At 66.6% G+C, this 111,214-nt stretch carries 109 protein-coding genes, 3 tRNA genes, 1 other RNA gene and 3 pseudogenes (2 of these 116 cut by a window edge); 49 read left to right on the forward strand and 67 right to left on the reverse strand.

Going from position 1 to position 111,214, the window contains the following annotated elements; translation table 11 throughout:
* From CYR75_RS05255 to CYR75_RS05300, 12 genes and pseudogenes are all read right to left on the reverse strand, one after another.
* Window positions 1-725: the beginning of a retron Ec67 family RNA-directed DNA polymerase/endonuclease gene (locus CYR75_RS05255; RefSeq protein WP_101499126.1), read on the reverse strand. 1,039 nt of this gene lie to the left of the window's left edge; only the first 725 of its 1,764 coding nucleotides appear in the window; it begins with the start codon at window positions 723-725; its stop codon lies beyond the left edge, outside the window.
* Between the two features lie 410 nt (window positions 726-1,135).
* On the reverse strand, window positions 1,136-2,164 hold the full coding sequence (locus CYR75_RS05260) for a type IV secretion system protein (RefSeq protein WP_225972909.1): 1,029 nt from the start codon (window positions 2,162-2,164) through the stop codon (window positions 1,136-1,138).
* Window positions 2,164-2,574, reverse strand: a complete 411-nt coding sequence (locus tag CYR75_RS15995) for a hypothetical protein (protein WP_158644584.1) — start codon at window positions 2,572-2,574, stop codon at window positions 2,164-2,166. Before CYR75_RS15995 ends, CYR75_RS05260 begins: the two co-directional genes overlap by 1 nt.
* Before the next feature lie 15 nt (window positions 2,575-2,589).
* Complete coding sequence (locus CYR75_RS05265) at window positions 2,590-2,904, reverse strand: hypothetical protein (protein ID WP_101499128.1); 315 nt, start codon at window positions 2,902-2,904, stop codon at window positions 2,590-2,592.
* On the reverse strand, window positions 2,888-4,408 hold the full coding sequence (locus tag CYR75_RS05270) for a relaxase family protein (RefSeq protein WP_101499129.1): 1,521 nt from the start codon (window positions 4,406-4,408) through the stop codon (window positions 2,888-2,890). Before CYR75_RS05270 ends, CYR75_RS05265 begins: the two co-directional genes overlap by 17 nt.
* Window positions 4,402-4,572: a plasmid mobilization relaxosome protein MobC gene (gene mobC, locus CYR75_RS16365; RefSeq protein WP_225972850.1), complete on the reverse strand. Its 171-nt coding sequence runs from the start codon at window positions 4,570-4,572 to the stop codon at window positions 4,402-4,404. The genes CYR75_RS05270 and mobC overlap by 7 nt, the downstream gene beginning before the upstream one ends.
* A gap of 21 nt (window positions 4,573-4,593) precedes the next feature.
* A pseudogene (locus CYR75_RS16730) lies at window positions 4,594-4,875 on the reverse strand (plasmid mobilization protein); the annotation flags it as partial.
* A 428-nt stretch (window positions 4,876-5,303) separates the two neighbouring features.
* Window positions 5,304-6,802: pseudogene (gene tnpC / locus CYR75_RS05280) on the reverse strand (IS66 family transposase).
* A 60-nt stretch (window positions 6,803-6,862) separates the two neighbouring features.
* On the reverse strand, window positions 6,863-7,210 hold the full coding sequence (tnpB, locus tag CYR75_RS05285; protein ID WP_018000156.1) for an IS66 family insertion sequence element accessory protein TnpB: 348 nt from the start codon (window positions 7,208-7,210) through the stop codon (window positions 6,863-6,865).
* Window positions 7,207-7,602, reverse strand: a complete 396-nt coding sequence (gene tnpA, locus CYR75_RS05290; protein ID WP_101498326.1) for an IS66-like element accessory protein TnpA — start codon at window positions 7,600-7,602, stop codon at window positions 7,207-7,209. Before tnpA ends, tnpB begins: the two co-directional genes overlap by 4 nt.
* Window positions 7,602-8,829, reverse strand: a pseudogene (locus CYR75_RS05295) (IS3 family transposase). The gene tnpA and the pseudogene CYR75_RS05295 overlap by 1 nt, the downstream one beginning before the upstream one ends.
* 62 nt (window positions 8,830-8,891) lie before the next feature.
* Complete coding sequence (locus CYR75_RS05300; protein ID WP_101499131.1) at window positions 8,892-9,263, reverse strand: helix-turn-helix domain-containing protein; 372 nt, start codon at window positions 9,261-9,263, stop codon at window positions 8,892-8,894.
* Between the two features lie 62 nt (window positions 9,264-9,325).
* Between CYR75_RS05300 and CYR75_RS16000 the strand changes: the two genes are divergently transcribed.
* Window positions 9,326-9,538, forward strand: coding sequence for a hypothetical protein (locus CYR75_RS16000; protein WP_158644585.1), 213 nt, complete (start codon window positions 9,326-9,328; stop codon window positions 9,536-9,538).
* 92 nt (window positions 9,539-9,630) lie between these two features.
* Here CYR75_RS16000 and CYR75_RS16005 read toward each other — a convergent pair whose 3' ends face one another.
* The 14 genes from CYR75_RS16005 to CYR75_RS05365 all read right to left on the reverse strand — a co-directional run bounded on the left by CYR75_RS16005 (window position 9,631) and on the right by CYR75_RS05365 (window position 23,903).
* Window positions 9,631-10,335: a hypothetical protein gene (locus tag CYR75_RS16005; protein WP_158644586.1), complete on the reverse strand. Its 705-nt coding sequence runs from the start codon at window positions 10,333-10,335 to the stop codon at window positions 9,631-9,633.
* Window positions 10,332-11,516 (reverse strand): tyrosine-type recombinase/integrase, encoded by a 1,185-nt coding sequence (locus CYR75_RS05310; protein ID WP_101499133.1) that lies wholly within the window; start codon window positions 11,514-11,516, stop codon window positions 10,332-10,334. The genes CYR75_RS16005 and CYR75_RS05310 overlap by 4 nt, the downstream gene beginning before the upstream one ends.
* Window positions 11,517-11,664: 148 nt before the next feature.
* Window positions 11,665-11,754 (reverse strand) — tRNA-Ser (locus CYR75_RS05315).
* A gap of 726 nt (window positions 11,755-12,480) precedes the next feature.
* Window positions 12,481-12,882, reverse strand: a complete 402-nt coding sequence (locus tag CYR75_RS16010) for a DUF6636 domain-containing protein (protein WP_158644587.1) — start codon at window positions 12,880-12,882, stop codon at window positions 12,481-12,483.
* A 58-nt stretch (window positions 12,883-12,940) separates the two neighbouring features.
* Window positions 12,941-13,285 (reverse strand): hypothetical protein, encoded by a 345-nt coding sequence (locus CYR75_RS05320; protein ID WP_101499134.1) that lies wholly within the window; start codon window positions 13,283-13,285, stop codon window positions 12,941-12,943.
* A 567-nt stretch (window positions 13,286-13,852) separates the two neighbouring features.
* Window positions 13,853-16,117, reverse strand: coding sequence for a VWA domain-containing protein (locus CYR75_RS05325; RefSeq protein ID WP_158644588.1), 2,265 nt, complete (start codon window positions 16,115-16,117; stop codon window positions 13,853-13,855).
* 26 nt (window positions 16,118-16,143) lie between these two features.
* Window positions 16,144-17,127, reverse strand: coding sequence for a hypothetical protein (locus CYR75_RS05330; RefSeq protein WP_101499136.1), 984 nt, complete (start codon window positions 17,125-17,127; stop codon window positions 16,144-16,146).
* Between the two features lie 33 nt (window positions 17,128-17,160).
* Window positions 17,161-17,541 carry a hypothetical protein gene (locus CYR75_RS05335; RefSeq protein ID WP_101499137.1) on the reverse strand — a complete coding sequence of 127 codons (381 nt, stop codon included), beginning with the start codon at window positions 17,539-17,541 and terminating at the stop codon, window positions 17,161-17,163.
* A 102-nt stretch (window positions 17,542-17,643) separates the two neighbouring features.
* Complete coding sequence (locus tag CYR75_RS05340; RefSeq protein WP_101499138.1) at window positions 17,644-18,522, reverse strand: LysR family transcriptional regulator; 879 nt, start codon at window positions 18,520-18,522, stop codon at window positions 17,644-17,646.
* Window positions 18,519-19,595: a YeiH family protein gene (locus CYR75_RS05345; protein WP_225972852.1), complete on the reverse strand. Its 1,077-nt coding sequence runs from the start codon at window positions 19,593-19,595 to the stop codon at window positions 18,519-18,521. The genes CYR75_RS05340 and CYR75_RS05345 overlap by 4 nt, the downstream gene beginning before the upstream one ends.
* A gap of 117 nt (window positions 19,596-19,712) precedes the next feature.
* Window positions 19,713-21,680, reverse strand: a complete 1,968-nt coding sequence (parE, locus tag CYR75_RS05350) for a DNA topoisomerase IV subunit B (RefSeq protein ID WP_101499139.1) — start codon at window positions 21,678-21,680, stop codon at window positions 19,713-19,715.
* A gap of 117 nt (window positions 21,681-21,797) precedes the next feature.
* The gene (locus CYR75_RS05355) at window positions 21,798-22,457 is read right to left on the reverse strand and encodes a glutathione S-transferase family protein (RefSeq protein ID WP_101499140.1); all 660 of its coding nucleotides are present in this window, start codon (window positions 22,455-22,457) and stop codon (window positions 21,798-21,800) included.
* A 52-nt stretch (window positions 22,458-22,509) separates the two neighbouring features.
* On the reverse strand, window positions 22,510-23,571 hold the full coding sequence (locus CYR75_RS05360) for a quinone-dependent dihydroorotate dehydrogenase (RefSeq protein ID WP_101499141.1): 1,062 nt from the start codon (window positions 23,569-23,571) through the stop codon (window positions 22,510-22,512).
* Complete coding sequence (locus CYR75_RS05365; RefSeq protein ID WP_101499142.1) at window positions 23,568-23,903, reverse strand: DUF952 domain-containing protein; 336 nt, start codon at window positions 23,901-23,903, stop codon at window positions 23,568-23,570. The genes CYR75_RS05360 and CYR75_RS05365 overlap by 4 nt, the downstream gene beginning before the upstream one ends.
* A gap of 166 nt (window positions 23,904-24,069) precedes the next feature.
* On the opposite strand from CYR75_RS05365, the gene CYR75_RS05370 reads away from it, so the two are divergent.
* Entirely contained in the window at window positions 24,070-25,839 is a 1,770-nt protein-coding gene (locus CYR75_RS05370; RefSeq protein WP_101500884.1) for a bifunctional metallophosphatase/5'-nucleotidase, read from the forward strand.
* 116 nt (window positions 25,840-25,955) lie between these two features.
* A complete protein-coding gene (gene ispG / locus CYR75_RS05375; RefSeq protein ID WP_101499143.1) occupies window positions 25,956-27,092 on the forward strand; it encodes a flavodoxin-dependent (E)-4-hydroxy-3-methylbut-2-enyl-diphosphate synthase in 1,137 nt (378 codons plus the stop codon).
* A gap of 45 nt (window positions 27,093-27,137) precedes the next feature.
* On the opposite strand, the gene glpX is transcribed toward ispG, so the two are convergent.
* The gene (glpX, locus tag CYR75_RS05380) at window positions 27,138-28,103 is read right to left on the reverse strand and encodes a class II fructose-bisphosphatase (protein ID WP_101499144.1); all 966 of its coding nucleotides are present in this window, start codon (window positions 28,101-28,103) and stop codon (window positions 27,138-27,140) included.
* 210 nt (window positions 28,104-28,313) lie between these two features.
* Here glpX and cysS point away from each other — a divergent pair, with 210 nt between their 5' ends.
* The 9 genes from cysS to CYR75_RS05425 all read left to right on the forward strand — a co-directional run bounded on the left by cysS (window position 28,314) and on the right by CYR75_RS05425 (window position 37,243).
* Window positions 28,314-29,723 (forward strand): cysteine--tRNA ligase, encoded by a 1,410-nt coding sequence (gene cysS / locus CYR75_RS05385; protein ID WP_101499145.1) that lies wholly within the window; start codon window positions 28,314-28,316, stop codon window positions 29,721-29,723.
* Entirely contained in the window at window positions 29,720-31,333 is a 1,614-nt protein-coding gene (cimA, locus tag CYR75_RS05390; protein WP_101499146.1) for a citramalate synthase, read from the forward strand. The genes cysS and cimA overlap by 4 nt, the downstream gene beginning before the upstream one ends.
* A complete protein-coding gene (locus CYR75_RS05395) occupies window positions 31,330-32,088 on the forward strand; it encodes a squalene/phytoene synthase family protein (protein ID WP_101499147.1) in 759 nt (252 codons plus the stop codon). Before cimA ends, CYR75_RS05395 begins: the two co-directional genes overlap by 4 nt.
* Window positions 32,089-32,167: 79 nt before the next feature.
* Window positions 32,168-33,253 carry a chemotaxis-specific protein-glutamate methyltransferase CheB gene (gene cheB, locus CYR75_RS05400; RefSeq protein WP_101499148.1) on the forward strand — a complete coding sequence of 362 codons (1,086 nt, stop codon included), beginning with the start codon at window positions 32,168-32,170 and terminating at the stop codon, window positions 33,251-33,253.
* A gap of 135 nt (window positions 33,254-33,388) precedes the next feature.
* Window positions 33,389-34,501, forward strand: a complete 1,113-nt coding sequence (gene ribB / locus CYR75_RS05405; protein ID WP_101500885.1) for a 3,4-dihydroxy-2-butanone-4-phosphate synthase — start codon at window positions 33,389-33,391, stop codon at window positions 34,499-34,501.
* Between the two features lie 3 nt (window positions 34,502-34,504).
* Window positions 34,505-35,050, forward strand: coding sequence for a 6,7-dimethyl-8-ribityllumazine synthase (locus tag CYR75_RS05410; RefSeq protein ID WP_101499149.1), 546 nt, complete (start codon window positions 34,505-34,507; stop codon window positions 35,048-35,050).
* Complete coding sequence (gene nusB, locus CYR75_RS05415; RefSeq protein ID WP_101499150.1) at window positions 35,047-35,535, forward strand: transcription antitermination factor NusB; 489 nt, start codon at window positions 35,047-35,049, stop codon at window positions 35,533-35,535. The genes CYR75_RS05410 and nusB overlap by 4 nt, the downstream gene beginning before the upstream one ends.
* A 110-nt stretch (window positions 35,536-35,645) precedes the next feature.
* Entirely contained in the window at window positions 35,646-35,966 is a 321-nt protein-coding gene (locus CYR75_RS05420; protein ID WP_101499151.1) for a hypothetical protein, read from the forward strand.
* A gap of 350 nt (window positions 35,967-36,316) precedes the next feature.
* Window positions 36,317-37,243 carry a DUF481 domain-containing protein gene (locus CYR75_RS05425; protein WP_101499152.1) on the forward strand — a complete coding sequence of 309 codons (927 nt, stop codon included), beginning with the start codon at window positions 36,317-36,319 and terminating at the stop codon, window positions 37,241-37,243.
* A gap of 113 nt (window positions 37,244-37,356) precedes the next feature.
* On the opposite strand, the gene ssrS is transcribed toward CYR75_RS05425, so the two are convergent.
* A non-coding RNA gene (ssrS, locus tag CYR75_RS16790) (6S RNA) lies at window positions 37,357-37,513 on the reverse strand.
* Between the two features lie 109 nt (window positions 37,514-37,622).
* Here ssrS and CYR75_RS05430 point away from each other — a divergent pair.
* The gene (locus tag CYR75_RS05430; protein ID WP_101499153.1) at window positions 37,623-38,078 is read left to right on the forward strand and encodes an MmcB family DNA repair protein; all 456 of its coding nucleotides are present in this window, start codon (window positions 37,623-37,625) and stop codon (window positions 38,076-38,078) included.
* A 15-nt stretch (window positions 38,079-38,093) separates the two neighbouring features.
* On the opposite strand, the gene CYR75_RS05435 is transcribed toward CYR75_RS05430, so the two are convergent.
* Window positions 38,094-38,309: a DUF6324 family protein gene (locus CYR75_RS05435; RefSeq protein ID WP_101499154.1), complete on the reverse strand. Its 216-nt coding sequence runs from the start codon at window positions 38,307-38,309 to the stop codon at window positions 38,094-38,096.
* 95 nt (window positions 38,310-38,404) lie between these two features.
* Here CYR75_RS05435 and CYR75_RS05440 point away from each other — a divergent pair.
* The 3 genes from CYR75_RS05440 (at window position 38,405) to CYR75_RS05450 (ending at window position 39,728) form a co-directional block, all read left to right on the forward strand.
* Window positions 38,405-38,481: transfer RNA gene (locus tag CYR75_RS05440), tRNA-His, on the forward strand.
* A gap of 148 nt (window positions 38,482-38,629) precedes the next feature.
* Window positions 38,630-39,058 (forward strand): DUF883 family protein, encoded by a 429-nt coding sequence (locus tag CYR75_RS05445; protein WP_101499155.1) that lies wholly within the window; start codon window positions 38,630-38,632, stop codon window positions 39,056-39,058.
* Between the two features lie 4 nt (window positions 39,059-39,062).
* Complete coding sequence (locus tag CYR75_RS05450; RefSeq protein ID WP_101499156.1) at window positions 39,063-39,728, forward strand: phage holin family protein; 666 nt, start codon at window positions 39,063-39,065, stop codon at window positions 39,726-39,728.
* A 52-nt stretch (window positions 39,729-39,780) separates the two neighbouring features.
* Here the strand turns inward: CYR75_RS05450 and CYR75_RS05455 are convergent, their stop codons facing one another.
* From CYR75_RS05455 to CYR75_RS05475, 5 genes are all read right to left on the reverse strand, one after another.
* Window positions 39,781-40,140 carry a DUF1850 domain-containing protein gene (locus CYR75_RS05455; RefSeq protein WP_101499157.1) on the reverse strand — a complete coding sequence of 120 codons (360 nt, stop codon included), beginning with the start codon at window positions 40,138-40,140 and terminating at the stop codon, window positions 39,781-39,783.
* Window positions 40,137-42,239 carry a TRAP transporter permease gene (locus CYR75_RS05460; RefSeq protein WP_101499158.1) on the reverse strand — a complete coding sequence of 701 codons (2,103 nt, stop codon included), beginning with the start codon at window positions 42,237-42,239 and terminating at the stop codon, window positions 40,137-40,139. The genes CYR75_RS05455 and CYR75_RS05460 overlap by 4 nt, the downstream gene beginning before the upstream one ends.
* 100 nt (window positions 42,240-42,339) lie before the next feature.
* Window positions 42,340-43,296 (reverse strand): TAXI family TRAP transporter solute-binding subunit, encoded by a 957-nt coding sequence (locus CYR75_RS05465; RefSeq protein WP_101499159.1) that lies wholly within the window; start codon window positions 43,294-43,296, stop codon window positions 42,340-42,342.
* 127 nt (window positions 43,297-43,423) lie between these two features.
* Entirely contained in the window at window positions 43,424-43,786 is a 363-nt protein-coding gene (grxD, locus tag CYR75_RS05470) for a Grx4 family monothiol glutaredoxin (RefSeq protein ID WP_101499160.1), read from the reverse strand.
* 10 nt (window positions 43,787-43,796) lie between these two features.
* Window positions 43,797-44,039 carry a BolA/IbaG family iron-sulfur metabolism protein gene (locus CYR75_RS05475; RefSeq protein WP_101499161.1) on the reverse strand — a complete coding sequence of 81 codons (243 nt, stop codon included), beginning with the start codon at window positions 44,037-44,039 and terminating at the stop codon, window positions 43,797-43,799.
* Window positions 44,040-44,245: 206 nt separating this feature from the next.
* Here CYR75_RS05475 and CYR75_RS05480 point away from each other — a divergent pair, with 206 nt between their 5' ends.
* The 12 genes from CYR75_RS05480 to CYR75_RS05535 all read left to right on the forward strand — a co-directional run bounded on the left by CYR75_RS05480 (window position 44,246) and on the right by CYR75_RS05535 (window position 55,043).
* A complete protein-coding gene (locus tag CYR75_RS05480; protein WP_101499162.1) occupies window positions 44,246-44,575 on the forward strand; it encodes a hypothetical protein in 330 nt (109 codons plus the stop codon).
* A 279-nt stretch (window positions 44,576-44,854) separates the two neighbouring features.
* A complete protein-coding gene (locus CYR75_RS05485) occupies window positions 44,855-45,292 on the forward strand; it encodes a c-type cytochrome (protein ID WP_101499163.1) in 438 nt (145 codons plus the stop codon).
* A 37-nt stretch (window positions 45,293-45,329) separates the two neighbouring features.
* Window positions 45,330-45,755, forward strand: a complete 426-nt coding sequence (locus tag CYR75_RS05490) for a c-type cytochrome (RefSeq protein WP_101499164.1) — start codon at window positions 45,330-45,332, stop codon at window positions 45,753-45,755.
* A 119-nt stretch (window positions 45,756-45,874) separates the two neighbouring features.
* Entirely contained in the window at window positions 45,875-46,213 is a 339-nt protein-coding gene (locus tag CYR75_RS05495; protein WP_101499165.1) for an NADH-quinone oxidoreductase subunit A, read from the forward strand.
* Entirely contained in the window at window positions 46,210-47,112 is a 903-nt protein-coding gene (locus tag CYR75_RS05500) for a hypothetical protein (protein ID WP_158644589.1), read from the forward strand. The genes CYR75_RS05495 and CYR75_RS05500 overlap by 4 nt, the downstream gene beginning before the upstream one ends.
* A complete protein-coding gene (locus tag CYR75_RS05505; protein ID WP_101499167.1) occupies window positions 47,109-48,014 on the forward strand; it encodes a complex I subunit 1 family protein in 906 nt (301 codons plus the stop codon). Before CYR75_RS05500 ends, CYR75_RS05505 begins: the two co-directional genes overlap by 4 nt.
* The gene (locus CYR75_RS05510; protein WP_225972853.1) at window positions 48,011-48,745 is read left to right on the forward strand and encodes an NADH-quinone oxidoreductase subunit J; all 735 of its coding nucleotides are present in this window, start codon (window positions 48,011-48,013) and stop codon (window positions 48,743-48,745) included. Before CYR75_RS05505 ends, CYR75_RS05510 begins: the two co-directional genes overlap by 4 nt.
* Window positions 48,742-49,047 carry an NADH-quinone oxidoreductase subunit NuoK gene (nuoK, locus tag CYR75_RS05515; protein ID WP_101499168.1) on the forward strand — a complete coding sequence of 102 codons (306 nt, stop codon included), beginning with the start codon at window positions 48,742-48,744 and terminating at the stop codon, window positions 49,045-49,047. The genes CYR75_RS05510 and nuoK overlap by 4 nt, the downstream gene beginning before the upstream one ends.
* A complete protein-coding gene (locus CYR75_RS05520; RefSeq protein WP_101499169.1) occupies window positions 49,044-51,029 on the forward strand; it encodes an NADH-quinone oxidoreductase subunit 5 family protein in 1,986 nt (661 codons plus the stop codon). The genes nuoK and CYR75_RS05520 overlap by 4 nt, the downstream gene beginning before the upstream one ends.
* A gap of 3 nt (window positions 51,030-51,032) precedes the next feature.
* Window positions 51,033-52,508, forward strand: coding sequence for a complex I subunit 4 family protein (locus tag CYR75_RS05525; RefSeq protein ID WP_101499170.1), 1,476 nt, complete (start codon window positions 51,033-51,035; stop codon window positions 52,506-52,508).
* 1 nt (window position 52,509) lies between these two features.
* Window positions 52,510-53,901 carry an NADH-quinone oxidoreductase subunit N gene (locus tag CYR75_RS05530; RefSeq protein ID WP_101499171.1) on the forward strand — a complete coding sequence of 464 codons (1,392 nt, stop codon included), beginning with the start codon at window positions 52,510-52,512 and terminating at the stop codon, window positions 53,899-53,901.
* A 77-nt stretch (window positions 53,902-53,978) separates the two neighbouring features.
* The gene (locus CYR75_RS05535) at window positions 53,979-55,043 is read left to right on the forward strand and encodes an ornithine cyclodeaminase (protein ID WP_101499172.1); all 1,065 of its coding nucleotides are present in this window, start codon (window positions 53,979-53,981) and stop codon (window positions 55,041-55,043) included.
* Between the two features lie 125 nt (window positions 55,044-55,168).
* Here CYR75_RS05535 and guaD read toward each other — a convergent pair whose 3' ends face one another.
* Genes guaD through xdhA form a run of 4 tightly spaced genes read right to left on the reverse strand, consistent with a single transcriptional unit; the run spans window position 55,169 to window position 60,976 of the window.
* Window positions 55,169-56,461: a guanine deaminase gene (gene guaD, locus CYR75_RS05540; RefSeq protein ID WP_101499173.1), complete on the reverse strand. Its 1,293-nt coding sequence runs from the start codon at window positions 56,459-56,461 to the stop codon at window positions 55,169-55,171.
* Window positions 56,449-57,207: a xanthine dehydrogenase accessory protein XdhC gene (gene xdhC, locus CYR75_RS05545; protein WP_101499174.1), complete on the reverse strand. Its 759-nt coding sequence runs from the start codon at window positions 57,205-57,207 to the stop codon at window positions 56,449-56,451. The genes guaD and xdhC overlap by 13 nt, the downstream gene beginning before the upstream one ends.
* A complete protein-coding gene (gene xdhB, locus CYR75_RS05550; protein WP_101499175.1) occupies window positions 57,204-59,510 on the reverse strand; it encodes a xanthine dehydrogenase molybdopterin binding subunit in 2,307 nt (768 codons plus the stop codon). The genes xdhC and xdhB overlap by 4 nt, the downstream gene beginning before the upstream one ends.
* Before the next feature lie 2 nt (window positions 59,511-59,512).
* Window positions 59,513-60,976 carry a xanthine dehydrogenase small subunit gene (gene xdhA, locus CYR75_RS05555; protein WP_101499176.1) on the reverse strand — a complete coding sequence of 488 codons (1,464 nt, stop codon included), beginning with the start codon at window positions 60,974-60,976 and terminating at the stop codon, window positions 59,513-59,515.
* A 115-nt stretch (window positions 60,977-61,091) separates the two neighbouring features.
* Between xdhA and CYR75_RS05560 the strand changes: the two genes are divergently transcribed.
* The gene (locus tag CYR75_RS05560; protein WP_101499177.1) at window positions 61,092-61,985 is read left to right on the forward strand and encodes a LysR family transcriptional regulator; all 894 of its coding nucleotides are present in this window, start codon (window positions 61,092-61,094) and stop codon (window positions 61,983-61,985) included.
* Between the two features lie 34 nt (window positions 61,986-62,019).
* On the opposite strand, the gene bhcD is transcribed toward CYR75_RS05560, so the two are convergent.
* The 5 genes from bhcD to CYR75_RS05585 all read right to left on the reverse strand — a co-directional run bounded on the left by bhcD (window position 62,020) and on the right by CYR75_RS05585 (window position 67,870).
* A complete protein-coding gene (gene bhcD, locus CYR75_RS05565) occupies window positions 62,020-62,982 on the reverse strand; it encodes an iminosuccinate reductase BhcD (protein ID WP_101499178.1) in 963 nt (320 codons plus the stop codon).
* Window positions 62,982-64,145 (reverse strand): 3-hydroxy-D-aspartate aldolase BhcC, encoded by a 1,164-nt coding sequence (bhcC, locus tag CYR75_RS05570; RefSeq protein ID WP_101499179.1) that lies wholly within the window; start codon window positions 64,143-64,145, stop codon window positions 62,982-62,984. Before bhcC ends, bhcD begins: the two co-directional genes overlap by 1 nt.
* Window positions 64,142-65,119, reverse strand: coding sequence for a beta-hydroxyaspartate dehydratase BhcB (bhcB, locus tag CYR75_RS05575; protein ID WP_101499180.1), 978 nt, complete (start codon window positions 65,117-65,119; stop codon window positions 64,142-64,144). Before bhcB ends, bhcC begins: the two co-directional genes overlap by 4 nt.
* The gene (bhcA, locus tag CYR75_RS05580; protein WP_101499181.1) at window positions 65,119-66,309 is read right to left on the reverse strand and encodes an L-aspartate--glyoxylate aminotransferase BhcA; all 1,191 of its coding nucleotides are present in this window, start codon (window positions 66,307-66,309) and stop codon (window positions 65,119-65,121) included. Before bhcA ends, bhcB begins: the two co-directional genes overlap by 1 nt.
* Before the next feature lie 262 nt (window positions 66,310-66,571).
* Window positions 66,572-67,870 carry an NCS2 family permease gene (locus tag CYR75_RS05585; protein WP_101499182.1) on the reverse strand — a complete coding sequence of 433 codons (1,299 nt, stop codon included), beginning with the start codon at window positions 67,868-67,870 and terminating at the stop codon, window positions 66,572-66,574.
* Between the two features lie 236 nt (window positions 67,871-68,106).
* Between CYR75_RS05585 and CYR75_RS05590 the strand changes: the two genes are divergently transcribed.
* The 8 genes from CYR75_RS05590 to rnd all read left to right on the forward strand — a co-directional run bounded on the left by CYR75_RS05590 (window position 68,107) and on the right by rnd (window position 75,413).
* Entirely contained in the window at window positions 68,107-68,778 is a 672-nt protein-coding gene (locus tag CYR75_RS05590; RefSeq protein WP_101499183.1) for a Crp/Fnr family transcriptional regulator, read from the forward strand.
* A gap of 114 nt (window positions 68,779-68,892) precedes the next feature.
* On the forward strand, window positions 68,893-69,099 hold the full coding sequence (locus tag CYR75_RS05595; RefSeq protein ID WP_101499184.1) for a YgaP family membrane protein: 207 nt from the start codon (window positions 68,893-68,895) through the stop codon (window positions 69,097-69,099).
* Window position 69,100: 1 nt separating this feature from the next.
* The gene (locus CYR75_RS05600) at window positions 69,101-69,544 is read left to right on the forward strand and encodes a YeeE/YedE family protein (RefSeq protein ID WP_101499185.1); all 444 of its coding nucleotides are present in this window, start codon (window positions 69,101-69,103) and stop codon (window positions 69,542-69,544) included.
* Between the two features lies 1 nt (window position 69,545).
* Entirely contained in the window at window positions 69,546-69,980 is a 435-nt protein-coding gene (locus tag CYR75_RS05605; protein ID WP_101499186.1) for a DUF6691 family protein, read from the forward strand.
* Window positions 69,981-69,992: 12 nt separating this feature from the next.
* A complete protein-coding gene (locus CYR75_RS05610) occupies window positions 69,993-70,877 on the forward strand; it encodes an MBL fold metallo-hydrolase (RefSeq protein ID WP_101499187.1) in 885 nt (294 codons plus the stop codon).
* A 135-nt stretch (window positions 70,878-71,012) separates the two neighbouring features.
* Window positions 71,013-72,749: a SulP family inorganic anion transporter gene (locus CYR75_RS05615; protein WP_101499188.1), complete on the forward strand. Its 1,737-nt coding sequence runs from the start codon at window positions 71,013-71,015 to the stop codon at window positions 72,747-72,749.
* Window positions 72,750-72,878: 129 nt separating this feature from the next.
* Window positions 72,879-74,030, forward strand: coding sequence for an alpha-hydroxy acid oxidase (locus tag CYR75_RS05620; protein WP_101499189.1), 1,152 nt, complete (start codon window positions 72,879-72,881; stop codon window positions 74,028-74,030).
* A 216-nt stretch (window positions 74,031-74,246) separates the two neighbouring features.
* The gene (rnd, locus tag CYR75_RS05625; protein WP_101500887.1) at window positions 74,247-75,413 is read left to right on the forward strand and encodes a ribonuclease D; all 1,167 of its coding nucleotides are present in this window, start codon (window positions 74,247-74,249) and stop codon (window positions 75,411-75,413) included.
* A gap of 231 nt (window positions 75,414-75,644) precedes the next feature.
* Here the strand turns inward: rnd and CYR75_RS05630 are convergent, their stop codons facing one another.
* The 4 genes from CYR75_RS05630 to ubiT all read right to left on the reverse strand — a co-directional run bounded on the left by CYR75_RS05630 (window position 75,645) and on the right by ubiT (window position 78,949).
* Complete coding sequence (locus CYR75_RS05630; protein ID WP_101499190.1) at window positions 75,645-76,115, reverse strand: nucleoside deaminase; 471 nt, start codon at window positions 76,113-76,115, stop codon at window positions 75,645-75,647.
* 322 nt (window positions 76,116-76,437) lie between these two features.
* Complete coding sequence (gene ubiV, locus CYR75_RS05635) at window positions 76,438-77,367, reverse strand: ubiquinone anaerobic biosynthesis protein UbiV (RefSeq protein ID WP_101499191.1); 930 nt, start codon at window positions 77,365-77,367, stop codon at window positions 76,438-76,440.
* Window positions 77,368-77,371: 4 nt separating this feature from the next.
* On the reverse strand, window positions 77,372-78,373 hold the full coding sequence (gene ubiU / locus CYR75_RS05640; RefSeq protein WP_101499192.1) for a ubiquinone anaerobic biosynthesis protein UbiU: 1,002 nt from the start codon (window positions 78,371-78,373) through the stop codon (window positions 77,372-77,374).
* A 3-nt stretch (window positions 78,374-78,376) separates the two neighbouring features.
* The gene (gene ubiT, locus CYR75_RS05645) at window positions 78,377-78,949 is read right to left on the reverse strand and encodes a ubiquinone anaerobic biosynthesis accessory factor UbiT (RefSeq protein ID WP_225972854.1); all 573 of its coding nucleotides are present in this window, start codon (window positions 78,947-78,949) and stop codon (window positions 78,377-78,379) included.
* A gap of 258 nt (window positions 78,950-79,207) precedes the next feature.
* Between ubiT and CYR75_RS05650 the strand changes: the two genes are divergently transcribed.
* The 4 genes from CYR75_RS05650 to CYR75_RS05665 are packed head-to-tail and all read left to right on the forward strand — an operon-like array spanning window position 79,208 to window position 83,079.
* A complete protein-coding gene (locus tag CYR75_RS05650) occupies window positions 79,208-81,220 on the forward strand; it encodes a ribonucleoside triphosphate reductase (protein ID WP_101499193.1) in 2,013 nt (670 codons plus the stop codon).
* Window positions 81,221-81,231: 11 nt separating this feature from the next.
* Complete coding sequence (gene nrdD / locus CYR75_RS16600; RefSeq protein ID WP_101499194.1) at window positions 81,232-81,420, forward strand: anaerobic ribonucleoside-triphosphate reductase; 189 nt, start codon at window positions 81,232-81,234, stop codon at window positions 81,418-81,420.
* Complete coding sequence (locus CYR75_RS05660) at window positions 81,410-82,030, forward strand: anaerobic ribonucleoside-triphosphate reductase activating protein (protein ID WP_101499195.1); 621 nt, start codon at window positions 81,410-81,412, stop codon at window positions 82,028-82,030. Before nrdD ends, CYR75_RS05660 begins: the two co-directional genes overlap by 11 nt.
* A 35-nt stretch (window positions 82,031-82,065) precedes the next feature.
* Window positions 82,066-83,079: an Ldh family oxidoreductase gene (locus CYR75_RS05665; protein ID WP_101499196.1), complete on the forward strand. Its 1,014-nt coding sequence runs from the start codon at window positions 82,066-82,068 to the stop codon at window positions 83,077-83,079.
* Window positions 83,080-83,181: 102 nt separating this feature from the next.
* On the opposite strand, the gene CYR75_RS05670 is transcribed toward CYR75_RS05665, so the two are convergent.
* The gene (locus CYR75_RS05670) at window positions 83,182-85,329 is read right to left on the reverse strand and encodes a heavy metal translocating P-type ATPase (RefSeq protein WP_101500889.1); all 2,148 of its coding nucleotides are present in this window, start codon (window positions 85,327-85,329) and stop codon (window positions 83,182-83,184) included.
* A gap of 84 nt (window positions 85,330-85,413) precedes the next feature.
* Between CYR75_RS05670 and CYR75_RS05675 the strand changes: the two genes are divergently transcribed.
* Window positions 85,414-85,848 carry a MerR family transcriptional regulator gene (locus CYR75_RS05675; protein ID WP_101499197.1) on the forward strand — a complete coding sequence of 145 codons (435 nt, stop codon included), beginning with the start codon at window positions 85,414-85,416 and terminating at the stop codon, window positions 85,846-85,848.
* 15 nt (window positions 85,849-85,863) lie between these two features.
* Here the strand turns inward: CYR75_RS05675 and tgt are convergent, their stop codons facing one another.
* Both tgt and CYR75_RS05685 read right to left on the reverse strand, forming a co-directional pair.
* Window positions 85,864-86,994: a tRNA guanosine(34) transglycosylase Tgt gene (tgt, locus tag CYR75_RS05680; protein WP_101499198.1), complete on the reverse strand. Its 1,131-nt coding sequence runs from the start codon at window positions 86,992-86,994 to the stop codon at window positions 85,864-85,866.
* Between the two features lie 30 nt (window positions 86,995-87,024).
* Window positions 87,025-88,224 (reverse strand): BaiN/RdsA family NAD(P)/FAD-dependent oxidoreductase, encoded by a 1,200-nt coding sequence (locus CYR75_RS05685; RefSeq protein ID WP_404825363.1) that lies wholly within the window; start codon window positions 88,222-88,224, stop codon window positions 87,025-87,027.
* An 82-nt stretch (window positions 88,225-88,306) separates the two neighbouring features.
* Between CYR75_RS05685 and CYR75_RS05690 the strand changes: the two genes are divergently transcribed.
* A tRNA-Gln gene (locus CYR75_RS05690) sits at window positions 88,307-88,381 on the forward strand.
* Between the two features lie 165 nt (window positions 88,382-88,546).
* Window positions 88,547-88,813: a helix-turn-helix domain-containing protein gene (locus CYR75_RS05695; RefSeq protein WP_101499199.1), complete on the forward strand. Its 267-nt coding sequence runs from the start codon at window positions 88,547-88,549 to the stop codon at window positions 88,811-88,813.
* 25 nt (window positions 88,814-88,838) lie between these two features.
* On the opposite strand, the gene CYR75_RS05700 is transcribed toward CYR75_RS05695, so the two are convergent.
* The 13 genes from CYR75_RS05700 to CYR75_RS05760 all read right to left on the reverse strand — a co-directional run bounded on the left by CYR75_RS05700 (window position 88,839) and on the right by CYR75_RS05760 (window position 102,745).
* Complete coding sequence (locus tag CYR75_RS05700; RefSeq protein WP_101499200.1) at window positions 88,839-89,798, reverse strand: beta-ketoacyl-ACP synthase III; 960 nt, start codon at window positions 89,796-89,798, stop codon at window positions 88,839-88,841.
* Window positions 89,795-90,907: a phosphate acyltransferase PlsX gene (gene plsX, locus CYR75_RS05705; protein ID WP_101499201.1), complete on the reverse strand. Its 1,113-nt coding sequence runs from the start codon at window positions 90,905-90,907 to the stop codon at window positions 89,795-89,797. The genes CYR75_RS05700 and plsX overlap by 4 nt, the downstream gene beginning before the upstream one ends.
* A gap of 17 nt (window positions 90,908-90,924) precedes the next feature.
* Entirely contained in the window at window positions 90,925-91,131 is a 207-nt protein-coding gene (gene rpmF, locus CYR75_RS05710; RefSeq protein WP_101499202.1) for a 50S ribosomal protein L32, read from the reverse strand.
* Between the two features lie 195 nt (window positions 91,132-91,326).
* Window positions 91,327-92,001, reverse strand: coding sequence for a molybdenum cofactor guanylyltransferase MobA (mobA, locus tag CYR75_RS05715; protein ID WP_101499203.1), 675 nt, complete (start codon window positions 91,999-92,001; stop codon window positions 91,327-91,329).
* 2 nt (window positions 92,002-92,003) lie between these two features.
* The gene (locus CYR75_RS05720; protein ID WP_101499204.1) at window positions 92,004-93,074 is read right to left on the reverse strand and encodes an Mrp/NBP35 family ATP-binding protein; all 1,071 of its coding nucleotides are present in this window, start codon (window positions 93,072-93,074) and stop codon (window positions 92,004-92,006) included.
* 4 nt (window positions 93,075-93,078) lie between these two features.
* Window positions 93,079-93,825 carry a triose-phosphate isomerase gene (tpiA, locus tag CYR75_RS05725; protein ID WP_101499205.1) on the reverse strand — a complete coding sequence of 249 codons (747 nt, stop codon included), beginning with the start codon at window positions 93,823-93,825 and terminating at the stop codon, window positions 93,079-93,081.
* Window positions 93,826-93,858: 33 nt separating this feature from the next.
* Complete coding sequence (locus CYR75_RS05730; RefSeq protein WP_101499206.1) at window positions 93,859-94,227, reverse strand: HesB/IscA family protein; 369 nt, start codon at window positions 94,225-94,227, stop codon at window positions 93,859-93,861.
* Between the two features lie 55 nt (window positions 94,228-94,282).
* Window positions 94,283-96,460: a phosphoribosylformylglycinamidine synthase subunit PurL gene (gene purL, locus CYR75_RS05735; RefSeq protein WP_101499207.1), complete on the reverse strand. Its 2,178-nt coding sequence runs from the start codon at window positions 96,458-96,460 to the stop codon at window positions 94,283-94,285.
* Window positions 96,461-96,745: 285 nt separating this feature from the next.
* A complete protein-coding gene (locus tag CYR75_RS05740) occupies window positions 96,746-97,306 on the reverse strand; it encodes a holin family protein (protein ID WP_101499208.1) in 561 nt (186 codons plus the stop codon).
* Complete coding sequence (locus CYR75_RS05745) at window positions 97,297-97,908, reverse strand: holin-associated N-acetylmuramidase (RefSeq protein ID WP_101499209.1); 612 nt, start codon at window positions 97,906-97,908, stop codon at window positions 97,297-97,299. The genes CYR75_RS05740 and CYR75_RS05745 overlap by 10 nt, the downstream gene beginning before the upstream one ends.
* 77 nt (window positions 97,909-97,985) lie before the next feature.
* Window positions 97,986-98,429, reverse strand: a complete 444-nt coding sequence (gene ccmE, locus CYR75_RS05750) for a cytochrome c maturation protein CcmE (RefSeq protein WP_101499210.1) — start codon at window positions 98,427-98,429, stop codon at window positions 97,986-97,988.
* 9 nt (window positions 98,430-98,438) lie between these two features.
* Window positions 98,439-99,251 carry a glutamate racemase gene (locus CYR75_RS05755; protein WP_101500891.1) on the reverse strand — a complete coding sequence of 271 codons (813 nt, stop codon included), beginning with the start codon at window positions 99,249-99,251 and terminating at the stop codon, window positions 98,439-98,441.
* Between the two features lie 92 nt (window positions 99,252-99,343).
* The gene (locus CYR75_RS05760; protein ID WP_101499211.1) at window positions 99,344-102,745 is read right to left on the reverse strand and encodes an indolepyruvate ferredoxin oxidoreductase family protein; all 3,402 of its coding nucleotides are present in this window, start codon (window positions 102,743-102,745) and stop codon (window positions 99,344-99,346) included.
* A gap of 159 nt (window positions 102,746-102,904) precedes the next feature.
* Between CYR75_RS05760 and CYR75_RS05765 the strand changes: the two genes are divergently transcribed.
* The 4 genes from CYR75_RS05765 (at window position 102,905) to CYR75_RS05780 (ending at window position 107,204) form a co-directional block, all read left to right on the forward strand.
* Window positions 102,905-103,804, forward strand: a complete 900-nt coding sequence (locus tag CYR75_RS05765; RefSeq protein ID WP_101500892.1) for a LysR family transcriptional regulator — start codon at window positions 102,905-102,907, stop codon at window positions 103,802-103,804.
* Window positions 103,805-103,915: 111 nt separating this feature from the next.
* Window positions 103,916-105,874: a heme lyase CcmF/NrfE family subunit gene (locus tag CYR75_RS05770; RefSeq protein WP_101499212.1), complete on the forward strand. Its 1,959-nt coding sequence runs from the start codon at window positions 103,916-103,918 to the stop codon at window positions 105,872-105,874.
* A gap of 5 nt (window positions 105,875-105,879) precedes the next feature.
* On the forward strand, window positions 105,880-106,344 hold the full coding sequence (locus CYR75_RS05775; RefSeq protein WP_101499213.1) for a cytochrome c-type biogenesis protein: 465 nt from the start codon (window positions 105,880-105,882) through the stop codon (window positions 106,342-106,344).
* Window positions 106,345-106,433: 89 nt separating this feature from the next.
* Window positions 106,434-107,204 carry an enoyl-CoA hydratase-related protein gene (locus tag CYR75_RS05780; protein ID WP_101499214.1) on the forward strand — a complete coding sequence of 257 codons (771 nt, stop codon included), beginning with the start codon at window positions 106,434-106,436 and terminating at the stop codon, window positions 107,202-107,204.
* A 112-nt stretch (window positions 107,205-107,316) separates the two neighbouring features.
* On the opposite strand, the gene CYR75_RS05785 is transcribed toward CYR75_RS05780, so the two are convergent.
* The 4 genes from CYR75_RS05785 to CYR75_RS05800 are packed head-to-tail and all read right to left on the reverse strand — an operon-like array spanning window position 107,317 to window position 109,875.
* On the reverse strand, window positions 107,317-107,934 hold the full coding sequence (locus CYR75_RS05785) for a nicotinate-nucleotide adenylyltransferase (RefSeq protein WP_101499215.1): 618 nt from the start codon (window positions 107,932-107,934) through the stop codon (window positions 107,317-107,319).
* A 30-nt stretch (window positions 107,935-107,964) separates the two neighbouring features.
* On the reverse strand, window positions 107,965-108,987 hold the full coding sequence (locus CYR75_RS05790; RefSeq protein ID WP_101499216.1) for a GGDEF domain-containing protein: 1,023 nt from the start codon (window positions 108,985-108,987) through the stop codon (window positions 107,965-107,967).
* Window positions 108,984-109,556: a heme NO-binding domain-containing protein gene (locus CYR75_RS05795; RefSeq protein WP_101499217.1), complete on the reverse strand. Its 573-nt coding sequence runs from the start codon at window positions 109,554-109,556 to the stop codon at window positions 108,984-108,986. The genes CYR75_RS05790 and CYR75_RS05795 overlap by 4 nt, the downstream gene beginning before the upstream one ends.
* A gap of 49 nt (window positions 109,557-109,605) precedes the next feature.
* On the reverse strand, window positions 109,606-109,875 hold the full coding sequence (locus CYR75_RS05800) for a DUF3572 family protein (protein WP_158644590.1): 270 nt from the start codon (window positions 109,873-109,875) through the stop codon (window positions 109,606-109,608).
* 108 nt (window positions 109,876-109,983) lie between these two features.
* Here CYR75_RS05800 and CYR75_RS05805 point away from each other — a divergent pair, with 108 nt between their 5' ends.
* A protein-coding gene (locus CYR75_RS05805; protein ID WP_158644591.1) for a GGDEF domain-containing protein crosses the window boundary here: on the forward strand, window positions 109,984-111,214 show its 5' portion. The gene runs 68 nt beyond the window's last position; 1,231 of the gene's 1,299 nt are visible here — the first part of the coding sequence; it begins with the start codon at window positions 109,984-109,986; its stop codon lies off the right edge, out of view.

The following is a 111,214-nucleotide window of genomic DNA, read 5'->3' on the forward strand; positions in this document are numbered from 1 at the left end:
CCAGATCGCTTAACTTCAGTGCGGATCCTTTTGGATAGCTTCCAGTCTCCAGCCGAGTTTTCGTCATCACGGTTCGCCGCTATTCCTTCCGGGAACTCACTCTTGTTAGTCGAGAAAGTTATGTCATCCGCATATCTGGTGTAGGTGCACCTGTTTTTCCCGGAAATCCTTGAAAGTCTAATGTCAAGATGGTTTGCGACGAGATTGGATATAACGGGGGATGTAGGCGCTCCTTGGGGCAAGGAGCCGTTATGGCACGCCAGTTGTGCAATTATCGTAGCTACTTTCTCTTCGAGCATGAAGTGCTTGTTCTTCATGAAGAAACCACGAACTCTCCCGAAGTTGATTGAGGGAAAAAAATCCTTCAGATCGAAGTTCAGTACCCATTTTCTATCAACATGCTGGGCGCCGTTCGTCGAAATGGACAAATGAGGTTTGAAGCCGTGAGATAAAATGCAGTTCTCTCCGTTGGCTTGCTCTTTCTCAATCTCGGTCAAGCAATTTTGCAGAACCTTCGCCAGTCGGCTTTGAGCAAGTTTAAGCTCTGGAATTGGGGCTGATATTTTTCGGACGCCCTTGGTCGCCTTCGGAATTTCAAATTCCGTATACTTTGCTTCATCCGGAATCTTATAGAGAATGTATGATAGCTTCTTAGGCTCATATCCGACAAGGTGGGCAAGGTTAGAGAGACTTTTGCACGACTTTAGTCTGGATAAGGAACTCATACGATCCGCCAAGTATCTATTTTGGTGAGCCCATGGGCACTCCTAGGCAACCGAAGGGTCACATAAGATATGCTGAAGGAAACCCGATAGGGCATATCCACCTGACGGTGGTTTCATCCGTCGCGAAGCACAACGGTAAAATCTGCCCACAGGCTCGGGGTGGAAGCTGCCATTCCTTGCGGGGGCCTGCAAGAGGTAAATTCTTATTTTTGTGATCCTGTTTGATCGCCGCCATTTCCACGGGGGCGATTGCTTCAAACGTCGTTCGGCTTTCTGTCATCCAAAATGCTCGCACACTGAGCTCCTTGCGCCTTCACGGTTGCAGATAGGCAGTGGCTGCGCGCCAAATCGCAGCTCTCGGGCTAACGCTGGACAGCTCGGAGGCTGCCGGGTCAGGCTATTCCAAGATTCTATTTGACCGCAGCACTCAATCGATCCGCGCGCTCAATCCGACGCTGGAGCTTTGCGCCAGTGCTTGTCGAAGATTGACTGGTTGTAGCCTGGGAAGTAGCGGACTGCTTGGCGTTATCATTGGTCTTGGTTGTTGAGTGGGGATGGAGCTGCCGTTGCGCCGAACGTGGACGTAGCGTCCGCTGGCTTCCGTAAGCCACGATTGAGGCAGCCCAGCCGGACTGAAGATTGCCCGAGATCATTGGAACGATAAACGGAATTGCCACAACCATTACCAGTGACAGGATGACCACTCCAAGGAAGGGTACCATCTTTCCGGCCTTGTCTGCATTATCTGCGGCTCCAAGGTCGCTGATCAGGAGTGTCACTAGGCCGAAGACCATTGAGAAGACCCCTGCGATCACCACCGGGTAAAGGGCGAAGCTCGCTAGGGACGAAATCCAGCGGTGGAAGTAGTCCTTGGTCACTTCAAACATCGAGCAGAGGATCATGACCGGGCCCAGGCCGATGAGCAGCGTGATCATCATCTTTGCGAGCACCAAAACCGCGCCGGCCAATCCGCCCACTAGAGCGATCAGTGCCATGAAGAACACGCCCATCAGCGCTTTGCTGACCCGAGACATATGGGAGGCGGCTTCGTTTCCATATTCTGCCAGCCGGTCCATCTGAAGATCGAAGCGCGCTGCAAAGTAGGCCGACCCTACAGCATCCTCGCCAGTGGCTGAGCCCACCAGTTTACCGGCAAGTTCGTCCAATCCGTCAATCAGGTGCCCACTGACGAAGTTGAAGTTCGCCCAGTTCAACGCGAACGCCTTGATTAGGCTGATCTTGAAGAGAAGTACCAGCATCTCTCGGCCATCCATGGGCCGGATTTGCCATGCCATGTTAATGAAGAGAGCGATGATCGCAACGGTCGCGGCTCCCATGATGATCGTGCCGGAAATTTCAGCCACGGCGGCGAACTGCGACGTTGCGACGCTATCGAGGCCCTTGTCCGCAGCATCTACGATGAAAGTGACGATCCCCATCACCCTCTCTCCTGACATTGCTCGCGCAGCGCCGCGCGGAGAGCCGAAATGACAGGGAAGTATTCTGCGGTTGCCCAGGTGACATGAGCGCTGTCCGTCGCCTGCGGATCAGTAAAACCGAGCGCCTCGAACTCCTCTTCTATGCCGGACCAGTCAGGCCAGAGTGCATCGCAGGCACATGACCCCGCGTCTAGCGCAGCCTGGTGTCGTCGCAGGCTATAGAGGTCGTTCGCGGCGGTATTACGCCATGCATCACGGAATCCGCTGTAGGTCAGTTCGTCCGGGCGCTGTCGAACCGCGCAGCCGTAGCGATCTACTTGTGTCGGGCTGACAGAAACTGAAGGCGTGGCCGTGTCTGCGCAGAGGGGACCAGCTAAGGCGATCAGAATAAGCGTGGTAAGCAATTTCATTTCAGTATCCTCCGGTCAGTCGGCGCTTCGAGGTGATTGGTCGATGTGCGTGAAGTCGCGGCTCGGCGCCGCGCTCAGCCAACCTTGGATCGCGGCGAGATTGCCGTGTTCGCTGAGCACGATTTCCAGCCCTTGGCGAAAGCCCTTCGGGCATTGGTTTGCGTAGCGGCGGGCCTGCGCGCCTAGCTCAAACGCGTAGCTGTCGTCCCAGATCGCCCCGCTGCGGATTAGCACCCCGATACGTTCCAAGGCGTCGAACGCGCGATCACTGCCTGGACGCCATGCCAACCATGGGTTCACCGGGAAGCGCGGTTTAGTGTCGGAGCGCATGGGTATCCTCCCTGTCTTCGCTCAGCGCGTCTCGAGGTGCTTCTTCGCCCTCTGCGCCTGTTCCATGCTGTCGTTGAGTTGCGCGGAATCCGGCATCCAGGCGCTCAACGCTGCGGCCAAGGAGAGCTGTGATCTGAGCAACGCGATCACGGAGCTGCGTAACCCAGCCAGTTCCGTGCGCGTCTCCTCGCCGGAGCTGGTCAATTCCCGCGCGGATTCCTTCGAGGCTTCCGTCAACCGCTCGACGCAGCTTAGTAATTCGCGCTCTAACGCTGTCAGACCATGCATCGCTCACTCCTTTGGCAGAACGAGACAGTCCACCGGCTCCCCCGCCAATTGGCAGCGGTCCAGTGTCGCCCGGCCATCGCGTGGGATCAGGTATGTCGCCTCGGGACGGTCGATCACTCGCAGCCCCATCGTGTTCAGGTTCGGCATCAGCCAGGTCATGACCGACCATGTCGAAATCCCAGTGCTGATCATCAGGCAGCAAGCTACCAGTGTCGGCCACATCAGGGCTTTCCACTCTGGCCGTGCTGCGTTCGCGCTCTGTCTCATGAGGTGTTTCCTCACGCGCAGCAGGTAGCCTTCCGTATCGGTCTTGATTGTAGCCAGCGCGTTTTCGGCAATGCCCTTCAAATCGGTCCTGAAGCTCTGCAACTGTGTGTCGATCGAGGCGGCGTTCTCTGCCCTGATCCGCTCCATGTCCGCGTTCAGTTTCTCGCTCAGCCGTTGTTTCGGCTCTCCAGTTTTCATGAAAACACGTCCCTTTTAGTCTGAATTTTTCTTTTGAGATTGGATCGACGACCGAGACAGAGTCGCCTCGCTGCCGATTGATCTCGTACCCCGCGTCCTGAAACGCGCTGATCAAGGTCGCACGATCCGTGATGAGCCCGACCGAGATATGATCACGTAACCAATCATGGATTTCTGCCCGGGCTTGCTTCCGCTCCGCTGACTCCCTGACTTCTTTGAAGTCGAGCCTGCGTGCTGCATCCAGAGGATCGGCCCATCCATGGGTTCCGTTCATCAAGTCGCGCAGGCTGTCGAAGGCGCGTTCGTAGCCGGGCGGAGCGATGTTGAGGCTGCGTCCGCTATAAAGCTCCATCCGGGGTGTGCAGAAGTGCAGCTCTACGCGGTCCTCATGGGTGTGGCGCACCCACAGGCAGGCGTAGCGGTCAGCATCGAGCCCGGCGAAGGCGATCTCTTCGAAGCGGTCGATGACCTCCTGCTGCTGGTCTTTGGAGGGGGCATCCTGGTAGGCGAAGCTGACGACACCGGCGCGATAGGTCCACTTATGCGGGCAGGCATCGATCAGGTCGATCATGCCCTGAGGATCGCCGCGCATAACCTCCGGCAGCGGTTCGCGGATCACGGTCATGGGCTGGCCAGCTGCATCTCGGATCAGGTCGCGATTATCGTAATAGGCGAGCACGGTGCGGGCGGTCAGGTATTCGACCGGCCCCGCACCGCCGCCTTTGCCGTTGGGGAAGAATTTGATCAGCATCCGGGCGGCCTCCGATGCTGTGCTAGGATTTCCTCCAACCGCCGCTCGATGCCCACCAGCGCCGCCGCCACGCGCAGCGCTTCGACCTCGCTGAACCGGCCCGCGCGGGTCGCCGTGTTCAACCAACGCGCGATCTGGTTGAGATTGCCGCCGTAGCGCGCCACGGCCAGAACGAGAGAAGGGTCAACGCGGGGCGCGGGTTTGCGCCGCCGAGACTGCGTGGCCCACAGGGCCTCCCGCAGAAGCTCGGCGGCTGGCAGACCCGCCGCTTCGGCTTTAGCCCGAAGCGCGGCCTTCTCTTGCGTCGAGCATCGGAAAACGAAGGTTTCCGTGCGCGGCTCCTTTGCGCGGCCTTGGACCGCGCCGGTGGGGTTCGAAGGGGAGGCTTGCCCCCCCTCGCAAGGCCCCGTGTCAGAAGCGTCAGCGTATGACATGGGTCGCCTTGCTCCTTTCTCCGCTCCAGCCATCTCAGCCCATCCCTTCCGCTCTGGGCAGCGCAGCCAACTCTTCTAGATGCAGGATTTGGAGGCGAAGCTCTGCGCTCCCCAGATGAGACGGCCAAGTGGCAGGGAGCCAATAGCCCCGCTTTCCTTCGTGCTTGACCTCGTTGAGAAGGCGCCGGAGTTCGAGGCGACCTGACCGAATAAGCCGATCATCCCACTCGCGTTCGAACACGCTGCCCCCACCAGGAACGAAGACCAGAGCCCCACGGCTTGGCGCTAGCTGCTCCAGCTGCGTACTCTTCGTTGTATTTTTACTTATACTCTTAGAGTGACATTCCTGTCGCCTTTTCTGAGACAGCGATGTCACCTCATTGCGGCGGTCCTGCCAGGGTTTCACTATGGAAAGGGTGACGTAACCGTCATCCTTTCTTGGTAAGCGTCCGGCCTGACCGCTACCCGCGCCATTTCCAAGGCAGCAGGTCATCGACCTTTGTGATCTTGTAATCAGGGATACGGGCCAGGGTGTCGGCGAGCCAGGCATGGGGATCGATGGCGTTGAGCTTGGCTGTTTCGATCAGGGTGTAGGCGATGGCGGCGGCCTTTCCACCTGCCTCGGAACCGACGAATAGGTAGTTTTTCCGCCCGAGGGCGATGGCGCGCATGCCGCGTTCGGCGGCGTTGTTGTCGAGCTCGAGGATGCCGTTGTCGAGGTAGGGGCGCAGGCGTTCCATCCTGGTGAGGGCGTATCGGATGGCGGCCGCTAGCGGGGATTTCCCCGAGATCGTGGTGAGTTGCATGGCCAGCCAGACTTCCAGGTCATCGAAGACCGGGGCGGCATGTGCCTTACGGAGTTCGGCGCGGCGGTCCGGTGGCGAACCTCGGGCTTCCTTCTCGACGGCATAGAGCCGGGCGATGCGGCCGATGGCCTCCTCAGCGATCGGCGAACCTTGCGATCGGTGGATGTCCACGAACTTGCGCCTGACATGGGCCATGCAGGCGACCTCGCGGATGGCGCCGGAACGGTAGAGATCCTCGAACCCGGCATAGCCGTCGGCATGCATCCAGCCGCGGAAACGGGCCAGATGATCCTTGGGGTGCTGACCCTTGCGGTCGCCCGAGAAGCGATACCATGCGGCAGGCGGAGCATCGCCATCCCATGGGCGCTCATCGCGGGCATAGGTCCAGAGCCGGGCCGTCTGGGTCTTGCCGGTGCCGGGCGCCAGCATCCGCACCGGCGTATCGTCGGCGAAGATCGCCTCGGCCGACAGGACATGGCGCCCGATGGCCTCGGCCAGTGGCTCCAGAAGGGTGGTGGTCTTGCCGACCCAGTCGGCCAGGGTCGATCGGTCGAGATCGAGCCCTTCGCGGCCGAAGATCTGGCTCTGGCGATAGAGGGGAGATGGTCGGCATACTTGCTGACCAGCACATGGGCCAGCAGACCCGGCCCGGGGCGACCGCGCTCGATCGGGCGCGACGGCAGCGGGGCCTGGACGAAGCGTTCGCAGCAAGCGCAGGTCAGCCGGGGGCGGACAATCCGGTTCACGATGAAGCGCCCAGGAACATACTCCAGCTCTTCCGTGACGTCCTCGCCGATCCGGCGCAGGCGACCGCCGCAATCGGCACAGGCATCGGCGCCGGGCATCAGTTCCACCTCCATCCGGGGGATATGATCCGGGATCGGACGGCGCTTGGGTTTGCCCTTCTCCTCGATGTCCGGCAGACGCATCCGCGCCGTCATCGCGGCGGCCGCGATCTCGCTGGCCTCAAGAGCCAACTGAAGCTGTTCTGCCGTCTCCGAGGACGCGCCGAACCGGTGTGCCCGGTGCCCGGCCAGTTGGTGCCGCAGCTTCTCGATCAGGATCGCCTGCGCCTTCACCTCGGCCAGAAGCCGCGCGGTGAAGCTGCGCAACTCCTCGGGATCTTCCGGCAGGGTCAGGGTCTGATCGAGCATGCAAGGAGTTTATCCCACGGGATTCCTTATGGGAATCATTCTCTTGTGGCCCCCCCCTGATTATCCCGCTGCCAAGGGCCGCCACGTTCGCTCCGGGGCACGCCAGTCGATCCCTTCCAGGAGCATCGACAACTGCGCCGGTGTCAGCGCCACCTTCCCCTCCTTGGCCGAGGGCCAGACGAACCGGCCCCGCTCCAGCCGCTTCATGAACATGCAGGCCCCCTGGCCATCCCACCAGATGACCTTCACCAGATCACCGCGACGGCCGCGGAAGACGAAGAGATGCCCGCCGAAAGGATCCTGCTTCAGCACCGCCTCGGCCTGCGCCGCCAAGGAAGCAAAGCCCTTGCGCATGTCGGTGACCCCGGCAGCCAGCCAGACCCGCGTGTTGGCCGGAACCGGGATCACGCCGAAAGTCCCCGGATCAGCCGCGCCAGCGCCTCAGGATCATAGCTGCCGCTGATCCGCATCCGGTGACCGCCCGCCAGCTCGATCTCGATGTGGTTCTCGGCGGCAGGTGCCGCCGGAGTAGACCTGGTCTCCGCGACGATCTCTACGGGCAGAAACCGCGCCTCCTCTGCTGGGGGCGCAACCGAGGTGGGGTCCGGCGCATAACGGGGATCGCGCAGCCACTTGAAGATCAGGTTCGCGTTCACCGCGTAGCGCCGCGCCACCTGAGCCACGGAAACGCCCGGCGCCGCCGTCTGGAAACAGATCGAACGCTTCTCCTCATCCGTCCAAAGTCGCTTCGTCCGACGCGCCACGCCATCACCATAGTGTCCACTATCAATGGTGGACACTATCCGCCTCTTTCACCACGCGTGACGTTGCCCCCAACTTTTATCCAGCGTGAGCGAGACTCCGGGACTGAGTTTTGCCCATTTGGGCGGGTTGGGCAACGGGGGCTGGCGCGGAGCTTTGCGGATTGCGCAGCGTCAGGCCCGTTGCGGGTGAAGGTTTCGGCAAACTCGGCTGGGGTCTGCCAGCTGAGGCGGGAGTGGGGGCGTTCGGTGTTGTAGTCCGTGCGCCAGGCGACCAGCGTTGCGCGGGCATGGTGCAGGGACGGGAACAGCGTTTCGTTCAAGAGTTCGTCTCGCAGGCGACCGTTGAAGCTTTCGATGAAGGCATTCTGGGTCGGCTTTCCGGGCGCGATGTAATGCCAGTCAAACTTGCGGTCATCCACGAATTTGAGGATCGCATTCGAGGTGAACTCGGTTCCATTGTCACTGACCACCGTCTGAGGCTTGCCGCGGGTGTCGAACAGCGTCGCCAGTTCCCGCGCCACCCTTGCCCCCGAGAGCGACGTGTCCGCGATCAGCGCCAAGCATTCCCGCGTGCAGTCATCGACCACGGTCATGATCCGGAACCGGCGGCCATCGGTCAGCTGGTCTGACACGAAGTCCAGCGACCAGCGCTGGTTTGGCAGCAAAGGCAGCACCATCGGGCCCGTGTGCCCATGGCCCGCTTGCGCCCGCCCCGGCGACGGACATGCAACTGCTCTTCGCGGTAGATGCGAAACAGGCGCTTGTGGTTGACCTCGTGGCCCTCGCGCCGCAGGAAGACATGCAACCGACGATACCCGAACCGGCGCCGGACCTTTGCCAATTCTTTCAGCCGCTCGCGCAGCACAGGGTCGTCTTGGCGGACCACCTCATACCGCATGGTCATCCGGCAACAGCCGATCACCCGGCACGCCCGCCGTTCGCTCATCTCGTGACTTGCCACTAGATGCGCGACCGCTTGCCGCTTCGCGGCGGGCGTCACCACTTTTTTCCGAGCAGATCCTTCAAGGCCGAATTGTCGAGCATGGAGTCGGCCAGCAGCTTCTTCAGCCTGCCGTTCTCATCCTCAAGCGCCTTCAGACGCTTCGCCTCGCTGACATCCATGCCGCCATACTTGGCTTTCCACTTGTAAACGGTCGCATCGCTGACGCCGTGCTTACGGCAAAGATCGGCAACGGAAATCCCCGCCTCGTGCTCCTTCAGAATGCCGATGATCTGATCCTCGGTGAACCTGCTGCGCTTCATCTCTGGTCCTTTCGGTTAGGCCAGAGTCTACCTCAAACTGGATTAGGCAGAGGGGGGCAACGTCACGCGGCAGGGCGGTCAGGCCGGACGCTTACCTTTCTTGCGCTGATCTCTCGCTTGATTTGTTCTGCAATCTCGATGGACTCAGCGGTTATTTTGTAGCTGGTCGAGCGAGTTCGGCCGCTTCCACGATCTGTATTAAACCAACCAAGGCGCTCTAGGCTGTTGATAGCCCGCTGGACTGTTCGAGGTTCGACGCTCATATCCCGAGCGATCGTGGCAACGGCAGGATTCAACTGACCGGTCCGCCAGTTTAGACGAACGTTGATCAAGTAGGCGCCAAGCGCTTTCTCTGTCCCCGACAGCAAGGGGCTTGCAAAAAGCGCCTTATGCCATTGGATGCGAACAGCTTTGAAGCTTTCAAGATCAGTCATGGTAGGACCTGCCTCTCAGCACGTGGGCTAGCCATCAACGCAAGAGCGTTGGATTAGCCAAATTGCTGGGTTTCGGCGCTGGTCGTCGCCACACGATTACCGTTGATCCAGTTGTTGAGGTCGGCGCCGTGGTATTTCACGCGCCTTCCAAACTTCAAGAAAGCGGGGCCAACGCGGCGGTGCCGCCACTGCGCCCTCTTAGCTTTCGGGGCAATCAGATCGAGTTCATCATCCGCGTCATCGTAGAGGCGATTTTCTTCAAATACATGCAATGACATCTATCCAACTCCGCTTGCTTCGGATCATTTCTGGATAGTTGCATCCGGTTGGCTGTGCTTCTATGGGGGAGCGGAAACCGCACTTCAAGTTATTGAAAATAAATGCCTATTGGCGAGGATGGCGCTCGCATCCTGACTCTTCTGGTTCGCAGCAATTCACCCCAAAAATGAGCATTCCACACCTCGAAATCTTCAGGGAGTATCACGGGGTTCTGCTCTTCAGGCAGGGCATCGGACCAGGCATTGTAGTCCCTGTTCCTGTAGTAGATATGGGCGTACGGCAGGACGCACTCGAAGCGTTTGAAACGCTGCCGAAAACTATCGACAGACAGAAACCGATAGCCCTCTGGCCATGCCGACACATCGGGTAGACCAAGCCCTCCACTTGCATGAACCTTGTTGATTGCCACCCTACTGGATCGAAAGCTGGATATAGCCTTCTGGATCGCAGATTTCTTGGACGCCCCGGTCACCATGAAGTCCAGAGCTCGCCCAAGTGGTACCAGTTCATTACTGTGGATCTTGGGCCATTCCCGCCGTGCCGCCAGGTAGTCCATACGGGCATCATCCAGCGATACGACCATACCCTGATAGGCTGTGCGAGCCGCAAAATTCAGACCATGCCGATACTTCTTATGCCAAGTAACGATCTCCTCCGCCAATGCGCCTCGATACAAGCGGTGAAAGCTCTGCTCGAAGCGATTGGCCATCAGAAGACACTCAACAGCGAGCCAGCGTGCTTCCGGTTCAAGGAGGAACTGCCAGCCGCTGGTCTGGGCTTTCACAAATCTCATATCGCAGCCCTCGACCCCACACAGAAATCCGACCACCGCCCCATCAAATCGCGCCGCTTGTGTAGCAAATCACTCCTGGCGTAGGCTCGCTCCACTTCCGAACCGACTTTGTGACCCAAGCTCATTTCCGCAATCTCGCGCGGAAGGTCGCCGGTCTCAGAAGCCCAGTCACGGAAGGCTGATCTGAAACCGTGGACAGTAATCTCCTCGATCTTCATTCGGCGCAGCAGCATCAGCATCGACATATTTGACAAAGGCTTATGTCGCCGTTGTCCCTCGAAGACACATTCCGAACGTAGGGTCTTCAGCGGTTCGAGTAGGGCTGACATTTGATCTGTGATCGGAACACGATGCTCTGCCCCCGTCTTCGTACGTGCTTCAGGTATAGTCCAAACTAGCTCATCGAAGTCGAATTCTTCCCAAACCGCTTGAAGTACCTCGCTGGTCCGGCATCCAGTCAGGCAAGTAAACATCAATGCCTTCGCCGCCATGCCGCTTTGCCGAGAAAGCTGGGCGTAGAACGCCGGGACGTCCTGCCACCGCATGGCGTTGTGGTGCTTCACCTTGGCCTTCACGCGCGGCAGGACACGAGCGTCCATGACGACCGTCACGGGGTTCTCGCCTTCACGGAAGCCGCGTGAGCGGGCGACGTCCAGAACCGCCTTCATGCGTTGTGCGACACGACGAGCGGTCTCATGCTTCTCGGTCCAGATAGGGGAGAGGACCTGCAAGACCTCTGGCTGATCAATCTCAGACACAGGCAAGCGGCCGATTTTGGGGAAGGCGTAATCTGCGAGCGTGTTGATCCACTGCTGACCGTGCTTCGGGTTCTTCCAGGTCGGCAGACGCTCGATATGGACCTGACGCGCGACCTCCTCGAAGCATGGTACCTCCTTGTCGCGATGGTACTTCGGGTTCAGTCCCTGCTTGGCGAGGCGCCGGTATTCAAGCGCTCGTTCTCGGGCGACTGTCAGGGTTATGATGTCAGCGCCGCCTAGACCGAAGTCCGTTCGGTTGGGCTTTCCTTGGCGGTTGCGCTGACCCTTCACTGTGACCCGCACGATCCACCGACGGGCACCGGATGGGTCAACCACGAGGTAGAGGCCGTTGCCGTCGCCGTGCCGCCCCGGGCCGAGGGTGCGGACAAGATTCTTGGTTAGTTTGCCAGAGGTGTAGGCCATCAGACGTACCACCTTTCATACCACGGAACGAATAGAACCGAGCGCAATCGAAGTGAAACGAACGCAACCAACGAACGAGAATAAGCGCATAAGTCCATAGACTTATACGCTATCAAGCGCCCCAAGGCCATTCAATGAAAATGGTAGGTGGCGGAGACGAAGGGATTCGAACCCTCGATACCGTTTCCGGTATGCACCCTTAGCAGGGGTGTGCCTTCGACCGCTCGGCCACGTCTCCACCGCCGCGTTTAGCAAAGGCATGCGGCGGTCTACAAGAGGCAAAAACAAGGAGTTTATTCTCAAAGCCATCCGACGATCGAGGTATTGCGGCTGGCGCGGCGATGCTGGGAGCAACTGAAGCCACGGTTGTCTAGAAGGTGCTGGCGGATCTGCGAAAGCTATCCGTAATCACGTCCCGTATCTCGACATCTGGGTAAAGTGCTCATCGCAGTAGCGAGTGATGGGGATCACCGTCCCAACCAACGCTTGGTCGTGCGACTAAAAGCGGAAGCGGCGGTGATCCACCGACCGCTTAACGGGACCGCCACATATAGGTGGACGCGGACGATTGGGACCTTCAGCGCCATCATCTCAATTGTGATGTCGGTACTGTTAGCACTCCGGTAACCGAGCAAAACGCGTCAAGACCACCGGTAACGCTAAACGTATTCAATCCGAGCCGCGCGAGACGGCAGCTAGTCGACATCCCGATCGTCACGAGCTTGCGGAGCGGCTGCGCGACACTTGCTCGTGAACATCGCGTCGCCAACGTCTGTCCAACCGTGGCCGACGAAAGCCGCCAGCTTTGAGCTAGCGCCTCCGAGGAACTGGCCCAGCCTCCTGAGGGGGCGCTGATCAGGGACATACCTAGCTGTTACGCTTGTCACTCCCGATCAAGCACGGGCCGCAGCGAGTGCGCAGGCAGGACGCGCCGGTGCCGAACGGCCCCTCCCGTCGCAACCCACTACCAGACTCGCTGCTCTTTGCGGGACAGCAGGAAGCCGTGGCCCTCGCGGTTGGTGCATTGCAGACTCGTTTTCTCGGATCGGCAGTTGATCTCGGCGAAAGCCGCCGACACACCGTAAGGGGCGACGTCTGTGTAGCTCGACTTGCGCGGAGCTTCGCCGCAAACCACCCGGGCCGGTCCCGTCCGATCGAGTTGGACATGGTGGCCCCAGAATGCGGAGCAGGTTCCCGTGTCAGGCATCGCGGGTGAACCGCTGCGTTCGACGATGCTGCAGCGGATCTCACTCGCTTCCATCGAGCCGTTGCAGTAGATGTTGCCTGTGGGGGTGCGGAACCCATAGCCTTCTGCCGATGCCCCTGTGGCGGCGGCAAAGAGGTAAACGGCGGCAAGGCGTGACATCGCTGATCCTCCATTCTTCATCCGGGTTCAGCCCCCGGAGGGATAGCCGCCACATCCGCTAGCGGATTGTCAGCCGCAGGTTGAAGGTTTCGGCCTCGCTCCGTGGGAACAGCTGAAATACGCCCACCCTGTAGGTCTGGCCCGCAGTCTCGAAGCTGTAGTTCGCCTGACAGTCGATGACCCCGTTGATCGAAAAACACGCGTTCTCGCTTCCCGAAAGATCCAGGCTGGCCAACTGCCCGGCCCCCGCCCCGAAGGTAAAGCACATCGGGCTCCCCTCGATGACTGTTCCAGAGACCTCTCCGGACGACGCCCCGGACAGGAACCGGATCTCCTCGCATTGCTGTGCTGTGGCGCCGGTCCCGAGAAAGGCCAAGGCCAGGAAGGCAGACACTCTGAGCATGTGCGCTAATCCATCAAACTGACCATGGGATCTTCAAGGATGTCGATCATTCGGCGGCGCGTCAAGAAATAAGCCACAGATGCGTGTCACAGTGCACCAGAAACCTGCTGGTGTCCTAACGCCAGAACGGGCGCTGAGCTGCACGGTTTCAGCGCACCCGTTCGCGCAACATGCATCTGCTGATCGAAGGTTCTTTGTTTCACTGGTTGAGGGTCGGACAGGACCCCCGCTTATGAATTGTTGGTGGAACGTATCAAGGACGGCGTGAACAGGAATTCGTAGATACCTTTACACGCCAGACCCCGGCTGGGTGAGACAAGCACTAGATTTCGAAGGACAAGTTCACTGAGGGGCGTCCTTCAACAGCGAACTACCCCCGGTTGTTCGATAAGAGATGCTTCAAACGGCGCAACTGTGCCTCGATTAGCTTCGGCAAGCTCAACGGCCGGGATTTAACACGTAGTGCCCAAAGGACACTCATTCAGTCACAGCACTTGTGGCTACTTTGTCTGCGATGAGGCGCAAACCTCGCCAGCGTTCGTCCGACGTAACCTGAGCCACCTCGTATCACCTCACCTCAACCACCGCGCGCCCCAGCACTGACGGCCCGCCCAGATCGAGGAAGCGGATCTCGTAGAGGCCCGGCTCTTGCGGCATCTGCAGGTTCAGGGTCTTGGCGTCAGTCGCCGTCATCGCCGTCAGCCAGGTGAAGTCGGGCTGCTCTTTCCGGGCCAGCGCGATGCGCTCGTCCGTTCCGGTGCCGCCTCCGGTCCAGGTGATCGTCACCGTCTCGCCGGGCGCGGCCGAGGCGGGAACCGTCAGGCCGGCGCCGTCGTCCATCGGCGCGTCGGCGGGCCGCACCTCGAGCGGTTTGCGGCCGAGCGTCTTGGCGCCCTCGTTCAGGACATAGCGGATTTCGTAAAGGCCCGGCGCGTCAGGTGCGGTCACCTCGCGAGAGGTCACGGTCTCGACGCGGACATAGCCGCCGTGCTTGCCCTCGGCCTCGCCCGCCGGGACGATGGTGATGTAGTCGCGCGGATTCACGCTCTGCGTCCAGCCGATGGTCAGCTTGGACCCGGCGCGCACGGCAGGCGGGGCGGTGAGGTCGATCGAGACTCCGACAACTTCGATTGGGACGCTGGCGAGGGTCTTGGCGCCCTCGTTCAGGACATAGCGCAGCTCATACATGCCGGTTTCGGCCGGGGCGGTGAGGGTGCCATCGGTGTCGTCAGCGACGCGGATATAGGTGCCGCTCTGGCCCTCTTTCGCGCCCATGGGCAGGATGGTGATGTAGTCGCGGGGGTTGATGGTGCCGGACCAAGTGACGTCGAAGTTGGCGCCGGTGGTGACGGTGGCGGGGCCAGAAACGCCGACCTCGGGCGCGACGACCTCGATCGCTGCGGTGGCGAGGGTCTTGGCGCCTTCGTTCAGGACATAGCGCAACTCATACATGCCGGTTTCGGCAGGTGCCGTCAGCGAGCCTTCGGTGTCGTCAGCGACGCGGATATAGGGGCCGCTTTGGCCCTCTTTCGCGCCCATCGGCAGGATGGTGATGTAGTCACGCGGGTTGATGGTGCCGGACCAAGTGACGGCGAAGTTGGCGCCGGTGGTGACGGTGGCGGGGCCAGAGACGCCGACTTCGGGCGCGACCACCTCGATGGCGGCGGTGGCGAGGGTTTTGCCGCCCTCGTTCAGGACATAGCGCAGCTCATACATGCCGGTTTCGGCGGGGGCGGTGAGGGTGCCTTTGCTGTCGGCAGCGACGCGGATATAGGTGCCGCTCTGGCCCTCTTTCGCGCCCATGGGCAGAATGGTGATGTAGTCGCGTGGGTTGATGGTCCCGGACCAGCTGACGTCGAAGATGGCGCCGGTGGTGACGGTGGCGGGGCCAGAAACGCCGGCTGCGGGCGCGACGACCTCGATCGCGACGCTGGCGAGGGTCTTGGCGCCTTCGTTCAGGACGTAGCGCAGCTCGTAGATGCCGGTTTCGGCCGGGGCGGTGAGGGTGCCTTTGTTGTCGTCGTCGACGCGGATATAGGTGCCGCTCTGGCCCTCCTTCGCGCCCATCGGCAGGATGGTGATGTAGTCGCGGGGGTTGATGGTGCCGGACCAGCTGACGTCGAAGGTGGCGCCGGTGGTGACGGTGGCGGGGCCGGTGAGCGTCACCGCCGGCACCTCCACCGGGGGCGGTGGAGCGGGTTCGCTGCGGCTCTCGATGACGGTCTTGACCTGAGCCAGCGCATCCTGAAGCTCTTGCGCGTTGCTGGCGGGGACGAACACCCCGCCGGTGTTTTCGGCGATGCAGGCGAGGCTGACATCCTCGCCCAGATCGAAGCCGACCACATGGGCGGTGAAGCCGACCCCCTGCTGGGCGAGTTCGGCCGCAAGCGCGCAGGGATCGGCGTTGCAGGTTTCTAGCCCGTCAGAAATCAGCACCACGGTCGCCGGATTGTCGCGCCATGACAGCAGCTCGGCCGCATGGCGCACGGCGGCGCTGAGGGGGGTCTTGCCCACGGGCCGGATCGCGTTCACGCGCTCGATGAAGCCCGCCTTGTCCAGCGGGCCGGGCGCGATCAGCGTCTCGATATCGGTGCAATCGCCCTGACGGCGGTGGCCATAGGCGACCAGACCCAGATTGGTGCCATCCTCCCAGCCATTGACCAGATCGGCCATGACCTCGCGCGCGATCTCGACCTTGGAGCGGCCGTCGATCTGTCCCCACATCGAGCCCGAGGCGTCATAGACGATGGCGACATCCTCGGCCGCGTGGACGGCACCTGCCCCGGCGCAGACGATGAGGGCGGTGGCGAGGATCGGTCGGATGCGGGTCATCGGGTCATCTCCTGCAGGGCAAGGGGTCAGGCGGTCGGCGCGGCGGCGGCGGGGGCGGGCATGGGGGTAGGGGCCATCATGGCGCGTTCCTTCAGCTTGCGGAAGGGGCCGGACATCTGCTCGAGCTTCGCCTCCCATTCCGGGTTCGGGCGCTGCCCGGCGGTGGTGCGGAAGAACACCTGCATCATGCAGGCGATGGCGAAGGGTTCCAGCAGCGCGGCCTTGACGCTCCACGCAAAGAGCAGCGCGAAGACGACGCCGCCCGCGGCCCAAGCGCCCGGCATCATCCAGATCAGAAGTGCGGCGGGCGCCAGCATCAGCAGGAACACGGCGAAGGAGAGCGCATAGACGATCACCGCCAGCCAGGCCGCATTGCGCAGCATCGGGCGCCAGTTCTGGCCGTAAAGCACCAGCGCCTCGCGCGCCGACAGCCAAGCATTGTCGGATTTGGTGCGGATCGCGTGGGCGAGGATCACCTCGTCCACGAAGCCCACGGCGACGCGCAGAAAGGCCGACAGGATCGTCGCCAATTGCTGTGCGCCGGGGATCGGCAGCACCGTCAGCAGCCCGCGCACCAGCCCCGAGATGGCGCGGATCACGCCCTTGACCAGCTGATCCAGCACGAACAGCGCGCTGGCCTGCGGGAAGCGCTGTCGGACCTCGGCCTGCGCGTGCTGCACTTGGCTGCGGCCCTGCGGGATCGCCTCGCCGTCGATCAGCGCGACCAGCACAGCGATATGACCGGCCTTGACCAGATAGAGGATATATTCCCGCGCCCAATACAGAAACGCCCCGAAAAGGCCAAAGCCCGCGAAGCCGCCCCACATCGTCGCATTCGCGCGAAAGCCTTCATCCCCGAAGGCGCCGATGCCCCAGCCAAGGCCCACGCCCGCGCCGGTCGACAGGATATAGCCGAGCGTGATGCCGAAATAGACCGCCATCCGCAGCAGGATAAAGGGCAGGGTGCGTCCCATCAGCCCCAGCGATTGGCGAATACTGAAATCCCACATGCTTTGTCCCTTGCCCGAATTGTGGCGGCCCGTTCAGGGCTCGCAGCTGCTGTTGCCATAGCGCAGGCTGCAGGCCCGCGCCGCGCAAGAGGCGATCTGCGGGTCGCGTTCCGCCTTGCGCAGATCCACCGTCTCGACCGCCGTGTAAGGAACCTGCACGGTCTGCATCACCGGCTCGCAGATCGTCGCCTCGCCCTCGGCCCGACATTCGGTCCGGCCGCTGGGACGCTGCTCGCTGCGTTCGCGGATGACGGTTTCGCGGGCGTAAACGGGCGGCATCTTCAGCATCCACTCGGCCTGGCAATGGGCGCGCTCGGCGCGGTATTCCGGCGTGCCGCAGCCGGCCAGCAGCGCCACGACCGCCAGCCCGGCCAGGGCGAGGCAGTCTTGGTGTGCAAGGCGGTCATGATTCATGCGGCGGTTGTCCCGGTGGTCGATTCGGGACGAGTCTGGCAGAACCGGCTGTGCCGCGCCCCCTTCGTTCGGACGGGGCGGGGGCAGAAAAGCCGGGGCGGCTCAGATCAGGATCAGGTCCAGAAAGCGCTGCTCGGCCACCGACAGATGCCGCTCGCGGTGGCGCAGGATGTGAAAGCGGCGCGGTGGCAGCTCGAAGGGCAGGCGGATCAGGCGCCCCGCATCCAGCAGATGCTGGACCACCAGCGTCGAGAGGATGGCCGCACCGCCGCCGGCTTCGATGGCGGCACGGACAGCCTCGTTCGACGGCAGCTCCAGCGTCGAGGGCAGATCGCCCAAGGCCAGCCCCGCGCTTTCCAGCAGGGTCTCCAGCGCCGCGCGGGTGGCCGAGCCCGGCTCTCGCAGCACCCATGCGCTGGCAGGCAGATCGGCGGCAGCGCGTGGCGGGTCGTGCCGCCAGGGGTGTTCGGGGCCGACGACAAGGGCCAGTTCGTCGCCGGGGATCGAGTGGACGGCAAGGCTGGGGTCGGCGATCTCGCCCTCGACAAAGCCCAGATCGACGCCCGCGTCATGGACGCGGCGGGCGACCTCGGCGGTGTTGTCGGCGATCAGGGTCAGCTCGATGCCCGGATAGGCGGCGCGGAACTGCTGCATCCGCTGCGGCAGCCAGTAATTCGCCACGGTCTGGCTGGCGGCCAGCCGCAGGCTGCCCCGGCGCAGGCCGGCCAGATCGGCCAGCAGCCGCTCGGCCTGTTCGGCGCGGGCCAGCACGGCGCGGGCCTCGTCCAGCAGAAGCCGCCCGGTCTGGGTCAGCACGATCCGCCGCCCGACCCGGTCGAACAGGCGGACGGCGTGGCGCTGTTCCAGCGCGGCGACGGCGGCGCTGACGGCGCTTTGGGTCAGGTTCAGCGCCGCCGCCGCCTGGGTCACATGCTCACGCTCGGCGACGGCGACAAAGATGCGAAGCTGCTCAAGGGTCATGCCAGCAGCGTTACCAGAGCGAGGCTGAAGGCCGAAACGAAAACCCACGCCCCGGCCCCCAGCAGGGCCGGGCGCAGTCCGGCGGCGGTCAGATTGCGGATGTCGGTTTCCAGCCCCATCGCGGCCAGCGCGGTGGCCAGCAGGAACTGCGTCGCAGCGGTGGTCGCGGGCTCGGTCGCGGCCGGCACCCAGCCGGTGCTGGCCAGCAGGACCATCCCCACGAAGCCCAGAACGAACCACGGGATCGGCGCGGCGGTGGTCGCGGCCGGTCCGCCCTTGCGGCGCATCCGGCGCGCGGCGGCATAGCCGAGCGCCAGCACCATCGGCGCCAGCATCATCACCCGCGTCAGCTTGGCGATGGTGCCGAACTCGCCCGCCTCGGCGCCGCGGGCATAGGCGGCGGCCACGACCTGCGCGACCTCGTGGATCGAGGCGCCGGTCCACAGCCCATAGCCCTGCGCCCCCATCCCCATCGCGCCCCCGGCCAGCGGCATCAGCACCATCGACAGCGAGCCGAAGACGGTGACGCAGGCGACCGCATAGGCCACGTCTTCATCGCTGGCGCGGGTCACGGTTTTGGTGGCGATCACCGCCGAGGCGCCGCAGATCGAACTGCCAGCGGCGATCAGCTGCGTCAGCCCCGGCGCGACGCCCAAACGGCGGCCGAGCCAGGTGGTGAAGGCAAAGGTGCCCAGCAGGGTCGCCAGGATGATCGCGACGCCCGTCCCGCCGACCGCCAGCACCTGCTGCACGGTCAGTTGCAGCCCCAGCAGCACGATGCCCGCGCGCAGGACCGGGCGCATGGCGAACCCGACGCCGTCGCGGGCGGCGGCAGGGGTGCCGATCAGGTTGTGGAAGGCCAGGCCCAGCAGGATGGCGAGGATCAGCGGGCTGAACATCCCCAGCCCCGGCAGGCGATGCAGCCCGAAGGCCGCGCCCGCGATCAGCGCCGCCAGCAGCAGCCCCGGCAGCTTGCCCGAGCATAGCCGCCTTGCCAGCGCGCCCGAGGCGAGACCCGCGCCCTTGCCGCCACCGGACCGATTTCCGTCCTGAAACTCGCTATAGGCCATCATCGTCTCCACAATCCTGTTGCAGACGAGATAGTTTCCCGGCGCCGATCATTCCAACGGATTAAACTGGTCCGAATGATCGCGAAAAGCGAATGGTCCGTCGCAGCACCGGATCAGCGATCAGACGTCCAGATCATCGGCCTGCGCGAAACGGGCGTTTTCCTGGATATATTCAAAGCGCAGCTCGGGTTTCTTGCCCATCAGGCGCTCGACCAGATCGCCGGTTTCGCCCGCCGCATCCTCGTCGATGGTGACGCGGATCAGCTTGCGCGTGGCCGGGTTCATCGTCGTGTCCTTCAGATCCTTGGCGTCCATCTCGCCCAGACCCTTGAAGCGCTGCAGGTCGATCTTGCCCTTGCCGCCCAGCCCGGTGGCCAGCAGGCGTTCCTTTTCCGCGTCATCGGCGACATAGACCCGGTGCGAGCCCTGCGTCAGCCGGTAGAGCGGCGGGCAGGCCATATACAGGTGCCCCTTGTCGATCAGCGGCCGCATCTGGGTAAAGAAAAAGGTCATCAGCAGCGCCGCGATATGGGCCCCGTCGACATCGGCATCGGTCATGATGATGACCTTGTCGTAACGCAGATCGTCGACGCGGAACTTGGTCCCCATGCCGACGCCCAACGCCTGACACAGATCCGAGATCTCCGCGTTCGACCCCAGCTTGCCCGAGGCCGCGCCCAGCACGTTCAGGATCTTGCCCTTCAGCGGCAGCAGCGCCTGCGTGGTCCGGTCGCGGGCCTGCTTGGCCGAACCGCCGGCCGAGTCGCCCTCGACGATGAACAGCTCTGTCCCGGCGCGGTTGCGGGCGGTGCAGTCGACCAGCTTGCCGGGCAGGCGCAGCTTTTGGGTGGCGGTCTTGCGGCTGGTCTCTTTCTCTTGCCGGCGCCGCAGCCGCTCCTCGGACCGCAGGATGAGGAAATCGAGGATCGCGCCCGCCGATTTCGGATCGCCCGCCAGCCAGTTGTCGAAATGGTCGCGGACCGCGCCCTCGACCAGACGATGCGCCTCGACCGTGGCCAGCCGGTCCTTGGTCTGGCCGACGAATTCCGGCTCTCGGATGAAGCAGGACACCAGCGCGCAGCCGCCGGTCAGCAGATCCTCTCGGGTGATCTGGGCGGCCTTGCGGTTGTTGGCCAACTCGCCATAGGCGCGGATGCCCTTGAGGATCGCGGACCAGAAGCCGGCCTCGTGGGTGCCGCCCTCGGGCGTGGGGACGGTGTTGCAATAGGACTGGATGAAGCCGTCGCGGGCGGGTGTCCAGTTGATCGCCCAATCGACTTTGCCCGGCACGCCGAAACGCGACTGGAAATCGACATTGCCGGCAAAGGGCCGCTCGGCATAGGTGCTGACCCCGGCCAGCGTCTCGGCCAGATAATCGGCCAGCCCGCCGGGGAAATGGAATGTCGCCTCAAGCGGCGTGTCGCCGTCCTCGATGGCGGATTTCCAGCGGATCTCGACGCCCGAAAACAGATAGGCCTTGGACTTGACCATCTTGAGCAGGCGCGAGGGGCGAAAGCGGTGATGCCCGAAGATCTGTTCATCGACGTGAAAGGTCACGCTCGTCCCGCGCCGGTTCGGGGCCGCGCCCAGTTTCGCCACCGGCCCCAGCGGCACGCCGCGCGAAAAGCGCTGCTCGAACAATTCGCGGTTGCGGGCGACCTGCACGATCATGCTGTCCGACAGCGCGTTGACGACCGAGGCCCCGACCCCGTGCAACCCGCCCGAGGTCTGGTAGGCATCGCCCGAGAACTTGCCGCCCGCGTGCAGCGTGCACAGGATCACCTCGAGCGCCGAGCGGTCGGGGAACTTGGGATGCGGCTCGATCGGAATGCCGCGGCCATTGTCGCGGATGGTGACGCTGTAATCGGCGGCGAGTTCGACCTCGATCCGGGTCGCGTGCCCGGCCACGGCCTCGTCCATCGAGTTGTCGAGGATCTCGGCCACCAGATGGTGCATGGCGCGTTCATCGGTGCCGCCGATATACATGCCCGGCCGTTTCCGGACCGGCTCCAACCCCTCCAGCACCTCGATCGAGGCGGCGGAATAGGTCGTGTCGTCCGGGGTGACGGGAAAGAGGTCGTCGGCCATCTGCTGCCTGCCGTGATTTTGCATGATTGGGCGCGCTTATCTCACATCGCAGGCGGTTGGGGCAAGGCTTTGCGGTGGCGCGGGTCCGTGACCACTAGGATTGGACGCCGCGCCGCCCTATTCCGGTTCGGACAGCCGCGCCTGCCACATCTTCTGGAAACCGGGCCGGCCCTGCGCGTCGACCAGCCACTGCCCGATCGCCGGGAACTGTTCCATCAGCGGGCCATAGCCTTGGGCATAGCGGATCGTCTCGGCCATGGCGATATCGGCCACGGTAAAGCGGTTGCCGACCAGATAGCCGTGGCGGGCCAGTTGATCCTCGACCACGCGCAGGGGACGGATCAGGCGTTCGGCGGCATTGGCGACAAGGGCCTGATCCTCGCCCGACTGCGCCTGACCCCGGCCATGCAGGAACAGCAGCGTCAGCGCGTCGGGTTCGATCGAGGTGGCGGCCTGAAAACACCATTGCAGCATCAGGGCGTCCTCCTCGGGCGAGGCGGGGCCAAGCGGCGCGGCGTGCTTGCGCGCCAGATACAGCAGGATCGCATAGGATTCCGACAGCACCAGCCCGTCATCCTCGATCACCGGAATGGCGCCGCCGGGCGACAGCTTGCGGAACGAGGCCGAGTGCGTGTTCAGCGGCGCATCGGCGGCGTCGGGGTCGGGCAGGCGATAGGCTTGGATGACCGGGTGCTGCCGGAAGGGCAGGCCGATCTCGTGACACAGCCAGATGATGCGCGAGGCGCGCGAACGGGTGACGCCGTGGATGGTCAGCATAGGGGTTCCGCCTTGGTTGGTTCAGTGTCACATCAAAGGGGTGGCGCGGGGGTCAGGTCCAGTCATCGACCCCGGTGCCGGTCAGTTCCGATAGATTCGCCAGCCCGTGCCGCGCCGCCATCTGGTCCAGATCGCGCGCGATCCGGGCCGCCAGCGACAGCCCGTCATAGATCAGCGCTGAATAAAGCTGCACCGCCGACGCACCCGCCCGCAGCTTTTGCCACGCATCCTCGGCCGAGGCGATGCCGCCCACGCCGATCAGGGGGATCTGCCCGTCCGTCAGCCGATAAAGCCGCGCCAGCACCCGGGTCGAGGGGATCATCAACGGCCGCCCCGACAGCCCGCCCGCCTGATCGCGGTCGGGGCTGGCCAGCCCGTCGCGCGACAGGGTGGTGTTGGTGGCGATGATGGCGTCGATGCCGACGGCCACGGCGACCTCGGCCACGGCGGCAAGCCCCGCCTCGTCCAGATCCGGGGCGATCTTCAGAAAGACCGGGCGCCGCTCGGGCAGGGCGTCGCGGGCCGCCAGCACGCCCTGCAGCAGCGCCTGCAATGCCTCGGCGCCCTGCAGGTCGCGCAGCCGCTCGGTGTTGGGGGACGAGACGTTGACGGTCAGGAAATCGGCGGGAAGCCCGGCCACGCGCACCACCTCGGCAAAATCGGCGGCGCGGTCGGTGCTGTCCTTGTTGGCGCCGATGTTCAGCCCCACCGGTATCCCCGCCGGACGCGCCGCCAGCCGCGCCGCAATGGCCGCCGCGCCGTCATTGTTGAAGCCGAAGCGGTTGATGATCGCGCGGTCGGGGGTCAGCCGGAACAGGCGGGGTTTCGGGTTGCCGGGCTGCGGCCGGGGCGTCGCTGCGCCACATTCGACAAAGCCAAAGCCCGCCCGCATCAGCGCCGCCACCGCCCGCGCATTCTTGTCAAAGCCCGCCGCCAGCCCGACCGGGTTCGGCATCTCGATCCCCGCCAGCCGCAGCCGCAACCGGGCCGAGGTCACCGGCGCACCGGCCAGCGGCACGACACCCGCCGCCAGCGCCTTCAGCGACAGGTCATGCGCGGTCTCGGGCGGCAGGCGGTGCAGCGCGCGCAGGCCCAGCCGCTCGACCGGGGTCACGCCAGATCCCCCAGATCGAAACCCTGCGCCCCGCGCGTCAGCGGCCGCGACCACGCGATGTCCGACAGCCGCAGCCGCCGGTAGAGATGCGGAAACAGCATCCCACCCCGCGACGGCTCGTGGCGCAGCGCCTCGCCCAGATCCTGCGCCTCGCAGGCCAGCAGATGCAGCCCGTCCTCATCCGCGAAATGCTTGTCCAGCGTGCCGCGCAGCGTCTCGGCGGTCGAGAAATGGATATAGCCATCGGCCAGATCGACAGGGGCGCCGGCCGTCTCGCCGTCGCGCTGGAACTGTTGCCATTCGGGGTCGCGCAGGACTTTATAGATCAACATGGGACGTGTTTCCGCGCTTGCAGCCCTGCGGTCAAGCCGGTTCGACCGGCAGCGACGCGCCCCGCCCGCCCCGACCTCGCCGCATCGGCATTTGACGCAAGCCCCGCGACTTGCCAAGCTGACCCGGTCCCCGCGCCTGTCGCATCCAGAAACGGAGCTTTCGATGATCAGAACCCGCCTTCTTGCCTCGGTCGCCGTGCTGGCGCTTGGTCCTGCCATGGCGCAGGCCGAATCGGTGCTGCACATCCTGCACACGAATGATTTTCACAGCCGCGTCGAATCGATCAACAAGTTCGATTCCAGCTGCGATCACGAGGCCGAAGAGGCCGGCGAATGCGCCGGCGGCACCGCGCGTCTGGCGACCAAGCTGGCCGAGCTGCGCCAGCAATTCGAGGCGGCGGGCGAGCCCTATCTGCTGCTGGACGCGGGCGACCAGTTCCAGGGCAGCCTGTTCTATACCACCTACAAGGGCGAAGACACGGCCGAGTTCATGAACCAGCTTGGCTATGACGCGATGGTGGTGGGCAACCACGAATTCGACGACGGGCCGATGGTGCTGTCCAAGCTGATCGACAATTTGAACTTTCCCGTCGTGTCCGCCAACCTAGATGTCAGCCAGGACAACGAGCTGAACGGCAAGCTGGAAAAATCCGTGGTGCTGGAGCGCGGCGGCGAGAAGGTCGGGATCATCGGCCTGACCGCGACCGACACCGACGAGACCAGCTCGCCCGGCAAATCGGTGATCTTTCAGGACGATGCCGAGGCGCTGGCAGCCGAGGTCGAGCGCCTGACCGACGAGGGCGTGAACCGCATCATCGCGCTGACCCATATCGGTCTGCCCCGCGATCTGGAGTTGGCGGAATCGGTGCCCGGCGTCGATCTGTTCGTGGGCGGCCACACCCACACGCCGCTGGGCGAGGGGGTCGAGGGCTCGCAGGGCGATTACCCGACCATGTCGGGCGAGGTGCCGGTGGTGCAGGCAGGCTCTTACGGGCGCTATCTGGGCCATGTGACGCTGACCTTCGACGATGACGGCAATGTGACCTCGGTCGAAGGTGCGCCGATCCTGCTCGACGCCTCGGTGACGCCCGATCCCGACATCCTCGCGCGGGTCAAGGAACTCGCCGGGCCGATCAATGAGCTAAAGACGAAGATCGTGGCCGAAACCGCCGCCCCCATCGGCGCCGAGCGGACCGATTGCCGGGCGCGGGAATGTGCGATGGGCACCCTTGTCGCCGACGCCATGCTGGACCGGGTGAAGGATCAGGGCATCGACATCGCAATCCAGAACGGCGGCGGCTTGCGGGCCGGGATCGACGCCGGGCCGATCTCGATGGGCGAGATCATCGCCGTGCTGCCGTTCCAGAACACGCTCGCCACCTTCCGGCTGAAAGGCGCCGACGTGGTCGCTGCGCTGGAAAACGGCGCCAGCGAGATCGAGGACGGCGCGGGGCGCTTTGCGCAGGTCGCGGGGCTGAAATACACCGTCGATCCGTCGGCCGAACCCGGTCAGCGCATCAGCGAGGTGCTGGTGATGAAGGATGGCGACTGGAAGCCGATCGAGCCGGGCACGGAATATGGCGTTGTGACCAACAACTACATGCGCAATGGCGGCGACGGCTATGCGGTCTTTGCCGAAAAGGGCAGCCAGGCATATGATTTCGGGCCGGATCTGGCGGATGTGCTGGCCGAGTATATCGTGGCCCAGGGTGCCGAGTTCGTGGCCGAAACCGACGGGCGGATCACCGTGAAGGGCGAGGCGGGCGACGCCGAGGCAGGCGACGCTGCGGCAGGTGAGGCCGAGGCTGGCGCAGTGGATGCGGCTGGTGAAACCGACAGCAAGGCTGCCGATGCGCCGACCGAGGCTGACGCAGCCCCGGCTGCCGACGCAGAACCCGCCACCGACGCAGCCGAACCGGCCCCGGCCGCGCAGTAACGGCCCCTGCCGCGGTTTCCGGCCGGCGCGGGCTGGCCGGAAGCGGCGCAGGGGACAGGCAGCGGTTGTCGGCATCGCGGCAAAGGACTATCTGTCAGGCCAGAAAAGAGGTCCCCATGTCGATCAACCCCATCCGCCCCTGGCGCAACATCGAACGCCGCCGCTCGCGGCAGATCATGGTCGGAACCGTCCCGGTCGGGGGCGACGCGCCGATCAGCGTCCAGACCATGACCAACACCGACAGCTCGGACGTGTCGGCCACGCTGGCGCAGATCATCGCGGCGGCGGATGCGGGCGCGGATATCGTGCGCGTCTCGACGCCGGATCAGTCTTCGACCCGGGCGCTGCGCGAGATCTGCCGGGAAAGCCCGGTGCCGATCGTGGCCGACATCCATTTCCACTACAAACGCGCGCTCGAAGCCGCCGAGGCGGGCGCGGCCTGCCTGCGCATCAACCCCGGCAATATCGGCGATTCCGCCCGCGTGGCCGAGGTGGTGCGCGCCGCGCGCGATCACGGCTGCTCGATCCGCATCGGGGTCAATGCCGGCAGTCTGGAAAAGCACCTGCTAGAGAAATATGGCGAGCCGTGCCCGGACGCCATGGTCGAAAGCGGGCTCGATCACATCAAGCTGTTGCAGGACCACGATTTCCACGAATTCAAGATCAGCGTGAAGGCGTCGGACGTCTTCCTCGCCGCTGCCGCCTATCAGCAATTGGCCGAGGCGACCGACGCGCCCATCCATCTGGGCATCACCGAGGCCGGCGGCCTGCGCGGCGGGACGGTGAAATCCTCGGTCGGGCTGGGCAATCTGCTCTGGGCCGGGATCGGAGACACGATCCGCGTCAGCCTGTCCGCCGATCCGGTCGAAGAGGTCAAGGTCGGCTTCGAGATCCTGAAATCGCTAGGCCTGCGGACGCGGGGCGTTCAGGTGATCTCGTGCCCGTCCTGCGCGCGGCAGGGCTTCGACGTGATCAAGACGGTCGAGATCCTGGAACAGCGGCTCGAGCACATCAAGACGCCGATCAGCCTGTCCATCATCGGCTGCGTCGTCAACGGCCCGGGCGAGGCGCTGCTGACCGATATCGGCTTCACCGGCGGCGGGGCAGGGTCGGGCATGGTCTATCTGGCCGGTCGTCAGGACCACAAGACCAGCAACGAAGGCATGATCGACCATATCGTCGAACTGGTCGAGGAACGCGCCGCCCGGATCGAGGCCGAAGCCGCCGCGGCTGCGACCGACGCAGCGGAGTAGGCTGGCGCCCGGCCCGCCACTGGCGGGCCAAGGTGCTGTCACGCCTCAGCGGATCGGGTTGCGATATATCATCCGGCGGACCGATCCGGTCTTCGAACGCATGAGGATCGTTTCCGTCTCGAGGAACTTCGGCTCGCGCCGCACCCCGCGCACGATCGAGCCGTTGGTGACGCCGGTGGCCGAAAAGATCACATCCGCCGTCACCATCTCGTCGCGCGCATAGATGCGGTTCAGATCGGTGATGCCGGCCTTGGCGGCGCGGCCGCGCTCGTCATCGTTGCGAAACAACAGCCGGCCCCAGATCTGCCCGCCCATGCATTTCAGCGCACTCGCCGCCAGCACGCCCTCGGGCGCCCCGCCAGAGCCCATATACATGTCGATCCCGGTCAGTTCGGGTTCGGCGCAATGCATGACGCCCGCCACATCGCCATCGGTGATCAGCCGGATCGCGGCGCCGGTCGCGCGGACCTCGGCGATCAGATCCTCGTGCCGGGGGCGTTCGAGGATGCAGACGGTGATGTCCGAGGTCTTGACCCCTCCCGCCTTGGCCAGCGCCTCGACCCGCTCGGTCGGGCTCATTTCCAGGCTGACCACGTCACGCTCGTAACCCGGACCCACCGCCAGCTTGTCCATATAGACGTCGGGCGCGTGCAGCAGCGTGCCGCGCGGGGCCATGGCGATGACGGTCAGCGCGTTGGGCATGTCCTTGGCGGTCAGGGTCGTCCCTTCCAGCGGGTCCAGCGCGATGTCGACCTCGGGGCCGTTGCCGGTGCCGACCTCTTCGCCGATAAACAGCATCGGCGCCTCGTCCCGCTCGCCCTCGCCGATGACGACGACGCCCTTGATGTCCAGCATGTTCAACTGATCGCGCATGGCGTTCACGGCGGCCTGATCGGCGGCCTTTTCATCGCCGCGGCCGATCAGCAGTGCCGAGGCATGCGCCGCAGCCTCGGACACGCGGGCCAGACCGAGCGACAGCATGCGGTCGTTGAAATCCTTGGGGGCGGGCATGGGCGACTCCTGCAAATGATGTTGGCGCTTCCTTAGGGGGCCGGCGGAAAGGCCACAAGCCTGAGTGCGCTAACGGCGGGCTTGGCAGCACGCGGCAGATGCGCTAATCGGGTCGCCATGTTCGCCGCACCGACCGCAATCATCTGCATTCACCGCTGACGCATTCATGCGGGGCAAGGTGCTTTCTGCCGGTCCCCGCCAGGGGGACCAATGGCCCAGATCAGGCTGACCAACTCGCGCACCCGCACCAAGCAGGATTTCACCCCCATCGATCCCGGCAATGTCCGGGTCTATGCCTGCGGCCCCACGGTCTATGACCGCGCCCATCTGGGCAATGCGCGTCCGGTGGTGGTCTTCGATGTGCTGTTCCGGCTGCTTCGGCATGTTTATGGTGCAGACGCGGTGACTTACGTCCGGAACTTCACCGATGTCGATGACAAGATCAATGCCCGCGCAGCCCAGACCGGCCGCCCGATCCGCGAGATCACCGAAGAGACCATCGGCTGGTATCATCAGGACATGGACGCTCTGGGCGCCCTGCGCCCGACGCATGAGCCGCGCGCGACCGATTACATCGCCCAGATGATCGCCATGATCGAGACCCTGATCGCGCAGGGCCAGGCCTACGCAGCCGAGGGCCATGTCCTGTTCGAGGTCCGCAAGTTCCCTGATTACGGCCAGCTTTCCGGCCGCTCGCTGGACGACATGATCGCCGGCGCGCGGGTCGAGGTAGCGCCCTTCAAGCGTGATCCGATGGATTTCGTGCTGTGGAAACCGTCGACGGGCGATCAGCCCGGCTGGGACAGCCCCTGGGGCCGCGGCCGCCCCGGCTGGCATATCGAGTGCAGCGCCATGTCGGCCGAGCTGCTGGGCGAGGTCTTCGACATCCACGCCGGCGGCATCGACCTGCAATTCCCCCATCACGAGAACGAAATCGCCCAGAGCCGCTGCGCCCACGACACCGAGGTCATGGCGAATGTCTGGCTGCATAACGAGATGCTGCTGGTCGAAGGCCGCAAAATGTCGAAATCGCTGGGCAATTTCTTCACCGTCCGCGACCTGCTGGATCAGGGCATCCCCGGCGAGGTGATCCGCTATGTGCTGCTGATGACGCATTACCGCAAGCCGATGGACTGGACCCAGGACAAGCTGCGCGAGGCGACGAGGACGCTGGATTCCCTCTACGAGGCGGTGGGCGAGGTGGCGCTGGACGACTCTGCTCCGGTCGATGAGGCTGTGGTCGAGGCGCTGGCCGACGATCTGAACAGTTCCGCCGCGCTGCACGCGCTGATCCGGCTGGCCGAGGCGATCAAGCCCGCCGACGATTCTGCCAGCGGCGAACGGGCGATGCTGAAGCGCTCGGCCGATCTGCTGGGGCTTCTGCCCATGACGGCCTCGGAATGGCGCAAGCTGCGGGCGGGGCATGTCGATCTGGAAGCGCTTGCCGAGCGGATGCGGGCCCTGCGCGAGGCGGCGAAGCAGAGCAAGGATTTCTCGCAGGTCGATGCCTTCAGATCCGCTCTGGTCGCGGCGGGGGTCGAGGTCCGCATGTCCCCGGGGGGCATCGAACTGATGCCCGGCCCGTCAATGGATGCTGACAAGCTGGGGGCGCTGACATGACCGACCGCCTCTATCTCTACGACACCACCCTGCGGGACGGGCAGCAAACGCAGGGCGTGCAGTTCTCGGCCGCGGAAAAAACCGAGATCGCGCAGATGCTGGACGCGCTGGGGGTGGATTATATCGAGGGCGGCTGGCCGGGCGCGAACCCGACCGACAGCGACTTCTTTGCCGCGCCGCCGCCGACCCGCGCCATGCTGACCGCCTTTGGCATGACCAAGCGGGCCGGGCGCTCGGCCGGGAATGATGATGTGCTGGCGGCGGTGCTGAATGCCGGGACGCAGGGTGTCTGTCTGGTCGGCAAGACGCATGATTTCCATGTGCGTGAGGCGCTGGGCATCCCGCTGGACGACAATATCGACAACATCTCGGCCTCGATCGCCCATGTCGCCGGGCTGGGGCGCGAGGCGCTGTTCGATGCCGAGCATTTCTTCGACGGCTGGAAGGCGGACCGCGACTATGCGCTGTCCTGCCTGATCGCCGCGCGCGATGCCGGGGCGCGGTGGATCGTGCTTTGCGACACCAATGGCGGCACGCTGCCGCATGAGATCGCCGAGATCACCGCGCAGGTGATCGCCGCCGGCATCCCCGGCGCGCGGCTGGGCATCCACGCCCATGACGACACCGGCAATGCGGTGGCCTGCACGCTGGCGGCGGTGCGCGCCGGCGCGCGGCAGGTGCAGGGCACGCTGAACGGGCTGGGCGAGCGCTGCGGCAACGCCAATCTGACGACGCTGATCCCGACCCTGGCGCTGAAGCCTGAATTCGCGGGCCTGCTGCCCCAGATCGCGCCCGAGGCGCTGCGCGGGCTGCTGAAGACCTCGCGGCGGCTGGACGAGATCCTGAACCGCGCCCCGCAGGCCAATGCGCCCTATGTCGGGGCCTCGGCATTCGCCCACAAGGCGGGGCTGCATGCCAGCGCGATCATCCGAAATCCGACGACATATGAACATGTTGCGCCCGAAACCACAGGTAACGCGCGGATCATTCCGATGTCGAACCAGGCCGGCCAGTCGAACCTGCGCGCCCGCCTCTCTGATGCCGGGCTGACCGTGCCCGAGGGCGCCGATCTCGGCGCGATCCTTGCCGATGTGAAGGCGCGCGAGGATCGCGGTTACGCCTATGACGTGGCCGAGGCGAGTTTCGAACTGCTCGCCCGCCGCCACCTTGGCGCGCTGCCGCGCTTCTTCGATGTCGAGCGCTACCGCGTCATCGTCGAGCGCCGGCGGAACGCCAAGGGCGCGCAGATTTCGGTCTCCGAGGCCGTGGTGACGGTGCGTCTGCAGGGTCAGCGGGTGATGTCGGTCAGCGAGTCGCATGGCGAGACGGATCTGGACGATCGCGGCCCGGTCAACGCGCTGTGGCGCGCGCTCGGCAAGGATCTTGGCCCCTATCAGGCGAGCATCGACGACATGCGGCTGGTCGATTTTCGGGTCCGGATAACGCAGGGCGGCACCGACGCCGTCACCCGCGTCACCATCGACAGCGAGGACCGGCAGGGCACGCGATGGTCGACGGTCGGCGTGTCGGCCAACATCGTCGATGCAAGCTTCGAGGCGCTGCATGACGCGGTGGTCTGGAAGCTGATCCGCGACGGTGCCGCCCCGTGACGCCCGAGGAGTGCGCCCGCACCCTGCAGCAGTCGGACCCCGACCGCTTCGCCGCCGTCATGGCGGCGCAGCCGGCGGACCGGGCAAGGCTGGCAACGCTTTACGCGGCGAACCTCGAAATCGCCTCGGCCGCGCTGAGTTCGGCCGAACCGTTGATCTCGCAGATGCGGCTGCAATGGTGGGCCGATCAGATCGACCGTATTGCACGAGGCGCCGCGCCGGACCCGCATCCGGTGCTGATCCCGCTGGCCGAGGCTTGGGGGGCCGATGTGGCACCGCTCGCCGATCTGGTCGAGGCGCGGCGGCGTGACGCCATGCGCGAGCCCTTCGATCTGCCCGGCGACGTCATCGCCCATGTCGACGCCTGCACGGGCACGCTGATGCGGCTGGCGGCGTCGGCCTGCGGGCTGCCCGCCGATCACCCGGTGATCCCGCTGCAGGCTCGCGGCGCGGGGTTGGCTGCGTGGCTGCGCGCCTATCCGCGTCTGCAAAGCCTCAATCTGGGGCTGCAGAGCGGCGCGGAACCGGCGCTGGCCTCGCTTGCGGTGACGGGGTTGCAGGCGCTTGATTCGGCGCGGCTGAGTGCTCGAAAGGACCAGCCGATCCCGAAACGCGCCGCCCCGGCGCTGTTTTCAGGGGCCGGCGCGACTGCCGCGCTGCGCGCCATCGCGCATGGGGACACGGCACAACTGTCAGAATTCAAACGGAAACTGTCCTATCTGCGGCTCTCCTTTCAGGGCCGCTGGCAGGATTGAGGTTTTTCCCGGCCGCGTTAATCCCGATTTCACCTCTGTCTGCCAGTCTGCCCCTCATGCGCTGAGAGAAGGAGCAGGCATGACCGGCCATGCGACCGGACCCTTGGCAAACCCGCCCATCCCCCGCCCGGTGCGGGTGCTGATCGTGGATGATTCGGCCACGATGCGAAAACTGATCGCCATTCGCCTGCGCAGCGATCCGCGCATCAACGTAGTGGGCGAGGCTGCGGACACCCAGCAGGCGCGCCGGGCCATCGCCGCGCTGCGCCCAGATGTGCTGACCTTGGATGTCGAGATGCCGGGCCAGTCCGGCATCGATTTCCTGCGCGAGATCATGCGGTTGCGGCCGATCCCTGTCATCATGGTGTCGTCCGAGACGCAATCCGGCAGCGCCGCCGCAATCGAGGCGCTGTGCAGCGGCGCCATTGATTGCGTCGGCAAACCGCGTCCCGGTTACGGCAACACCGGCTTCGCCGATCTGCCCGCGCTGGTGGTCGAGGCCGCTGGGGCCGATCTGCGGCGACGGCGCCCGCCCATGCCGCGGCCTGCGCCCATGCCGTCGCAGGGCTTCGCGTGGAACGGCCGCATTCTGCTGATCGGCGCCTCGACCGGCGGGGTCGAGGCGGTCGAGCGCATCATCGCCGCGCTGCCGGTCAACTGCCCGCCGACGCTGATCGTGCAGCACATGCCGCCGGCCTTTCTCGCCAGTTTCGCGCAGCGCCTGAACCAGCGCCATGCCCCGCAGATCGCGTTGGCCGATGACGGCGCACCGCTGCAACAAGGCCGCGTGCTGATCGCGCCGGGCGGGGCGGAACATCTGGCGCTGGGGTTGGAACGCGGGCTGCGCTGCCGTCTGCTGGCCCAGGACAAGGTGAACGGGCACCGCCCCTCGGTCGACATGCTGTTCGGCTCGGGCGTGGGTGTGGCGCGGCGGGTCGTAGCGGTGACGCTGAGCGGGATGGGCAGCGACGGGGCGATGGGAATGCTGGCGCTGCGCCGGGCCGGGGCGGCCTGTCTGGCGCAGGATCAGGCGAGTTCGGTCGTCTGGGGGATGCCGCGCATCGCATGGCAGATCGGCGCGGCCGAGCGGCTGGTCTCGCTGGACCGGATGGCGGGGGCGCTTCTGGATCTGACCGGGGTTCAGGGGAATGAACGCTGTGATTAGGCCCCGCGCGACGCCAATTTGCGGGTCAGGGATCATCCCGACGCGCCGTCGCGCCCGGCTGCCATTGCGGCGCATGGCTGCGGGCGGCATAACCTTGGGCATCCCGAATCGGGCGAGGATCTGAAGGTGACGACGATGCAATATGAAAAACCCGGCCCTGTCGAGCGGGACTGGTCCGACGCGATCTCTCCGATCGAGGAGATCATCGAGGATGCCCGCAACGGGCGCATGTTCATCCTGGTCGATCACGAGGACCGCGAAAACGAAGGCGATCTGGTGATTCCCGCGCAGATGGCGACGCCCGATGCGATCAACTTCATGGCGACGCATGGCCGCGGGCTGATCTGCCTTGCGCTGCCGGGCGAGCGGATCGACGCGCTCGGCCTCAGCCTGATGTCGCCCAAGAACTCCAGCCGCCACGAGACCGCGTTTACCATGTCGATCGAGGCGCGCGAGGGCGTGACGACCGGCATTTCCGCCCATGACCGCGCCCGCACCGTGGCCGTGGCCATCGACCCGATGCGCGGCGCCGCCGATATCGCCACGCCCGGCCACGTCTTTCCGCTGCGCGCCCGCGACGGCGGTGTGCTGGTCCGCGCCGGCCATACCGAGGCCGCGGTCGATGTCGCGCGTCTGGCGGGGCTGAACCCCTCGGGCGTGATCTGCGAGATCATGAACCAGGACGGCACCATGGCGCGACTGCCCGATCTGGTCGCCTTCGCGCAGAAACACGGGTTGAAGATCGGCACCATCAGCGACCTGATCGCCTATCGCCGCCGGCACGACAATCTGATTGCCGAACGCGCGCAACGTGCGGTCCGCTCGGTCCATGGCGGCGACTGGATGATGCGGGTTTTCGCCGATGAGACGCAGGGCGCTGAGCATATCGTGCTGTGCAAGGGCGATCTGGGCGCGCCGGGGCCGGTCATGGTGCGGATGCACGCGCTCGACCCGCTGGAAGATGTGCTGGGGATCGGCCGTACGGGAGAGCTTCCCGCCGCCATGCGCCTGATCGAGCGCGAGGGCAGGGGCGTCGTGGTGCTGATCCGCGACCTCGACAAGACGCTGACGCCGGAAGGCGAGGCCAGCCCGCGCACGCTGCGCCAATACGGGCTGGGCGCGCAGATTCTGTCGACGCTGGGCCTGCACGAGCTGATCCTGCTCAGCAATTCCGCGCCGCTGCGGGTGATCGGCCTTGACGCCTATGGGCTGAGCATTGTCGAAACCCGCCCGATCCCGCACGAGTAAGCCATGGCCATGATCTCGCATTGCGAACTGCCGCTGCCCCGCTTCGACCAGCCCCCGCGGCTGCTGATCGTCGTCTCGCCCTATTACCGCGAGATCGCCGACGGCCTGATCGCCGGTGCGCGCGGCGTCGCCGAGCAGGTGGGCGCCATCACCGATCTGATCGAGGTGCCGGGCGCGCTGGAAATCCCCACCGCCATCGGCATGGCGGCGCGCAGCGGCCGGTTCGACGGCTTTGTCGCGCTGGGTTGCGTGATCCGCGGCGAGACGACGCATTACGAGACCGTCTGCAATGACAGCTCGCGCGGTCTGACCCTGCTGGGTCTGGAGGGTCACGCCATCGGCAATGGCATCCTGACCGTCGAGACCGAGGATCAGGCCATTGTCCGCGCCGATCCGACCGGCCAGAACAAGGGCGGCGGTGCCGCCGCCGCGGCCTTGCATCTGATCGCGTTGTCGCGCAGATACGCGCCCCGGCCCGACAGAAGCGAGACCGGGGACCGCGACCCGATCCGGCTTGCGGGACGGCTGGAAGGATCACCGAACGCATGACGAGCAGCAACCGCAACAACGACCGGCGCCAGAAAAGCAGCGCGGCGCGGCTCTATGCCGTGCAGGCGCTGTTCCAGATGGAGGCGTCGGGCCAGTCCGCCAGCCAGGTGCAGCGCGAGTTCGAGAAGTGGCGCATCGGCGTCGAGATCGAGGGCGAGACCATGCCCGAGGCCGATGAGGCGCTGTTCGTGCGGGTGCTGGACGATGTCGTGACCTGGCAGGGGCGGATCGACCAGATGACCGACCGGGCGCTGGTCGCGCGCTGGCCCATCGACCGCATCGACCCGGTTCTGCGCGCGCTGTTCCGCGCCGCCGGCGCGGAACTGGTCGCCGCCAAGGCGCCGCCGCGTGTGGTGATCAGCGAATATGTCGCCGTGACCCGCGCGTTTTTCCCCGACGGGCCAGAGACGAAGCTGGTCAATGCGGTGCTCGACCACATGGCCCGCGACGCGCAGCCCGATGCCATGGGTGACGCCCGCGCCTGACGGTGAGACGCGCGCAACCTTTGAAATTCGGCTTGGGTGATGTTACCTTTAAGCCACAAGCGTCAGAGGTTCGGGTGCCGAAATCCGCACGAGGCGCGTCAGAGGTGCACATGCCCAAGCTCATCCGGCTGTATATCGTCAACATCTTCTACGGCTTTCTGCTGGCGCTGGTCTTTACCGGCACGCTGGTTGCCTTCGATGTCGGGCATCTGCGCCACCTGCTGACCTCTGTCAGCGCGGGATGGATCGCGGGCCTGGGCCTGCTGTTTCTCAACACGCTGCTGTTCGCAGGGGTGCAGTTCGCCATCGCGGTTATGCGCATGGCCGAGCCGAGCCGCCGCAGCCCGCCCGGCGGCAAGCGGCAGCGCAGCGCGCCGGCGGCCGCGATTCCGGCGCTGGCGGCGGCGGTTCCGGCACGAAAGCAGCGCTGACAGGCCATTCCGACCGCAACAGACGGCGATTTCATCATCCCAATCTGTTGCGTTCATGCCACGTTCCCGCGCCGCCAAGTGCCGCTTTTGGCCCGTCTCCTCTCGCAACCTGCCCCCGTCAGCGCCCGTTCCTGCTGCCGGGAAACCGCACCCAACCCCCTTATCTTGAACCGTTTTTCGGCATGTGCCCTTTCCGTCACCATGATGTGACAGTTTTGTTCCATGCCAAATTGTCACATCCTGGTGAGTTTCGCTGTTGTTCCCGCTTGGGTGGAACACGCGACCGGGGGGGACTACTTGGCTTGGTGATGATGACGCAGCAGCGTCGCCCGTAGAACGAGGATAAGATCATGAGAGCAATTGCAGTTCTGTTCGGCGCAACCGCCCTTGCCGCCAGCTTCACCCTGCCCGCATTCGCACAGTCGGAAATCGCCACCGGCGCCGACGTGACCGGCGTCAGCCGCGTGGATGACCGCATCGACGACATTCAGGAAGCGGTTCAGGACGATTTCGACCGCTCGGTCGACCGCGACCGCTTTGGTCCCGGCGATCGCCGTCAGGGCCTGTTCGGTGGCGTCTCGATGACCTATGCCGGTTCGTCGGGCAACAATGACAGCCAGAAATTCGCCCTCGCCGGCCGCGTGTCCTATAATCAGGGCCCGTTCGCGCAGTCCGTCGGCATCGGCATCGAGTTCGGCGAAGACACGGACGGCAAGAAGGACAAGGAAGAAGTCTACGCGATCTATGACGCGCAGTACTACTTCAACGACCAGTTCTATGCCTTTGCGCTGGGCCGGATCAACCAGGACGGCATGGTCGACGAGGATCTGTCGGACCTGAACGCCGGTCTGCTGGACGCGCAGGAAATCAGCGAGCTGGAAGGCCGCAAGAAGCGTGACGCCTTCCTGGGCTTCGGTCCCGGTTACCGGATCATCAACACCCAGGACACCGCATGGCGTGTTCAGGCCGGTGTTGGCGTCCGCTACACCAAGGCCGTGGACTACACCGCGACCAACAACCTGCGCTCGGACACCGAGACCGCCTATATCGCCTCGTCGCGGTTCTACCACCGCTTCAACGAGATGGTGTTCCTGACCAACGACACCGACTATCTGACCTCGGACGAGGCCGGTGACGCGATCACCAACGAACTGGGCGTCAACTTCAAGATGTCCGACGCGCTGGCGACCCGTGTGTCCTACACCACCGCCTATGAAGAAAATCGCGAGATCCGCACCGACAATACGCTGGGGGTTTCGCTGGTCTACGGGTTCTGATCTGATCCGGACCCGATGCGACAGGGGCGGCCTTCGGGCCGCCCTTTTTCGTTGCGCGGGCGTGATCGGGTTCTCGCAACGAAAAAGGCCGCCCCCGAAGGGACGGCCCGGTGGCGGGAACCGCAGCGACCGTGAGGCGCAGGTTTTCCCGAAAGCCTGGAGCACCAGGTGGGCGCCGGTTAACGTGACCAGGGCCACGACAGAGCCAGCCCCCATCGAGAAATTATAGGCCAGTGGAAAAAGTGGCCTTCACGGGAAGAGCAGAAACCCGCCGGAGCCACAGATAAGAGCCACCCCTGCGCCTTTCAAGACGGTCCGCGGCGGAAATTCCCGCACCCGGGGTCTTGCACGCCGTTTCTGATCTGTTCATGTTGCGGCGATGGATGACAGCCCTCTGCCCAGCCAGCCCGGTTTCCGCATCGCACGCGGCGTTTCGCGCCTGCTGCGCAGCCTTGACCATGCGGTGCTGTCGGAATTCGTGCCCGAACGCGGACTGCGCGTGGACGTGATCTCGATTGCGGCGAATGGCGAGATCTGGATCGTCGAATGCAAAAGCTGCCGCGCGGATTTCACCGGCGATCGCAAATGGCAGTCCTATCTGGATTACAGCGACCGCTTCTTCTGGGCCGTCGATGCGGGGTTCCCGGACGAGATCCTGCCCCCCGACACCGGCTTGATTCGCGCCGACGCCTATGGCGGCGAGGTGCTGCGCCAGGCCCCGCTGACCAAGCTCGCCGCCGCACGGCGGACCCGGCTGACCCGCGATCTGGCCCGCAGCGCGGCGCTGCGGTTGCAGATGCTGCAGGACCCGCAGGGCGCGGGGCAGGGCGGCTAGGCAAACGCCCGCGGATCAGCGGCGCGGCTTGCCCTTCTTGCCGGTGCTGCCCATGGCGCGCGCGACCTCGACCGCCGCCAGCAATTCCTCGGCGATTTCGGTGGCTTCGTCGGGGTCGAAATCCAGCGGCAGATCCACCCCGTCGCCTTCGATATAGATCCGGACCATGCCGCGATCGGTGGGACCGATCTGGATATTCGCGGCCGTGTCGCTTTCGCTGTTGATGCCCATGCGCTGTTCCTTTTCCTTCCTGTTAGCCCGCCGGCATTTTTGCGGCAAGTCCGGCTTGCATCCCTCGGCGCGTGGCGCTAAACGACGCTCACCGTGCCGCCTTAGCTCAGTTGGTTAGAGCGCTGGATTGTGGATCCAGAGGTCCCCCGTTCAAGCCGGGGAGGCGGTACCACCCCCCAGATGACGATCTTGCGGCCTGTCCGGCGGCCCGGCAATGGCCCGCGCCGCCCCGGATCGAAATATCCTGTCGCGCCGGGAACGCGGCGCGCCCTGTCTGCGTTCATCCTGCATACCTGCCCAATGCATATAGGAGCTGAGATATGGCACAGAACGATCACACCGCCGACAAGATGAAATCCGACGTCAAGCAATCCGCCCAGGAAGCCGCTGACGAGGCCCGCCAGGCGGCGCGCAAGGTCGCGGACCGCGCCGGCGACACCGCCGACCAGATGCGCGATGCCGGCGGCGATATCGCCGACAAGGTGCAGGACATGGCCCACACCGCGCGCAACCGTGCCGGTGAGGCGGTCGAGCATGCCAAGGAGATCGGTTCGGAATATGCCGACGCCGCGAAATCCGAGGCACGCCGCCTGTATCGCCAGGGCGAACGCCGGGCCGGTGAGGTCGCGGAATATGCGGGCGAATACTATGACGAAATGTCGCAGATGGTTCGTCGCAACCCCGCTCAGGCCCTTGGGATCGCCGCCGGCATGGGCTTTCTGGTCGGTCTGATCCTGGCACGTCGCTGATCAGATGTTCGATTATGTCAACAAGCTGCAACTGGCGCTTGGCGACAAGGCGCGCCGCACTGGCCTGAAGGCCGGTGCGGGGGCCGCCCTGCTGGTCGGCGCCGGTTTTCTGGTCGCCGCCTTGTGGAGCTGGCTCGCCTGGAACCTCGAACTGGGTCCGGCGCTGGCCTCGCTGATCATCGCGGTGCTGTTCATGGTGATCGGCGGCATCATCTGGATGATGGCCAAGGCGCAGCATCACCCCATGCCCACCACCGACGAGCTGAAGCACGAGGTCGAGGCGCGGCTGGCGCTGGCAACCGACGCGGCGCTCGACAAGGCGAAGTTCAAGGCCGAAGAGGCCATGGACAGCGCTCAGGCGCGGGTGGTGTCGCTATATGATCAGGCGACAGGCAAGGTGCGCCGGGTCGTGAACCGGACCGAGGACAAGGCCCGCGATCTCGCCTCGGACGCCGAACAGATGGCCGGAACGGCGGCGCGCAAGGTCGGGCTGACCGACGACAATATCGACGCCATGCGCGATACGGTCGACCGGGCGGTCCATTCCCGCGCGGCGCCGGGGATCGGTGTGGCCGGGGCCTTCGCCATCGGCATCGCCATAGCCTCGGCGCTGAAAGGCCGGTCGGACGATGACGAGTATGACGATTTCGACGATTATGACTACGTCTGACACTGCCGCGAGAACCTGAAAGGCCCGCTGTCACCGGCGGGCCTTTTGCGTATCAGGGCGGGCAGGGGCGCAGGCGGATGGGCACGCCCGGTTCGGCCCCGATCTCGGCGCAGCGCTCGCCGCTGCACAGCGTCCAGCCCGACAGCGTCGCGCCCGAGGCTGCCAGCAGCAATTCCGGCTGCGGCGGCAGGTCGGGTTGCCAGACCCACCAGCCATCCTCGCGCCGCGCATCCGGCCCCGGCTCCATCCCCGCGCCCGATCCCTTGACCGCGGCGCGAGTCAGGGTCAGCCCGTCGGAATTGACCGACCACTCCTCTCGCCACTCGATCCGTTCGACCGAATGGGTCCAGTGCAGGGAAAAGCTGCCGCCGGACAGCGCGATCATCGCCGCACCGGCCAGCAGGCAGCTCATGCCTGCGCGGCCAGCTTGCGCCCGCGCCACCAGATCAGCGCGGCGAACAGCGCGGTCAGCGCGAAACCGATCTGGTCGGTCATCGGCAGGGCCGCGATCAGCGTCAGCGCCCCGGCGATGGCCAGCAGCCTTTCCGGCACCGACAGGCGATGGCCCAGCCAGCCCACGACCGCAGCCCCCCACAGCCCGATCGACAATCCGCATTTCAGCACGATATAGGCCACCGCCAGCGGAAGCCCGATCGAATCGGCCAGCGCCCCGCCCGGCTGCAGCATCAGCGCCGGGGTATAGACCGCCATATAGGGAATCACGAAACCGGCCGCAGCGACCTTGATCGCCTCGAGGCTGATGCGGAAGCCCGATTCCCGCGCGATGGGGGCGGCGGCAAAGCAGGCCAGCGCCACCGGCGGCGTCAGATCGGCGAGGATGCCGAAATAGAACACGAACATGTGGCTGACGATCAGCGGCACGCCAAGCGCCAGCAGCGCGGGCGCGGCAATCGACGAGGTGATGATATAGTTCGGGATCGTGGGAATCCCCATGCCCAGCACGATGCAGGTCAGCATGGTCAGGATCAGCGACAGCAGCAGCGAGCTTTCGCCCACATTGACGATGAAGATGCCGAAGGTATTGGCCGCGCCGGTCAGGGTCATGGTGCCGATGATCACGCCCACCAGCGCACAGGCGACGCCCACCGGCAGCGCCGTCTTGGCCCCGTCGGCAAGGCTTTCGATCACCTGCCAGATGGTTGCGCGCCCGCCATTGCCGAACAGGCTGACGGCCAGCAGGGCGCCTACGATCAGCCACAGCGCGACCTCTTGCCGGTTGCTGAGCAGATAGGCGACCATCAGCCCGATGCCGACCCAGAAGATCGTCCGCAGCACGGTCGAGGGGAAGCCCAGCATCAGCGACGCGCCGAGGATCAGCATGATCGTCAGCGCCAGGCCGACCGCGCCCGCAAACAGCGGCGTGAAGCCGGAAAACAGCAGATAGACCAGCACCGCCAGCGGCAGGATCAGATACCACCCCTCGCGCAGCGCCCGCCGGGCCGAGGGCAGATCCTCGCGCGCCATGCCGCGCAGGCTGCGGCGCCCGGCCTCGAGATGGACCATCCAGAAGGCCGAGGCGAAATAGAGGATCGCCGGCACGATGGCGGCGCGCACCACCTCGACATAGGCGATGCCCAGCGTCTCGGCCATGATGAAGGCGACCGCGCCCATGACCGGCGGCATGATCTGCCCGCCCATGCTGGCCGTCGCCTCGACCCCCCCGGCGAAGGCGGGGCGATAGCCAAAGCTTTTCATCAGCGGAATGGTGAACTGCCCGGTGGTGACGACATTCGCCACGCCCGAGCCGGAAATCGTCCCCATCAGTCCGGAACTGACGACCGAGACCTTGGCCGCGCCGCCCATCTTGTGCCCGACAAGCCCCAGCGAGACGTCGGTGAACAGCTTGATCATCCCGGCTTTTTCCAGAAACGAGCCGAACAGGATGAACAGGAAGATATAGGTCGCGCTGACGTAAAGCGGCGTGCCATAGATGCCTTCGGTGCCGAAGGACATCTGCTCGATCACCTGATCCAGTCCATAGCCGCGGGTCTGCAATGCGCCGGGGAAATACTGTCCGAACAGCGCATAGATCAGGAAAAACCCGGCGACGATGGGCAGGGCCGGGCCCATCACCACCCAGGCGGCGGCAAAGACTGCGACAAGGGTGACGATGCCGACCACGATGTCGATATTGTTGATGCCCCCCGCTCGCAGCATCAGCGGCACATATTCCACCCATTGATAACCCGCGATGGCCACGCCCGTCAGCCCCATCACCCAGGCCACCACCTGCAGGGGCCGCGCCTTGCCATGCAGCAGCGTCAGCAGCGGAAAGCCCAGCAGCAGCAGGAAGCCCAGGTGGATCGAGCGCTGGATCTGGCTGTTCAGGTTGACGATATGGGCCGAGATCGCGATCTGATACAGCGAGAACGCCACCGCGATCCAGAACAGCGCGCGCCCCTGCGGGCTGCGCGGAAAGCTCTCGGCCAGCGGGTCATGCAGACCCAGATCCGTGTCGGGCAGGGTGTGCGGGTGGGAGTCGATTGTCATGTGATGCCTTCGCAGACGCGCGCGCAGCCTGTCCGGCTGCAGCGAAAGGGCCAACGGGAAAAGCGTCGGCCGGGGCGCCGAAACGCCCCGGCCGGTGACGTCATTCGGCCTTTACGCCGACCTCGTCATAGTATTTCTGCGCGCCCGGATGGACCGGCACCGGCATCCCCTGCAGCGCCTTCTGCACATCAATGTCATTGGCGGCGGCATGGGCGGCCTTCAGCTCGTCCACATTCTCGAACAGCGATTTGGTCATGGTATAGGCCGTGTCCTCGCTGACCGCGTCCGAGCTGACCAGGAAGTTGATGACCGCGACGGTGGACACCGCCTCGTCCTGCCCGCCATAGGTGCCGGCCGGAATCTCGCCCGCGACATAGGGCGCGCCCAGTTCGGTCGCGATTTCCTGCGGAATGGCGACCACGGTGATCGGGATCGAGGTGGACAGATCCTTCAGCGAGGCGACGCCCAGGCCCGCCGATTGCAGCGTCGCGTCAAGCTGGCGGTTCTTCATCAGCTCGACCGATTCCGCGAAGGGCAGGTATTCGACCTTGCCCAGATCGTCATAGCTCATCCCGGCGGCTTCCAGGATCGCGCGGGCGTTCAGCTCGGTCCCCGATTTCGGCGCGCCGACCGAGACCGATTTCCCCTTGAGATCCTCGAGCGTCTTGATGCCGGATTCGGCGCTGGCGACGATCTGGATATAGTTCGGATAGATCGCGGCGATCCCGCGCAGCTTGTCCAGCGGCTCGGCAAAGCCCGCATCGGCATCGCCCTCGACCGCCAGCTTGACGCTGTCGCCCAGCGAGAACCCGATCTCGCCCTTGCCCTGCTGCAGCAGGTTCAGGTTCTCGACCGAGGCCTTGGTCGACTGGACCTGCACCTTGGCGTCCGGCAGCGCCTCGGTATAGATTTTCGACAGCGCGACACCCATCGGATAGTAAACGCCCGAGGTGCCGCCGGTCAGCACGTTGATGAAATCGGCAGCCCCGGCGGCCAGCGGTGCCGCAGTCAGCGACAGCCCCAGCAGGGTCGCCGTCAGACGGTTGCGAATGGTCATGTAATTCCTCCCACGGTTCTTCTTGGATGCGCCAAGACTAGGGGTGTTTGGCCGCGGGGTCAAAAGGAAAGCCCCGCCGAGGGGGCCGGGCCGGATAGGCTGGACGAGCAGCGAAAACGCTGACAGATCAGGCGTTTGCTTCGCGGATCTTCTCGGACGCTTCCTTGTTGTAGGCGATGCCGGCCTTGTCGAACAGCTGGTCCAGCTCGCCCGACAGCGTCATCTCGGTCACGATGTCGCAGCCGCCGATGAACTCACCTGCGACATAAAGCTGCGGGATCGTCGGCCAGTCCGAAAACTCCTTGATTCCTTGACGGATATTCTCATCCGACAGCACGTTCACGTCGCGGTATTCGACGCCCATATAGTTCAGCACCCCGGCCACGCGGCTGGAGAAACCGCATTGCGGCATGTCCTTGGTGCCTTTCATGAACAGGACGACCTTGTTGTCGTCCAGGGTCTGCTGGATCTGCGCGCGGGCTTCGGTCATGTGGCTGTCCTCAATCGGGGGCTTTGGTGGTCAGGGCGAGAGCGTGCAACTGGCCGGCAGGGCCGTCCATCTTGCCGTCGAGCGCGGCATAGACGGCGCGTTGCTGCTGAACGCGGTTCTGACCGCGAAAGGATTCGTCGATCACTTCGGCGGCAAAATGGTTTCCGTCGCCGGCGAGATCGGTGATGGTGATCTGCGCATCGGGAAAACGCGCGCGGATCAGCGCTTCGATGTCTTTGGCTTCCATGGCCATGCTGCATTCCTTCACTTTCCAGAACATCTAGGCCACGCCCTGCTGCACTGCAAGGGGTGGGGCCGGGCCGGGGGTCGCGCAGCTTGGCAAAACAGCGCGCCTGACGGGGCGACGTGTCGCTGCTTCGGGTTCACGCACACGCCAGTTGCAGGACCGGGCTTCACTGCCTAGACTTGCCCGCAGCCAACCCCTGATCCGCAGCAGCCATGCCCCGCCTGTTTCTCTCTCTGATCTTCGTCGCCGCGGTCATTCTGATCGGCGCCGTCCCGCGTGGGGTCATGGCGCATGGGACCGGGGACGTCATGCCCTGCCATCAGGCGATGCAAGCGACCAGCACCGTCGATCACTGCGATGTGGAAACGGGCGCGCCGTCCGGCGCTTGCGGCGTGATCTGCATCGGATCGGTGGCGGATTGGCCGCAGCCTGCAATCTCCTTGCCGGTGCGGCTGCACCATGTGCTGCCGCGGCGTGCGGTCCCGCTGGTCCTGCGCGGGCGGCAGACCGACCCGGACGACCGTCCGCCGAAATCCATCTGAGCATCCGACCAGCCGGGCCTCGGCCCACCTAGCGATGTGCCCCTGACGGGGTGTGATGGATATCTGCGATGACATGTGACCTGACACGACGCGGCCCTCGGCCCGCGTTTGCAGCGAGGCCCGCCGCGTATGAGCGGCCGCGTCGCGACCACATGCCGCAGCTTTCCTCACAGCCGATCCTGTCGACCACATCCCCCTGAGACAGCCGCCATCTAAAGCGGTGGCGATCCTTCCCGGCGCGGCCGCCCCTAACGCCGCGCACCTTACGGAGCTTAAAGAATGAACAAATACCTGATCGGCACCCTCGCCGTTGCCGCCGTTGCGGTCGCGGGCTGGTATGGCGCGCAATCGCTGACCGCCGACGACCCCACGCCCGGCCCCGTGGCCGAGGGCGCGCCGATGGTCGAGGTCGCCGTCCCGGCCCAGCTTTCGGCGCAGGCCAAGCAGGGCGAGGGCTATTTCAACGTCGCCTGCGCCTCGTGCCACGGCGCCGATGCCGCCGGCCAGGACGGCATCGCCCCGCCGCTGGTGCACCGCATCTACGAGCCCTCGCATCACGGCGACATGGCCTTTGTCATGGCCGCCCGCGCCGGGGTTCAAGCGCATCACTGGCCGTTCGGAAACATGCCCCCGGTCGAGCAGAACCTGACCGATGGCGAGATCGGCGCGATCATCGCCTATGTCCGCGAGTTGCAGCGGGCCAACGGGATCTTCTGATGCCCGGTTATGCCGCCCCTGCGGATCGGGCGCGCGGATGAGGCGCCTTGCGGTCCTTTTGGCCGTGGTCGTCGCGGGTGGCCTCTGGTGGACCCGCGGCGACAGCGCGGTGGCGCGGGGCCGGGTGCTGTATGACAGCCATTGCGCCGCCTGCCACGGTGAGCGCCTGCAGGGCCAGCCCGACTGGCAAAGCCCCGGCCCGGACGGGATTTATCCCGCGCCGCCGCACGACGCGAGCGGGCATACATGGCATCATTCCGACGCCGAGCTGGACGCCTATATCGCGCTTGGCGGTGCGGCAGCGCTGGCGCGGGACGGGGTCCGCTTCGACAGCGGCATGCCGGGTTTCGGCGATGTGCTGAGCGCGGATCAGATCGACGATATCCTCGCCTATATCAAATCCCACTGGCCCGCCCGCGAGCGCCGCTTTCAGGCCGAACGCAGCGGCAGGACCGATGGCTGAGCGCCTTGCCAACCCCACCCGCCGCGCCGGCGGGAACCCTGCGCCGCCTCGCGGGCGTTGGGTCCGTGTCGCGGCGACCCCTGTGGCGCGGCGCCTGGGCCTGCTGGAGGGGCATCGCCATGACCCTGATCCTGATCATCTCGACGGCGCTGGCGGTCTCGGTCGGTCTGTCCTTCCTGCTGCTCTCCCGCAGCCAGCCAACCACCGCACCGCAAGCCGCGCCGTTTCTGGGCGGCGGCACGCCCGACACCCACGCCTGGCAGCGGTACCACTTTCGCGCCTACACCATGACGCTGGTCTTCATCGCCTTCGAGATGGAGATGATGTTCATGTATCCTTGGGCCGTGGTCTTCGTGACGGAGGGGCTGGTCGCGCTGGTCGAGATGGGAATGTTCCTTGCCATCCTGTCGGTCGGCATCCTCTACGGCTGGCGCGAGGGGGTGTTCCGGTGGCAATGAGCTGGCTCACCCGACTAGCCGCGCAGGCCGCCGTGCCGGTCTATCCGTGCATCGGGCCGGGGCTGCTGGCCGCGGTCGAGTGGCTGTTTCTCTCGCCCCATCTGCGCCGGACCGCGACGCCCCGCGCCGCTGCGATCCTGCTGGTCGCGGGCCAGATCCCGCCCCGGGCGCAAGCGGGGCTGGACCGCCTCCACGACCAATTGCCGCACCCCCGCGCCAGCCTGACATGGGACGGCGCGGGCGATTCGACGCCGGACCTGCGCCGCCTGTGGCGCGAGTTGCTGGCGGGGCGCGGCGATCAGCCGGACCGGCTGCCCGACACGCCGCCAAACGAATGGCGCGGCAAGGGCGATCACGGGCAGGGCGGCAAGGGCATGATGGGCGGCGTCCCCTATGGCCGGCCCATGGCCATGACGGCCAAGGATCTGCGCGACGGGCTGGAGCTTGACGCCTATACCGCCCGCTTCGGCCCCTTCGCGCCGATGCTGCCGCCGGGGCTGGAGGTCGAGATCACGCTGCAAGGCGATGTGATCACAAAGCTGACGCCCTGCGCGCCGCCGTTTGACCAAGGCCTCGACGCCTCGACCCCAAGCGCCTGCGCCGCACGGCTGCTGCACCTGCTGGGCTTGCCGCTCGACGCGCGGCGGGTGCGGACTGGCAAGCGCCCCATGGGGCTGGCGAGGCTGCGTGCCCTGCCGCCGGGGCTGGGAGAGGTCGCGCCGGACAACGATGCGCGCGCGCGGCTAACGGCTTGGCTGGCGGGGCGGGAGGATGAGACCCACATCCCGCCGCTGCCGGACCTGCTGACCGGGCTGGAATGGCATGAGGCGATGCTGGTGCTGAACTCTTTCACCCCCGACGCGCTGCGGCGCGCCTGTCTTGAGGAGGCCGAGGCATGACCGCGCTGCTGATCCTCTCGCTGCCCCTGACGCTGGCGCTGGGTGCCTGGCTCGCCGCCAGTCTCGACCGGCTCGCGCCCGCGCTGTGGGGGCTGCCCGCAGCCGGTCCGCTGACGCCGCTGCGCGAGGCGGCGGCGCTGCTGGCGCAACAGACCATCCGCACCGAGCGGCCCGACCGACTGACCCTGCTGCTGGCCCCGGCGCTCTACCTGACGCTGGCGGCGGTGGGGCTGTCGGTCGTGCCGCTGTGGCCGGGTGTGGCGCCCATCGAAAGCCCCGTCGGCATCGTCATCTGGGGCAGTTGCGAGGCGCTGACCATCATCGCCGTCTTCCTGCATGGCTGGTCGCCGAACGCGCCCTTTCCGCTGATCGGTGCCTATCGCTATGTCGCCATCGCGCTGCCGGTCATGCTGCCCTCGATGTTCGTGCTGATCGCGGCCGCGCTGCCCGCAGGGTCGCTGTCGGTCACCGCCATCGTCGCCAGTCAGGAGCCATTGTGGAACGTGTTGCGCCAGCCGATGGGCCTGCCGCTGTTTCTGCTGGTCGGGCTGACCCTGACCCTGCGCGGGCCGTTCGATTACGCCGACGGCGCGGACATCGCCGATGGCACCTCGGCCGAGGACAGCGGCGCGGGGCGTGCGCTGTGGCAGTTCGCGCGGCTGTCGATGCTGGTCGCCTTCTCGGCCATGGCGGCGGCGGTGTTTCTGGGCGGGCCGCTGGGTCCGTGGCTGCCGGGACCGGTCTGGCTGTGGCTGAAGACGGCGGCGGTGATGGCGCTGACGGTGCTGCTGGGTCACGCGGTGGCGCGCACCAGCCCCAGCCGGATGTTGGGCCTGCTGTGGGTGGTGGCGCTGCCGCTGTCCTTCCTGCATCTGGCGATTGCGGGGGTGCTGGCGCTGTGACCGATGTGCTGATCCTCGCGCTGGTTCTGCTGGCGATCTGGTCCGGCTGGCGGGTCTTTGTCACCGATTCCATGGTCCGCGCCTCGTTCTCGCTGATGCTTTCGTTCATCGCGGTGGGCGGCGTCGGCGTGCTGCTGTCGGCGCCCTATATCGGGGTCGCGACCGTCTTCATGATGGCGGTCGAGATGATGGTCATGGCGATCTTCATGGTCGCCTTCATGATGAACCCGGCCGGGTTGAACCCGATGCAGATGGTTCATCAGCACCGCCTGTCCATCGCGGCGGGGGTGCTGGCCTTTGTCGGGCTGTCGGCGGCGGTGCTGATGGCCGATCTGCCCGCCGATCCGGTGGCCGAGGACAAGCGCGTGGTCTTCGATCTGGGGCTGGAGCTGCTCGGCCCCTCGATGCTGATCTTCGAGACCGCCGGGGTGACGCTGCTGGCGACGATGGTGGGCGCGGTGATCCTGTCGTCGCGGCAGGGGCGCTACGGCCCCGCAGATCAGGGCGCGCGCCCGCCGGGGCTGAGCCGGGGCGGCGAGCCGGCGGGGCGGCAGCCGACCGAGACCGGCGGCCATCATGGGCATGGCCATGGCGGGCACGACCACGGCGGCGATGACCACGGCGGGCACGACAACGGCGGCGGGCATGACCATCACCACGGGCAGGACGACGAGCACGGCCATGACCACGGCAACGGCCATGACCACGCACAGGGAGGACATTCCGCATGACGCTGATCATCGTGCTGATCGGCGCGGCGGGGCTGATCGGGCTGGGGCTTTACGGCGCCCTCTCGCAGCAGAGCTTCGTCATGCTGATGATGGGGCTGGAACTGATGCTGAACGGCGCGCTGCTCGCCATTATCGGCTTCTGGTCGCAGGGCCTTGCCGGCGCGCCCAAGGGGCAGCTTCTGGCGATCATCGTCATGGCCGTGATGGCGGTCGAGATGGCGGTCGGCTTTGCCCTTGTCGTCGCCGTCTATCGCCAGCGGCAGGCCGACACGACCGAGGGCCTGGGGACGCTGAAATCATGATCTGGACGCTGGCAATCTGGCCGATCCTCGCCGGTCTGGCCGTCTGGTGGCAGGGCGACCGCGCCGCGCGGCAGACCGCGCTGCTGGCGGCCTTGGGGCTGGCGGTGACGCTGGCGCTGGCAATTGCGGCGGGCGAGTGGACCGGCGCGCTGGACTGGGCGCCGGGACTGACGCTGCGCGCGGGGCTGACGCCGCTGGCCCATCCGGTCGCGCTGATGGTGCCGGCAGTGGCGCTGGCGGTGATCCTGTTCGCCGCCGGGCATGAGCCGGCGCGGGGGCTGGCCCGCCTGATGGGGCTGATGCTGATCTTCACCGGCGCGATGGAGATGGTGGTCATCGCCGGCGACCTCGTCACCCTGCTGATCGGGTGGGAGATCATGGGCGCGGCCTCTTGGGCGCTGATCGGGCACAACTGGCGGCAGGCCGAGGCGATGCCCTCGGCCAATTACGCCTTCATCATGACCCGGGCGGGCGATCTGGGGCTGTTTCTGGCCCTCTTTGCCTGTTTCGCCGGGGCCGGGTCGGTGGATTATGCGGCGCTGGACCGGCTGCAGGGCTGGCCCTTGACCGCCGCCGCTTTTGGCGTGCTGGTCGCGGCGGCGGCGAAGGCGGGGCAGCTGCCCTTCTCGCCATGGCTCTTCCGCGCGATGGATGGCCCGACCTCGGTCTCGGCCTTGCTTCATTCCTCGACCATGGTCGCGGCGGGGGCCTATCTGGTCGCCCGGCTGGCCCCGCAGCTGTCCGCCGCGCCGGGGTTCTCGGCGGCGGCGATTGCCTTGGGGCTGGCGACGGCGCTGGCCGGCGGCGTCGTGGCGCTGCTGCAGATGCACGCCAAGAAGCTGCTGGCGGGGTCGACCTCGGCCCAGCTTGGGCTGATGTTCGCGGCCGCCGGGGCGGGGTTTCCGGGCGTGGCGATCCTGCATCTGCTGGTTCACGCCGTCTTCAAGGCGCCGCTGTTCTTTGCCGCCGGCATCGCCCATGCCCGCACCGACAGCTTTGATCTGCGCCGGATGCGGCTGGGCACGGCGCTGAGCGTCACCGCCGCCCTGACCGCACTCGCCGCGCTGGCGCTGGCGGGCGTGCCGCCGCTGGGCGGGGCGTGGAGCAAGGAGGAGATCGTCGCGGCCATGGGCACGCTGTCGCCCTGGCTCGCGCTGATCGCCATGGTCGCGGGCGGGCTGTCGGCGGGTTACGCGACGCGGTTCGCTGTGCTCGCCTATGGCTCGGGCGAGCCCGAGGGCGAGGCCGGCCCGTCCCGCGCCGCGCTGGCGGCGCTGGCCGCGCTGGCGGCGGCGACGCTGGCGCTGTCGGTGCTGTGGTGGCCGCCCGCGCATGAGGCGGCGGCGCGTGCGTTGGGTATCACGTGGCCGCGCGGCAGCACGGTGGAAATCGTCGGCTCGCTTGCCTTCGTGGCGCTGGGGCTGCTGATCGGCCTGTGGCTCGCGCGCCATCCGCAAGAGCATCGCGCGGCCGACTGGCTGGGCCTGCCCTGGCTGATCGACCGCGCCGTCACCCGCCCCTCGCTGGCGCTGGCGTCGGGGCTGGCGCGCGTCGACGATGAGGTGCTGGACGCCCTGCCGCGCGGTGTGGCGACGGGCGGACGCAGGGGTGCCCGCTGTCTGGCGCAAGCCGACGACCGCATCGTGGACGGCATCACCCGCGCCGCCACCATCGGAAGCCTCGCCCTGTCGCGCGGGTTCAGCCGCGCCGACGATCACGGCATCGACGGCATGAACCGGGGCGCCACCCGTCTGGGCTATGGCGCCGTCGCGCTGCTGGTGCGGCTGACCGACGGCGCGGCGACCCTGACCAGCCGGCTGGGCGAGGCGATCTCGGACCTGATCCCGGAGGGGACCGGCCGGCTGATGGGCATGGCCGGCAGCGATCTGCGCCGCCTGCAGACCGGGCTGTCGCATCATTATTATGTCATCCTTGTCGCGGGCTTTGCCGCAAGCGCCGCAATCCTGATCATCGGAGCCTGACCCGTGCTGAGCCTCTCGATCCTCATCCCGCTTATCGGCGCCTTGGCGCTTGCCGCCATGCCCGCAATGCCCGAGGCCACGGCCCGACGCATCGCCATTGGCGTGGCCGCCATCCCCCTTGCCCTGTTGCTGATCGTCTGGGCCGGTTTCCGGCCCGGCGCCGGCTTTCAATGGGTCGAAGAGATGCCTTGGATGCCCGGCCTCGGCATCGCCTGGCGGCTTGGCGTGGACGGGCTGTCGCTCAGCCTGACGCTGATGAGCGCGCTGCTGTTTCTGGCCGCCATCGCCTGGCCCATGGCGCCGCTGCCCCGTGCGCGCAGCTATTACGCGTGGTTCCTGTTCCTGATGTCGGTCTCGCTGGGGCTGTTTCTGGCGCTGGATCTGGTGATCTTCTACGTGTTCTTCGACCTCGGGCTGGTCGGCATGTATTTCCTGATCGGCCGCTGGGGTCATGGCGAGGCCGAACGCGCGGCGCTGAAGTTCTTTATCTATACCCTCGCCGGTTCGCTGCTGATCCTGATCGGGATCATCGTGCTGGCGCTGTCGATGCCGGTGCTGAGCTTCGACATGCGCGCGGTCATCGCCGCCGCCCCGCTGGACGGCACCGGGCTGACGGCGGTGCTGGTGCTGCTGGCCTTCGTCATCGGCTTCGGCATCAAGACGCCGCTGTTTCCGTTCCACACCTGGCTGCCGCCCGCCCATGTCAACGCGCCCGGCCCGGTCTCGGCGATCCTGGCCGGGGTGTTGCTGAAGATGGGGACATACGGGCTGATCCGGCTGGCGATGCAGATGATGCCCGCCACCTTCGCCGATTGGGCGATGCCGATCGCGGTGGTGGCGGTGATCTCGATCCTGTGGGGGGCGATCGTGGCGCTGGGGCAGAGCGATCTGAAGCGCCGCATCGCCTATACCTCGGTCAACCACATGGGCTACACCGTGCTGGGGATCGCGGTCGCGGGCTCGGCCCTGGGGTCAGAGGCCGCGCGGGCCATGGCGCTGACCGGGGCGGTGGTCGAGATGATCGCGCATGGGCTGATCACCGGCGCGCTGTTCCTGATCGCCGGCGCCTTTTGGCAGCGGGCCGAGGAGTACGAGATGGACAGCTATGGCGGGCTCGCGCGCCTCGCGCCCCGGTTGACCGGGGCCACCGTGCTGGCCTCCTTCGCCTCGCTGGGGCTGCCGGGGCTGGCAGGTTTCGTGGCCGAGCTGCACATCTTTCTGGGCGCCTTTGCGGTCTATCCCTGGCTCGCGGCCGTGGGCCTGATCGGGCTGCTGATCACGGCGGCGCTGTTTCTGGACATCCTGCGGCGCGTCTTCTTCGGCGATCTGCCCAAGGCGCGAGAGAGCTTCACCGACCTGACGCAGACCGAAATCGGCATCCTCGCCGGCCTTCTGGCGCTGGTGGTGCTGATCGGTGTCTGGCCCGGCTGGCTTCTGGGCCTGATCGGCGCCGCTTCGCTGCTGCCAATGGCGGGCTGAGATGCCGGTCGGCGACCTCGCCCCCGAACTCGCGGTCCTCGTGACGGCGGTGCTGGTGCTGCTGCTGGCGATGTTCATCCCGCAGCGGCGGCATGGGCTGTGCGCGGCGCTGGCGCTGGCCGGTCTAGCGGTGGCGGCGTTGATCGCTGTCGCGCAGTTCGACGCGCACCGGCTGACCTTTTCTGGCACCTTCGCGCTGGACGCGGCGACAGGGGCGGCGCGGGTGATGATCCTGACCGTCACCGCGCTGTGTGTGCTGCTGTCGCCCGGCTGGTTCGCCAGCGACCGCCGCCATGGTGAGGTCTACGCCATGCTGCTGTTTTCGACGCTCGGCGCCATGGCGATGGCCGGGGCGGCGGATCTGATGCAGCTGGTGATCGGGCTGCTGCTGTCGTCGATCACCAGCTATGTGCTGGCCGCCTATCACCGCGACTGGTCGATCTCGGTCGAGGCGGGGATGAAGTATTTCCTGATCGGCGCGCTTGCCAACGCGCTGATGGTGATCGGGGTGGTGCTGGTGCTGGGGATGACCGGCAGCACCGGCTATGCCGGGCTGAAGGGGGCGGCGCTGACGGATGCGCTGGCGCTGGTCGGGCTGATGCTGGTGCTGATCGGGCTGCTGTTCAAGCTGGGCGCGATGCCGGCGCATACATGGGTGCCCGATGTGGCCGAGGGCGCGCCAGCCCCCGCCGCGGCGTTTCTGACCACCGTGCCCAAGATCCCCGCCGCCCTCGCACTGATCCGGCTGGTCGCGCTGTTTCCGCCCGAAGGGGCGCTGCGCCTGCTGATCGCGCTGATCGCGGCGGCGACCATGACGCTGGGGAACCTCGCCGCGCTGTGGCAGGACGATGTGCGCCGGCTGATCGGCTGGTCCTCGGTCAGTCAGGCGGGCTATGCGCTGATGGCCGTGGCGGTGGTGGGGCTGTCGGGCGAGGCGCTGCCGGCGCTGATCGTCTTCATCGGCGCCTATGCGCTGGCCACGCTGACCGCTTTCGCCGTCGTCACCCATCTGCGTGGCCGCACCGGGCTGGGCGATTATGCGGGCCTGCTGAGGCAGCAACCGCTGGCCGCTTCGGCGCTGATCATCGCGTTCCTGTCGCTGGTCGGCATCCCGCCGCTGGTCGGGTTTCTGGGCAAGTTCGCGCTGTTTCTTGCTGCGATCGAGGGCGGCTTTGCCTGGCTCGCACTGCTGGCGGTGGCCAATTCGGTGCTGTCGCTGTTCTACTATGCCCGCGTCATCGCGCCGATGATCTTTCAGCCCGCCGCGGACGCGCCCGAAACGCTCGACCGCCACAGCAAGGCGGTGATGGTCGTCGCGGCGGCGGCGCTGGTTCTGCTGCCGGTGGTGGGCGGGCTGATCTGGCCGGCGCTGCCCGTGGGGCTTTTGCCATAGACGCCGCACTCCGTTGAAACAGTTGACGGCTGTCCTGCAATTCGCACTCTGTCAGCGGACCTCAGAAGGAAGCCCCCATGTCGATCGCCACGCCCGGCCCCTATAGCCTCGTTCCCTTTGTCAGCGTCGACGACATGATGCGTCTGATCGCTGACACCGGCGTGGAAAAGATGCTGCGCGACCTTGCGGACTATATCGAGGACGACTTCAAGCGGTGGGACAGCTTTGACAAGACGCCCCGCATTGCCGCCCATTCCGATGATGGCGTGATCGAGCTGATGCCGACCTCGGACGGGCTGACCTATGGCTTCAAATATGTGAACGGGCATCCGTTGAACACCCGCGACGGCCGCCAGACCGTCACCGCCTTTGGCGTGCTGGCCGATGTGGCGACCGGCTATCCCCGCCTGCTGACCGAGATGACGCTGCTGACCGCCATGCGCACCGCCGCCACCTCGGCGCTGGCCGGGCGCTATCTGATGCCGCAGGGTGCGCGGGTCATGGCGATGATCGGCAATGGGGCGCAGTCAGAGTTCCAGTGCCTCGCCTTCAAGGCGATCTGCGGGATCGACACGGTGCGGCTGTATGACATCGACGACCGCGCGACGCAGAAACTGGCCCGGAACCTCGCCGATGGCGGACTGCGGATCGTCGAATGCGCCTCGAGCCAGCAGGCCATAGAGGGCGCGCAGATCGTCACCACCTGCACCGCCGACAAGCAATATGCGACCATCCTGACCGACAACATGGTCGGCGCGGGCATCCACATCAACGCCATCGGCGGCGACTGCCCTGGCAAGACCGAACTGCATCCCGACATCCTGCGCCGCTCGCGGATCTTCGTCGAGTTTCCCGAACAGACCCGGATCGAGGGCGAGATCCAGCAGCTCGACCCCGACCACCCGGTGACCGAGCTTTGGCAGGTCTTTGCCGGGCAGGCCCCCGGCCGGCAGAGTTCTGCCGAGGTGACGCTGTTCGACAGCGTCGGCTTTGCGGTCGAGGATTTCTCGGCCCTGCGCTATATCCGCGACCGGCTGAAGGTGCTGCCCTATTTCACCGATCTCGACCTGCTGGCCGACCCTGACGATCCGCGCGATCTCTATGGCATGATCCGGCGGCGGGCCGAGGCGGTGGAGGTTTAAGGGTCGCGCGGGCCCGACGTGATGACCGTCTGGCGCGGCCCGACTGACAGCACCGACAAAGGCACCGCAAATCCAGCGCCGGGGCCGGTTCGTGATCCTGCTCGAATGGGACAGCGCCAGACAGCTCAGCCCTTGCCCCGCCCCGCCTTCATCGGCCTACCGGCGATATAGGTCTCGGCGATGGCGCGGTCGCAGCCCATGATCTGCAGGATGAACAGCTCTTCCGACAGGGTCTGAGCGCGGGCCATGCGCAGGGCCATGGCGGGGGTGGCGCGGGCGTTCAGCACCACCAGATCGGCGGCGCTGCCGGGGGCGAGGGTGCCGATCTCGTCCGCCATCCCCAAGGCCAGCGCATTGCCGCGCGTGGCCCAGTGGAACGCGGCAAAGGGGGTCAGCTTCTGGCCGCGAAGCTGCATGATCTTGTAACCCTCGGCCAGCGTCGCCAGCATCGACCAGCTGGTGCCGCCGCCGATATCGGTGGCGATGCCGCTGACCACGCCGGCCGCGCGCAGCCCGTCCGCGTCGAACAGGCCCGAGCCGAGAAACAGGTTCGAGGTCGGGCAGAACACCGCGCGCGCGCCGGTTTCCGCCATCCGCGCGATCTCGCGCGGTTCCAGATGAATGGAATGGCCCAGCAGCGTGCGCGGCCCGACCAGGCCATAAGTTTCGTAGACGTCCAGATAATCCCGCGCCTGCGGGTAAAGCTGCAGGGTCAGCGCGATCTCGTCGCGGTTTTCCGACATGTGGGTCTGGATGTGGCAATCGGGGTGTTCAGCCGCCAGCGCCCCCGCCGCCTGCAACTGCTCGGGCGTCGAGGTGATCGCGAAACGCGGCGTCACCGCATAGCGCAGCCGGCCGCGTCCGTGCCAGTCGCGGATCAGCGCCTTGCTGTCGTCATAGCTGGATTGCGCGGTGTCGTGCACGGCCGGGATGGCGCCGCGATCCATCATCACCTTGCCCGCGACAAGCGCCATCTCGCGGTCGAGCGCGGCGCCGAACAGCGCCTCGGCACTGGCGCGGTGCGAGGAGCAGAAGGCCACCGCGCTGGTGGTGCCATGCATCGCCAGCATGTCGAGGAAATGCCCGGCCATGGTCCGCGAATGGTCGGGATCTGCGAATTCAGCCTCGGCCGGGAAGGTGTAATCCTGCAGCCAGTCCAGCAATTGCGCGCCCCAGCTGGCCACGACCTGCAGTTGCGGAAAGTGGATATGCGGGTCGATGAAGCCGGGCAGGATCAGATGCGGGCGGTGATCGATCTCGGCCAGACCGTCCTGACGCAGGGCGCTGTAATCGCCCACCGCCTCGATCCGGCCGGCGTCGGTGACGATGGCGCCGTCTTCGATATAGCGGTGATGGTCAGCGGTCTCGGCGGGGTCGGCGTGGAAATCGAGGATGCGGCCGCGGATCAACTGACGCATGGGGTCTCCGTTCGGGCATGGGCGGACAGGCGGACGAGCAGCTCGGCGGCGGTGAAGGCCGCGATGACGGCGGGGCGCTTGTCGGGGTGGCGGATGCCGCCATCGGGGCCGGGCAGGGCGCCGATGGCGCAGACGAGGCGGGCGGGATCGACCTGCTGCCCCCTGGCAAAGCGGCGGAACTGGGCGCGCTTGCTGGCGCTGCCGATCATGCCGACATAGGCGAGGTCGGGGCGGCGCAGCGCCTCGACCGCCAGCAGGAAATCGAGCGCGTGGTCATGGGTCAGGATCACCACCGCGCTGCCGGGTTCTGCCGCCCGGATCTCGGCCTCGGGCAGCACGCTGAGGCGGGTGTCGAGATGGGCGGGGGCGAGGGACAGCTCGGCCTCGCGGCTGTCGATCAGGGTCGGGCGGATCGGCAGCGGGTCAAGCGCCAGCGCCAGCGCCCGCCCGACATGGCCGGCGCCAAAGATCAGCGCGCGGGGCAGGGTCTGCGGCGTGGGCTCCCCCCGGTCGAGGCCCAGCCAGACCCGGCCGCCGCAGCATTGCCCGATCTGGGGGCCAAGCGGCACATCCATCTGCGCGCTGTCCTCGCCCCGGCGCAGCATCTGCCGCGCCCGGTCGATGGCCATGTATTCCAGCTGCCCGCCGCCGATGGTGCCCTGCAGGGTCTCAAGGCCCACGAACATCTCGGCCCCTTCCTCGCGCGGGGTCGAGCCGAGGGCGCGCAGGACGCGGACGCGGATCATCTGCGCAGCCTCTCGATCGCCATCAGCACGCGCTCCGGCGTGGCGGGGGCGTCGAGCAGCGCCGGCTGGCCGGTGGGCGAGACCGAGGCCACGGCCATGTTGATCGCCTCGAACACGCTGATCGGCAGCATGAAGGGCGGCTCGCCCACGGCTTTCGAGCCCTTGATCGTGCGTTCGGCGTTTTCCGACCACTCGGCCAGCTTGACGTTGAAGATGCGCGGCCGGTCCGAGGCGAGCGGGATCTTGTAGGTCGACGGCGCATGCGTCCGCAGCCGCCCCTTGTCGTCCCACCACAGTTCTTCGCTGGTCAGCCAGCCTGCGCCCTGGACGAAGGCGCCCTCGACCTGGCCCTTGTCGATGGCCGGGTTCAGCGAGCGGCCTACATCATGCAGCACATCGCTGCGGTCGATGACATATTCGCCGGTCAGCGTATCGACCGAGACCTCGGACACCGCAGCCCCGTAGGCGTAGTAATAGAAGGGCCGGCCGCGTCCGGTCTTGCGGTCCCAATGGATGTCCGGCGTGCGGTAATAGCCGGCGGCGGACAGATGGATGCGGTCCAGATAGGCGGCCTCGATCACCTCGGCAAAGGGGATGACATCGGCGCCGGCGATGACGTGGCCGGCCTCGAACCGCACATCCGCCGGGGCCACTTCGCGGGTGCGGGCCACGAACTCGACCAGCCGGGCGCGGATCTGTTCGGCGGCGTTCAGCGCGGCCATGGCATTCAGGTCGGTGCCGCTCGACGCCGCGGTGGCCGAGGTGTTGGGCACCTTTTCCGTCGTCGTCTTGGTGATCTTGATCCGCGACAGATCGACCTGAAACGCCTCGGCCACGACCTGCGCGACCTTGGTGTTCAGGCCCTGACCCATCTCGGTCCCGCCATGGTTCAGGTGGATCGAGCCGTCGGTATAGATGTGGATCAGCGCGCCCGCCTGGTTGAAATGCGTGGCGGTGAAGCTGATGCCGAACTTGACCGGCGTCAGCGCGATCCCCTTGCGGATGACGCCGCCCCTGGCGTTCCAGTCCAGCACCGCCTGACGGCGCGCGTGATAGTCGCTGCTGGCTTCCAACTCGTCCAGGATGCGCGGCAGGATCTGGTCGGTGACCTCTTGATGATACGGCGTCAACTGCCCGTTGCGATACAGGTTCGCGCGCCGGACCTGCAGCGGATCAAGGCCGAGGCGATAGGCGATCTGTTCCACAATCCGCTCGGCCACGATGACGCCTTGCGGGCCGCCGAAGCCGCGAAAGGCGGTGTTGCTGACGGTGTTGGTGCGCATCGGATGGCTGCGCAGCTCGACATCGGGATAGAAATAGGCGTTGTCGGCGTGAAACAGCGCCCGGTCGGTCACCGCGCCGGACAGGTCGGCAGAGAAACCGCAGCGGGCATACCAGTCGCCGCTGACGGCTAGGATGCGGCCCTGATCGTCAAAGCCGACCTCGTAATCGACCACGAAATCATGGCGCTTGCCGGTCGCGGTCATGTCGTCGTCGCGGTCGGGGCGCAGCTTGACCGCGCGTCCCAGCCGCTTGGCCGCCACCGCCGCCACGCAGGCGAACAGGTTCATCTGGGTTTCCTTGCCGCCAAAGCCGCCGCCCATGCGGCGCACATTGACGACGACCGCACTGGCCGGAACGCCCAGCACATGCGCGACCATATGCTGCACCTCGGTCGGGTGCTGGGTCGAGACGTGGATCGTGACCTCGTCATCCTCGCCCGGCAGCGCCATGGCGATCTGGCCTTCGAGATAGAAGTGATCCTGCCCGCCGATCCGCATCCGGCCCGAGATCCGGTTCGGCGCGGCTGCCAGCCCGGCGGCGGCATCGCCGCGCTTCAGGGTCAGCGGCTCGGTCACGTAGCCCATGCCCGCGTCGCGGGCTTCGATGGGGTCAAGCGCGTGGGGCAGCACGTCATAGTCGATCCGCGCCTTGTGGGCGGCGCGGCGGGCCTGATCGCGGGTCTCGGCCAGCACCGCAAAGACCGGCTGGCCCCAGTACCGCACCTCGCCATCGGCAAAGACCGGGTCGTCGTTCTTGCCGGTGGGCGCCACGTCATTGACGCCGGGCAGGTCGGCGGCGGTCATCACCCCCAGCACGCCGGGACTGGCCAGCGTGTCGGTGAAATCCATCCCGGTGATCTTGCCATGGGCGCATTGCGACAGGCCCAGATAGGCGTGGATCAGCCCCTGCGGCTCGGGCAGGTCGTCGGTGTAATCGGCGCGGCCGGTGACATGCTTGATCGCGCTGTCATGCGGGATCGAGCTGTGGGCATGGCCCAGTTGCTGGTTTGCGTCCTTCATCGTCAGGCCCCCACTGCTTGATCCAACCGGACCGGCAGTCCGGGTTCCGAGCGTTCCAGCCAGAAGCGGCGGAACAGGTTCGCCGCCACCGTCGCGCGATACTCGGCCGAGGCGCGCATGTCCGACAGCGGCGTGAAGTCATCGGCCACGGCGCGCGCGGCGGCGTCAAAGGCGGCCTCGGCAAAGGGCTGGCCGCGCAGCGCGGCCTCGGCCCCGGTGGCGCGTTTGGGCACGCCCGCCATGCCGCCGAAGGCGATGCGCGCATCGGTGATCATACCCCCATCGACGGTAATCGCAAAGCCTGCCGCGACCGAGCTGATGTCGCTTTCGCGCCGCTTGCTGATCTTGTAGGCGGCAAGCTGGGCGTTTTCATCGACCGGAATGACGATGGTTTCGACGAACTCATCCGCCGCGCGGTCCTGCTTGCCGTAGTCGATGAAGAAATCCTCGATCGCGATCTCGCGCCGGTTGTCGCCACGGCGCAGCACGATCCGCGCGCCAAGCGCGATCAGCAGCGGGGGCGTGTCGCCGATGGGCGAGCCATTGGCGATATTGCCGCCGATGGTGCCCATGTTGCGCACCTGCCAGCCGCCGATCCGCAGCCAGTATTCGCGCGCGGCGGGCAGATGGCGGGCGATCAGGGGCAGCGCCTCGGTATAGGTGACGCCCGCGCCAAGCCGGATCTCGCGCCCGGAGGCGGTGTCGGTGATCTCGATATCCTTCATCAGATGCCCGATGAAGACGGCGGGCGAGATGTCGCGCAGGAACTTGGTCACCCACAGCCCGACATCGGTCGCCCCGGCAATCATGCGCGCGCCCGGATATTCGGCCAGCACCTTGGCCAGATCGGCGCTGTCGGCGGGGATGATCGCCTGCTGACCCTGCTTTTCCAGCGTCACCCGCTGACCCCACATCGCGCGCAACTGCTGCGCGACCCGGTCGCGTTCCACCGCCAGCCGGTCGGCGGTCTGGCCGCCCGCATCCATCGCGGCGACCGCTGCCTTGATGATCGGCTCATAGCCGGTGCAGCGGCACAGATTGCCCTGCAGCGCAGTCTCGATCCGGGCCGGGCCGGCATCGGGATCGGCCATCCACAGCCCATACAGCGACATGACGATGCCGGGCGTGCAGAACCCGCACTGGCTGCCATGATGGTCGATCATCGCCTGCTGGATCGCGTGCAGCCCGCCGCCGGGGGCAGACATGCCCTCGATGGTGACGACATGGCAGCCATGGACCGAGGCGAGAAAGCGGATGCAGGCATTCACCGGCTCATAGATCAGCCCGTCCGGGGTCAGCCGGCCGACCAGCACGGTGCAGGCGCCGCAATCGCCCTCGGCGCAGCCTTCCTTGGTGCCGGTCAGGCGGCGGGTCAGGCGCAGGTAATCCAGCAAGGTGTCGGCGGGGCCGACCTCGGTCAGCGCGACCTCGGACCCGTTCAGCAGAAATCTCATCTGATGTTCCATGGCTTCCCCTTGCTGTGGACTGTCCCGAGCCTTCAGCATAGGCGCGAAAAACCGTTTGCGAAATCGGCCGCGTCGCGGAAGACTTTAAACGCATCGTATAAAAAGGTCCTGATCCATGCCGTATATCGAAAGCCTGCGCGTGTTCTGCCGCGTGGTCGAGCTGGGCTCGATCACCTCGGGCGGGCGCGATCTGCGGCTGTCGCCTGCCGTCGCCTCGAACCGCATCAAGGAGCTTGAGAACCGGCTGTCGGTGCGGCTGCTGAACCGCACCACCCGCACCCTGACCCCGACCGAGATCGGGCGCGCCTTCTATGACCACGCCCGCCGCGTGATCACCACGCTGGACGAGGCGGAATCCATGGTCGCCAGCCTGTCCGGCACGCCGCAGGGGGTGCTGCGGCTCAGCGCGACGCTGGGGGTGGGGCGGCGGCTGATCGCGCCGCTGATCCCGCAATTCTGCGCCGAACATCCCGGCGTCGAGCTGCGGCTGCGGCTGTCGGACCGCAACATCAACCTGATCGAGGACGGGATCGATCTGGGCTTCGTCCTGGGCCAGCCGGCGGATTCAGCGCTGAAATGGCGCAAGATCGCCGACGCGCCGCGGGTTCTGGTGGCGACGCCGGGCTATGTCGAGACCCATGGCGCGCCCGCCTCGCCCGACGATCTGGCGAACCACAACTGCCTGCTGCTGCGCTATCCGCGCAGCCCGGAATATTTCTGGGTGATCGAGACCGCGCAGGGCGCGCGAAAATTCATGGTCAAGGGGCAGTTCGATGCCGATGACGGCGATGTGCTGCGCGACTGGGCGCTGGCCGGTCACGGCATCGCCAACCGCCCGCGCTACGAGGTGGCCGAGGATCTGGCCGAGGGGCGGCTGGTCGAGATCCTGCCCGAAACCCCGCCGGTCACGGCGCAGTTCGGCGTGCTGATGCCGCATCGCCGCCTGCAGGACCCGAAGCTGCGCCTGTTCGTCGATTACGCGGTGCAGGCGCTGAAATCGAAGCTGTAGCGGGCCGCAATCGCGCGGCCCGCTGAGGCTTGGATCAGATCTCGACCTGCACGGCGATGTTCTGCTGCCGCGCCAGATCGAGGGCGGCGGCGGCCACGGCCAGATCCTGCAGCCCCACGCCGGTGCCGTCGAAGATGGTGACCTCGGCCCCGCCGCGCCCCTCATGCGCGCCGGTGATGACATCGCCGATGGGGGTGATGTCGCCGGCCGCGATCAGACCCGCCGCCACCGCGTGCTGCGCCTCGCCGATGCTGGCCGATTGCGCGACCTCGTCGGTGAAGACGCGGGCGCGGGCGAGCAGCGCCGGGTCGAGTTCCTGCTTGCCCTTGGTGTCGGTCCCCATCGCGGCGATATGGGTCGGGCCTTGGACGTGGTGGTCCAGCAACAGCGGCTCGAAGGCCGAGGTGATCGAGATGATGACATCGGCCTCGGCCCCCAGCCGGTCCAGATCGACCGCCTCGAAGGGCAGGCCGATCTCGGCGGCGGTCTCGGCCAGACGCGGCAGCATGGCGGGGTCGTGGTTCCAGCCGATGACCCGCTGGAACCCGCCGATCCGCGCCGCGGCGCGCATCTGGAAGGCCGATTGATGCCCGGCCCCGATCATGCCCAGCACGCTGGCGCCCTTGGGCGCCAGATGCCGGATCGACACCGCGCTGGCGGCGGCCGTCCGCAGCGCGGTCAGCAGGTTGCCGCCCACCGCAGCCTTGATCCGGCCGGTGTCGGGATCGAACAGGAAGATCGTCGACTGGTGGTTGATCAGCCCGCTTTCGTGGTTGTGCGGCCAGTACCCCCCCGCCTTCAGCCCTAGCGCCATGCCGGCGGCGTCGAACCCGCCCTTGAAGCCATAAAGCGCGTCCTGATGGCCAAGCGCCTCTCGGATCACCGGAAAGTTTCGCGCCTTTCCCGTGGTCATGGCGGCAAAGACGTTCTCGACGGCGTCAAAGGCGGCTTCGGGCGTCATCAGCCCGGCGATCCGATCCTCGGCCAGAACCCACATCAATAGCCCTTTCCGCGCGCCGAGACCGGCCACAGCGTTTCGACCTTGCCGTTGCGGATGCCCACATACCAGTCATGGACGTTGCAGGTCGGGTCGCAATGGCCGGGGACAAGTCGCAGCTTTTCATTGATCGCCAGCACGCCCTGCGGGTCGTCGACGACGCCATGTTCATCGCTGCATTTGATGTATTTCACATCGTCGCGGCCATAGATGAAGGGCAGTCCGCTATCGACCGACTGCGCCTTGAGGCCGGCATCCACGATGGCCTTGTCGGGCTTGGCGTGGCTCATCACCGAGGTCAGGATGAACAACGCGTTTTCCCACTCGCCCTGGTCGATACGGTTGCCGTCCTGGTCATGGATGCGGCCGTAATCGGCGTCCATGAAGGCATAGCTGCCGCATTGCAACTCGTTGTAAACGCCCGAGTTGCTTTCGAAGTAATAGCTGCCGGTGCCGCCGCCCGAGACCAGTTCCGGCTTCAGCCCGATTTCGGTCAGCGCCTCGACCGCGTCGGTCACCTGCGCGATGGCGGCGTCCAGCTTGGCCTTGCGGGCGTCGAAATCGTCCATGTGCTGCATCGCGCCCTGATAGGCCTGCAGCCCCTTGAAGGTCAGGCCCGGCGCGGCATCGGCGGCCTTGGCGATCTCGACCACGGCCTCGGTCGTGGTGACGCCGCAGCGCCCCGCGCCGCAGTCGATCTCGACAAAGACGCCCAGTTCGGTGCCGTGCTTCTGCGCGGCGGCGGACAGGTCGGCGATGTTGTCCACGTCATCGACGCAGACGATCATCTCTGCCCCCAGCTTGGGCAGCCGGGCCAGCCGGTCGATCTTGGCCGGGTCGCGGACCTGGTTCGAGACGAGGATCTCCTTGATCCCCGCGCGGGCAAAGACCTCGGCCTCGCTGACCTTCTGGCAGCAGACGCCGACCGCGCCGCCCAGTTCCATCTGCAGCCTCAGCACGTCGACGGATTTGTGCATCTTGCCATGGGCGCGGTGGCGCATGCCGTGGTCGCGGGCGTAATCGCCCATCTTCTTTACGTTGCGTTCCAGCGCGTCCAGATCGAGGATCAGGCAGGGCGTCTGGATGTCGGCGACATCCATGCCGGGCAGGGCGGGGACGTCAAAGCCGACTTCCATGCCCTCGAAATTGGTGGGTGCGTTCATGCCGATTCTCCTTGGGTCCAGGGCAGCTTGTCCAGATCGACATTGCCGCCTGTGATGATGACGCCGACGCGCTTGCCGGCGAATGCGTCGCGGTGTTTCAGGATCGTGGCCAGCGGAACCGCGCTGGACGGCTCGATCACGATCCGCAGATGCTTCCAGGCCAGCTTCATCGCGTCGATGATTTCCTGCTCCGAGGCGGTATAGATCTCGGAGACGTGGTTGCTGACGAAATGCCAGGTCAGGTCCTTCAGCGGCACCAGCAGCCCGTCGGCGATGGTCTTGGGCGCGTCATCGGCGATGATGTGCCCGGCCTTGAAGCTGCGATAGGCGTCGTCGGCCTGCTCGGGCTCGGCTGCGATGACGCGGGTTTCCGGCGCCAGCGTGGCCAGCGTCAGGCAGGTGCCCGAGATCATGCCGCCGCCGCCGATGGGGGCCATGACGATGTCCAGCCCATCGGTCTGCTCGACGAATTCGCGCGCGCAGGTGCCCTGACCGGCGATCACGCGCGGGTCGTTATAGGGGTGGACGAAATCGCCGCCTGTCTCGGCCTGCACGCGGGCAAAGGTCGCCTCGCGCGACGAGGTCGAGGGATCGCATTCGGTGATCCGGCCACCATAGCGGCGCACAGTGTCCTTTTTGGCCTGCGGCGCGGTGCGCGGCATCACCACGTTGCAGGGGATGCCCCGCAGCATCGCCGCATAGGACAGGCAAGAGGCGTGATTGCCCGAGGAATGGGTCGCCACACCGGCCTTGGCCTGTTCGTCATCCAGCCCGAAGACGGCGTTAGAGGCGCCGCGGACCTTGAAGGCCCCCGGCTCTTGAAAGTTCTCGCATTTGAAGAACAGCTGCGTCCCGGTCAGGTCGTTCAGGTAATCCGACACCCGAACCGGCGTCCGGCGGATATGCGGCTTGATGCGCTCATGCGCGTCCAGCATGTCCTGATAGGTGGGGATATACATCGCGGCGTCCTTCATCACGCGGCCTGCTTGCGGGCCTGCGCGGCCGAGCTGCGGTAATGTTCCTGCGCCGCGGCCACCCCGCTGCCCAGTTCGACCGGCAGCCCCAGATCGGCCATGACCATTTCCGCGACCGACAGCCCCGACAGCGCCATGGCGTCGGTCAGGCTGCCCAGATGACCGATGCGGAACACCTTGCCGGCGACGTCGCCCAGCCCGGTGCCGAAGGCCATGTCATAGGTGTTCAGCGCATGGCTGACGATGCGGTTGGCGTCAAAACCCTCGGGCGTGCGGATGGCGCTGACGCTGTCGGAATACAGGTCCGGGCTTTTCGCGCACAGCGACATGCCCCAGGCGTGGACGGCCTTGCGGACGCCCTCGGCGATGCGGTGGTGGCGGGCAAAGACGTTTTCCAGCCCCTCGCCCAGCAGCATCTCGGTCGAGGTCTTCAGCCCGTTCAGCAGGCCGACCGGCGGGGTATAGGGATAGGCGTTGTTCTTGTAGCCCTTGGCCATGTCGCGGATGTCGAAGAAGGTGCGCGGCAGTTTCGCGCTTTCCACCGCCTCGAGCGCCTTGGGCGAAAAGCCCACGATGGCGAGGCCCGGCGGCAGCATGAACCCCTTTTGGCTGCCGGTGACGGCGACATCGACGCCCCATTCGTCCATGCGGAAATCATAGCAACCGATCGAGCTGACGCCGTCGACCAGCAGCAGCGCCGGGTGGTTCGCGGCATCCAGCGCCCGGCGCACGGCGGCGATGTCCGAGCGGACGCCGGTCGCGGTCTCGTTATGGGTGGCCAGGACGGCGCGGATCTTGTGGTCGCGGTCCTTGCTCAGGATGTCCTCGAACGTGTCGGCGGGGATGCCCTCGCCCCATTCGCAGGTGACGACCTCGACCTCGAGCCCGTGGCGCTGGCACATGTCGATCCAGCGATGGCTGAACATGCCGTTGCGCGCGGCCAGCACCTTGTCGCCGGGCGACAGCGTGTTGGTGATCGCGGTCTCCCACCCGCCGGTGCCGGTCGAGGGGAAGACGAAGACCTCGCCCGAGGTGGTTTTCAGCACCTTCTTCACGCCGTCCAGCGCGGGGTGCAGGATCTGGCCAAAGACCGGGCTGCGGTGGTCGATGGTCGGCATGTCGACCGCCTTGCGCAGCACCTCGGGGATATTGGTCGGGCCGGGGATGAAGATCGGGTTCTGGTTGTTCATGCGGTGTCCTCCTGCGGTTCATCCATGACTAGCAGGCGGGCGGCGCAGGCGGCAATTATTCCAGATCGGGCGGTGCGGGGGCGGTTTCCGCAGGGAAAGCAAGCGTAAACAATGAGGTAGTGTTTTTCATATCGCGGGCTGTATTTTCACCTTTGTCGCGAAGGTTCGACAGGCAGCGCCTGACAATCCCGTTTCGGCATGAAAAAACGCCCCCGGGCGATGCCGGGGGCGCAATCCGTGCCAAGGGGGAAGGCGCGGAGTTTCAGGCGCCGTAAAGCGCGTATTTCAGCACGAACAGACCTGCCACCAGCCATGTCGCCAGATGCACGTCCCGCGCGCGGCCGGTCAGCAGCTTGATTACGGCATAGCTGATGAAGCCGAATGCCAGACCCGTCGCGATCGAATAGGTGAGGGGCATGGCGATGGCGGTCAGGACGGCGGGCGCGACCTCGGTCACGTCGTCCCATTCGATCTCGGCCAGTTCGCGCATCATCAGCGTCGCGACATACAGCAGCGCCGGCGCGGTGGCATAGGTCGGCACCGACCCGGCCAGCGGCGCAAAGAACATCGCCAGCAGGAACAGCACCGCCACCGTCACCGCGGTCAGCCCGGTCCGGCCGCCCGCCTGCACGCCCGAGGCGCTTTCGACATAGGCCGTGGTCGACGAGGTGCCCAGCAGCGAGCCGACGGTGATCGCGGTCGAATCCGCCATCAGCGCCCGGCTGAGGCCCTTGTTGGTGTGGGCCGGCCCCTCGGTCAGCAGGCCGGCGCGCTTGGCGACGCCGATCAGCGTGCCGGTGGCGTCAAAGACCTCGACCAGCACCATGACCAGGATGACGTGGAAGATGCCGATGGTCAGCGCGCCCGCGATGTCGAGCTGCATGAAGGTCGGCGCGATCGATGGCGGCATCGACACGATCCCGCCAAACTCGCTGACCCCAAGCGCGATGGCCGCCAGCGTCACCACGATGATCCCGATCAGGATCGCGCCGCGCACCTTCCAGGCGTCCAGCGCCACGATCAGGAAAAAGCCGGCAATGGTCAGCAGCGTGCCGGGGTTGGTCACATCGCCCAGGCCGATCAGCGTCGCCGGGTTGTCGACGACCAGGCCCGAGCTTTGCATCGCGATGATGGCCAGAAACATCCCGATCCCCGCCGCCACGCCGCTGCGCATCGAATGGGGGATGCCCGCGATCAGCCAGCGGCGCATTCCGGTGACGGACAGGATCAGGAAGATGATGCCCGAGATGAACACCGCCCCCAGCGCCTGCTGCCAGGTAAAGCCCAGACCGGCGACGACGGTGAAGGCGAAGAAGGCGTTCAGCCCCATGCCGGGCGCCATGCCGATGGGCCAGTTCGCCCACAGCCCCATCACCGCCGAGCCGATGGCCGCGGCCAGGCAGGTGGCGATGAACACGGCGTCGCGGTCCATGCCGGTGGTGGACAGGATGTCGGGGTTCACGAAGATGATATAGGCCATCGTCAGGAAGGTCGTCAGACCTGCGATGATCTCTGTCCGGACGCTGGTGGCGTGCTCGGACAGCTTGAAATAGCGTTCCATGGTTCTCCTTCCGCATGGCGGCTGCTTGGCGCGGTCACGGAAAGGTTACGGTCGCATGTGGACACGCGACAATGGGCCGCATCGTGACGCTGTTTCAACGTATCGTTGAAACCCCTCGACGGGAAGTGGGATTGTGCATCGAATTGTCGCGTAACCCACCGGCATTGAATAGCCTTTTGGTCCACGGCGTTATAGGCTGCGGGGCAGGATCGCGGGGCAGGGCAGGGGGTGCGCGGATGGATGGAGACTGGATCGACCGCTTCAAGGGATTGTCGAGACTGCCCGAGGATATCCGCCGCGATCTGGTCGCCGGCAGCCGCATCATGACCGTCCCCGAGGGCGCGCTGGTCTTTTCGGCCGGTCAGCAGGCCGACAATCTGCTGCTGCTGCTGTCGGGCACGGTCCGGGTGCAGCAACGATCGGACACCGGGCGCGAGGTGACGCTGTATCGCGTCCATGCCGGCGAAAGCTGCGTGCTGACCACCGCCTGCATGCTGGCCTTCGAGGAATATGCCGCCGAGGGCGTGGCCGAGGCGCCGGTCACCGCCGCAGCCATACCGCGCAAGCTGTTTGACGATCTGCTGGCGCGGTCCTCGGTCTTCCGCGAATTCGTCTTTGCCGCCTATTCGCGGCGCATCACCGATCTGTTCACGCTGATCGACGACATCGTCTTTCAGCGCATGGATGTCCGGCTGGCCGCGCGACTGCTGGAACTGGCGGGCGAGGGCGACACCATCCGCACCACCCATGCCGGCCTTGCCGCCGAGCTGGGCACCGCGCGCGAGGTCGTCTCGCGCATCCTGGCCGAGTTCGGGCGGCGCGGCTGGGTCGATACGCAGCGGGGCGAGGTGCAGCTGACCGACCGGCCGGGGCTGGAAGGTCTGGTCCGCTCGGCGGCCGAGCGTTAGCGGCGCGGGGCGCAGCGGCTTGGTGACCTTGTCACCGACAGGCGGCGCGAATCATGGCAGAACCATGCGCGAACGGATCTTTCCGACATGAATTTGCAGACAGGAGTGGCGATCATGGACAAGAATATGGGCAAGACGGACCGCACCCTGCGCCTTGTGCTGGCGGTGGTGCTGGCGGCCGTGGCGCTGACCGGCGCGGTCAGCGGCTGGCTTTACTGGGCCGCGATCCTCGTCGCGGTGGTGATGGCGGTGACGGCGCTGGTCGGGAACTGCCCGGCCTACAGCATCCTCGGCATCAAGACCTGCACGGTGAGGGACTGACATGGTGACGCAATTCACACCCTGGCTGTCGCTGGCGGGCGGCGTGATGATCGGGCTGGCCGCGACGGCGCTGATGGCGATGCTGGGGCGCATCATGGGCGCCTCGGGCCTCGTCTCGGGGCTGCTGCGCCCGACCTCGGGGGCCGAGTTCGGCTGGCGCGCGGCGCTGCTGGCCGGGATGGTCAGCGGGCCGCTGGTGCTGCTGGCGCTGACCGGCTCGATGCCGCCGCTGCAGGTGCCCTCATCGCCGATGATGCTGGTGCTGGGCGGGCTGCTGGTGGGCGTGGGCGTCACCTATGGCTCGGGCTGCACCTCGGGTCACGGGGTCTGCGGCAACGCGCGGCTCTCGCCCCGGTCCTTCGTCGCGACGGTCAGCTTCATGCTGGCGGCCTTCGTGACTGTCTTTGTCGTCCGGCACCTGCTGCCCGGACTGGTAGGAGGCTGAGATGCGTCTGATTGCGACCTATCTGATCGGGCTGGTCTTCGGGATCGGCATCATGATCTCGGGCATGGCCAACCCGGCCAAGATCCTGAACTTCTTCGACTTGGCGGGAAACTGGGACCCGTCGCTCGCCTTCGTCATGGGCGGCGCGCTGATCACCACCTTCATTGGCTATCGCCTGGTGCTGGCGCGGCCCGGCCCGGTGCTGGCCAAGAGCTTCCAGCTTCCGACGTCGAAAACCATCGATGCGCGCCTGGTCGGCGGCTCGGCCCTGTTCGGGATTGGCTGGGGCATCGCGGGCTTTTGCCCCGGTGGCGCCCTGCCGGCCCTTGGCACCGGCCGGATCGAGGTGGTGACCTTCGTCGCCGCCCTGGCCGCCGGCATCCTTCTGGCGCGTTACATTCAATCGGCGGGCGCGACGACTGCCCGCCAGAGTTAAGCGGAGAATGACATGTCGAGTTACCCCGTGAACATGCAGACCCGTCCCGAGGTGCAGCCTTTCTTTGACGAGGCCACCAACACCATCAGCTATATCGTGCGCGATCCGGGCAGCGATGCCTGCGCGGTCATCGATTCCGTCATGGATATCGACTATGCCGCCGGCCGCATCACCAGCGACCACGCCGACCGCATGATCGCCGCCATCCGCGAGCAGGGGCTGCGGCTGGAATGGATCATCGAGACCCATGTCCATGCCGACCACCTGTCCGCCGCGCCCTATATTCAGGAAAAACTGGGCGGAAAGATCGGCATCGGCGCCAATATCCTGACCGTGCAGGACACCTTCGGCAAGATCTTCAACGAAGGGACCGAGTTCCAGCGCGACGGCAGCCAGTTCGACGCGCTGTTCAACGACGGCGACAGCTACAAGATCGGCGGGATGGAGGCGTTCACCATCTACACCCCCGGCCACACCCCGGCCTGCATGACCCATGTCATCGGCGACGCGGCCTTTGTCGGCGACACGCTGTTCATGCCCGATGGCGGCAGCGCGCGGGCCGATTTTCCCGGCGGCGATGCGGGCGTGCTGTATGACAGCATCCAGAAGGTGCTGTCCCTGCCGGACGAGATGCGGCTGTTCATGTGTCATGACTACGGGCCCAACGACCGCGAGATCCGCTGGGAAACCACGGTGGCTGAGCAGAAGGCGCATAACATCCATGTCGGCGGCGGCCGCACGCGCGAGGAATTCGTGGCCCTGCGCGAGGCCCGCGACGCCAGCCTCGACATGCCGCGGCTGATCATCCCCTCGCTGCAGGTGAACATGCGCGCGGGCGAGGTGCCGAAGGACCGCGACGGCCGCCCCATGCTGAAAGTGCCGGTCAACACGCTGTGACCCGTGACCCGCGCCGCCTTGCCCCTGTGCCGCTTTGGCACCGGGGCAGGGCATTTCCCGCCGAACGCCCTGCGGGGGCCGGTCCTGCCCGCCCCCGCTTTGCTTTGCCCCAGATGACAACCCAAGGCTGACGCCATGCTGCGACGCTATTTTCCGATCCTGAGCTGGGGCCGCGTCTATACGCGGCAGACGCTGGCCAATGACATGCTGGCGGCGGCGATCGTGACGGTCATGCTGATCCCGCAATCGCTGGCCTATGCGATGCTGGCCGGTCTGCCGCCCGAGGCCGGGATCTATGCCTCGATCCTGCCGATCATCCTCTATGCCGCGCTGGGCACCAGCCGGGCGCTGGCGGTGGGACCGGTCGCGGTGGTGTCGCTGCTGACCGCATCGGCGGTGGGGCAGGTGGCGGCGCAGGGGACGGCCGGCTATGTCGCGGCGGCGCTGACGCTGGCGCTGCTGTCGGGGCTGATGCTGCTGGCGATGGGGCTGCTGCGGCTGGGGTTTCTGGCCAATTTCCTCAGCCACCCGGTGATCGCGGGGTTCATCTCGGCCTCGGGGCTGCTGATCGCGGCGGGGCAATTGCAGCATCTGCTGGGGGTCAGCGCGGGCGGGCAGACCCTGCCGCAGATCGTCATGGCGCTGATCGCGCAGCTGGGGCAGATCAACCCGGCGACGCTGGTCATCGGGGTGGCGGCGACGGGGTTCCTGTTCTGGGTCCGCAAGGGCATGCGCCCGGCCCTGCGCCGGCTGGGGCTGTCCGACAGCGCCGCCGGCATCGCGCAAAAGGCCGGGCCGGTGGCGGCGGTGATCGTGACCACGCTGGCGGTCTGGGGGCTGGGGCTGCAGGACCGGGGCGTCAGCATCGTGGGCGCGGTGCCGCAAAGCCTGCCGCCCTTGACCCTGCCGGCGCTGTCGCCCGATCTGCTGGGCGCGCTGCTGGTGCCGGCGCTGCTGATCTCGGTCATCGGTTTCGTCGAATCAGTTTCGGTGGCGCAGACGCTGGCGGCCAAGCGGCGCGAGCGGATCGACCCGGATCAGGAGTTGATCGCCCTTGGCGCCGCCAATCTGGGCGCGGCCTTCACCGGCGGGCTGCCGGTGACGGGCGGGTTCTCGCGTTCGGTGGTGAATTTCGACGCGGGCGCCGAGACGCCTGCGGCCGGGGCCTTTACCGCGATGGGGCTGGCGGTGGCGGCGGTGGCGCTGACGCCGCTGATCTATTTCCTGCCCACCGCGACGCTGGCCGCGACCATCATCGTGGCGGTGCTGTCGCTGGTCGATCTGTCCATCCTGGGCCGGACCTGGCGCTATTCCCGCGCCGATTTCGCCGCCGTGGCCGCGACCATCGCGCTGACGCTGGGCGTAGGGGTCGAGGCGGGGGTGGCCTCGGGCGTTCTGATCTCGCTGCTGCTGCATCTCTACAAGACCTCGCGCCCGCATGTGGCCGAGGTCGGGCTGGTCCCCGGCACCCAGCATTTCCGCAACATCAACCGCCACGAGGTGCTGACCGATCCCGCCATCGTCACCCTGCGCGTCGATGAAAGCCTGTTCTTCGTCAATGCCCGCTATCTCGAGGATCTGATCCAGCGCCGGGTGACCGAGGGCAGCGCCATCCGCCATGTCGTGCTGATGTTCTCGGCGGTGAACGCGGTGGATTTTTCGGCGCTGGAAAGCCTCGAGGCGGTGAACGAGCGGCTGCGCGACATGGGCGTCTCGCTGCACCTGTCCGAGGTGAAGGGACCGGTCATGGACCGGCTGCGGGCGACGCATTTCCTGCGCGACCTGACCGGGCAGGTCTTTCTGTCGCAGTTCGACGCCTGGCAGGCGCTGCACCAGACCCCGCGCAACTTGGCCCTGCGCGCCCTGCCGTAAGGTCGGCACCGGCTGGACGCGGGGGCGGCGCGGCGATATATCGGAAAGCAGTCCCGCACGGAGCTTGCCTGCCATGCCGCGTCCTGCCCGTCCTGTCGCCTCGCCCCAGACCCGCAAGCGGGTCCGCTGATGCCCGCGCCCCTGACCGAGATCGAGGATCTGCGCCGCCTGCATCAGGCCCGCGTCCCGCGCATGTTCTATGACTACGTCGATGCCGGGGCTTGGACCGGCCAGACCTATCGCGAGAATCAGACCGATTTCTCGCGCCTCTATCTGCGGCAGCGGGTGGCGCGCGACATCTCAAAGCGCAATCTGCCGACGACGATGATGGGGCGCGAGGTGGCGATGCCGGTGGCGCTGGCCCCGGTCGGGCTGCTGGGGATGCAGCACGCCGATGGCGAGATCCATGCCGCCCGCGCCGCGCTGTCGCGCAACGTGCCCTACACCATGTCGACCATGTCCATCGCCTCGCTGGAAGACATCGCCGAGGCGACCGGCAAGCCGTTCTGGTTCCAGCTTTACACCCTGCGGGACGAGGCGTTTCTGGAAAGCATCCTTGACCGCGCCCGCCGCGCGGGCGTGGAGCTGCTGGTCCTGACGCTGGATCTGACCATTCAGGGGCAGCGCCACAAGGATCTGAAGAACCGCATGACCGCCCCGCCCAAGCTGACGGCGGCGAACCTGCTGAACATCTCGCGCCACCCGGCCTGGGCGATGCGGATGCTGCGGACAAGGCGGCGCAGCTTTGGCAATATCGTGGGCCACGCCAAGGGCGTAAACGATCTGGGCGATCTGGCGGCATGGACCTCCAGCCAGTTCGACCCGACGCTGGACTGGGCGCGGGTGGAACATATCGTGCGGCTCTGGGGGGGCAAGGTGCTGCTCAAGGGCATCAACGACCCCGAGGATGCGCGGCGCGCCGCGCAGACCGGCGCGGACGGGCTGATTGTCTCCAATCACGGCGGGCGGCAGCTGGACGGCACGCCCTCGACCATCCGCACCTTGCCGCAGATACTGCGGGCGCTGGACGGGGCCATGCCGGCCTATCTGGATGGCGGCATCCGCTCGGGTCAGGACGTCATCAAGGCGATGGCCGTGGGCGCGGCGGGCGTGTTCATCGGGCGCGCCTATGCCTATGGGCTGGGCGCGATGGGACAGAGGGGGGTCGAGGCCGCGCTGGACATCATCAAGCGCGAGATGGACCTGACCATGGGCCTGTGCGGCATCAACGACGTGTCCGAAATCGGCCCCCAGATCCTGTGGTCCGAGGATCTGGCCTGAGCTTTTCCGTGCCACGGCCTGCGCCGGTTTGCGCGCCGATGCCTCGACCTTTCCCCGCGACGCCGCTGTAAACGCTGCATGGACTGCCGCGCGCGGCGGCTCGGCCACAGCCGCCCAGCACGCCACATCGCCCCCTTTTCACCGCCCCGCAAACCCCCTATGCCGTCGCGATGGCGGATGACCCGCTGGCACACTGGAAAAGGCAGCATGTCCCAGATCACCACCCTGACCACGACCGAGGCGCTGGCCGCCTTTTGCGCCGACGCCATGACGCGGCCATATGTCACCCTCGACACCGAGTTCCTGCGCGAGCGGACCTATTACTCGCGGCTCTGCCTGATCCAGATGGCGCTGCCCCCGGCCTCGGACGCCAAGACCGAGGGCGGGCCGGCGGTGCTAATCGACCCGCTGGCCCCCGGCCTCTCGCTCGAGCCGCTTTACGACCTGTTCCGCCATCAGGCGACGGTCAAGGTCTTCCACGCCGCGCGGCAGGATCTGGAGATCTTCTTCCACGATGCCGGCGTATTTCCGACCCCGCTGTTCGACACCCAGATCGCCGCCATGGTCTGCGGGTTCGGCGAGCAGGTGGGGTATGAGACGCTGGTGCGCAAGATCGCCAAGGCCAATCTGGACAAGTCCTCGCGCTTTACCGACTGGTCGCAGCGCCCGCTGTCAAAGGCGCAGCAGGAATACGCCATAGCCGACGTGACCCATCTGCGCGCCATCTATGAATGGCTGGCGACGCAGATCGACAAGACCGGCCGCGCCCCCTGGGTCGCGGAAGAGGTGGCGACCCTGCTCGACCCCGAAACCTACATCACCCGCCCTGCCGAGGCGTGGCAGCGCATCCGCACGCGCTCGCACTCGCCGCGCTTCATGGCCGTGGTCCGCAAGCTGGCCGAGTTCCGCGAGGATTACGCCCAGACCCGCAACATCCCGCGCTCGCGCGTGTTCAAGGATGACGCGCTGGTCGAACTGGCCTCGACCCGGCCGGTGAACGAAAGCGATCTGGGCAAGTCGCGGCTGCTGCTGCGAGAGGGGCGCAAGCCGGACGTCGCGCAGGGCATCATCGCGGCCGTGCAGGCGGGGCTGGACGATCCCGACCCGCCGCGCCTGCCGAAGGAGACGCCCGGCGCGCCCGGCAATGGCGCCCTGGGCGAATTGCTGCGCGTGCTGCTGAAGGCCAAGGCCGAGGCCGCGGGCGTGGCGCCCAAGCTGATCGCGTCCTCCTCGGATCTGGACGCCATCGCGCAAGGGCTGCGCGACCTGCCGGCGCTGCAGGGCTGGCGCGCCGAGGTCTTCGGCAAGGACGCCATCCGCCTCGCCGAGGGTCGCATCGCCCTCTCCGCCGCCGGCGGCGCGGTGCGGGTGGTGGAGATCTAGAGCGCGGTTGACGGGAAGCGGGTGGCGCTTGGGCTGGGCCGAAAGACTGGTCTGGGAAGCGTGTCGCGAGCGGACCGGGAGGAAGATCACAACGCTTCCGCGAGCGGCATTTTTGCTCGCGGTATCGAAGCCGGGGAAGCCTTTAGACATCGTTTTGAGCGGCCGGTGTGGGGCACCGTGACGAACCGCGTCTCAGCGACCCCTGCTATCGAACCGGCGCATGAGCGCCGTTCAACTCTTCCCCTTCCGCTCCGCCCAAGCCTTATACAGCTCCGGCGCCTCTGCGTCCGGGGGCGGCAGGCGCTCGATCCTCGCCCAGCTTTGCTCGTCGATGGGCGGGGACAGCGCCTTGGTCGCCGCGGCGCTGGAGAGGCCGAAGGGCGCGCCGTTTTCGTTCGAATAGGCATAGACCACGCGCGAGATGCCGGCCACGCGCATGGCCGCAAGGCACATCGGGCAGGGCTGGCCGCTGGCATAGACGGTCGCACCGCTCAGGTCGATGGTGCCAAGCGCCGCGCCCGCCTCGCGGACCGCGAGCAGCTCGGCATGGGCGGTGGGGTCGTGGTCGGCCTCCATCCGGTTGGCCGCGCGGGCGACGATGCGGCCATCCTTGATCAGAACCGCGCCAAAGGGCTGCCCGCCGGCGGCCACGTTCTCGCGCGCGGCGGCGATGGCCTCGTCCATGAATGACTGATCGCTCATGCTGATATCTCCTCTCGGCTGCGGCAACAGGTGCGCCTGCGGGGCGCGTCATGACGCGCGCCGCAGATGCGCTTGCCAGCATGTCCCGGAATGGGTCGCGGGTAAAGCCGGGGGAGAGGGGTCGGACGCACCGCAGTTTTGCGCAGTGGCGGCGGCCATCCGGCAGCGCCGCTCGATCAACAAGCTGCGGCGCGAGCACAGGACTGGGCGGCGGCCGCTGGCCCTGACTTGGGCCGGGCTGTCGCGGCCCAAGCGCGGCCCTGTCCCTGACACGCTGCGGCGTCCGACGGAGCGGACCGCCGCAGCGCTTGGCGAACCCCGCTTAGCCCGCCTGAACCTGCCCGCGCGCGAGGGCGGACATGCGGCGATAGCCGGCGGTGCCGTGCCAGAAGCCGTTGCTGAAGACCTTGTCGGTGCACAGCTCCTGCAGCCTTGCCTCGGCCTCGGGCGCGTCCAGACGGGCGTCGGCCACGTCGCGGAACAGATGCGCCACGGCGATCATGTCGACGGTCTGGGGCATCAGCCGCAGATGAGTGACGTCCATCGCCTGCATCTCGGGCAGTTCCGGCAGCAGGTTCAGATAGGTCTCGGACTGGGTCTGGATGCCGTTCACGCGCAGGATGGCGCGGTCGTCGCGGGTGCGCAGCGCCATGCCGTCGGGGTCGTCCTCGCAGACGAACAGGCAGTTGTCCTTGGTCCGGCCATGGGCGCGGGCGTGATAGCAGCGCGCCGAGACCGCCAACGAAGCGCGGCCAAAGACCTGCACCTCGACCCCCAGCCCCAGGGCGCGGGCGGCGCGGGTGGCGTTCGCGACCGCAGGCGCGGGCAGTTCCGAGGGCAGGCAGACATGGGTCGCGCCCTGCCGCGCCATCCAGTCGATCGTCGCCTCGTTATAGGCATTCATGAACGGCCCGATCCGGTGCGCACGGCCAGCGCGGGCATAGAGGCCGGCGGCGTTGTTGATCTCGATCTCGGGGGTGTCCATGCCGGCCAGATCGGCGGTGGCCTTGCGCTCGCGCTTCAGCATCACCTCGGCCAGCGAGGACAGCACGACGCGCTTGCCGGCGCGTTCCAGCCGCTCGATGGTGGCGGGGATGTCGGCCTCGAAGAACGGCGCGCGTTTCGAGCAGATCACCTCGCCCAGATAGACCTCGTCCACCGGCGCCTCGTCAGCGATGCGGGCATAGAAATCGGTCCGCGCCTCGGGGGTCCAGTGATAGGCAATCGGGCCCAGGGTCAGTTTCACGCTCATCACATCACCGCCATTTCTTGGTTTCAAACGCGCCGAGGGTCTGCTTCTGCCCTTCGGTCAGCGCGACGAGATCGGCGATATTCGCCTCGCGCCCGGCCCTGATGTCGTCGATGGCGCGGCGGAAGGCCGCGACCACGTTGCGGACATAGGATTTCGACCGCTGCCGGCCCTCGATCTTGAAGGCATGAACGCCCGCATCGATCAGATCGGGCAACAGGCGCGAGAGGTTCAGGCTGACCGGCTCCTCGAAGGCGTAATAGCCCTCGGGGCGGTGGGGGGCGGTATAGCGGCCCTTGCAGATGGTGGGGTAGCCCGCGTTTTCCTGCGCGCCGAAGCGGTCGATGGTGAAACCGGCCAGCCGGCTCGACATCTCGCCCGTGGCATCGTCGCGGACATATTCCACATCCGAGGCGGGCGAGCAGACGCCGTCCATATTGGTCGATTGCCCGGTCAGGTAATTGGTCAGGCTGCACCGGCCCTCGACCATTAACCCGTGATTGCCGAAGATGAAGGTCTCGATCTCGCAGGGAATCTCGCGCCGGATCTCGCGGATCTCGGGGATGGTCAGGATGCGCGGCAGGACCACGCGCTTGACGCCGAAATTCTCGCAGTAATAGCGGATCGCCTCGGGCGAGGATGCCGCGGCCTGCACCGACAGGTGCAGCCGGACCTGCGGATGGGTGCGGGCGATATATTCCGCCACCCCCATATCGGCCACGATGAAGGCATCGACGCCCAGCCGCGCGCCGGTGTCCGCGGCCTGCTTCCACAGGTCAAACTTGCCCGCCGGGGGATAGGTGTTCAGTGCCAGCAGCACCTTGGCGCCGCGGGCATGGGCATAGGCCACGGCCTCGGCCAGTTCTTCGGGGGTGAAGTTCAGCCCCGGAAAGTTGCGCGCATTGGTCGCGTCCTGAAAGCCGCAATAGACCGCATCCGCGCCCGCATCGACAGCGGTGCGCAGCGCGGCGGGCGTGCCGGCCGGGCAGATGAGTTCGGCGAGTGTCATGCGTCAGACCCCGTTCTGGTGATTGTGATAGCTGCGCCGCAGCCGGTTCAGGATGGCGCGGCCGGGGGCGCCGAACAGCGCCGCCGCCTCGTCCGCGATCGAGCCGTCGACATCGTCCAGCGCATTGCGCAGGCGGACGACGGCCTCGGTATCGCCGGTGATCGTCAGGTCGCGCGAAAAGAAGGCCGCATCGCCATCCTCGTCGGAATCGACCAGTTGCAGCAGCAGCATGAAGCCGCCCCGGATCGTGGCCCCGGCAGGCGGCAGCGCGTCGCGCGGCACGGCGCGAAAGATCAGCCGCTCGGGGTCGGGGCGCAGGTGCAGCGCAAAGGGCAGCTCGATGGGGTCGATGACGAAATCGGTCTGCCGATGCGCCCCCAGCCGCGCGAACAGCGAGGCGTGGTTCTGCGCGATCTTGCGCACGGTCCGGTTCAGCAAGGGCTGGACCATGACGCAGGCGATCCGCGCCAGCGGGCCGCTGCGGCGGGGGGGCGCGTCCGCGCGGGCGCCGGTCTGGCCCGCATCCGAGCCGTCGCGGGGCAGGGGGGCCGCGGTCGAAAAAGCGTTGTCGGTCACGAAACCATCCTTTCGCAATTGCGCCGGAACCGGCCCCGAACCGCGTCGCATGGGTCGGGCCGGGCCTGTCGCCTTCGGACCTAGCAGCGGGCAATCGCGCCGGACAATCGCCAAATGCCCGGCTGCGACCCTGCGCCGCAGGAGGGGGCAGCGACGGTTTGACGCAGCAACCAGAGCTTGATCGAATCCCGGACCCATGCACTAACTGTGGTATCAGGTTAAAATATGACCACCACATATAGATTATCGGGGAACGATATGGCGGGACACCCTTTGCAGATCATCAAGCGGAACGGCGCGCTTGTCCCCTTTGATCGCCACCGCATCCGGCACGCGATCGCCAGCGCAGGAGAGGCCACGAAAGAGTTCGCCCCGGCCGAGGCCGAGGCCCTGACCGCGCAGGCCGAGACGGTCATCGCGCATCGTTTCGACGGCGGCACGCCCACGGTCGAACAGGTGCAGGACATCATCGAACAGGTGCTGATCACCGCCGGTCGGGTGGACACGGCCAATGCCTTCATCGCCTATCGCAGCCGCCATCAGAAGGCGCGGCAGGGGCAAAAGGCGCTGGTCGATGTGGCCTCGTCGATCAACGAATATCTGGACCGGTCCGACTGGCGGGTCAATGCCAATGCCAATCAGGGCTATTCGCTGGGCGGGCTGATCCTGAACCTGTCGGGCAAGGTGGTCGCGAATTACTGGCTCTCGCATCTCTACCCGCCCGAGGTGGGCGAGGCGCATCGCGAGGGCGACATCCACATTCACGATCTGGACGTGCTGGCCGGATATTGCGCCGGCTGGTCGCTGAAAACCCTGCTGGTCGAGGGCTTCAACGGCGTTCCCGGCACCATCGAATCCCTGCCGCCCCGGCATTTCTCCAGCGCCGTGGGCCAGATCGTCAACTTCCTTGGCACGCTGCAGAACGAATGGGCGGGGGCGCAGGCGTTCAGCTCGTTCGACACCTGTATGGCGCCCTTCGTCCGCAAGGACGCGATGAGCTACCCCGAGGTCCTGCAATGCATGCAGGAGCTGATCTTCAATCTGAACGTGCCCTCTCGCTGGGGGACGCAGACGCCGTTCACCAACCTGACCTTCGACTGGGTCTGCCCCGAGGATCTGCGCGACGAGGTGCCGCTGATCGGCGGCGAGCCCATGCCCTTCACCTATGGCGAGTTGCAGGACGAGATGGACCTGATCAACCGCGCCTATATCGAGGTGATGACCGGCGGCGATGCCCGTGGCCGGGTCTTTACCTTCCCGATCCCGACCTACAACATCGCGCCGGATTTCCCCTGGGACAGCCCTAATGCCGAGCTGCTGTTCGACATGACGGCGAAATACGGGCTGCCCTATTTCCAGAACTTCATCAATTCCGACCTCAAGCCCAACATGATCCGGTCGATGTGCTGCCGGCTGCAACTGGACCTGACCGAGCTTCTGAAGCGCGGCAACGGGCTGTTCGGCAGCGCCGAGCAGACCGGCTCGATCGGGGTGGTGACGGTCAACTGCGCGCGGCTGGGCTATCGCTACAAGGGCGACGAGGCCGCGCTGTTCCGCCGCCTGGACGAGCTGCTGGAACTGGGCCGCGTCAGCCTGGAAATCAAGCGCGAGACCATCCAGCGGCTGATGGATGACGGGCTTTACCCCTATACGCGCCGCTATCTGGGCACGCTGCGCAATCACTTCTCGACCCTCGGGGTGAATGGCATCAACGAGATGATCCGCAACTTCACCGACGACGCCCATGACATCACCAGCGAATGGGGCCACGATTTCGCGGTCCGGCTGCTGGACCACATCCGCGCCCGCATCACCGAGTTTCAGGGCCAGACCGAGACCATGTTCAACCTCGAGGCCACGCCGGCCGAAGGCACGACCTATCGTTTCGCGAAAGAGGACCGCAAGCGCTTCCCCGGCATCTTGCAGGCCGGCACCGACGAGAACCCATACTACACCAATTCGAGCCAGCTTCCCGTCGGCTATACCGACGACCCGTTCGAGGCGCTTTTGCAGCAGGACGACCTGCAAAAGAAATACACCGGCGGCACGGTGCTGCACCTCTATATGGGCTCGCGCCTCAGTTCGGGCGAGGCGGCGAAGAAGCTGGTGCAGCGGGCGCTGTCGCGGTTCCGCCTGCCCTATATCACCGTCACGCCGACATTCTCGATCTGCCCGACGCATGGCTATCTGGCGGGCGAACACGCCTTCTGCCCGAAATGCGATCAGGAACGTCTGGCCCAGAAACGGCAATCCGCCGCTCACGCAGCCTGAAGGAGGCAAAGATGACCAAACAAGACATCACGCTGGAAGATCACGAGCGCCAGCCCTGCGAGGTCTGGACCCGCGTCATGGGCTATCACCGCCCCGTCTCGTCCTTCAACAAGGGCAAAAAGGGCGAACATGCCGAGCGCCTGTTCTTTACCGAGGCCGCGCTGACCGCCGCGCCCGCCGGGGACACCCGTGCCGCCTGAACTGCGCATCGGCGGGCTGACCCGGCTGTCCACCTGCGATTGGCCGGGTCAGCTTGTCGCGACGGTCTTTACCCAAGGCTGCCCCTGGGACTGCCACTATTGCCACAATCCCGACCTGATCCCGCCCGACCGCCCGACCGAAGTCAGCTGGGCGCAGGTGCTGGGTTTTCTGGCGACACGGCGCGGGCTGCTGGACGGAGTGGTGTTTTCCGGGGGCGAGCCGACGCTGCAACCGGGACTGCCTGCGGCGATGCAGCAGGTCCGCGATCTGGGCTTTGGCGTCGGGCTGCACACCGGCGGACCCTATCCGCGACGGCTGGCGGCGGTGCTGCCGCTGACCGATTGGGTGGGGTTTGACGTCAAGGCACCTTTCGATGATTATGCCCGCATCACCTGCGTCGATGGCAGCGGCGCCAAGGCGCGCGAGAGCCTGGCGCTGATGCTGAACAGCGGCGTCGCCTGCGACATCCGCACCACCGTCGACGCGGCGTGGCTGGATGCCGACGCGCTGTCCCGGCTGGACGCGGATCTCGCGCCCTTCGGCATCGCCACGCGGCGCCAGCCCTACCGGACCGAAGGCACCCGGCCGGACCGGCAGCGCATGACCTAAGGGTGCCGGGCGCGTGCGCCAGAAAGGTTGACCCCGTGTCCGACACCCTGACCCTGACCGAGGCCCAGATTCACGCCCTCGCCTTTGATTTCCTGCGCTTTCACGGGCTGGCCGCCGATCAGGCGCAGGCGATGGCGCAGGTTCTAACGCAGGCGCAGCGCGATGGCGGGCTGTCCCACGGGCTGCAACGCCTGCCGGGGACGCTGGACACCATGTCCCATCCCGCCTTCAACCGTGACGCGGTGCCGGTCATCACGCAGGTCACGCCTGCGGTGAATTGCGCCGATGCCGGGTTCGGATTTTCCATTCTCGCCAGCATGAGCGGGCTGGACCCGCTGATCGACAGCGCGCGCAAGCTGGGGCTCGCGATGCTGGCGGTCAATAACGGCTTTCATTCGACCGCGCTGTGGCCGGTGGTGGAACGGATCGCGGAACAGGGGCTGGTCGGGCTGTCGATGAACCCGACGCGGGACTGGGTGGCGCCGGCGGGCGGGACGCGGCCGGTGCTGGGCACGAACCCCATCGCCTTTGCCTGGCCGCGACCGGGGCGCGCGCCCTATGTGTTTGATTTCGCGACCACCGCCGCCTCGCGCGCCGATATCGCGCTGCATCGCCAGCAGGGCAAGCCGGTGCCCGAGGGCTGGGGGCTGGACGCAGAGGGGCGCGACACCACCGATCCGGCGGCGGTGCTGGCGGGGGCGATGCTGCCCTTTGGCGGGCACAAGGGGTCCGCGATTGCGACCATGATCGAGCTTCTTTCGGGGCCGTTCATCGGCGACCGGACCAGTGCGGCCTCGGCGCGCTTCGATCAGGGCCATGACGCGGCGCCCTGCCATGGCGAGCTGATCCTCGCCCTCGACCCGGCGCTGCTGGCCTCGCCGGATGATATCGCTGCCGCCGAGGCGACGCTGGACGCGATCACGGATCAGGGGGCGCGGCTGCCCGGCGCGCGGCGCCATGCCATCCGCGCGCAGAACCTGCGCGACGGTATCCCCGTCGACCGCGCGCTTTACGACCGGATTCGCGGGATGATGAAAAGCGAGGGGTGAGGCGGGGCAGGGGCAAACTGCGTCCAGCCTGATAGGACAGGGCGGTCGGTTGTTCTTACAATAGACCCGCAGGCGCGGTCTGAACCTCCCGCAGATCAGCCGCTACGCCCGCGTCGGATCATAGGCCAGCAGGCGCAGCGCGTTCATCGTCACCAGAACCGTCGCCCCGGTATCGGCGAGGATGGCGATCCACAGCCCGGTGATCCCCAGCAGCGTGGTGACCAGAAACACCGCCTTCAACCCCAGCGCGATCGAGACGTTCTGGCGGATATTCCGCATCGCCGCCCGCGCCAGCCGGATCATCGCCGGGATATCCGTCACCCGGTCGCGCAGGATCGCGGCATCCGCCGTCTCGAGCGCCACATCGGTGCCCGAACCCATCGCCACACCCACGCTCGCCTGTTTCAGCGCCGGGGCGTCGTTGATGCCGTCGCCGACCATCATCACCCCCTGATCGGCCATGCCGGCAATCGCCGCCAGCTTGTCGGCGGGCAGCATGCCAGCGCGGTAATCGCTGCCCAGAGCCTCGGCAATGGCGGCGGCGGTGCGCTGGTTGTCGCCGGTCAGGATCGTCCCGCTCAGGCCCATGGCGTGCAACTGCCGGATCGCCTCGCCCGCATCGGCGCGCGCCTCGTCCCGCAGCGCGATCAGGCCAAGCGCACCGTCCGGCGCCGACAGCACCACCACCGTCTTGCCCGCCGATTCCATCGTGGCGATCTGTTCGCCGGCACCGTCCGCCAGCAGCCCCTGTTCGCTGGCCTCGCGTGGGCTGGAGACATGCAGCAGCCGTCCCTCGACCATGGCCGAGACGCCGCGCCCGGCCTGTGCGCGCGCGTCCTCAGCCCGCGCCGGCGTCAGCCCCTCGGCCCGTTGCAGGATCGCCCGCGCGATGGGATGGCTGGAATCGGATTCGACCCCGGCCGCCAGCCGCAACAGCTCGGTCTGGTCCAGATCGGACAGCGGCACGACATCGGTCACCTGCGGGCGGCCATGGGTCAGCGTGCCGGTCTTGTCGAAGGCCACGGCGCGGATCTGCGCCGTCGCCTCGATCACCGCGCCGCCCTTCATCAGCAGCCCGCGCCGCGCGCCCGACGACATCGCCGAGGCAATGGCGGCGGGGACCGAGATCACCAGCGCGCAGGGGCAACCGATCAGCAGCAGCGCCAGCCCGCGATAGATCCAGTCGCCCCAGGCTGCGCCGAAAGCCAGCGGCGGGATCAGGATCACCGCCACCGACAGCCCGACCACCAGCGGCATGTACCAGCGGCTGAAGCGGTCGATGAAGCGTTCGGTGGGCGCGCGGGCCTCTTCGGCATCCTCGACCAGGCGGATGATGCGGGCGATGGTGTTGTCTTCGGCCGCGCGCGAGACGCGGACTCGCAGCGCGGCCTCGGTATTGATGGCGCCGGCAAAGACCTCGTCGCCCGGACCGCGCGGCTGCGGGACGCTTTCGCCGGTCACCGGGCTTTCGTCGATGCCGCTGCTGCCGGTCAGGATCACCCCGTCGGCGGGGATGCGGTCGCCGGGCCGGACCAGCACGGTCTGGCCGACCTGCAGGCTGTCGGCCGGGACCTGCTGGCTGCGTCCGTCGGATTCCAGCAGCGCGGTCTTGGGGACCAGTTCCGCCAGCGCCCGGATGCCTTGGCGGGCGCGGCCTGCGGCCACGCCCTCCAGCACCTCGCCCACGGCGAACAGAAAGACCACCAGCGCCGCTTCTTCGGCGGCGCCGATGAAGAGGGCCCCGATGGCGGCAATGGTCATCAGCGATTCGATGGTGAAGGGCTGTCCCAGCCGCAGCGCCGCCAGCGCCCGCTGCGCCACCGGCGCCACGCCGATCAGGCAGGCCGCGACAAAGGCCCAGTCGCGCCACTGGCCGGGCAGCAGAAAACCAAGCGTCCAGGCCGCCGCCAGCAGCAGCCCGGTCAGGATCACCAGCCGGCCCTTGGCGGTGGCGTACCAAGGCCCCGGCTCGACGTCGTGGTCATGGGCATGGCCGTGCGCCGCCGCCTTGCGGGCGGCGGGGGCCGCGATGCCGAAGCCCAGCGCGCGCACGACGTCTTCGACCTCGTCCCGGCGGGTCTGGTCGGGGTCGAGGCGCAGCCGCAGCTTTTCGGCCATGACGTTGACGCTGACCGCGCTGACACCGGGCAGGCGGTCGAGTGCGCCGGTGATCCGCGTCGCGCAGGACGCGCAATCCATGCCGGTGACGGACCATTCGCAGGTCGTGTCGGGGAGGGGGTCGTGCTGCATCATTCTCTCCAAGCGTCTTCGGGATGGACCGGGACTGCCAGGCAATCTAATCTCTCTAGCAACTAGAGGTTCAAGGGCTGAATCATGCTGAGCATCGGAAAACTTGGCGCGGCGGCGGGGGTGAAGGTGCCGACGATCCGCTATTACGAGCAGATCGGCCTGCTGGAGGCGCCCGAACGCAGCGCCGGAAACCAGCGGCTGTATCCGGCAAGCGCGCTCGACCGGCTGCGCTTCATCCGCCATTCGCGCGAGCTGGGCTTTCCGCTCGACGCGATCCGAGAGCTGCTGGACCTCGCCGACCGCCCGGACCGGCCCTGCGCCGCCATCGACGCCATCGCCGCGCGCCAACTGGCCGCGACCCGCGCCCGAATTGCCCGGCTGCGCGCGCTCGAGGGTGAGTTGCAGCGGATGCTGGCCGGCTGCGCGACCGGGCGGGTGTCCGACTGCCGGGTGATCGAGGTGCTGGGCGACCACGCGCTATGCGCCGAGGATCACGGCGCGACCGACCCCGAAGGCTGAGCGCGGGGCCGGCAGTCACCCCAGCGGCGGGATGTCGCCCTGCTGGCGTTCCGCGTGGAAGCCGGTCACGAACGTGTCCAGCGTTCCGGCGGCGATGGCGTCGCGCAGCCCCTGCATCAGCGTCTGGTAGTAATGCAGATTGTGCCATGTCAGCAGCATGCCCGAGATCATCTCTTGCGCGCGAAAGACATGGTGCAGATAGGCGCGGGAATAGCCGCGGCAGGCCGGGCAGGTGCAGCTTTCGTCCAGCGGGCGCGGGTCGTCGGCGTGCCGCGCGTTCTTGATGTTGACCTGCCCGCGCCGCGTCCAGGCCTGCCCGGTCCGACCCGAGCGTGAGGGCAGCACGCAATCCATCATGTCGACCCCGCGCTGCACGGCGCCCACGATGTCGTCGGGCTTGCCGACCCCCATCAGATAGCGCGGCTTGTCCGTGGGCAGCAGCTCGGGCGCGTAGTCGAGCACGCCGAACATCGCCTCTTGCCCCTCACCCACGGCCAGTCCGCCGATGGCATAGCCGTCAAAGCCGATCCCGCGCAGCGCTTGGGCGGATTCCTCGCGCAGATGCCGGATGACGCCGCCCTGCATGATGCCGAACAGCGCATGTCCCGGCCGGTCGCCGAAGGCATCGCGCGACCGCTGCGCCCATCGCATCGACAAGCGCATTGCCTCGGCCTGACGATCCTCGGTCGCGGGCAGGGCAGGGCATTCGTCAAAGGCCATGACGATGTCGCTGCCCAGCAGGCGCTGAATCTCCATGCTGGTTTCGGGCGACAGAAAGTGCCGGCTGCCATCGACATGGCTGGCAAAGGTGACTCCGTCCTCGGTCAGCTTGCGCAGATCGGCCAGCGACATGACTTGAAAACCGCCGGAATCGGTCAGGATCGGCCGGTCCCAGTTCATGAAGCGGTGCAACCCGCCCAGACGCGCGATCCGCTCGGCGCCGGGGCGCAGCATCAGGTGATAGGTGTTGCCAAGCAGGATGTCGGCGCCGGTCGCGCGCACCGATTCCGGCAGCATTGCCTTGACGGTGGCGGCGGTGCCCACCGGCATGAAGGCCGGCGTGCGGATCTGGCCGCGCGGCGTGTCGATCACCCCGGTCCGGGCGCGGCCATCGGTGGCGTTCACGGTAAAGGAAAAACGGCTCATCTGCGGACCCTGTTGCGGCAAGGCGTGGTTCTAGCGCGGCGCGTGGCCAAGCGAAAGCCCTGCGGCATGACCCGAGGCCCAGGCCCATTGAAAATTGTAACCGCCGAGCCAGCCGGTCGCGTCCACCGCCTCGCCGATGAAATAGAGCCCCGGCTGCCCGCGCGCCTGCATGGTTTTCGCGTCCAGCCCGCGCGTGTCGATCCCGCCCAGCGTCACCTCGGCCGTGCGATACCCCTCGGAACCAACCGGCCGCAGCCGCCAGCGATGGACGCGCTCCGCGATGCGGTTAAGCGTGGCGTTGTTCTGGTCCGCCAGCCGCGCCCCGGTCAGTTGCAGCTCTTCGGCGATCGCCTCGGCCAGCCGCGCCGGCAGATGCGCGCTCAGCACCGTCGCCACCGCGATGCGCCCGCCTTGCCCGCGCCTGTCGCGCAACTCGGCCGCCAGATCGAGGCCCGGCGCCAGATCGACGTGGATCTCGTCCCCCGGATGCCAAAAGCTCGAAATCTGCAGGATCGCCGGACCCGACAGCCCGCGATGGGTGAACAACAGCGCATCGTCGAAGCGCGTCTTGCCGTGGGTGACGCTGGCCGCCACGGACACCCCCGCCAGCGGCTTGGTCCGCGCCAGATCCTGTTCGGCAAAGGTCAAGGGCACCAGACCGGGCCGGGTTTCGATGATCTTCAGCCCGAACTGCCGCGCCAGATCATAGGCAAGCCCCGTCGCCCCCATCTTCGGGATCGACTTGCCGCCCGAGGCCACCACCACACGCCCCGCCCGGACCAGGCCGCGAGTCGTCTGGGCCAGAAACCCCGCGCCGTCACGCGCCAGCCCCGAGAGCGTTGTGTCGAGCCACAGCTCTGCCCCGGCCATCCGATCCACCAGCATGTCCGTGATCTGCGTCGCCCGCCCGTCGCAGAACAGCTGCCCCAGCGTCTTTTCATGCCACGCGATCCCCGCCCGATCGACGAGCGCCACGAAATCGAGCGGCGAAAACCCCGCCAGCGCCGAGGCGCAAAAGCGCGGATTTTCCGACAGGAACCGGTCCCGCGCGGTGGCCAGATTGGTGAAGTTGCACCGCCCCCCGCCCGAGATGCGGATCTTCTCTCCCGGCGCGCGGGCATGGTCGATCACCAGCACCCGCAGCCCCTGCATCCGCGCCGTGCCGGCACAGAACAGCCCCGCCGCGCCGGCCCCGATGATCAGAACATCCCACTCCATCCGCGCAGCCATAGGCCGCGTGCCGGATGCCCGCAAGTTTTTCCGAAAACCCCCTTGCACCCCCCCGCAGCCATGCTACATACGCCCGCATCGTTGGGGCGTAGCCAAGTGGTAAGGCAACGGTTTTTGGTACCGCGTACCGTAGGTTCGAATCCTACCGCCCCAGCCAGATTTCTTTACAGCGTTGAACTGGAGCGGCGCTTCGGCGTGGGATGGGCGGCTTTGGTGCTGTCCGCGGTCACGCCAATCGTTTGACGTCATCCGCATCTCGGGCAGTGGCGCGGACGATGTCGGGCGTCGCCTGGTGGAGCCGAGCGTATCGAGCCCCGCCTGAATGATCGGCTTGCGCCGCACGCTCCAAAGGCGCCTCGCTGACGTGGGTGTAAAGCTTTCGGACCTCGTCGATGTCACGCGGCGGGATATCGCGCTTGCGCGGTTGCTCACCGGGGTCGGCAGTTTGAAGGCGCTTGCGCTCGATCTTGGCTACAGCGATCAGGCTCATTTCACCCGCAGCTTCAAGCGCTGGACGGGGTCGGCACCGACTGCTTATGGAAAATTCAATTCCGATCCGGAGCAACGAGGCGCCAATTCTGGCGACTGAAACTTCGGGCTGTCGCTCTCCGGCCTTACCACCGCAGGATCACGCTGCCCCAGGACAGCCCGCCGCCGATGGCTTCGGTCACGATGATGTCGCCCGGCTTGAAGCGGCCCTCGTCATTGGCCAGCGACAGCGCCAGCGGGATCGAGGCGGCGGAGGTATTGCCGTGGTCGGCGACGGTCAGCACGACGCGCTCCATCGGCAGGTTCATGCGCTGCGCGGTGGCGGCGATGATACGGGCGTTGGCCTGGTGCGGGACCAGCCAGTCGACCTGATCGGTGGTCATCCCGGCCTTTTCGATGACCCGATGCGCGGTCTGGGCCAGCTTCTCGACCGCGTGGCGGAACAGCACATTGCCCTGCATCCGCAGCTTCCCGGCGGTCCCGGTCGTGGCGACGCCGCCATCGACATAGAGGATGTCGCGGAAGCTGCCATCGCTGTTGAGGTCGCTGGCGAGGATGCCGCGGTCGCCCTCGGCGGCTTCCAGAACCACGGCACCGGCGCCGTCGCCGAACAGCACGCAGGTGCCGCGGTCGGTCCAGTCCATGATCCGGCTGAAGGTCTCTGCGCCGATGACCAGCACGCGCTCGGCCTGACCCGAACGGATCAGTGCGTCGCCATTGGCCAGCCCGAAGACGAAGCCAGCGCAGACTGCCTGCATGTCGTAGCAGAAGCCGCGCGTCATGCCCAACCCGGCCTGCACCATGGTGGCGACCGAGGGGAAGGTCAGGTCCGGGGTCGAGGTCGCCACGATCACCGCGTCGATGTCGTCGGGCTGCATTCCGGCGCTGTCCAGCGCGGCGGCGGCGGCCTTGATCGCCATGGCCGAGGTGGTTTCGCCATCGGCGGCGAAATGGCGCCGCTCGATCCCGGTGCGGGCGCGGATCCATTCATCCGAGGTGTCGATGAAGCTCTCGAACCAGGCGTTCTCGACGATGCGTTCGGGCAGATAGCGTCCGGTGCCGCGGATCACGGCGCGGCGGGTCATGGCTCGGTCCCGGGCAGGGCGGCGGTGCGGTCCTCGGCGGCGGCGGCGGCCTGCGCCACGCGCGCCGCCAGCCGGTCGTGAAAGCCGGATTGCGCCAGCTGAAAGGCGAGCTTCAAAGCCGCCGAAACCCCGGTCGCATCGGCCGAGCCGTGGGATTTGACCACCGTCGCGTTCAGCCCCAGAAACACCCCACCATTGACCCGGCGCGGATCGATCCGCTTTTGCAGCCGCTTCAGCGAGGTCAGCGCCAGCAGCGCGGCGAATTTCGACATGATCGAATTGGCGAAGGCGTCGCGCATGAAATCCCCGACCAGCTTGGCCGTCCCCTCGCCGGTCTTCAGCGCGACATTGCCGGTGAACCCGTCGGTGACGATCACATCGACGCGGTCCGAGGGCAGATCGCCGCCCTCGACAAAGCCGATATAGTCGAAATTCCCGTCGGCCGAGGCGACCGAGATCAGGTCATGGGCAAGCTTCAGCTCGGCCCGGCCCTTGTGCTCCTCGGTGCCAACATTCAGCAGGCCGACGCGCGGGCGTTCGACGCCGAGGCCGTTCTTGGCATAAGAGGCGCCCATCAGCGCGTATTGCAGCAGATCGGGGGCATCGGCGCGGATATCGGCGCCGCAATCCAGCATGACGTTGAAGCCCTGCGCATTGCGCGAGGGCCACAGGCAGGCGATGGCGGGACGGTTGACGCCGGGCAGCTTGCGCAGGCGGATCACCGACAGCGCCATCAGCGCCCCGGTATTCCCGCAAGAGACCGCGACCGTCGCCTCGCCATTGCGGACCGATTCAATGGCCGACCACATCGAGGTGCCCTGCGCGCTGCGGATCACCTGTGCGGGCTTGTCGCTCATCGAGACGACGCTTTGGGCGTCACGGATCTCGCAGCGTTCGGCGAGGCCGCGCTTGCGCGAGACCAGCTTGGACAGCTCGGCCTCGGGGCCGTGCAGGATGAAGCGCAGATCGGGGTTCTTTTCGGCGCTGAGCGCCACGCCCGCGACCACCGTCGCGGGGCCGCGATCGCCGCCCATCGTGTCAACGGAAAGCACCACGCTGCCCCCGGTCGAGGGGCGGCGCGGGGTTCCGGGTTCCGCCGTCTGCGTCATTGACCTGCGCCAGCCGTTCAGGCCGCGTCGTCGTCCAGGTCGATCTCGGCCGTCTGGGCCACGACCTCGCGGTCGGCATAATGGCCGCAAGAGGGGCAGACGTGATGCGGACGCTTCAGCTCGCCGCAGGACGGGCATTCATTGGGGTTCGCCGCCGAAAGGGCATCATGCGCGCGGCGCATGTTGCGCTTGGAACGGGTCACGCGGTTCTGAGGGACAGCCATGTCTCAACCTCGGGGTCTGGGGCCGCGCAGCCTGCGGGGCCGGTGTCAGTAATCGGATCAGAGCCGCGGCAATAGGCCACAACCGTCCCGGAGGCAAGCGGAAACCTGTCCGGTGCGCCAAGCGTCAGTCGCGCGACTCGTGAAGGCCGCAACATACTGGTTCTGGGGGCGGTTGCAAGCGTTTGAAGGGCGGGCTTACGCTGTTGTCCGGCGGGCCGTTCGGGCTGCGGTTCCGGCATCCAGCCACTCGGTCGCTTGGGCTAGATCTTCGGGCGTGTTGATGTTGAAAAAGGGGGACAGTTCAGTGCCGCCCGCCGCATGTAGCGCCGGAAAGACCGCCGTGGCCGCGTCGTGTTCGGCGGCAAAAGCGCGCACTCGGCGCTGCCCGGCGATGATTGCCGCGCGCAGCGGGGCCGCCAGCCGCGTGGGCCACAGCGCCGTGGTCGGGTGCAGCCGCAGCCCGTCCGGCGCGTGATCGGCCGCCATTGCCAGACCGTCCGCGCTCGCCGCAGCCTGCAGCCGCGACAGCAGGTCGGCGGGCAGGAACGGCGTGTCGCCTGCGACGACCAGCACACGGTCCGCGCCTTGCGCCTCGGCCCAAAGCATCGCAGCCAAGATGCCGGCCAGCGGGCCGGGACGCTGCGGCACCTCGGGCGGAAAGTCGGGATCGGGCAGCACCGGCAGGTTGAAACCCGCAAAACGCGCCGCGTCGCCATTGGCGTTCAGCGCGATCAGCGGCGTCTGCGGGCGCAGCAGGGCGAGCAGATGGGCCAGCAGCGGCCGGCCCGCCAGCGGCAGCAGCACCTTGTCGCCGCCGCCCATGCGCCGGGCCAGCCCGCCGGCCAGGATCACCGCCGGGACCGGCTGCATGATCAGGCGATCCCGGCCGCCACCAGCCCCTTGGCGAGCTTGCGGAACGCCGCCGCCGAGTCGCTGTCGGGCGCGCCGATCACCGCCGGCACCCCGGCATCGCCGCCTTCGCGGACCGCCAGTTCCAGCGGCAACTCGCCCAGCAAAGGCACGCCCAGTCGCGCAGCCTCGGCCGCGACGCCGCCCTTGCCGAAGATATGCTCGGCATGGCCGCAATTGGTGCAGACATGCACGGCCATGTTCTCGATCAACCCGAGGATCGGGATGTTGACGCGGGTGAACATGTCGATCCCCTTGCGCGCGTCCAGCAGCGCGATGTCCTGCGGGGTCGAGACGATGATCGCGCCGTCGATCTTGGCCTTCTGCGCCAGCGTCAGCTGCACGTCGCCGGTGCCCGGCGGCAGGTCGACCAGCAGGCAGTCCAGATCGCCCCACTGGACCTGAAACAGCATCTGCTGCAGCGCCGTCATCAGCATCGGCCCGCGCCAGATCACTGCCTCGTCATCGCGGGTCAGCAGGCCGAGCGACATCATCTTGACGCCATGCCCCTCCATCGGGACGATCGACTTGCCGTCGGGGCTGGCAGGACGCCCGGTCACGCCCATCATGCGCGGCTGGCTGGGGCCATAGACGTCGGCATCCAGCAGCCCCACGCGCCGCCCCTCGGCCGCGAGCGCGGCGGCGAGGTTCGCAGACACGGTCGATTTGCCGACCCCGCCCTTGCCCGAGGCGATGGCGATGACATGGCGCACGCCGGGCACAGCCTCGGGCGCGGTGGGCGATTTCGGGCGCGGCTTCAGGTCCGGCGGCGGCGCCTTTTCGGTATGCGCGGTCAGCACGCCCGAGACCTTGGTGACGCCGGGCAGGGCGGCGACGGCGGCCTTGGCCTCGGTCAGGACCGGCTCCATCTGCTCGGCCAGCGGGGGGTGGATCTCCATCACGAAGCGCACCTCGCCATCCGGCTCGACATGGATCGCGCGGGCGATGCCGCTGTCGACGATGTTGCGGCCCGAAACAGGGTCGATGATCCCGCGCAGGCAGGTGGCGATGTCGTCTTTCGTGGGAAGTGTCATTCCGTCAGGCCCTTGCCAATGCGTCGATGATGGGGCCGAAATCCGCGGCCTTCAGGCTGGCGCCGCCAACCAGCGCGCCGTTCACATGTTCGATGTCGAAAATCACCGAGGCATTGCCCGGCTTGACGCTGCCGCCGTAAAGCAGCGTGAAAGCGGCGCCGTCGGAAAACCGCTCGACCAGCTTCTCGCGCAGCCGCGCATGGACCTGCGCGATCTCGTCATTGGTGGGGGTGCGCCCGGTGCCGATGGCCCAGACCGGCTCATAGGCGATGACGGTGTTGGACGCGGTGGCGCAGTCGGGGACAGAGCCGGCAAGCTGGGTCTCGATCACGCGCAGCGTGTCGCCCGCGTCACGTTCGGCCTCGGTCTCGCCCAGGCAGATGACGGTGATCAGCCCGGCCTCATGCGCGGCCACGGCCTTGGCACGGACCGAGGCGTCGGTCTCGGCATGGTCGGCGCGGCGCTCGGAATGGCCCAGAATCACATGGCTCGCGCCGGCATCCTTCAGCATCGCGGCTGAAATGTCGCCGGTATGGGCGCCGGATTCCGCCGCGTGGCAATCCTGCCCGCCGATGGCGATCTCGCCCGCATGGGCGACGGCGGGGGTCAGCAGGGTGAAGGGCGGGCAGATCAGCACGTCGCAGCCATTATCGCGCGCAGCCAGCGCGTCGAGTTCGCTCAGCGCGGCGGTCAGCCCGTTCATCTTCCAGTTGCCGGCGGCGAGTTTCCGGGGGCTGTGCGGTGCGGCCATGTCGTCCTCTTGTCTGTCGGGTCGGGTGTGGGGTCAGCCCTGCGGGGCGTCGCGGTCGATCGAGAACGAGACCGATTCACCGCATCCGCAGGCATCGGTCACGTTCGGATTGCGGAAGCGGAAGCCGGATTCCAGCAAGCCGGTCTCATAGTCGATTTCGGTCCCGAACAGGAACATCTGCGCGGCCGGTGCGACCAGCACGCGGGCCCCGTTCTGTTCGATGACCTCATCGGATTTCTCGGCCTCGCTGACCAGATCCATGGTGTATTCCATGCCTGCGCAGCCGCCTTTTTTCAGCCCGATGCGCAGGCCATAAGCCTGTTTGCCCTGCATCAGTCGCGAGATCTGACGCTCTGCTGCCGGTGAAATCTTGACCGGCGATTGTCCGGGGATCGAAAACATGGTGTCACCTGTGTTGCGCAGGGTGAATCTAGTGATCGCGAGGGGCTTTCTCAAGTCAGGGGGCGGGGGCATCGCCTCCGATGGCGTCGGCAAAAGCCGAACGATACAGTTTCGACAACGCCGCCAGATCGCCCGCATCCTCGCCCATCTGAATCGCCATGCCGCCGAACTGGCCCACGACCTGCGCAGGAACGCCGGCCTGATCGGCGGCTTTCAGCAAAGCCTCGCCCCCCGGCGCGTCGCAGGCGACCAGATAGCGGGCCTGATCCTCGCCATACAGCGTCGGGATATCGTCGGTTTCAAGCCGCACGCCGATACCCGCGCCCTCGGCCATCTCGAACGCCGCCAGCGCCAGACCGCCATCGGACAGGTCGGTCGCGGCGCGCAGATGGGCGCGATGGGCGCGCAGGAACTCGCCATGGCGGCGCTCGGCGTCCAGATCGACCGGCGGGGGCTCGCCCGCCTCGATCCCGAAGGCTTCGGCGGCCAGCGCAGACTGGCCCAGATGCCCGCCGCTGTGGCCGATCAGGATGGCCACGTCGCCATCCTGCGGCTGCCCGGCGATCAGATCGTCCAGATCGGCCAGCAGACCCACCGCGCCGATGGTCGGCGTCGGCAGGATGCCCTGACCGTCGGTTTCGTTGTAAAGCGAGACGTTGCCGGACACGATCGGCATGTCCAGCGCCAGACAGGCCTCGCCGATGCCGCGAATGGCGCCGACGAACTGGCCCATGATCTCGGGCTTTTCGGGATTGCCGAAATTGAGGTTGTCGGTGCAGGCCAGCGGCTGCGCGCCCACCGCCGTCAGGTTGCGATAGGCCTCGGCCACCGCCTGCCGCCCGCCCTGCACCGGGTTCGCGCGGACATAGCGGGGCGTGACGTCGCTGGTAAAGGCCAGCGCCTTGTTCGTGCCATGCACGCGGACGACGCCCGCGCCCTGACCGGGACGGCGCACGGTGTCGCCGCCGACCTGCGTGTCATACTGCTCCCACACCCAGGATTTGTGGGCATGGTTCGGGCTGCCGATCAGCGCCCGCAGCGCGTCGAGCGGGGTGATCGCGGGCAGGTCGGGCAGGGCCGCCGGGGCAGGGGTCTCGACCCAGGGGCGGTCGTATTCAGGCGCGCTCGACGACAGCTTGGACAGCGGCAGATCGGCCATGATCCGGTTGCCGTGCTGGATCAGAAAGCGGTCCTCGGCGATAGTCTCGCCCACGATGGCGAAATCCAGATCCCATTTCTCGAAGATCGCCCGCGCCTCGGCCTCGCGCTCGGGCTTGAGGACCATCAGCATCCGTTCCTGGCTTTCCGACAGCATCATCTCATAGGCCGTCATGCCCTGTTCGCGCTGCGGCACATGGTCGAGGTTCAGCTGGATCCCCAGCCCGCCCTTGTCGCCCATCTCGACGGCCGAGCAGGTCAGCCCCGCCGCGCCCATGTCCTGAATCGAGATGACGCTGTCCGTCGCCATCAGCTCCAGACAGGCTTCGAGAAGGCATTTCTCGGTGAAGGGGTCGCCGACCTGAACGGTGGGGCGCTTTTCCTCGATGGTGTCATCGAACTCGGCGCTGGCCATGGTCGCCCCGCCGACCCCGTCGCGCCCGGTCTTGGCGCCCAGATAGACCACCGGCATCCCGATCCCCGACGCGGCGGAATAGAAGATCTTGTCGGCATCCGCGAGACCCGCGGCAAATGCGTTGACCAGACAGTTCCCGTCATAGGCACGATGAAACCGCACCTCGCCCCCGATATTCGGCACGCCAAAAGCGTTCCCGTAGGACCCGATGCCCTCGACCACGCCCTTGACCAGATGCGGGGTCTTGGGATGGTCCGGGCGGCCAAAGCTCAGCGCGTTCATCGCGGCGATGGGGCGGGCGCCCATGGTGAAGACGTCGCGCAGAATGCCGCCGACGCCGGTGGCGGCGCCCTGATGCGGCTCGATATACGAGGGGTGGTTGTGGCTCTCCATCTTGAAGACCACGGCCTGACCGTCGCCGATATCGACCACGCCCGCATTCTCGCCCGGCCCGCAGATCACCTGCGGCCCCGTCGTCGGCAGCGTCCGCAGCCATTTCTTGGACGATTTATAGGAACAGTGTTCGTTCCACATGGCGCTGAAGATGCCCAGCTCGGTAAAGCTGGGCTCGCGGCCGATGATGTCCAGGATGCGCTGATATTCGTCCTGCTTCAGCCCATGGGCGGCGATCAGATCCGGCGTGATCTCTGGCTCGTTCATCTTCGCATCCCCTCATGCGCTGCGCTTTGCGGTCATTTAAGCGGTGGGGCGGAAAGAAGAAAGGGGCCGCAACTGCGCAGCAGCCGGTCGGGCGCGCGGGCGGCGGGCAAAAAAAAGCCGGGCACAAGGCCCGGCCCAAGTCCAACAGGGAGGTGAAGGTGACAAGAGTTGCCTCGATTATCGCCTTCGAGGTGTGATCTAGGCCCGCCCGGCCCCGCGATCAACCCAATTCAGCCAGTCCGGGCAGCATAGCCGCTATGCAGCCGGCACATGGCGGGGCGGTTGTCAGCCTGCAGCCCCCTGCCGTTCCGCCACCCAGTCACGCAGCGCCGGGTTGTCGCCGGTCGCCGCCGCCGGGGCCGGGACGCTGGCAAAACCCGGATCGGGTGCTGCGGCGGACTGGATCGCGCCCGTCACCTCGATCTGGCGGGCAATGGCCGGCGGCCAGGTCCGGTTGCGGAAATAATGCGCCTCGCGCGCGCCGAAATAGAACGAGACGATCCCGCCCAGCAACCACCACAGCGGCTCGGGCACCGCCTGTAGCCCCAGCATCCGCTGGCCGAAACCGATCGGCTCGACCATGGCATAGACGAACAGGCCGATCGTGCCCAGCGTCAGCATCGGGCGGGGCAGGCGGTTCAGCCCGTTCACCAGATCGTCGAAACGCCCGCGCGGGGCCGCGGTGAATTCGAGCCCGTATTGCGCCAGCGCGCGGGCATAGGCCTCTTCGTCCAGCTCCATCCGCCTTGTGGCGTTTTCGCGAAAGACCTCGGTGACATTGGTCGCGGCGGTCGAGAGGGTCTGCGCGGCCGCGCCCACCCCCAGAAAGCGGTCGATCATCCCCATGCGGAAATCCTTTCGCGGTGCTGGCTGGCGGTCAGGTGATAGCGCGGCGCGATGAACGCCTCGGCCCGGGTGATCCAGCCGCCCTTCCCGCCGGCGCGGGTGGTGGCGAATTTGCGGCTGGCGGGGCGGGCATCGGCAAGGGCATAGTAATAGTTGCGCCGCTCGATCCCGTAGGCATCGACCAGGTGGCGCGGTGCGGCGGCATGCGCGGCCTTCACCGCCGCCACGGTGCGCGGCCCGATCAGCCCGTCATCGGCGGCGGGAAAGCCCATCGCGGTGACCAGCCGTTGCAGGATCTTCACCGCATTGGCGCCGGCATTCACATACATGTCGAAGACCGACGGGTGCAGCGCCGAGGGCAGTTTCGCGATGCCGGGACGGCGAAAGTAATGTTCCTTGAACACATCGGCCGCCTGTTGCCGCGTCAGGCTGCGCAGATCGGCCAGATCGACGCGTCCGTCGCGGTTCAGGTCCATGCCCAGCCGCCGCAGCGTGCCGATGGTGACGCCGTAATTCGTCGCCCCACCGGGATCGTCGGGGTCGTTGACGAAGCCCCCCTCTCGCGCCACGATCTCGGTGGCGATGCTGTCGACGCTTTTCATCCCGTCCCCCTTCAGCTGAAACGGGGGACAGGCTGCGTCTTGCGGATTAACCCTTGGTTAACCTTGCGGGCGTTGCCCTAGCTGTTCGGGTCCTCGTAGACGCCGGCTTCCTTCAGGGAATCGACCACCTCGCGGGGGGTGTAGTTCTCGTCATGCTTGGCCAGCAATTCGCTGGCGACGAAGGTGTCGGCCTCCATCTTTCCGGTGCCGATCATGCCCTGACCTTCCTCGAACAGGTCGGGCAGGACGCCGGTGAAACGGACCGGGATGGTATAGGCGCCGTCGGTCACCGAGAAGGTGATCGTCTCGCTGGCGCCGCGCACAAGGCTGCCTTCCTCGACCAAGCCGCCCAAGCGGAAGACCTCGCCGTCAGAGGGCGGCGCCTCGACCACCTGCGTCGGCGCGCGATACAGGTTGATGCCATCGCGGAAGCCAAAGCCGATCAGCAGCGAGGCCAGACCCAAGGCCACGGCCGCCGCTATCAGGATCTGTATTCTACGCTTCTTTTTCAAAGACTTCATGGCGTTTCCTCAGGCAGATTCGAAGGTGATCCGCTGACGCAGGAACTGCGTCGCCTTGGATGAGACCCGCGCCGGATCGCCGGTCGTCAGGTATTTGGATTCGGTGCCGCTGCCGATGAATTCGGGGTGGCGACCCAGATAATCGGCAAGGCTTTCCGCCACCAGATTGGCCTGGCTGAAGACCCGGACATCGGGGCCAAGCGCGCGCTGGAACTGGTCCTGCATCAGCGGGTAATGGGTGCAGCCGAGGATCGCGGCCTCGGGCAGGGGCATCCGGCGCTTGAGCGCCTCGACATGGCTGGTGACGAGCGCCTCGGCCAGGATCTCGTCGCCGTCCTCGATCGCATCGACGACGCCGCCGCAGGGCTGCGCCTCGACATCGACGCCGATGGCGCGGAAGGCGAGTTCGCGCTGAAACGCCCGGCTGGCGACGGTGGCGGGCGTCGCGAACAGCGCCACATGCTTGATCGCCACCTCGCGCGGGGGCGAGTTGTCGCCCCATTGCCGCTCGGTCAGCGCCTCGATCAGCGGGACGAAGACGCCCAGCACGCGCTTGTCCTTGGGCACAAAGCTTTCCTGCATCCGGCGCAGCGCCGCCGCCGAGGCGGTGTTGCAGGCGAGGATCACCAGATCGCAGCCCTCGTCCCACAGCCGCTGCGTCGCGGCGCAGGTCAGCGCATAGATATCGTCGGGCTTGCGGACGCCGTAGGGCGCATGGGCGCTGTCGCCGAAATAGACCAGCGGCAGATCGGGCAGGCGCTGCTGGATCGCGCGATGCACGGTCAGACCGCCCAGCCCTGAATCGAAAACACCTACTGCCATGTCGCGCCCCTGTTCATCCAGTCGCGACATAAGCCCGACCCCGGTCAAAGTCCATGACCGAGGTCATTTCGCCGCAAGCCGCGCCGGCCGGATCACTCGGCCGCCTGAGCCATCGGCGTGCCGCCGCTTTCCAGCGCCGCCAGCAGCTCGGCGCGACGGGCGGCGGCCTGTTCGGCGGCCTTGTCCTTGATGAAGCCATAGCCCTTGATCGACAGCGGCAGACGGGCGAGTCCGCGCAGGATCTCGATGGTCTGCGGCGTGGCGCGGGGCAGCAAGCGGCGCATGTCGGCCTCGTATTGCGCAATATGGGCGCGTTCGGCGCGGCGCTCGGCATGCCAGCCAAAGGGGTCGAAGGCGGTGCCCCGCAGCCCCTTCATCCGCGCCAGCAGCCGGAACATCGGCAGGATCCACGGGCCGAATTCGCGCTTCTTCGGCCGCCCGTCGGGGTCGCGCCCCGGCAGGATCGGCGGCGCCAGATGGAAGGACAGCCGCGTGTCGCCGTCGAACTCGCGGGCGACGCCCTCGGCGGTTTTCAGATGCAGGCGCGCGACCTCGTATTCATCCTTGTAGGCGAGCAGCTTGTAGTACCCCTCGGCCACATCCGCGCGCAGGTCCGCGGGCGCCAGATCGACCAGATCCAGAAAACGCTGCGCATAGGCCGGTGACTGGTAATCGACCAGCCGCGCGGCGCGGAACTCGACCGGATCGACGGTTTCGGCCGCAGGTCCGGGCGCGCTCAGCGCGGCAATGGCGTCGGGATCGACCATCGCCCACCGCCCGATCGCAAAGGCGCGCTGGTTCTCGGCGACCTTGGCGCCGTTGAGTTCAATGGCGGTCAGGATCGCATCCTCGGACAGCGGCACCAGACCCTGCTGCCAGGCCGCACCCAGCACCAGCATGTTGGAATAGATCGAATCCCCCAGCGTCGTCTGCGCCAGCAGATTGGCGTCAAAGAACGACACCTTGTCGCCCAGCCGCGCCGAGAGCGACATCTTCAGCCGCTCGGCCGGGATCTGGAAATCGCGATTGCGGGTGAACTCGCCGGTGATGATCTCGTGGTCATTGACCACCGCGCCGGTGCGGCCATTGGTCATCAGGCCGATGGTCTTGGCGCCGGCGGTGACCACCAGATCGCCACCGATGATGCAGTCGGCCTCGCCCACCGCGACGCGGATCGCGCTGATATCGTCGGGGTTTTCCGCCAGCCGCAGGTGGATATGGACCGCGCCGCCCTTCTGGGCGAGGCCGGCCATTTCCATCATGCCCGCGCCCTTGCCGTCGATATGGGCTGCCTGCGCCAGCACCGCACCGATGGTGACGACGCCGGTCCCGCCAACGCCGGTGATGACAATGTTGTGGGTGCCGGTGATTTGCGGCAGCGTTGGTGCGGGCAGGTCCGGCACCTTTATCGCGGCCACCTGCGGCTTTTTCAGACCCCCGCCGCGCACCGAGACGAAGCTGGGGCAAAAGCCGTTGACGCAGGAATAATCCTTGTTGCAGGAGGACTGGTCGATCTGGCGCTTGCGTCCCAGTTCCGTGTCCAGCGGCACGACCGAGACGCAGTTCGACTGCACCCCGCAATCGCCGCAGCCCTCGCAGACCTCGGGGTTGATCCAGATGCGCCGGTCGGGGTCTGGGAAGGCGCCCTTCTTGCGGCGGCGGCGTTTTTCGGCCGCGCAGGTCTGGATATAGAGGATCGCCGAGGTGCCGCCGGTCTGCGCCAATTCGCGCTGCACGGCCATCATCTGGTCGCGCGTCTCGACCCGCAGCCCGCCGAAATCGTCGGTGTCGACATCCTCTTTCTCGTCATAGACCACGACGACCGGGTCGACCCCCATCGCCACCAGCTCGCGCGCGATCTGGCGCGGCTGCAGCCCGCCCTCGATCGGCTGGCCGCCCGTCATCGCGACCGCGTCGTTGAACAGGATCTTGTAGGTGATGTTGGTCTTGGTCTCGACCGCGTGCCGGATGGCGAGGATGCCGGAATGATTATAGGTTCCGTCGCCAAGGTTCTGAAACACATGAGGCGTTTTCGAAAACGGCGCCTCGCCGACCCAGTTCGCGCCCTCGCCGCCCATCTGGGTAAAGCCGGTGGTCGCGCGGTCCATCCACTGCACCATATAGTGACAGCCGATCCCGGCATAGGCGCGGCTGCCCTCGGGCACGCGGGTCGAGCTGTTATGCGGACAGCCCGAGCAATACCACGGCGTCCGCAGCGCGATTTCGGGCGCGTTGTCGGCCCGGCGCGCGGCGGTCAGGCGGTCGAGCCCGGCGCGGATGCCCTCGGTCCCGCGACCTTCCTCGATCAGGATGCCACCCAGCTTTTCGGCGATCATCACCGGGTCGAGCGCATAGCGCGTCGGGAACACCTCGGCCCCGGTGCGGTCGTGGTGCCAGCCGATGACGCGGCGGCCGTGGCGGTTGTCGAAGATCGCCTCCTTGACCTGCACCTCGATCAGCTTGCGCTTTTCCTCGACGACGATCACCAGCTCCAGCGGCTCGGACCATTCCTGGAAAGACCGGATGTCCAGCGGCCAGGTCTGCCCGACCTTATAGGTGGTCAGGCCCAGACGGTCGGCCTCGGCCTCGTCGATGCCCAGCAGCGACAGGGCGTGGGTCAGGTCGAGCCAGTTCTTGCCCGCCGCGACGAAACCGATCCGCGCGCCGGGCTTGCCCCAGACCGGGCGGTCGATGCGGTTGGCGCGGGAAAACGCCTCGGCGGCAAAGCGCTTGTGGTCGATCATCCGAGCTTCCTGCGCGACCGGCGTGTCGCCCAGCCGGATGTTCAGTCCGCCTTCGGGCAGGGCATAGTCAGGCGTGATGAAGCTCAGCCGGTGCGGGTCGCCATTGACGACCGAGGTCGCCTCGACCGTGTCCTTCATGGTCTTGAGGCCGGTCCACACCCCCGCAAAACGCGACAGCGCAAAGCCGTAAAGACCGTAATCGAGGATCTCTTGCACGCCCGCAGGCGAGAGCACGGGAATATAGGCGTCGACCATCGCCCAATCGGACTGGTGCAGCACGGTCGAGCTTTCGCCGGTATGGTCGTCGCCCATCGCCATGACGACGCCGCCCTTGGCCGACGATCCGGCCATGTTCGCGTGACGCATCACATCGCCGCTGCGGTCGATGCCCGGCCCCTTGCCATACCACAGCGCGAACACGCCCTCATGCTTGCCCTCGCCGCGCAGTTCGGCCTGCTGGCTTCCCCATACGGCGGTCGCGGCCAGATCCTCGTTCAGGCCGGGCTGGAACAGGATGTTGTTCGCTTTCAGCAGCTTGTCGGATTTCATCATGGACAGGTCGACCCCGCCCAGCGGGCTGCCGCGATAGCCGGTGACAAAACCCGCCGTGTCCAGCCCGGCGGCGGCGTCGCGCGCGCGCTGCATCAGCATCAGGCGCACAAGCGCCTGCGTGCCGTTCAGCAGCACCTGCGATTTCTTTAGATCGAACCGATCCGCCAGCGAAAACGCCTTGTCCCCAGTCACTCCCATCCGGTTCTCTCCCAACCCTGCGGCAATCTGGAGTTCAGTGTAAGTCAGCATGTCTGACCCACAAAGCAAAAAACCGTGTTTTGTCAGATGTTGCCGAAACGCGCCTCGCGGCGTAAGAGTTGCGCAAATTGCAACCCTGCCAAGACAGAAAGACATATGATGGACTGGGACAAGCTGCGCATCTTTCACGCGGTGGCCGATGCGGGCAGCCTGACTCATGCCGGTGATTCGCTCAATCTGTCGCAATCGGCGGTCAGCCGGCAGATCCGCGGGCTCGAGGATCAGCTGGGCATCTCGCTGTTTCACCGCCACGCGCGGGGCCTGATCCTGACCGAGCAGGGAGAGCTTCTGTTCGAGGCCACGGCCGAGATGGCCCGCAAGCTGGACATCGCCGAGGCCCGGATGCGCGACAGCGAGGAACAGGTGGTCGGCGAGCTGCGCGTGACCGCCACGACCGGGTTCGGGACGCTGTGGCTGGTGCCGCGGCTGACCAAGCTTTATTCGATGTATCCCGACCTCAAGATCAACCTGATCCTCGAGGAACGCGTGCTGGACCTGCCCATGCGCGAGGCCGACATGGCCATCCGCATGAAGGAACCCAGCCAATCCGACCTGATCCGCCGGCGCCTGCTGAATATCCGCATGCGGCTGTATGCGACGCGGCAATATCTGTCGCAGGCCGGTCGTCCGCTGACCGTGCCCGACCTGTCGCGCCACCGCATCATCTGTCAGGACCCGACCGTGCCGCAGGTGACGGCGGGCAAACTGCTGGTGCAGCAATTGCTGGAAACCTCGCCCCGCTCGCTGCTGATGGTGAACAATTATTTCGGCGTGCTGCAGGCGGTGCTGAACAATGTCGGCATCGGCGTGCTGCCCGACTATCTGACCGTCGATTTCCCCCAGCTCGTCCGTGTCTTCGACGATGTCGAATCCGCCGATGTGCCGGTGTTTCTGGCCTTTCCCGAGGAGTTGCGCAGCTCGCGCCGGATCATCGTCTTCCGCGATTTCGTCGTGGACGAGATCCAGGCCTATCGCCGCTCGCTGGGCACTCAGCCCTGAAAAACCGCCCGGGTTCCGGGTCTGAAAATGCGTCACAAGGCCGCGAGCCCACGCAGTTCGCTGGCCTGTTGGCGCCTGACGGGTTAAATTGCCCCAGCAAGGAGACTGCCGATGATAGCCGAGCTTGGACATTTCACCCTCATCCTCGCCTTTGCGGTGGCGCTGTTCCAATCCAGCGTGCCGCTGATCGGGGCGTGGAAAGGCTGGGACCGCTGGATCGAATCGGCGCGTCCGGCGGCGCTGGCGCAGTTCGGGCTGGTCGGGCTGTCCTTTGCCGCGCTGACGGTGTCCTTCGTCACCTCGGATTTCTCGGTGCAGCTGGTCTACGAGAACTCGCATACCGCGAAGCCCATGCTCTACAAGATCTCGGGCGTGTGGGGGAACCACGAGGGCTCGATGCTGCTCTGGGTGCTGATCCTCGCGCTGTTCGGTGCGGCGGCGGCGGTCTTTGGCGCGCATCTGCCGCCCAGCCTGCGGGCGCGGGTTCTGGCGGTGCAGGCGGCCATCGGCGCGGCGTTCTATGCCTTCATCATCTTCACCTCGAACCCCTTCACGCGGTTTGAGATCCCGCCCTTCGACGGCCGCGACCTGAACCCGCTGTTGCAGGACCCGGGTCTCGCCTTCCACCCGCCCTTCCTTTATCTCGGCTATGTCGGGCTGAGCATGGCGTTTTCCTTCGCCGTCGCCGCCCTGATCGAGGGTCGCGTCGACGCCGCATGGGCGCGCTGGGTGCGCCCCTGGACGCTGGCCGCCTGGGTGTTCCTGACCATCGGCATCGCGCTTGGCTCGTGGTGGGCCTATTATGAACTCGGCTGGGGCGGCTTCTGGTTCTGGGACCCGGTCGAGAACGCGTCCTTCATGCCGTGGCTGCTGGCCGCCGCGCTGCTGCATTCCGCCATCGTGGTCGAAAAGCGCGAGGTGCTGAAAAGCTGGACGATCCTGCTGGCGATTTTGGCCTTCGGCTTCTCGCTGATCGGCACCTTCATCGTCCGCTCGGGCGTCATCACCTCGGTCCACAGCTTCGCCTCTGACCCATCGCGGGGGATCTTCATCCTCGCCATCCTCGCCGCCTTCGTCGGCGGCGCGCTGGTCCTTTACGCCGCCCGCGCCGGGGCCATGCAGGCCAAGGGCGTCTTTGCCCCCATCTCGCGAGAGGGCGCGCTGGTCATCAACAACATCCTGCTCGGCGTCTCGGCCTTTGTCGTCTTCATCGGCACCGTCTGGCCGCTGGTGGCCGAGATGTTCTGGGACCGCAAGCTGTCGGTCGGCACGCCGTTCTTCGAACAGGCCTTCACCCCCTTCATGATCGCGCTGGCCGTGGTCCTGCCCATCGGCGCGATCATCCCGTGGAAGCGCGGCCAGATCAAACGCGCGCTGAAACCGCTGCGCGGCGCGGCCGCCATGGCGGTGGCGGTGATGCTGCTGGTCTTCGCGGTCTCGACCGGCCGCTCGGCACTGGCGGTGATCGGGGCGGGGCTGGGGTCGTGGCTGGTCTTTGGCGCCATGGCAGAGCTGTGGTTCCGCACCGGCAAATCCGGCTTCTCACGGCTGTTGCGCCTGCCGCGCGCCGATTGGGGCAAGGCGGTGGCCCATGCCGGGCTTGGCGTCACCTTCATCGGGATCAGCCTGCTCATGGCCTGGCAGATCGAGGATATCCGCACCGTCCGCATCGGCCAGACCTTCACCGTCGGCAGCTACGACATCACCCTGCAATCGGTCGAGGACGTGCCGGGGCCGAACTACATGGCCACGACGGCGGCACTGGCCGTGGCCCGCAACGGGCGCGAGGTGACGGTTCTGCACCCCGAAAAGCGGGTCTATCCGGTTCAGGCCATGCCCACGACCGAGGCCGCCATCGACAATGGCATCTTCCGCGACGTCTACCTGGTGATCGGCGACGAGCAGCAGGACGGCGGCTGGGCCGTCCGCAGCTACATCAAGCCCTTCGCCAACTGGATCTGGCTTGGCTGCGCGCTGATGGCGCTTGGCGGCTTCATCAGCCTCTCGGACCGCCGCTATCGCGTGGCCGCCGGGGCGCGGCGGCCGATGGTCGGGGTGCCGGCGGAATGACGGGGATGATAGGCCGGCTGCTGCTGGTGATCCTGCTCACCCTGTCGCCTGCAGCCGTTTTCGCGGTGCAGCCCGATGAGGTGCTGTCCGACCCGCAGCTTGAATCGCGGGCGCGCGAGCTGTCCAAGGAGTTGCGCTGCCCGGTCTGTCAGGGCGAGACCATCGACGAATCGAACGCCGCGATCAGCCGCGACCTGCGGCTGTATGTGCGTGAACGGCTGGTCGCAGGCGACAGCGATGCCGAGGTTCTCGACGCCGTGACCGACCGCTTTGGCGAGTTCGTCCTGTTCTCTCCGCGCGCGACGGGCGGCAACCTGATCCTCTATCTCGCCGGTCCGGTGATGGCGCTGCTGGCGCTGCTGATCGGCTGGCGCTTTCTCGCCAGCCGCCGCCTGCCCGAACGGCCCGAGGTGAAGCCTGAACTGTCCGAGGACGAACAGGCCCGGCTAGACGAGATCCTGCGCCGCTGACCGCACGTCCGCCTGCCGCGTGACGTAAGGGCGGGGCTTTCAGCCGCCGCCCGCCCGCGCCATTCTGTCCCCAAGGCAGGAGAATTGACATGGCTTACGAGACGATCACCTTTTCAACCCGCAACGGCATCGCGACGCTGATGCTGAACCGGCCCACGGTCATGAACGCGCTGAACAGCCGGATGCGGGCCGAGATCACCGAGGCACTGACCAGCCTGCCCGAGGATGTGCGCTGCGTGGTGCTGACCGGCGCCGGGACGGGGTTCTGCTCGGGTCAGGACCTGTCGGACGCGAGCGCCGCCATTGATATCGAGGCCACGCTGCGCAACGAATATGAACCGATGCTGCAGGCGATCATCGATTGTCCTGCGCCGGTCATCGCCGCGGTCAATGGCGTCGCGGCCGGGGCGGGGGCAAATCTGGCGCTGGCCGCCGATGTCGTCATCGCCATCGACAGCGCCTATTTCACCCAGGCTTTCACGCGGATCGGGCTGATCCCCGACGCCGGCGGCACCTGGATCCTGCCGCGGCTTGTGGGCAATGCCCGCGCGCTCGGGATGATGCTCTTCGCCGAAAAGGTTCCCGCCCCGCAGGCGGCCGACTGGGGCATGATCTGGCAGTCCGTGCCGGAAGCTGAGTTCGTGAGCACGGTCCAGCAACGCGCGCAGCAACTGGCCAGCGGCACGACCTCGGCCTTTCTCAAGGTGCGCCGTGCGATCCGGGCGTCCGGGGCGAATGATTTCGCGCAGCAACTGGAACTGGAAGCTCGCCTGCAGGGCGAGGCCGGGCGCAGCGCCGACTTCCGCGAGGGCGTCCAGGCGTTCATGGAAAAACGCGCACCGCGATTCACCGGCAAATAGGTTCGAGGCGCGGCACTGCCTCGATCCTTGTGCAAACGATCTGATCGCGATCAGAATCATGAGCGGGTCGGGCATCAGCACGGACCGGAGCCTTAATCGGCCGCGCCGCCGGTCACCCGCGCCCGTCGCCGGATTTCTGCCGCATCGCCCGAATGGCCGAGGATGACGCATCGGTCATCGGCATGTTCACCATCACCCAGGCGGGCGGTGTCATCTCCGTCAGACGGCCCGCCTGACCCTCGGGCAGGCGCCGGTCGGCCATGATCGTGGCCGCCTTGGAAAAGCGCGCCGCGACCCGAGATCCTGGGCGCGCCATGACCCCGATGGGCACCATCTGCGCAATCTCCTGCCAACGCTCCCACTGGCTGAACTGCACCAGATTGTCCGACCCCATCAGCCACACGAACCGGACGCGCGGATACAGCCGCACAAGCGCCCCGATGGTATCGGCTGTCAGCCGCGTCCCCAGCCGCGCCTCGAGATCCGTCACCACCACCCGCGGATCGCCGCGCAGCACCTCGCGAGCCTGCGCCAGCCGCTGATCCAGCGGCGCCGGTCCATGCGCCTTGAGCGGATTCCCCGGCGTCACCAGCCACCACACCCGATCGAGCCGAAAGCGCTGCAGCGCGGTCCGCGTCAGGCGCAGATGCCCCTCATGGGCAGGATCGAACGACCCGCCGAACAGCCCGATCCGCTGACCGGGCATGGCCATGGGAAAGCCTTGTGTCATGCCTGTCCATAGGGGCGCGGCCGCGCCACCTCAAGCCCCCGAACCAAGGCCTGCTGCGCTCTCGTCATCGAACAGACGCAGGCACCCGCGCCCCGCGCGCTTGGCCGCATAAAGAGCGCTGTCGACATCCGCGATCAGCGTCGCCGAGTCGCACTGCTCGTAACCCGTCGATCGAACCGCCCCGATACTGGCCGAGACGCGGCACAGGTTCCCTTCATGCCAGATCGGCTCGCGGATCGCCGAGATGATCCGGCGGCCCAAGGCCTGCAGCGCCGATTCGCCCTGCAGGTCGGGCAGCAGGATCAGGAACTCGTCGCCGCCGATCCGGGCGAGGCTGTCGCCCGACCGTGTTTCCTTGCGCAAGATGTCGGCCACCCGGCACAGGACGGCATCCCCTGCCGGATGGCCGAAGCGGTCATTGATCTGCTTGAACCAGTCCAGATCGAGCTGCATCAGCGCGAACTCCGCCTGACCCGGCTCGCCCCGGTTCCGGGCGCGGATGGCGCTTTCGAACGCCAATTCGAAGCCGCGCCGGTTCAGCAGCCCGGTCAGCGCATCGGTGAAGGCCTGGGTCTCGGCCGTTTCGCGTGCCTGTTCCAGCGCCTGACTGTGCCGGGACAATTCCGCCCGGATCATCTGGTTCGATTTGTGCAGATAGAGAATCTCGATCGCCAGATCGTCCGCCGCGAAATCCGCATCGGTCAGGTCAAAGGCCGAGATCGCCTCGAACACCCCGATCCCCAGCCCCAGATTGAGCAGCAGCGCGCCTTGTCCCAGCTCTGTCACCTCGCCGCGCAGCGTCGGCAGCATCCTGTGCTTCAGCGCCAGAAAGACCCTGCGCCCCTGCTGCGCGGCCCGAGCCAGTTCAGGCATGATCCGGCTGCCCGGCGCGGCACGGCGGATCTCGAACGCCTCTTCGACCCGCCGCGCCGCCCCGATCATCTTGCGCAGCGTCAGGCCGCACGACATCACCACCCCGGCCTCGTCGAGCAGCATATGCATCGGCATCAGCGGCGACAGACGCTCGACCGGAATGGCGAGCCGCAGGTTCACGCCGCCCCACCAAGCTGCTGGGTCAGCGAGAACTCGCCGCCCTCGGCGAACTGGTCGTCGGCGATTCTGACGGTCAGCACGTCGTCCTGCGTGTCGACCATGGCCAGCACGCCGTATTCATCGGCCATGCCGCGCAAGAGCCCGGCGAGCACCGGATACCATTCCTGCGAATCCGAGGTCACGGTCAGCCGATAGCTGTGTTCGCCGGTGATTTCGGTGGTGATGCGCGGCAGTTCCAGCCCCGGCAGCACCATTCGGGCGCGGTCGTGCAGATCATCGAGCGACAGAACGAAATCTTCAAAAGTGGAACCGCTGAAACGCAAGATATGTCGCATGTTGTCAAGCCTTGGCACCCAACCTCCTATATCCTCCAACAACTCGTCGCAGCCGATCGACAGGATGTCGGCGGCGGCGCGCAGGGCCTGGCGCAGCGTCTCGGGTGGGTAATCGCGCATGATCTGCGTCCCGCGGCGGTCAAGACCGCTGACGGCGCAGGCTGCGGCCCAGACATCGTCGCCATGCCTGCGCCGCAAGAAGATCTCGATACCGCGAATGATGAACCCGTGCATGACACCAGCCTCCTGCACGAGGTCGTAGCAGCCGAGTCTTAAGATAACGTCAATCGCGGCGGGCGGAAATCCGCGCGGCCATCCCGATCTGTTCTGGCGTCACCCCGATGGCCTCGGCGCAAGAGATGACCCGGTCGTCGGATTCGGTCACGAAATCGAGAATGAATTCAGGCGCCTGCGTGTCGGTCAGCACCTCTCGCAACTGCGACGGCGCAAGGCCGCTGCGGCCGAGCAGGCTCGAGAGAAGCTCGGGATCGTCAAGGATATGCAGCAGAAGACGGTCGGCGATATCGCTCGGGGGCAGGGGTTGGCGGCTCAAAATTCAGGTCCTGGAAAGTATTTGTTAACGATTTGATGCCAATTTGCGCCGTGTCGGGGCTTGAGGCAAGGCAGGATGTTGGGACGGTTGCTGGTAATGGATCGGGATGTGACATCGCGATTTGCGATGAAGGCGCGGCTTTTGTCGGCGAATCACAGGGTCGATACCGCGAATGATCTTTCCGAGGCCGCGCCGCTGCTGCCGCAATCCCAGGCGGTGCTGCTGCGCGAGGACGATCCCGAGCGGCTGGCATGGCTGGTTTCGCGCATCCGCATCCGATCTTCGGCGGCGATCGTGGCCGTCTGCGGGGCAGGGGCCAGGGCCGGGGCGTTTCTGGCGGGATGCGATCATGTGCTCGATCCGCTGGCGAGCGATTCCGTCCTGCGCGCGCGGCTGCGTAGCTGGCTGCCCCACGCCACCGCTGATCTGCCCGGCTTTGCCGAGCCTGGCGCCGGCTTCGATCACGCCGATCAGATCGGGTTGATCACCGATGACGCGACGCTGTCGGCCGAGTGGCGGCAGGCGGTGAAGGACGCGTTGGGGAAAAACCTGCAGATCGTTTCGGCGCAGGCTGGGGCGGCGTCGCTGGATGATCGTCTGGCGGTGGTGCTGATCGACGCGGGTCTGCCGGGCGGCGGGCTGCAGCAACTCGCCGATCTGCGCGCAAGGCTGTCTGCGGCGGGCCGCGGCGCCGCGCTTGCGCTGCTGCAGCATGTTCCTGCGCCCGAGGAAGAGGCGCAGGCGCTCGATATCGGCGCGAGCGAGGTGCTGGAGGCGCAGCTTTCGGAATCACATCATCGTGTCGAGTTGATCGCGCGGCTCAACTGGCTCTTGCGTCGCGGGATCGAGAGTGAGCGGAGTCATTCAGACGCCCGGCTCGCGCGGCGGCTCGCCTCGATCGACCCGCTGACCGGGCTGCTGAACCGCCGCTGCATGGCGGTCGAGATTTCTGCCGCGATGCGCTCGGACAACGGGTTTTCGCTGCTGATGATCGACATCGACCGCTTCAAGTCGATCAATGACGGCCACGGCCATGGCGCCGGCGATGCGGTTCTGCGGCAGGTTGCGGCGATTCTGGGCGATGTCGTGGGCGGTGACGGCAAGCTTGGCAGGCACGGCGGCGAGGAATTCGTCGTTCTGCTGCCCCAGGGCGATCCGACGCTGGCGGTCTCGCTGGCCGAGCGCATCCGTCACGCGGTCGCCACGCGCCGGATCAGGGTCAGCGGGCTGGCGGGGTCTGCCGAATTGTCGGTCTCGGTGTCCGTCGGCGTGGGGGTCTCGGAGTGCTGCAACTGCCCGGGCGGCGCCCCGGACGACGTGCTGGAACAGGCCGACCGGG

It is taken from the genome of Paracoccus jeotgali, from assembly GCF_002865605.1.
In the GTDB taxonomy this organism is placed as follows: domain Bacteria; phylum Pseudomonadota; class Alphaproteobacteria; order Rhodobacterales; family Rhodobacteraceae; genus Paracoccus; species Paracoccus jeotgali.

Excerpts from the sequence above, each read along its gene's own strand:
- CYR75_RS05260 (WP_225972909.1), bottom strand. The coding sequence starts at position 2,164 with ATGGGGATCGTCACTTTCATCGTAGATGCTGCGGACAAGGGCCTCGAT.
- CYR75_RS15995 (WP_158644584.1), bottom strand. The coding sequence starts at position 2,574 with ATGAAATTGCTTACCACGCTTATTCTGATCGCCTTAGCTGGTCCCCTC.
- CYR75_RS05265 (WP_101499128.1), bottom strand. The coding sequence starts at position 2,904 with ATGCGCTCCGACACTAAACCGCGCTTCCCGGTGAACCCATGGTTGGCA.
- CYR75_RS05270 (WP_101499129.1), bottom strand. The coding sequence starts at position 4,408 with ATGCTGATCAAATTCTTCCCCAACGGCAAAGGCGGCGGTGCGGGGCCG.
- CYR75_RS05300 (WP_101499131.1), bottom strand. The coding sequence starts at position 9,263 with ATGACTGATCTTGAAAGCTTCAAAGCTGTTCGCATCCAATGGCATAAG.
- CYR75_RS16005 (WP_158644586.1), bottom strand. The coding sequence starts at position 10,335 with ATGAGATTTGTGAAAGCCCAGACCAGCGGCTGGCAGTTCCTCCTTGAA.
- CYR75_RS05310 (WP_101499133.1), bottom strand. The coding sequence starts at position 11,516 with ATGGCCTACACCTCTGGCAAACTAACCAAGAATCTTGTCCGCACCCTC.
- CYR75_RS16010 (WP_158644587.1), bottom strand. The coding sequence starts at position 12,882 with ATGTCACGCCTTGCCGCCGTTTACCTCTTTGCCGCCGCCACAGGGGCA.
- CYR75_RS05320 (WP_101499134.1), bottom strand. The coding sequence starts at position 13,285 with ATGCTCAGAGTGTCTGCCTTCCTGGCCTTGGCCTTTCTCGGGACCGGC.
- CYR75_RS05325 (WP_158644588.1), bottom strand. The coding sequence starts at position 16,117 with ATGACCCGCATCCGACCGATCCTCGCCACCGCCCTCATCGTCTGCGCC.
- CYR75_RS05330 (WP_101499136.1), bottom strand. The coding sequence starts at position 17,127 with ATGTGGGATTTCAGTATTCGCCAATCGCTGGGGCTGATGGGACGCACC.
- CYR75_RS05335 (WP_101499137.1), bottom strand. The coding sequence starts at position 17,541 with ATGAATCATGACCGCCTTGCACACCAAGACTGCCTCGCCCTGGCCGGG.
- CYR75_RS05340 (WP_101499138.1), bottom strand. The coding sequence starts at position 18,522 with ATGACCCTTGAGCAGCTTCGCATCTTTGTCGCCGTCGCCGAGCGTGAG.
- CYR75_RS05345 (WP_225972852.1), bottom strand. The coding sequence starts at position 19,595 with ATGATGGCCTATAGCGAGTTTCAGGACGGAAATCGGTCCGGTGGCGGC.
- parE (WP_101499139.1), bottom strand. The coding sequence starts at position 21,680 with ATGGCCGACGACCTCTTTCCCGTCACCCCGGACGACACGACCTATTCC.
- CYR75_RS05355 (WP_101499140.1), bottom strand. The coding sequence starts at position 22,457 with ATGCTGACCATCCACGGCGTCACCCGTTCGCGCGCCTCGCGCATCATC.
- CYR75_RS05365 (WP_101499142.1), bottom strand. The coding sequence starts at position 23,903 with ATGTTGATCTATAAAGTCCTGCGCGACCCCGAATGGCAACAGTTCCAG.
- ispG (WP_101499143.1), top strand. The coding sequence starts at position 25,956 with ATGTCGATCAACCCCATCCGCCCCTGGCGCAACATCGAACGCCGCCGC.
- glpX (WP_101499144.1), bottom strand. The coding sequence starts at position 28,103 with ATGCCCGCCCCCAAGGATTTCAACGACCGCATGCTGTCGCTCGGTCTG.
- cysS (WP_101499145.1), top strand. The coding sequence starts at position 28,314 with ATGGCCCAGATCAGGCTGACCAACTCGCGCACCCGCACCAAGCAGGAT.
- cimA (WP_101499146.1), top strand. The coding sequence starts at position 29,720 with ATGACCGACCGCCTCTATCTCTACGACACCACCCTGCGGGACGGGCAG.
- cheB (WP_101499148.1), top strand. The coding sequence starts at position 32,168 with ATGACCGGCCATGCGACCGGACCCTTGGCAAACCCGCCCATCCCCCGC.
- ribB (WP_101500885.1), top strand. The coding sequence starts at position 33,389 with ATGCAATATGAAAAACCCGGCCCTGTCGAGCGGGACTGGTCCGACGCG.
- CYR75_RS05410 (WP_101499149.1), top strand. The coding sequence starts at position 34,505 with ATGGCCATGATCTCGCATTGCGAACTGCCGCTGCCCCGCTTCGACCAG.
- nusB (WP_101499150.1), top strand. The coding sequence starts at position 35,047 with ATGACGAGCAGCAACCGCAACAACGACCGGCGCCAGAAAAGCAGCGCG.
- CYR75_RS05420 (WP_101499151.1), top strand. The coding sequence starts at position 35,646 with ATGCCCAAGCTCATCCGGCTGTATATCGTCAACATCTTCTACGGCTTT.
- CYR75_RS05425 (WP_101499152.1), top strand. The coding sequence starts at position 36,317 with ATGAGAGCAATTGCAGTTCTGTTCGGCGCAACCGCCCTTGCCGCCAGC.
- CYR75_RS05430 (WP_101499153.1), top strand. The coding sequence starts at position 37,623 with ATGGATGACAGCCCTCTGCCCAGCCAGCCCGGTTTCCGCATCGCACGC.
- CYR75_RS05435 (WP_101499154.1), bottom strand. The coding sequence starts at position 38,309 with ATGGGCATCAACAGCGAAAGCGACACGGCCGCGAATATCCAGATCGGT.
- CYR75_RS05445 (WP_101499155.1), top strand. The coding sequence starts at position 38,630 with ATGGCACAGAACGATCACACCGCCGACAAGATGAAATCCGACGTCAAG.
- CYR75_RS05450 (WP_101499156.1), top strand. The coding sequence starts at position 39,063 with ATGTTCGATTATGTCAACAAGCTGCAACTGGCGCTTGGCGACAAGGCG.
- CYR75_RS05455 (WP_101499157.1), bottom strand. The coding sequence starts at position 40,140 with ATGAGCTGCCTGCTGGCCGGTGCGGCGATGATCGCGCTGTCCGGCGGC.
- CYR75_RS05460 (WP_101499158.1), bottom strand. The coding sequence starts at position 42,239 with ATGACAATCGACTCCCACCCGCACACCCTGCCCGACACGGATCTGGGT.
- CYR75_RS05465 (WP_101499159.1), bottom strand. The coding sequence starts at position 43,296 with ATGACCATTCGCAACCGTCTGACGGCGACCCTGCTGGGGCTGTCGCTG.
- grxD (WP_101499160.1), bottom strand. The coding sequence starts at position 43,786 with ATGACCGAAGCCCGCGCGCAGATCCAGCAGACCCTGGACGACAACAAG.
- CYR75_RS05475 (WP_101499161.1), bottom strand. The coding sequence starts at position 44,039 with ATGGCCATGGAAGCCAAAGACATCGAAGCGCTGATCCGCGCGCGTTTT.
- CYR75_RS05480 (WP_101499162.1), top strand. The coding sequence starts at position 44,246 with ATGCCCCGCCTGTTTCTCTCTCTGATCTTCGTCGCCGCGGTCATTCTG.
- CYR75_RS05485 (WP_101499163.1), top strand. The coding sequence starts at position 44,855 with ATGAACAAATACCTGATCGGCACCCTCGCCGTTGCCGCCGTTGCGGTC.
- CYR75_RS05490 (WP_101499164.1), top strand. The coding sequence starts at position 45,330 with ATGAGGCGCCTTGCGGTCCTTTTGGCCGTGGTCGTCGCGGGTGGCCTC.
- CYR75_RS05495 (WP_101499165.1), top strand. The coding sequence starts at position 45,875 with ATGACCCTGATCCTGATCATCTCGACGGCGCTGGCGGTCTCGGTCGGT.
- CYR75_RS05500 (WP_158644589.1), top strand. The coding sequence starts at position 46,210 with ATGAGCTGGCTCACCCGACTAGCCGCGCAGGCCGCCGTGCCGGTCTAT.
- CYR75_RS05505 (WP_101499167.1), top strand. The coding sequence starts at position 47,109 with ATGACCGCGCTGCTGATCCTCTCGCTGCCCCTGACGCTGGCGCTGGGT.
- nuoK (WP_101499168.1), top strand. The coding sequence starts at position 48,742 with ATGACGCTGATCATCGTGCTGATCGGCGCGGCGGGGCTGATCGGGCTG.
- CYR75_RS05520 (WP_101499169.1), top strand. The coding sequence starts at position 49,044 with ATGATCTGGACGCTGGCAATCTGGCCGATCCTCGCCGGTCTGGCCGTC.
- CYR75_RS05530 (WP_101499171.1), top strand. The coding sequence starts at position 52,510 with ATGCCGGTCGGCGACCTCGCCCCCGAACTCGCGGTCCTCGTGACGGCG.
- CYR75_RS05535 (WP_101499172.1), top strand. The coding sequence starts at position 53,979 with ATGTCGATCGCCACGCCCGGCCCCTATAGCCTCGTTCCCTTTGTCAGC.
- guaD (WP_101499173.1), bottom strand. The coding sequence starts at position 56,461 with ATGCGTCAGTTGATCCGCGGCCGCATCCTCGATTTCCACGCCGACCCC.
- xdhC (WP_101499174.1), bottom strand. The coding sequence starts at position 57,207 with ATGATCCGCGTCCGCGTCCTGCGCGCCCTCGGCTCGACCCCGCGCGAG.
- xdhB (WP_101499175.1), bottom strand. The coding sequence starts at position 59,510 with ATGAAGGACGCAAACCAGCAACTGGGCCATGCCCACAGCTCGATCCCG.
- xdhA (WP_101499176.1), bottom strand. The coding sequence starts at position 60,976 with ATGGAACATCAGATGAGATTTCTGCTGAACGGGTCCGAGGTCGCGCTG.
- CYR75_RS05560 (WP_101499177.1), top strand. The coding sequence starts at position 61,092 with ATGCCGTATATCGAAAGCCTGCGCGTGTTCTGCCGCGTGGTCGAGCTG.
- bhcD (WP_101499178.1), bottom strand. The coding sequence starts at position 62,982 with ATGTGGGTTCTGGCCGAGGATCGGATCGCCGGGCTGATGACGCCCGAA.
- bhcC (WP_101499179.1), bottom strand. The coding sequence starts at position 64,145 with ATGAACGCACCCACCAATTTCGAGGGCATGGAAGTCGGCTTTGACGTC.
- bhcB (WP_101499180.1), bottom strand. The coding sequence starts at position 65,119 with ATGAAGGACGCCGCGATGTATATCCCCACCTATCAGGACATGCTGGAC.
- bhcA (WP_101499181.1), bottom strand. The coding sequence starts at position 66,309 with ATGAACAACCAGAACCCGATCTTCATCCCCGGCCCGACCAATATCCCC.
- CYR75_RS05585 (WP_101499182.1), bottom strand. The coding sequence starts at position 67,870 with ATGGAACGCTATTTCAAGCTGTCCGAGCACGCCACCAGCGTCCGGACA.
- CYR75_RS05590 (WP_101499183.1), top strand. The coding sequence starts at position 68,107 with ATGGATGGAGACTGGATCGACCGCTTCAAGGGATTGTCGAGACTGCCC.
- CYR75_RS05595 (WP_101499184.1), top strand. The coding sequence starts at position 68,893 with ATGGACAAGAATATGGGCAAGACGGACCGCACCCTGCGCCTTGTGCTG.
- CYR75_RS05600 (WP_101499185.1), top strand. The coding sequence starts at position 69,101 with ATGGTGACGCAATTCACACCCTGGCTGTCGCTGGCGGGCGGCGTGATG.
- CYR75_RS05605 (WP_101499186.1), top strand. The coding sequence starts at position 69,546 with ATGCGTCTGATTGCGACCTATCTGATCGGGCTGGTCTTCGGGATCGGC.
- CYR75_RS05610 (WP_101499187.1), top strand. The coding sequence starts at position 69,993 with ATGTCGAGTTACCCCGTGAACATGCAGACCCGTCCCGAGGTGCAGCCT.
- CYR75_RS05615 (WP_101499188.1), top strand. The coding sequence starts at position 71,013 with ATGCTGCGACGCTATTTTCCGATCCTGAGCTGGGGCCGCGTCTATACG.
- CYR75_RS05620 (WP_101499189.1), top strand. The coding sequence starts at position 72,879 with ATGCCCGCGCCCCTGACCGAGATCGAGGATCTGCGCCGCCTGCATCAG.
- CYR75_RS05630 (WP_101499190.1), bottom strand. The coding sequence starts at position 76,115 with ATGAGCGATCAGTCATTCATGGACGAGGCCATCGCCGCCGCGCGCGAG.
- ubiV (WP_101499191.1), bottom strand. The coding sequence starts at position 77,367 with ATGAGCGTGAAACTGACCCTGGGCCCGATTGCCTATCACTGGACCCCC.
- ubiU (WP_101499192.1), bottom strand. The coding sequence starts at position 78,373 with ATGACACTCGCCGAACTCATCTGCCCGGCCGGCACGCCCGCCGCGCTG.
- CYR75_RS05650 (WP_101499193.1), top strand. The coding sequence starts at position 79,208 with ATGGCGGGACACCCTTTGCAGATCATCAAGCGGAACGGCGCGCTTGTC.
- nrdD (WP_101499194.1), top strand. The coding sequence starts at position 81,232 with ATGACCAAACAAGACATCACGCTGGAAGATCACGAGCGCCAGCCCTGC.
- CYR75_RS05670 (WP_101500889.1), bottom strand. The coding sequence starts at position 85,329 with ATGCAGCACGACCCCCTCCCCGACACGACCTGCGAATGGTCCGTCACC.
- CYR75_RS05675 (WP_101499197.1), top strand. The coding sequence starts at position 85,414 with ATGCTGAGCATCGGAAAACTTGGCGCGGCGGCGGGGGTGAAGGTGCCG.
- tgt (WP_101499198.1), bottom strand. The coding sequence starts at position 86,994 with ATGAGCCGTTTTTCCTTTACCGTGAACGCCACCGATGGCCGCGCCCGG.
- CYR75_RS05685 (WP_404825363.1), bottom strand. The coding sequence starts at position 88,224 with ATGGCTGCGCGGATGGAGTGGGATGTTCTGATCATCGGGGCCGGCGCG.
- CYR75_RS05695 (WP_101499199.1), top strand. The coding sequence starts at position 88,547 with ATGATCGGCTTGCGCCGCACGCTCCAAAGGCGCCTCGCTGACGTGGGT.
- CYR75_RS05700 (WP_101499200.1), bottom strand. The coding sequence starts at position 89,798 with ATGACCCGCCGCGCCGTGATCCGCGGCACCGGACGCTATCTGCCCGAA.
- plsX (WP_101499201.1), bottom strand. The coding sequence starts at position 90,907 with ATGACGCAGACGGCGGAACCCGGAACCCCGCGCCGCCCCTCGACCGGG.
- rpmF (WP_101499202.1), bottom strand. The coding sequence starts at position 91,131 with ATGGCTGTCCCTCAGAACCGCGTGACCCGTTCCAAGCGCAACATGCGC.
- mobA (WP_101499203.1), bottom strand. The coding sequence starts at position 92,001 with ATGCAGCCGGTCCCGGCGGTGATCCTGGCCGGCGGGCTGGCCCGGCGC.
- CYR75_RS05720 (WP_101499204.1), bottom strand. The coding sequence starts at position 93,074 with ATGACACTTCCCACGAAAGACGACATCGCCACCTGCCTGCGCGGGATC.
- tpiA (WP_101499205.1), bottom strand. The coding sequence starts at position 93,825 with ATGGCCGCACCGCACAGCCCCCGGAAACTCGCCGCCGGCAACTGGAAG.
- CYR75_RS05730 (WP_101499206.1), bottom strand. The coding sequence starts at position 94,227 with ATGTTTTCGATCCCCGGACAATCGCCGGTCAAGATTTCACCGGCAGCA.
- purL (WP_101499207.1), bottom strand. The coding sequence starts at position 96,460 with ATGAACGAGCCAGAGATCACGCCGGATCTGATCGCCGCCCATGGGCTG.
- CYR75_RS05740 (WP_101499208.1), bottom strand. The coding sequence starts at position 97,306 with ATGGGGATGATCGACCGCTTTCTGGGGGTGGGCGCGGCCGCGCAGACC.
- CYR75_RS05745 (WP_101499209.1), bottom strand. The coding sequence starts at position 97,908 with ATGAAAAGCGTCGACAGCATCGCCACCGAGATCGTGGCGCGAGAGGGG.
- ccmE (WP_101499210.1), bottom strand. The coding sequence starts at position 98,429 with ATGAAGTCTTTGAAAAAGAAGCGTAGAATACAGATCCTGATAGCGGCG.
- CYR75_RS05755 (WP_101500891.1), bottom strand. The coding sequence starts at position 99,251 with ATGGCAGTAGGTGTTTTCGATTCAGGGCTGGGCGGTCTGACCGTGCAT.
- CYR75_RS05760 (WP_101499211.1), bottom strand. The coding sequence starts at position 102,745 with ATGGGAGTGACTGGGGACAAGGCGTTTTCGCTGGCGGATCGGTTCGAT.
- CYR75_RS05765 (WP_101500892.1), top strand. The coding sequence starts at position 102,905 with ATGGACTGGGACAAGCTGCGCATCTTTCACGCGGTGGCCGATGCGGGC.
- CYR75_RS05770 (WP_101499212.1), top strand. The coding sequence starts at position 103,916 with ATGATAGCCGAGCTTGGACATTTCACCCTCATCCTCGCCTTTGCGGTG.
- CYR75_RS05775 (WP_101499213.1), top strand. The coding sequence starts at position 105,880 with ATGATAGGCCGGCTGCTGCTGGTGATCCTGCTCACCCTGTCGCCTGCA.
- CYR75_RS05780 (WP_101499214.1), top strand. The coding sequence starts at position 106,434 with ATGGCTTACGAGACGATCACCTTTTCAACCCGCAACGGCATCGCGACG.
- CYR75_RS05785 (WP_101499215.1), bottom strand. The coding sequence starts at position 107,934 with ATGACACAAGGCTTTCCCATGGCCATGCCCGGTCAGCGGATCGGGCTG.
- CYR75_RS05795 (WP_101499217.1), bottom strand. The coding sequence starts at position 109,556 with ATGCACGGGTTCATCATTCGCGGTATCGAGATCTTCTTGCGGCGCAGG.